We start from the raw sequence: 115343 nt of genomic DNA on the forward strand, positions 1-115343 counted from the left end.
GCGACGCTGAGACTGAGCGCCAAGTGGAGATTCGAAGGATCCACACCGTCCGACGAGCACCCCACAAGCGACAGAGCCACCAAACCTACGATTCGTCGAAGCATGCCCACATTCCTTTCACGGAGAAAATAACACGCTTGCGAGAATTTCGCGCAATCACGCGCAGGGTCACGGTCTCGAGCACCGCGCGCTGCGGTCCCATCGCTGGCCATCCATATCGGAGGGCCCCCGACGTGCGCTACCGCGTGCCCTGAAGCGCCCCGGCGCGGTCGGCCACCAGCACCACCGCGGCCACGGCCGCGGTCTCGAGACGCAGGATGTTGCGCCCCACGCGCGCCGGCGCGTACCCCAGCGCGATGAGCCCCGTGAGCTCCTGCTCGGTGAAGCCCCCCTCGGGGCCCACGGCCACCCAGGAGCGCACCGGCAGCTGCGACGCGAGGGGCTGGTCCCCGCGGGCAGCGAGCACCACGCGACCCACGCCCTCGGGCGCGCTCGCGGCCACGTCCAGCAGCGGCCGCGGCGCGTGCACGGCGGGCACTCGGTCGCGCTCGCTCTGACGCGCGGCCTCGCGCACGATGGCCTCGTAGCGGGCCAGCTTGTTCCCCAGCTTGGCCGCGGGGATGTCGCCCACGCTGCGCTCGCAGGCGACGAGATGCACGGCGCGCACCCCGAGCTCGGTCACGGCGCGCAGGATGTCGTCCAGCTTGCCGGCGCGCGGCAGGGCCAGCAGCAGCTCCACCCCGCTGCCATCGTCGGGCAGCGACACGGCCGGCTCGGCCTCGCACACGGCGCGCTTGCCCAGCTCGCTCAGGGTCGCGGGCGCGTGCCACCCGTCGCCGTCGAACAGCGTCAGCGCGTCGCCCGGGGTCAGGCGCAGGACGCGCGCGTGGCGCGTGGCCTCTTCGCTCAGCACCACGCGGCCACCCTCGCGCGGAAGCTCTGCCGCGAAGAGCCGCCGCGGGTCGCTCACGCGCTCGCCCCGCCCGCCGCCCCGCGGTCACCGGGGCGCACGTAGGTCAGCGAGACCCACTCGTTCTCGAAGCGCAGCGCAGGCGCGACGCCCCACGCGTTGAACGACTCGGCGACGTCGTTCTCTTGCCCCACGAGCACGCCGCTCAGCACCAGCACGCCGCCGGGCACCACGCGCTCCATCAGCGCCGCGGCCAGCTCCTTCAGCACCCAGGCCTGGATGTTGGCCAGCACCAGCGCGTATTGGCCCGGGACCTCGCGCACGTCGTCCGTCGACGCGCGGAGCCGCTCCGTCACGCCGTTGCGCGCCGCGTTCTCGTACGCCACGTCCACCGCCAGCGGGTCGATGTCGAGGCAGATGGCGCTCCCCGCGCCCAGCAGCAAGCCCGCCACCGCGAGGATGCCGCTGCCGCAGCCCACGTCGAGGATGGTGTCGCCGGGCTGCACGCGACCATCGACCTCCATCAGCACCAGCCGCGTCGTCTCGTGGATGCCGCTGCCGAACGCCTGGCCTGGGTCGATGGTGAGCACCACCTCGTGCGGCGCGGGCTCGACGCTCTCCCACGACGGGCGCAAGAGGATGCGGCCCCCCACGCGCGTGGGCTTGAAGTAGCTCTTCCAGGCGTCGCGCCAGTCGTCGCCCAAGACGTGCGCCACGCGCCCGTTGAACTGCGGGTAGGCAGCGGCCAGCTCCGCCGCGACCGCGTCGTCCGGCACGCTCACCACCAGCGTGGTCACGCTCGCGTCGGCCCCATGCTCGATGGTGGTCGCGTCGCGCTCCTCGATGCCCTGCGCGCCCTGCTCCCACAGCTCGTACGACACCAGCTCCACGTCGTCGGTGGGCACGTCGAGGTGCACGTAGGGGTAGCGCGGGACGGACGGGGCTTCGGTGGCGTCGGGGGTGCTGGTCACGGTGCCGCTACTCTGAGCGCCACGTAGCCAGCCAGCAAGAAGGCGAAGAGCATCACGCGCTTGGGCCGGCCGGTCTGCAGCGCGAGCAGCAACGCGGCGCCCGGGACCACCAGCCCCACCCAGCGCGCCCGCGGCGTGAGCTCCGGAGCCCGGAAGGCGGTCACGGCGATCTGCAGGTACACGAAGAGCACGAGCGCGCCCGTCACGCTCAGCGCCAGCAGCCACCACAGTTCGGGCGTGAACGTCATCGGCCGGAGGCATACCACGCGCGCCCCCAGGGCGCGGCGTGTGTGACATTTCATGACGTGTTTGCCACCGAGCCGACACGCGGGTATACCAGGCCCCGGTAAACTACACTGACACGTCAGTCTACTTTCTATGACCACGCAGTCACACACGACCCCCGGCGCCCAGAGCGCCGCCTTCTTCCGCCTCGAAGGCACGCTCGTCACGCGCCCCACCCTGGCCGCTGCCGCCTGGCTGGCCGGCAACGCCCAGGGGCTCGGCGAGCGCCTGGCGCGGCTCGGCAACGTGGCCCTGGCCGCACCCGTCGCGCTGCGGGGTGAGATCAGCACGGGCGTGACCAGCTCGCGCCTCACGTGGATGGGCCTCCGCGGCATGACCGAGGACCGCATCGTGGTGCTGGCCGAGGAGTACGTGGAGGAGTTCCTCGCGGGTGAGCTGCTCGAGGTGGGGGTCCGCCTGGTGAGCGAGGCGCGCCGTCAGGGCCGCCGCGTGGTGCTCATCAGCGACAACATCGACCTGATCGCGGGGCCCCTGGCCGACCGCGTAGAGGCCGACGACGTCATCTGCAACCGCCTCGAGATCCGCAAGGGCAAGGCCACCGGCCGCCTCGAGGACCCGGTCATCGGCGGCAACGTGGCGGGGCAGTGGGCGCGTGACTTCGCCAAGGAGCACGGGCTCGACCTGGACCAGAGCTACGCCTACGGGGCCAGCGCGGCGGACAGCCTGCTGCTGAGCGCCATCGGCCGGCCCTGCGCGGTGAACCCGGACCGACAGCTGCGGCGCATCGCCCGCGACCACCACTGGCCCGTGGTGGAAGGCAAGGACCGCTCATGAGCGCGCTCCCCGTACGCGAGACCTTCGCGGGCAAGCACGTGCTGGTCACCGGCGTGACCGGCTTCGTGGGCAAGGTGTGGCTGGCCATGCTGCTCGACTTCGTGCCCGAGGTGCGCCGCGTGACGGTGCTCGGCCGCGGCAAGAAGGGGCAGGACGCGGCCCAGCGCTTCGAGCAGATCTACCGCACGTCCCCCGTGTTCCGGCCGCTGCGCAGCCAGCTGGGCGCGGAGCTGTACGACCTGATGGACCAGAAGGTCGAGGTGGTGGACGCGAAGCTGAGCGAGCCCCTGTGCGGCCTCGAGCCGTGGCACGCGCGCGAGCTCATGGCGGACGTGGACGTGGTGGTGCACTTCGCCGGGCTGACGGACTTCGAGCCGGACCCGCAGCTGGCCATCGACGCGAACATCCACGGCGCGCGTCACGTGGCGGACCTGGCGGCCCTCAGCCGCAGCGGGCGCTACGTGCACTGCTCCACGTGTTTCGTGGCGGGCATGAAGGGGGGCGTCGCGGACGAGACCCTCACGCGCGGCGTGTCGCCCAACGGCACGCGCTTCGATCCCGAGCGCGAGGTGGCGCAGCTGGAGGCGGCCCTGCGCGAGCTGCCCAACAAGGCCGACCGGCTGGCGCTGGGCATGGCGCGCGCCAAGCGGCTGGGCTGGCCCAACGTGTACACGTTCACCAAGGCGCTCAGCGAGCACCTGCTGGAAGGCCGCGAGGACATCGAGACCACCACCGTGCGCCCCGCCATCGTGGAGTGCGCGGACCGCTATCCGTTCGCGGGGTGGAACGAGGGCATCAACACCTCGGGGCCGCTGGTGTGGCTGATGGGCACGGCCTTCCGGCGCCTGCCGGTGCGGCACAGCGTGGGCTTCGACATCATCCCCGTGGACATGGTCTGTCGCGGGGTGCTGCTGGCGACGGCGGCGGCCCTGCGCGACGAGGCAGAGCCCATCTACCAGCTGGGCACGGGCGGCCGGAACCGCCTCGACTTCGAGCGCGCCCTCGAGCTGAGCAACCTGGCCATCCGCCGGCAGCACCGAAAGTCCGAGGACCCCTTCACGCGCTACGTGCTTAGCAATCTGCAGGCGTACTCGGCGAGCCCGGACAAGGAGTACGTGCTGGGCGTGCAGCAGACCAAGCGCCTGATGGAGGGCCTGCGGCACAGCCTGAAGGAGCTGGACGTGCAGCGCGTGCTGCCGCCCGCCACGTACGAGCGGCACGGCGAGCGCCTGCGCAGCAAGGTGCGGGAGTGGTCGACCGACGCGCGCAACCACGTGCGCAAGCTGAAGAGCGTGGAGGACATGCTGCGGCAGTTCCGCCCGTTCATCTGGGACCACGACTACACCTTCGTGACCGACGCCGCGTGCGCGCTCACGGCGCGCCTCGACCGCGACGAGCTGCCTCTGTTCGGCTTCGACGTGGAGGAGCTGGACTGGCGCCGCTACTACATCGACGTGCAGGTGCCCGGGCTCGAGACCTGGTGCATCCCGCTGCTGCGCGGCGAGAAGATCCCGGTGGACCCGCCGCTCGCGGCGCGCACCCACGGCAAGGCGCAGACGGGCGAGCACCGCACGCGCCCCGCCACCCGCCTGAGCGCGTGAGCGGCCGGACCCTTTCCCCTCTTCTGGTGGACCAAGATCGATGACCAAGAAAGCCATCTTCCTCACTGGCGCGACGGGCTACCTGGGCTCGTACGTGGCTGACGTGATGCTGCGCGAGACCGACGTCACGCTGTTGCTGCTGACCCGCGCGCGCGACCGCGACCAGGCCGTCGAGCGCTTCTGGCAGGCCATGCAGCTGCACATGGACGCGGCGACGTACTACGGGTTCCTGGACCGCGTGCGCTTCCTGCCGGGAGACCTCACGGCGCCCGGGCTGGGGCTGAGCGCCGAGGACCGCGCCTACGTCGTGGCCCACGCGGACTCGGTGCTGCACATGGCCGCCTCGCTCAACCGCAAGAGCGAGAAGACCTGCCTCAACCACAACCTGCGCGGCACGCTCGCCGTCATCAAGCTGGCGCGCGAGATCCAAGACGACCACGGGCTGCGCCGCTTCAGCCACGTCAGCACCGTGGCCGTGGCGGGACAGCGCAGCAGCGAGACGCTGCGCGAGGACGACGCCATCGAGTGGGAGCGCAGCGACTACGACCCCTACGGTCGCACCAAGAAGTTCTGTGAGCACATGGTGCGGGAGCTGCTGCCGGACGTGCCCAAGACCTTCCTCCGGCCCAGCATCGTGATGGGCGACTCGCGCTTCGCCGAGACCTCGCAGTTCGACATGGTGCGCGCGTTCTGCGTGCTGGTGGACCTGCCCATCCTGCCGTTCAGCGGCGACAGCCGCGTGGACATCGTGAACGCGGACTGGGTGGGGCGCGCCATCGCCGAGATTCACCTCAAGGACGCGCCCAAGTACGACATCTACCACCTGTCGTCGGGCGCCGCGTCGCACCGCATCCACGAGCTGGCGCGCGCGCTGGTGGCTTCGGGCAAGCGCCGCCCGCCGCGCTTCGTCCCGGCCCTCGAGGGCTCGTTCGAGAAGATCATGGACCAGCTGGCGGGCATGAAGGCCAAGAACGTGGCCACGCTGGTGGGCTCGCTGTTCAAGGTGTTCCTGCCGTACATCACGTACGACACCGTGTTCCTGAACGACCGCGCGGTGGAGGAGATCGGGCTCGCGCCGACGCCCTTCATCGAGTACGCGGCGCGGCTGTACGACTACGCCAAGAGCGTGAACTACGAGTACCCGGTGCGCCCGCTGCCCCCGCGTGAGTCGGTGTCCAGCACGGCGCCGAGCGCGGCCCGCGGAGTTGCGTCCGCGTGAGCGAAGGACCCGACAGCAAGGCGCCCAAGCGTCGGGCCCAGCGCTGGAGGCCACCCGCGGGGCCGGTCGAGGAAGGCGCGCGCGAGGCTGCGGATGACACCAGCGAGCGCCCCCTGGGCGACACGCGCGCCCGCGCCGAGCAGAGCGCCCTGGGCTTGCTGCGTGACCTGGCGCGCGCGGGCCGCCCCGAGCGCAAGGACGTGGAGGGGCTCTGGGGCGCCATCAAGGACGTGGCCCGCGCCGCGCGCGACGTGGTCAGCGAGCAGCTCGACGCGGACCGCGCGCTGATGCACGCGATGAGCGCGGTGATCGAGACCGCCAAGAGTCGCTACGCGCTGGACCCCGGCGCGCAGTGGGCTCCGGGCGCGCCCTTGAAGCTGCTGCTCGCGGGCTACAACGGCACGCGCAACACGGGCGCGGACGTGCGCGTGGAGGAGATGATCCGCCAGTTCCGGCACCTGTTCGGGGACGAGCACGTGGAGCTGAGCATCTACACGATCGACCCCGACAAGACGCGCGGCTACTTCCGCACCGTGCGCCAGCTGCACATCCCCAAGATCTTCCCGCGCTACCTGTTCGACACGGTGCACACCCACCACGCAGTCATCGCGTGCGAGGGCTCCATGTTCAAGAGCAAGTTCGCGAGCGCGCTGTCCACGATGATGGTGGGCAGCATCGGGCTGGCCGCAGCCGAGCAGAAGCTGGCCGTGGGCTACGGCGGCGAGGCGGGCGACATGGACGAGGGGCTGCGCGCGCTGGTGGAGCGCTACTGCCGCGACGCCCTGATCCTGGCGCGCAACCACGAGAGCCAGGACGTGCTGCGCGAGCTCGGCATCGCCTCGGAGTACGGCACGGACACCGCGTGGACCTTCACGCCCGCGCCTGACACCGTGGGGCAGCAGATCCTGCGCGACGCGGGCTGGGACGGCGTGACCCCCGTGCTGGCCCTGTGCCCCATCAACCCGTTCTGGTGGCCAGTGAAGCCCGACGTGACGCGCGCCGCCGTGAACGCGGTGAGCGGCATGTACGCGGATGGCCACTATGGCAGCGTGTACTTCCACCGCGAGGGGGCCGACGTGCACGAGCGGCAGGAGCGCTACCTGGACGCGCTGGCCGAGGGGGTGCGCCGCTTCCGCGCCGAGCGCGATGTGTTCCCCGTGATGATCGGCAGCGAGATGCTGGACCGCGAGGCGTGCGAGGGGCTGCGCGACCGGCTGGGCGCGGAGCTCCCGGTGATCGTCTCGGACGACCACGACATGTACGCGATGGTGAGCGTCATGCGGCAGGCGCGGCTGATGCTGTCGTCGCGCTACCACGCCATCGTGACCACCATGCCCGCCGGGCTCCCTTCGGCGGGCGTCACGATGGACGAGCGTATCCGCAACCTCATGGCCGACCGCGGCACGCCGGAGCTGGCGCTCGAGGTGGACGACCCCGCGCTGGCCGACAAGGTGCATGTGGTGTTGCGCACCCTGTTCGACGACGCCGAGCGGATCACCGCCAGCATCGACGGCTGCGTGCTGCAGAACCTCGAGCGCATGGGCCAGATGGGCATGCACCTGGTGGAGTTCGTGCGCGCGCGGCACCCCGAGTTCCCGTTCGAGCCGCAGATGGGCACGCACGGCGACCCGTTCGCGCACCTGCCCTCGCTGCCGCCCCGCCTCGCGCAGATGGTGGCCGAGCGCGCTCGTACGTCGGACGCGCCCCCCGGCACCCATGCCGTGGAGGGACGCACCCGAGCCGCAGATGGAAGCGCCCAAGCCACGGAGGGGAGCGCCCAAGCCACGGACGGTGGTGCTCCCGCCGCCCCCGCCGAAGCCCGCCCCTCTCGCCCCAGGAGCGTCGCCTGATGTTCGCCCCCCACAGCTCGCTCCTGCCTTGGCCCGCGCGGGTCGCCCTGTCGCGCCTCTCACGGCGCGCGTCGAGCACGGCTCGCCGCATGCGTGCGCGCACGGACATCCCGCCCACGTTTCACGGCGACGCCATCGGCTGGTCACTCGAAGGGCAGACGCTCGAGGTGGTGATGCACCGCGAGCCCTGCAACGAGATCGGCAGCGTGATGCTGCGCGAGCTGGAGGAGCTGGCCGACTACGTGCGGGCTGGCGCGGGCGGCGCGCGCGCGCTGCTGTTCTACAGCACGGTGGAGCGCGGCTTCTCGGCCGGCGCGGACCTGCGCGAGCTGTACGCCGGCATGGTGGACCGCCGCGGGCAGGGCCTCTCGCGCTGGCAGATGGCCTTCGAGGTGCGCGACTTCCTGGACCGCATCCACGCCGTGTTCGACACCTTCGACACCGCGCCCATCACCACCATCGCGGTGGTGCACGGCTTCTGCTTCGGCGGGGGCTTCGAGCTGGCGCTCACGTGCGACGAGATCATCGCCGAGAAGAGCGCGCGCTTCGCCTTCCCCGAGCTGCGCCTGGGCCTCGTGCCCGGCTTCGGGGGCATCCCCCGCCTGCGCCGCGACCTCGGCAACGCCGTCGTGCGCGACCTGCTGCTCACCGGCCGCAGCATCAACGCCAGCAAGGCGGGCAGCGTGGGGCTGGTCTCGCAGGTGGTGCCGCGCGGGCGCGGCCTCGAGGTGGCCCGCAAGGTGGGCGCCCAGGCCGCCAAGTTCGACAGCGCCACGACCGCCGCCGCCAAGTCCTTCGCCAAGCCCATCCCGCGCGAGGAGCTGCGCCGCGAGAAGGACCTCTTCATCGAGCTGATGGGCTCCCCCGTCGTCGAGGCCGCGCTCAAGAAGTTCGTCGAGAGCGACGACGCCCACTCCTATCTGCCCTGACCGAACGCCGCGCAACGAGCACCCCATGGCCACCCACGACACCATCCTGAGCAAGCTCCTGACCCTCGCCGCGAAGCGCTTCGAGCGCGACACGTCGGGCCTCGGTCCGGACGACGACTTCTTCGATCGGCTCGACATCAACAGCTACCAGGCGATGGAGCTGCTGACCGAGATCGAGGACGAGTGGGGCATCGAGATCCCCGACTACGAGGTGCAAGACGTCCGCACCTTCGGCGCGCTGGCCGCGCTCATCGCCGACCGCCTCTGACCCACGAACTGCCCGATGATCCCGCCCGAACGCTACGAGAGCCTTGGTGAGCTGCTGCGCGACGCGCTCGTGCAGTACAAGTCCGAGGTCGCCCTGATCGAGGCGAACCGCAAGCAGGAGGCGCGGCGCCTGACGTACCTCGAGCTGATGCGCGAGGCCGATCGCGTGGCGCGCTACCTCGAGGACGCGGGCGTGGGTGCGGGCGCGCGAGTGGCCGTCTGCATGAGCAACCAGTCCAAGTGGATCGTCTCGGCGTGCGCGGCGTTCTCGCGTGGCGCGGTGATCGTCCCCATCGACTACAAGCTCTCGTCGGAAGAGCAGCTGGCCCAGCTGGCGCACTGTCGCCCGGCCGCGCTGGTCACCGAGTGGCCCGTGTTCATGCGCTACGACGTGAACGCCCTGCCCGCGCCCGCCGTGCTGGTGGCCGAGGCCCCGGCGGGAAAGCCGGTGGGCGCCGCCACGCGCTACGAGGACGCCGTGAGCGGCACCGGTCCGCGGGCCACGTTCGTGCCGCGCCGGCGCTCGGACCAGGCCACGCTGGTGTACTCGTCGGGCACGGGTGGCACGCCCAAGGGCTGCATGCTCAGCCACGAGAACTACCTCGAGCAGTACCGCACGCTGGGCCTGCTCTACCCGCTGCGCACGGGGCACCGCTACTTCTCCATCCTGCCCACCAACCACGCCATCGACTTCATGTCGGGCTTCATCGGACCGCTCGCGAGCGGCGCCACGGTGGTGCACCAGCGCTCGCTGCGGCCGGAGTTCATCAACCACAGCATGGAGCGCTACGGCATCACGCACATGGCGGTGGTGCCCCTCTTGCTGGAGGCGTTCGAGAAGCGCGTGCGCGAGAAGGTGGAGGCGCGCGGCGAGCTCGGCGAGCACGTCTTCGAGGCGCTGCGGCAGGCCAACGCGGCCCTCACGCTGCGCGCGCCGCGCCCCGAGCTGAGCCGGCGCCTGCTGCGGCCCGTGCACGAGGCCTTCGGGGGCAAGCTCGAGATGCTCTTCTGCGGCGGCGCGTTCGTGGACGCCGAGCGCGCGCAGTTCTTCTACGACCTGGGCATCCCGGTGGTCATCGGCTACGGCCTGACCGAGGCGGGCACGGTGCTCACGGTCAACGACCTGAGCCCCTTCCGCGCCGACTCCGTGGGGCGCCCGCTCGATGGCGTGGAGCTCGAGATCCGCAACCCGGACCCGAGCACGCAGGTGGGCGAGGTCTGGGCCCGCAGCCGCACGGTGATGCTGGGCTACATGGACGAGCCGGACCTGACGGCGGAGACCATCGTGGACGGCTGGCTGCGCACTGGGGACCTGGGCTTCCTGGACCCGTCGGGGCAGCTGCACCTGCGCGGGCGCAGCAAGAACATGATCGTCACGGCCGGCGGCAAGAACGTGTACCCCGAGGACATCGAGGGCGCGTTCGCGGGGGTGCCCTGCGACGAGCTGGCGGTGTTCGCCACGGGCTACGTGTGGCCCGGCGTGGCCCTCACGGAGGAGGGCCTGGTGGTGGTGGTGCGGGCGCCGCGGCTGCTGGAGGACGACGACGCGCGCAACGCGCTGCTCGAGGCCATCCGCGTGCGCAACGGCAAGCTGCCGGACTACAAGCGCGTGAGCGGGGTGCTGCCGTACGGGGACGAGTTCCCGCGCACGGCGTCGATGAAGATCAAGCGCGCGGTGTTGGCCGACGCGCTACGGCAACAGTCGCCTCGGGGGGCGATCCTACGGGTGGGAGCATGACGGAACCTTTCTTCACCATCGTGAACGGGGCAGCAGGCGGGGGCCGCTGCCGAGCACGCGCAGACCAGGCCACGCGGCGGCTGCGCGACGGAGGCGTGCGCCTCGAGGTGCACCTCACCGAGGGGCGCGGGCACGCGACGGAGCTGGCGGAGGAGGCCTACGAGGCCGGGCACCGCCGCTTCATCTCCATCGGCGGGGACGGCACCAGCTACGAGATCGTCAACGGCCTGTTCCCGCGGGCACAGGCCGAAGGCGAGCGCGTGCAGATGGGCATGCTGCCGCTGGGCACGGGCAACTCGTTCCTGCGCGACTTCGGCATCACCAACGAGGACGCCGCCTTCGACGCCATCGTGCGCGGGCGCACGCACCCGGTGGACGTGGTGCGGGTGACCCACCGCGACGGCACGCTGCACTACATCAACACCCTGGGGCTGGGCTTCGTGCCGCGCGCCGGGGCCATGACCAACCAGCACTTCAAGGCGCTGGGCACGGCGGGCTACATCGCCGCCGTCGTCGCGTGCACCGCGGACCTGCGCTACCTACGCACGCGCTACCGCTTCACGCTGTACGGAGACGAGAGCGCGCTGGGCGAGGCCCCGCTCGAGGAGCGCGCGAACACCTTCGTGTCGTTCTCGAACAGCAAGTACACCGGCGGCGCCATGATGATGGCCCCCAACGCCGACTGCTCGGACGGCGCGCTCGACGTGGTGCGCGTGAACCGCCTGTCGCGGCTGGACCTGATCACCACCTTCCCGAAGATCTTCACCGGCACCTTCGTGGAGCACCCCGCGGTGGAGCAGGCGCGCGCCAGCGCCGTGCGCTTCGAGGGGACGGGCACGCAGGACGTGCTGGTGGACGGCGAGCAGCTCGAGCTGGAGCTGCAGCAGCTGGACGTGCTCCCGCAGGCGCTGGAGGTGCTGTCATGAGCGCGGTGCGTGAGGTAGAGACCGATGTGGCCCTCTTGGGCGAAGCGGACGCGGCCACGCGCGCCGGGCTGCCGGGCGACCAGCGGGGCGCGCCCGTGAGCTTGGTGGAGCGCGCCGTGAGCGTGGGCACCTGGGGCCTCGGGCTGAGCTACATGGTGCCCGCCATGCTGGGCTTCACGGCGGCGTACAGCACGCTGGGCTCGCACCGCATCGACGCGGCCACGCGCTGGTACATCCGCACGCAGCTGCGCCTGCTGTTCGTGAAGTGGCGCGCCGAGGTGCACGCCGACGTGGACCCGGGGCAGCAGTACATCTTCTGCCAGAACCACATCAACCACTTCGACCACCTGTCGATGTACAACAGCACGCCGCACTTCAAGCAAGGGGTGGAGCTGCAGACGCACTTCAAGTACCCCATCTACGGCTGGTTCATGAAGGCCCGCGGCACCGTGCCCGTGCCCGCCAACAAGACGGCCCGCACCGAGGCCATCTACGAGGGCATGAAGGGCGAGCTCGAGGCCGGGCGCAGCATCCTCGCCTTCCCCGAGGGCACGCGCACGTTGAACGGGCGCGTGGGCCCCTTCCGGCGCGGGGTGTTCGTCATGGCGCAGCGCCTGGGGGTGCCCATCGTCCCCGTGGCGGTCACGGGCATGTACGACCTGATGCACAAGGGCTCGCTGGTCATCCGGCCGGGGCAAGAGGTCACGGTGCACGTCGAGAAGCCCATCCAGGTGGCCGGGCGCGGACCGGACGAGGTGGGGGCCATCGCGGCCGAGACGCGCGCGGCCATCACCAAGCACGTGGACGCCTACCTGGACGCGAAGGGAGGGCCCGATGACTGACGAGAGCGTCGACGGGCGCACCGTACGGGCCACGCGCAAGCGGCAGCACCGGCGGCAGACCATCCTCGAGGGGGCGCTGAAGGTGTTCGGGGAGAAGGGCTACCACGGGGCCCACATCAGCGACATCATCGACGAGGTGGGCATCGCGCGGGGGACCTTCTACCTCTACTTCGAGAGCAAGAACGCCATCTTCCTCGAGCTGCTGGACGGCCTGCTGACCGAGCTGCGGCGGCACATCGTGGGGGTGAGCACGGAGGAGGGGGCGCCCCCCGTGGTGGCGCAGCTGGCGGGCACCGTGCGCGAGGTGCTGCGCACCATGGTGCAGAACCGCATGCTCTCGACCATCATCATCCGGGAGGCGGTGGGCCTGGACGCGGATGTGGACGCTCGGCTACGTGCTTTCTACGCCGAGCTGTTGCACTATATCCGCGACGCCGTGGCCGAGGGTCAGCGCCTCTCGCTCATCCGAGAGCTCGACACCGAGGTGGCGGCCATGTGCATTCTCGGGACCATCAAGCAGTTTGTGGAGCAGCTCGTGATGATGGACGTTCAGGAGGTCGACGTGGATCGGATGGCGCTGTCGGTGCTGGATTTCAATCTACGCGGGCTGCTGCGCCGCGACGCCGAGTCTTGAGTCCGTGAACGTCCCCCCGAGTCTGCTGCCGTTGGTGGACGACGGCATCATCGAGGAGGTGTTGCGCCCGCTGATGAGCGGCAAAGAGGCGCAGGTGTTCCTCGTGCGCGCGGGGGGCCAAGACCGCGTCGCCAAGGTCTACAAGGACGCCCAGCAGCGCTCCTTCAAGCACCGCGCGGACTACACCGAGGGGCGCCGCACGCGCAACACCCGCGACCAGCGCGCCATGCTGCGCCGCAGCAAGCACGGCAAGGCGCAGGACGAGGCCGCGTGGCGCTCCACCGAGGTGGACATGATCTACCGGCTGCGCGCGGCGGGCGTGCGCGTCCCGGCCCCGTACATCTTCTCCGATGGCGTGCTGGTGATGGAGTTCATCACCGACGAGGACGGCTTCGCCGCGCCCCGGCTGGGGGACGCAGACCTGGGCCCCGACGTGGCGCGGCAGGTGTTCGAGGAGCTGCTGCAGGAGGTCATCCGCATGCTCTGCGCCGGCGTGGTGCACGGCGACCTGTCGGACTTCAACGTGCTGCTGGGCGCGCGTGGGCCCGTGGTCATCGACTTCCCGCAGGCGCTGGACGCGGCGGGCAACCGGAACGCGCGCAACATCCTGATCCGCGACGTAGAGAACCTGCACAACTTCATGGCGCGCTGGTCGCGCGGCTATCAGCGCCGGCCCTACGCCGAGGAGATGTGGACGCTGTACGAGCGCGGCGAGCTGCTGCCGGACACGCGGCTGCGCGGCCTGTACCGGCCCGACGAGCGGCGCGCGGACGTGGGCGGGCTGCTGCGCGAGATCGGGGACGCCCGGCGCGACGCGGCGCGGGCGGGCCTGGTGCGGGACGCGCGCGGCGCGGAGGACGACGCGGGGCGCGGGGATGGGGCTCGGGGTGCGCGCGGTTTCGAGAGTGGCCCAACTGGCGCCGCGGGTCTGGCGCGTCGACGCGTCGAGGTGGTGATGGAGCGCGGCGGGCGCGACGCAGCTGGCGGTGGGCTGCGGGGACGCGGGGATGCGCGCGGACCGGGGCGTGGCGAGACGCGTGGGCCGGGTCCAGGCGACGCGCGCGGGCCGGGCCGTGGAGCACCGGGGGGCCCACCGGGGGCACGCGGCACCCACGGCGAGCAGAGCGCGAGCGCGGCAGGGCGCAACGGCGCACCCCAAGCCCAGGAGCGAGGCGGACGCGACAGGCGACGCGGCAGACCCCTGCCCGACACGCAGGCCCTCTTGGCCGCCCAGCCCGTCGTCACGGACGCCCAGCGCGAGAAGGCCGCCCAAATCGCGGAGGCCGCACGGGCCGCGCAGGCCGCGCGCGCAGCCCGTTCTGCGCAGCCCCAGAAGGGAAACCGCTCCGCACGCGACGCTGCGCCAGCCCAGGCCGCTCGTGGCGCGCAGGCCCCGAAGGGGAGCCGCCCGGTGCGCGACACGGCACCCAAGCACGCCGCGCGCAACGGCCAGCCTCAGAAGGGCCACGCGGCACGCGACGCGGCCCCCGGTCACGCGCGCGCGGCTGCTGCTGGCGCGGGCGTGGCGAGCCACGGCGCACCGAGCCACGGCGCACCGCGCCACGGAGCCTCGAGCAACGACGCACCAAGCGGCGCCACGCAAACCGAGGGCCCGGCCAAGCGCCGTCGTCGACGCCGGCGCGGGGGGCGCTCGGGGGGCGCCACCCAGGAGCCCAGCGCGTGAGCCGAGGGGGCGGCTGAGGGTGCGGGAGGCAGGGGCCCCCCAGGCTGGCGCGCGGGTGCTGTTGCTGGACGACGACCCCAGCCTGCGCGACGTGCTGAGCATGGTGCTGGAGGACGCCGGCTACCGTGTGCAGAGCGCGCCAGACGGACGCGCCGGGCGAGCCCAGTTCATGGCGCAGCGCCCGGACATCGTGGTGTGCGACGTGAACATGCCGCACGTGGACGGCTTCTCGTTCTGCCGCGCGCTGCGCGACGCAGGCGAGTCCGTGCCCATCATCCTGCTCACCTCGCGGGATAGCGAGGTGGACGAAGCCCTGGGCCTCGACCTGGGCGCGGACGACTACATCAGCAAACCCGCCAGCAACCGCGTGCTCTTGGCGCGCATCGCGGCTCTGCTGCGCCGGAGCCACCTGGGCACGGTCGCCCCCGACGCGGCGAGTGAGGACTCGCGGACGGTGGGCGCGCTGCAGCTGTCTCCGGCGCGTCTCGAGGCGCGCTACGGTGGAGCGCTGCTGCCGCTCACGGTCACCGAGTACCGCCTGGTGGAGGCGCTGGCCACGCGGGCGGGCGTGGTGCGCACGCGCGAGCAGCTGCTTGTGGCCATCCGCGACGACGACAGCGTGGTGGCCGAGCGCCTGGTGGACACCTACGTGCGCAGCCTGCGGCGCAAGTTCGAGCGCGTGGACGCGGGGTTCGACCGCATCGAGACGCGCGTGGGCGCGGGCTACCGCTGGCGCGACGAGCCATGACGCGCCGCCCCATCGTGGAGTGCTCCGCGCGTCCCTCGCTCGAGGAGCGACTGCACCGGGCGGGCCCGTCCCTGCGCGTGCGGGTCCTGCTCGTGTTGGCCCTCGTGTGCGCGCTGCCGCTCATCGTCGCCAGCGTCGCCGCCACGGTGTCCGAGCGCGACGCCCTGGTTCTTGCGGAGACGCTCCTGCGCGAGACCCGCGCGCTGGGGCGGCACATCGAGCACGCGCCGAGCGAGGAGCACGGGCGGCTGCTGGCCCACGTGCAGGCCGCGAACGGCGGACGCGTGCGGCTGCTCACGCGCGCGGGCGAGGTGGTCACCACCGTGGGCGAGAGCCACCGGCCGAACATCGTGGAGCGCGTGCAGGCCTTCTTGTTCGGCGACTCCGAGCTACCGCCCGTGGACGCGGCTGACGACCTCGTGCGCTCCCCCGCGTTGCGCGACTCCTTCGCCCTGGCGCGCGAGCGCGGCGAGCACGCCGCCTGCCACACCGCCGCCGAGGGGCGTCAGTGGCGCTGCCACGCCATCGCCGCGTGCGGCGCGCACTTCGTGCTCATGGAGCGCGCCGAGCGACGCACCGTGGGGGCGCTGGTGGAGCAGCGCTACCAGCTGCTGCGCTTGTGTTTCTTCCTGCTCCCGTGGGCCCTGCTGCTGGGCGCGTTCCTCTCGTGGCGCATGATCCGCCCCATCGAGCAGCTGCGCCGCGAGGTGGACCGCCGCGCGGACATGAGCGCCCCCGAGCCCGACCTGCCGGTCACGCGCAAGGACGAGCTGGGCGCGCTGGCCCACGCCTTCAACCGCCTGGCCGCGCGCCTCGCCAGCCGCAACCGCGAGCACGAGGCCTTCGTGGCGGACCTGGCCCACGAGTTCAAGAGCCCCGTGGCCGCGCTGCGCGCCGCGTCCGACAAGCTCGCCGAGGGGCAGCACGACCCCGCCCGCCTCGAGCGCCTCGCCCGCGTCATCCACGACAGCAGCGAGCGCCTCCAGCACGTGCTGGACGACTTCCTCGAGCTGGCCCACGCCGAGACCGGCTGGGACGAGAGCGACTACGAAACCGTCGACATCGAGCAGCTGGCCCGCGCCTTGGTGGCCCGCGCCGCGCGTGACGCAACTGCGGGCGACAAGCGCGTGGAGCTCACCGTCGACGACGACGCGCTCTCCGTGCGCGGCGTCCCCGACCGCCTCGAGGCAGCCCTCGGCAACCTGCTGGACAACGCGTTCGCGTTCGCGACCGCCGCCGTCCACGTGCACGTGACGAGCACCGCCGAAGGCGTCCACCTCACCGTGAGCGACGACGGACCTGGCATCGCCCCCGAAGACCTCCCCCGCGTGTTCGACCGCTTCTTCACCCGCCGCGCCGGCGCTGGCGGCACGGGCCTGGGCCTGGCCCTGGTGCGCGCCATCATCGAGACCCACGGAGGCCGCGTGTGGGCCGCGTCCGAGCCTGGCCGCGGCGCGACGTTCCACGTGATCCTGCCGTCCGCGGGGTGACCCTCACCCCCCCAAAGCGGCCAAGATGCGCGATTGGGCTTCGGCGAACTCTCGCATCTCGGTTGCGGTCGCATCGACACCGAGCTGGTCGAGCACATCGAACAGCGCATCACAAAGACCGCGATAGGCCGCACATCCATCGAGCAGTCCGCGCACGCGAACACTCCGTGACAGCAGCCTGAGTGCTTCCGCCGTGTCTCCGTCCTGGAGCGCGGAACGAACGCCCTCGAACACCAAGCACAGGTGCTCCGCATAGGTTTCGTGGGGATGTTGCTTCCGGAAGCACGACGCTTCGATGGTTATGCGCGAGTAGTTCCCGTCGGCGCAGAGCGCGCGCATGTCCCACTCGAGGACGAGCAAGGCACCTGGAACACTCGCAGCGCCGTCAGTGGCCTCTAGCTTCGGACGGCATGTCTCGTACTCCGACCATCTCTTGGACTCGACGGCTCCACGCGGCAATCCACCACAGGAATGCCGAGACTTCGTTGTCTACTTCTGACATCGCCGTGCGAATCATGTTCTCGAGCCCGTGCTCCTCGTCGAGCGTCGACACCAGGTGTGCGGCCACAGCTGGGTCACCGGACGTACGCTTCAGCTCCGAGACAAGCAGTTTCAACTTCATGCCACTCATACGGGCTCCGCCGCGTTCGTGCGGTTCTCGTTCAGGTCATAGGCGGGGTCCACCCCCAGCGCGTCCAGCCCGACCCACACGCGCACCTGCCGCCCCCCGTCGAGGGACTCGAATTGCCTACGAGCGCCCACGCGAACGATGTCCAAGCCAGAACACTGCGAGGGCACCCGGCACGTATGGCACGTAGTCGCCGAGCGTCTCGAGCATGGCCAGTTCCATCCTCACGCACGCCCGACGCCTCGTCTAGCGGTTTGCGTCGATTCGGGTCGGTCTGGCGCGGCTCGCGCCTCTTTCGCGTGAGTACCAGAGGCAAGAGATCCCGCCGAGCAGGAGCACCAGCCCCGACAGAACGGCCGAGACGGCCTCGGCCAGACACCCGTCCAGCGGATCGACGAAGACCTCCGAACATGACGCGTTCGCCCACACGGGAATGTGCTCGCCGACGCACGCCGTGTCGGACCGACAACCCCGTTCGACAAGGTAGGACCGTCCCACCTGCTCGACCACGACGACGCCGTCGCAGGCGCCCCCCACGACGGCGTAGCGGACCCAAGGACGAACGTCGTGGTCAGTCCTTTGGACGTCGAGAATGCGCGCTCGCGCGCCATCCGCGACGGCGGTTGCCCGGACCGCAACGCGCCACGCCAGCCCCGTCAGCACAAGGGCTCCCAGACCACAGAGCGCCACACCCGCGGCACGGCGCGGGCGCCCGGGCGGAGTCGCCGCTGGCGCCCACGCGACCAACGCGGCGAGCAGGACGAACGACAGCGGTCCGAGGTGCATCGCCGCCACTCACCAGGGGCATGGAGGACGGGTCACCAGCACAGTATCTCCCACAGCGCCGGATTCACCACCAAGAGCATGGCGAACACAGAGACGCTCGCGACACCCACGATACGAACGTTTGCCGCAGCCCCCCGAGCGCCCCACCACATGCTCCCGCCCAGTGGAAGAGGCGCCGTCACTCCCGGCCACTCAGGCCCCTCCACGCGCCAGCCGGAACGCCTCCTCTTCGGTGGTGGCCACCAGCAACGGGTAGCCCGACTCCGCCGACATGCGGCGCACCTGCAGCGCGCCCGCGACGGTGGCGACCAACGTGACGAAGCGCGTGACCTGACGCTGCGCGATGCCCCGCAGCTCCGCGGTGGCGCGCTCGAAGTCGGGGTCGCTACGACCGATCACGGCCCGCACGTCGAGGATCATCGCGTAGGGCATGTACTCGCGCACGTCGATGGCGAGGGCCTTGCGCATGCTGCCGAGCGCTTCCTCGACGCTGGCGTCCGAGGCCTTGCGCGTGGCGACCATGACCTTGTCGAGCGGGTAGTACACCACGCTGAAATTGGGATCGTCGTAGAGCACCTTCATCGGGCGACCAGCATAGCGCCGAAACGGCCCTGCGGTTGCGTCAAGCGCGCGACGACCGGCATGCTCCCTGGGGCCCCGTCGGTGCGCTCCCTCCGAGCCGCCGTCGCCAGGCGCGCTTCGACATGCACGACGACACCGCCGCCCACCCCGAAGCCGAGGCGCTCGCCCGCTTCCTCGGCGCCGAGCCCCCCGTCGGCGCAGCCACGCTGGACCTCACGCGCTTTCGCAAGCACACCGGAGCGAGCCGCGTGAACCGTGCGCTCGACGATCTCCTGGGCGACGAAGGCGAAGCCGCGCCGGCCCCCGCAGGCCTCCGTCTGGACTGGACCGACGAGCACGGCCGCCCGCTGCGCACGCTCACGCTCCACCCCGCAGCGTCGGGCGTCGAGGACGAGCTACTCCCGCGCGGCGTCAGCGCGGCCTTCGGATGTGGTGCGGTGGTGCGCGTCATCGCGCGTCACCAGGCGCTGGGCGCAGCCGAGAAGGTGGTGGACACCCTCGCGCCCATCGCCCCGGGCACGCCTCCCCCGGAGGGCTACCGCGCAGGCCCACCTCCCCCGCCGATGGACGCGCTCGAGACACTCACCCGAGCGGGGTTCGAAGTGCGCCACAGCCACGCGCGGCAGTTCGCCGCGAGCCGCGCGCGACGCGTCCCCCGACGGCCGCTGTGGTTGCTGATGCTGGTCCCCATCGCGCTGTTCGCGCCTGCGCTGGTGTTGCTGCAGCGCTCGTTCCGGGGCGTGCTGAACATGCTGCGTGACGTACTCACGCGCGCGCTGTTCGCTCGCGATGAGCGCCTCGCGCTGACCGTCGACGACCGCCAGCTGACCGTGGCGTGCACTGGGCACCCCGAGCTGGCGACCCACGTGGAGCTACCGTTGCGCGAGGTGCTCGCCGTCGGCTTCGGTCCCGCCGGTGTGCAGGTGACGGACGAGGACCCCGGTCGCCTGCGCATCGTCACCGCCCAGACCTGCACCACGTTGCCGCACACGGCCGCGGCGCACGCGCACACCAGCAACGAGCGCAGCGAGGCCGCCGCCCACGCTCGCGACGTGGGCCGCGCGCTGCGCGTCGTGCTGACCTGGCTGGTCACGAGCCACCGAACCTGCTGACCGCCTGCGCGCGGACGACGCCACACGTCTGGTACGCTGCGCGTCATGCTGACTGCGTCGTGTGGGGCCTGTGGGCGCCCGAGGCCGGTGTCCCTCGCGACGCCGGATGCGCTCGCGTGTCCGTGCGGGTGGACGGGCACGCCCGCCCCCGAGCTCCGGGCCGCGATCGAGCGCGCGACGGCGCAGCTGCGGGCCCTGCACGACCAACGTGTCCAGTCGGCGCAGGTGACGCGCAAGGCGGGCGCAAGCCAGCTCGTCGAGACCCTGCGCGTGTGGAACGGGGTCATCGTCCTGGGCGGCGCGCTGTCCGTCTCGGTGTTCATGGCGCTGCTCTTCATGGACGACCCGAGCCCCGCGACCGTCGGGTTCTGCGCGGGCCCGCTCTTGCTGTTGTTCCCCATGGTGGCCGTGGCGGTGCTCTTCACCCGCCACGCGCGGAACAAGCCCGCACCCATGCCCACGGTGCTGCCCCCCGAAGACACCCGCGCGCCCCCGCGCTGCCACCTGTGCGGCGCGCCCGTGCAGATCCCCGAGCGCGCCGCCACCGTGCGCTGCGGCTTCTGCCAGACCGACAACGTGGTCGACGCCCGCGCGCTGGTCCCACAACAGCTGGCCGCCACCTCCGAGTCGGAGCACGCCGCGCGCGTGGCCTCGTTCGCGAACGCGCTCGCCAAGCGCTCGTTCTCCGCGCGTCGCGCGCTGTTCGTCGCGTCCGTCGCCGCCGTGCTCGCGGGCCCGCCGCTGGGCTGCGTGCTCGGGATGCTGTTCAGCGCCGTCGCGCGCTGAGCGACCGAGACACGGTCCGGTCGAATCCGCGCCAGCCCATTCACACCGCATTCACAACGAATGCGCGAACGATTCACGCCGCGCTCGGACGACCCACATCTCGGTGCGTAAGGCTCCTCCCAACGAACCAGAACGGTTCGCACGACGCGCCACGGGCGCCAGGAGGAGTCCCCATGAATGTAGCGACACCCATCGACAACTTCCGCGCGCTGCTCGAGTCGGCCGCGGGTCACGCCCCCACCGAGCGCGAGACCACCGCGCGCCGCACACAGCTCGCCGCCTTCGCTGCCCTCTCGGCGGTGCTGATGGCCGCGCTGTGGGGCCTCGCGGCGGGCAGCATGTCGCCGCTGCTCGCGGTCGCGAACCTCTACAAGGTGCCGGCCATCGTGCTGCTGTCGGGCCTGTCGGCCATCCCCGCCGGGTTGCTCACGGCGTACTTGGCCGACAGCGGCGCGCGCGCCACGGATCTCTTGCTCAGCTACGCCACGTCCGTCTTCGCGGGCACGCTCGTCATGGCCGTGCTGTCGCCCCTGGTGGCCATCTACTACCACACCAGCGCGTGGGCCGGACCGCTGCTGGGGCTCGGCAGCGCGGTGCTGGGTGTGACCGTGGGCGCGTGGGTGTTCGTGCGCGTCAGCCTGCGCAGCATCGTGCCCGGCACGCGGCGCCGCGGCCTCTTGCTGGCCGTGGGCGTGTTCACCGCGGTGAAGCTCGCGATGATGCTGCAGCTCATCGCGGTGCTCTCGCCCATCCTGCCGCAGGCCGACACCTTCGACGGCGGCATCGACGCGCTGGTGACGCGATGACGCGACGCAGCCGGACGCTCGTGCTGGGGGCGCTCACGCTCGCCCTCGGCGGGGGCGCGCACGCGCAGGCGGACGACGCGGGGCCGCGCATCGTGGCCGCCGACCACTACGTCGACCTGCGGGCGGACGAGCTGGTGGTCGACAGCACGTGGGTCATCGTCGACTCCACCGCCGAAGGCGAGTCGATCACCCTGACGCCACCGCTGCCGACGGGCGCGACGCTGAGCGCCGAAGGGTGGCGCACCGACTACACCGACCAGCGCGCCACGCGCTTGGTCGCGCAACGCGCCATGCCTCACGGGGCGCGCGTCCACCTGCGCACGACGCTGCCGCGCGACATCGCGCTCGCGCTCCCGCGTCTCCCCATCCCGACGGTGGAGGGCGACGCCATTCAGCGCGTGCGCTTCGCGAGCAGCGCGCGCTTCGAGGTGGGCGAGCAGACGTCCCTCGACGTCGGCGCGGGCATCCAAGTGGGGCGGGGCATCCGGCAGCACATCCGGCGCGCCGCAGACCGCGCGCTCGACGGGCGGCACGCGCACCGTCGTCTGGGAGCCCTCTACGTGCGCGTCGAAGCGCTGGGCCTCGAAGGGCAGCTGCGCTCCGCACACGAGGAGCGACGCAGCCTCGGGTGGTGGGCCGCTGGGGTCTTCCTGCTGGCCGCGGTCGGGACCTACGGCGTGTACCGCCGCGCGCAGCGCGCGGTGGCGGGCGAGCGCGTGGACGCCTACCTGGCGCAGATCTGCGCGGACGACGAGGCGCGCGCGTTGGGCGTCGCCGTGGCCCAGGAGCGAGCGCACGAGCCCCCGACGCCCACGTGACCTGACCGCTCCCGATGTGCCGAGCGTGCCGACGCCGTGGTCCTTGCGTCGTCGGCGCGACCACGCGCTCGGCATGCCTCGGGGCGCAGGCAAGCAGCATACGGTTTGTGACCCTCGCGCGCGCGTGAGGGGTTTCCGCGCGACCCACGGACCGGCATGCTGAGCGGATGACTGCAGCCTTCCGTCGCGCGCGCGCTCCTCGCCGGCGTGCCCAGCCGCGCGTGCACCTCGCGCGCATCACGCTCCTCGTGCTCACGGCCGCGCTCGCCACCGCGTGGCCGACCGCCTCCCGCGTCTCGGCGCAGCGCGAGTACCGTCTGTTCGAGTCCGACCCCGTGCGGCCCATGGCCCTCTCCACGGACGGCAGCACGCTGTACGTCGTGAACACGCCCGACGCGCGGCTCGAGGTGTTCGACGTAGGCGTGACGGGCCTCACGCACACGCGCTCCGTGCGCGTCGGACTCGAGCCGGTCGCCGTGGCGCTGGCCCCAGACGGTCGCGTGTGGGTCGTGAACCACCTGTCGGACAGCGTCAGCGTGCTCAGCAACGCGGGGGGCACGCTCCACGTCACGCACACCCTGTGGGTCGGTGACGAGCCCCGTGACGTCGTGTTCGCTGGAGCTCCGGGCGCGGAGCGGGCGTTCATCACCACCGCGCATCGCGGTCAGCACTCGCCCTACCCGTCGGGCGAGCCGAACACCCCCGGCATCGGACGCGCCGACGTGTGGGTCTTCGACGCGCTCGCTGCCTCCCCCGGGGCCGGCGGTCCACAACAGATCGTCACGCTCTTCGGCGACCGCCCCCGCGCGCTGGCCGTGAGCCCCGACGGCACCGAGGTGTACGCGGCAGTCTTTCGCTCGGGCAACCAGACCACCACCGTGACCGAGGGGGTGGTCTGCGACGGCGCCACCAACGGCACGTGCTCGTTCGCGTCCGTGACCTACCCGGGCGGCCTGCCCTCCCCGCGCGGCAACCACAGCGGCGCGCCAGGGCCCGAGGTGGGCTTGATCGTGCGCTACGACCAGGGCAGCGACGAGTGGCACGACGAGCTGGGCCGTGACTGGAGCCCGGCGGTGCGCTTCGAGCTCCCGGACTACGACGTGTTCGCGCTGGACGCCGACGCCGCCGTGGGAGCGGTCGACGTCACGCGGCAGATCGCGGGCGTGGGCACCGTGCTGTTCAACATGGTGGTGCACCCCACCACCGGACGGCTCTTCGTGACCAACACGGAGGCACACAACGAGGTGCGCTTCGAGGGCCCTGGCACGTTCGTGCGCGACAACATGCTCAAGCCCCCCGGTGTCCCGGCCAGCGTGCGTGGGCACCTGCACGAGGCGCGCGTGACGGTCGTGGACGGAACCACGGCCACCCCGCACCACCTGAACCCGCACATCCCCTACGAGACCACGCCCATGCCCGCCGACGTCGGGCCGCGCTCGTTCGCCACGCCGATGGGGGCCGCCATCTCCGCCGACGGCGCCACGCTCTACGTCGCCGCCTTCGGCTCCGGCGCGGTGGCTGTCATCGACGTCGCCGAGCTGGAGGCGGGTACGTTCACGCCCACCGTGGACGACCGCATCACGGTCAGCGGCGGCGGCCCCACCGGGGTGGTGCTGGACCCCACCGGCAGCGTCGCGTTCGTGACCACGCGCTTCGACAACGGCGTGTCCGTGCTGAGCCTCGGCGACGGAACGGAGCAGAGCCACGTGCTGCTCCACAACCCCGAGCCCACCAGCGTGGTCGACGGGCGGCGCTTCCTCTACGACGCGCAGCTGACGTCCAGCAACGGCGAGGCCTCGTGCGGCAGCTGCCACGTGTTCGGCGACATGGACGACCTGGCCTGGGACCTGGGCGACCCTGACGGAAACGTGACGAGCAGCTTCAACCCGGTGGTCGCCATCGGCAACCAGCTGCCCTTCCATCCACTCAAGGGGCCCATGACCACCCAGTCGCTGCGTGGCCTCATGCACGTGGGCCCGATGCACTGGCGCGGCGACCGCACGGGCGCGACTGGCGCGAACCCCGACGGGGCCTTCGACGAGGGCGCCGCCTTCCGCGCGTTCAACGTCGCCTTCGGCGGGCTGGTGGGACGCGACGAGGGCCCGCTCAGCGAAGCGGACATGCAGGCCTTCACGGACTTCGCGCTGCAGCTCACGTACCCACCCAACCCCGCGCGCAGCTTGGACAACACGCTGAGCGCGGCTGGCGCGCGCGGCCTCACCACGTTCATGACGCGCAACGTCGACCCCGCCGCCACCTGCAACGGCTGCCACGCGTACGACCGCGCCCAGGGCTTCTTCGGCAGCGGCGGGCGCACTACCTTCGAGAACGAGACCCAGGAGTTCAAGGTCGCGCACCTGCGCAACCTCTATCAGAAGGTGGGCATGTTCGGCATGCCCAACACCACGTTCTTGGCGCCCATCGACGCCACCCTGACAGGCCCGCAGGTGCGCGGCTTCGGCTACTTGCACGACGGCTCCATCGACACCGTGGAGCACTTCTTCCACGCGAGCGTCTTCAGCTTCCGGAACACGGGCGAGCGCGCCGACGTCGTGGAGCTGATGATGGAGTTCGACAGCGACCTGGCGCCCGCCGTGGGACAGCAGGTGAGCGTGGGCCCGGGCGCGGATGTCACCGCCACGCAGCGCCTCGCGCTGCTCCGGGCGCGCGCAGACGCCACCCAGCTGGAGCCCGGCGGCGTGATGGGGCGCGAGTGCGACCTCATCGCGAGCGCGCTGACGAGCACGGGCGAGGAGCGCGGCTACGTGTGGGACGCGCCGCTCGGGCAATGGCAGAGCGACCGGCTGGGCGAGCTGCTCTCGCACACGGCGATGCTGGACCTCACCGAAGAGAGCGTGGTCACGTTCACCTGCATGCCCCCGCGCACCGGCTACCGCGCGGGCGTGGACCGCGACGGAGACTTCGCGCTCGACGGAGACGAGCGCGACCGCGGCACCGATCCCCTCGACCCCAGCAGCTTCCCGGCAGACCTGCTGATGGACGCAGGCGGCCCACCCACACCCGACATGGGGACGGTCGACATGGCCATGATCGACATGGGCGCCCCTGACGGTGGCCCCGGCCGCACGGGAGGCGGCGGCTGCGGCTGCCGCGTGGGCGACGAACGAACCGCCGAGCGCGCGCCTGCAGGCCTACTGAGCGTGCTCGTGGTCGCGCTGGTCGGGCGGCGCCGCAGGCGCGCGTGAAGGCGAACCCGGGTCACGGGCTCGGCATCTCTCGTCGCTCCCGTCCTGGTTCCCGTTTCCCGGCCACGCTCGACGGGCGCGGCGCGAGCGACCAGCGATCACCCGCTGGCCGCCCCGACGCTCCGACTCACTGATCCAGCGCGACGGCCACGCCGTGCATCACCGCGGCGATGCGCACGGCGTCGTGGACCTGCTCCTTGGTGAGCCCGCCCTCGATGACCACCTTCTCGTGGCTGTTGACGCACATCTCGCAGCCGCCGATGGCGCTCACCGCGAGGCTCATCAGCTCGAAGCCGAGCTTGTCGGCCGCGGGCTTGCCCACCCGGTGCATGCGCAGGTTGGCGCGCATCGTCTTGTAGTCGCTCTCGCCCATGAAGTGGCGGAAGCGGTAGTAGACGTTGTTCATGCCCATCATCGACGCCACCGCGCGCGCGTCGTCGATGACCTCCGCGCTGACGTGGTTGGCCGCATCCGCAAGCGTCGCCTCGCGCAGCTTGGCGTTGCGCGTGGCGATGGCCGTAGCGGCCGCGACCCCCCAGCGCTGGGTCTCGTCGAGCGAGGACTGGGTCAACACCGACTGCAGGTTCAGCTTGAGATCCTTGGCGTACTCGGGGATCTCAGCCCTCAGCTCTTCGAGCGCCTTCATGTCTCTCAGCCGAGGGTCGGCTGACCCTTTTCCCAGTTGCAGGGGCACAGCTCGTCGGTCTGCAGACCGTCGAGGACGCGCAGCACCTCGGGCACCGAGCGACCGACCGACAGGTCGTTGACGCTGACCCAGCGGATGATGCCCTCGGGGTCCACGATGTACGTGGCGCGCAGGCACACGCCGGCGTCCTTGTGCAGGATGCCGAGCGACTCGCTCAGCTCGCGCTTGGTGTCGGCCAGCATCGGGAAGGGGAGGTCCTTCAGGTCCGCGTGGTCGTTGCGCCACGCGAGGTGCACGAAGTGCGTGTCGGTGCTGGCGCCGAGGACCTGCGCGTCGCGGTCCGCGAAGTCGCCGTTCTTGCGGCCGAACTCGGCGATCTCGGTCGGGCAGATGAACGTGAAGTCCATCGGCCAGAAGAAGACCACCAGCCACTTGTCCTTGTACGAGGCGTTGTTGATCTCCTGGAACTCCTTGCCCTTCTCGCGGGACACACACGCCTGGAGGTTGAACGCAGGGAACTTATCGCCGATCGTCAGCATGCTTCTCTTCTCTCTTCCCCGCGGGAGGGTGCTCGCGCGCGGGGCTGGGTTGATTGGGACGGGGATCAGAAGAACTCTGGGCCCCGCTGTCAAGGGTCGGGTTGGCGCCGGACGTCCCGGTCGTGGGACCCCCGGCGAAAATCAGGGAGCACAGTCGGTGGGCGCGCCGGACCGTTGCGAGAAACAGAGGGGTGGGTCGCTCAGGACCCGCAGGCGCTGCCCTTCGAGCGTGACCGCAGCATCGCGCGGGACGGACACGGTCTGCCTGTAGCGCTCTTCGCCCGTGGCCAGGTCCACGCCGATGATCTCGCCTGGGTCTCCCTGGTACACCTCGGTCACGACCCCATCCCGTACGAACGTGGGGCCCGGACCGCCCGTGGCGTCGAAAGGGGGCAGGGGCGTCGCGGAGGCCCACTTGAACTCGCCCGTGGCCACGTCGAACGCGTGCGTCTCGTGCAGGCCGCTCGAGCGGCGCGTGCGCACTAGCACCAGCCCCCCTGCGATGACGGGCGTGGTGCCCTCCTGCAGGGCGTAGAGCACGCGGCGCTCGGGCCAGACCTCCTCGCCACCTCGCTCACGCAGCATGAACAGGTGCCGCCGCTGGTCGAACCCCCGACGGATGAGCAGGCGCTCCTCGACCGTGGACTCGGACGGCGGGATGGGCAGCTCGACCAGGATGTCGCCGCGCAAGGTGCGCCCCTCGACGTACCCCCACAGCAGCGCCCCGATGGTGCCGAGCAGGATCACGACGAGACCGACGGCGAGCTTCTTTCCGGGGATGGCCTGAGGCACGCGGGGACCTGAGCACAGATCGGAGCACGCGCAAGCCCTGGACGGGAGTCCGCCTGCGGCGCTCGGTCCGGCTCGCGTGCCGTGGGGTCACGCGTTCGTCCGGTCGAGACGCGTCCCGTCCGGACCATGGTCGCACGCATGACCACGAGCGCCCGCGCGCTGTATCCTGCGGCCATGTCGCTCCGCCTCCGCTTCGTTCGCGCCCACGACGGTCGCATGCTCCGGGAAGGACTCGTCCGCGGGGTGTACGCGCGCTTCGGCGAGGACGAGCTGGCCGACTTCCACCACACCAGCGTGGGCAGGCTCGAGGTCACTGCGCACGACCAGGGCTACCGGGTGAAGGGCAACCAGGGGCAGCTCGACGTGCACACCTACGCCATGCTCGACTTCGGCGACGTCCACCTACACTGCACCGTCCTCCGCGCCAAGCGGGCGGGGAGCGCCGTGCGCGGGGCCTGTCCGCGCTGCGACACGCCGCTGCGCCCAGCTGCCCTGGGGGCCGCGTACCGCACCATCGCCACGGAGCGCCTCGAGTGCCCTCTCTGCGAGGTGCAGGTGCTGGGGCTGCACAGCGCCGAGTCGCTGGGCGCCGCGTCGACCGGCGGCGCGAGCTGGGTGCGGGTGGTGACCTCGCTCGCGTGCCCGCAGTGCGGCGACGCGATGGTGCCCGCCGCGTTGACGTTGGGGACGACACGCGTGGGTGTCGAGGCCTGCCCCCCGTGCGACAAGGTCCTCCTGGAGCCGGAAGACCGCCGCGCGCTCGAGGTGGCGGCCGAGCAGCTCAGAGCTTGATGTGCTGCCACGCGCCACGCTGCCAGAGCGTGGCGAAGGCGGCGCTCTGGAGCAGGCGGTAGCCCACCTGCGCGGCGAACACGGCCAAGAGCCCATAGCCGAGCACGGGCCCGATGAGGTACGCGGCGGGCAGGAACAGACCCCACTGGAACGCGATGGACACCAGCATCACGCGGCGCGTGTCGCCCGCGCCGACCAGCGAGTTCATGAGCACGGACCCGATGGTGTCGAGGAACAGGGAGCAGCCGATCAGGCGCAGCGGGGCGGCGGCCAGCGCGAGGGTCTGGGGCTCTTGCAGGAAGGCCCCCGCGACCGCCCCGGGGAAGAAGATGGCGGGCGTGGAGACGAGCAACACGGCGACCATCGCGAGGCGCGTGACCTCCCAGCCCCAACGGCGCGCGTCTTCGGGGTCGCGGCGGCCCAGGGCCTGACCCACCAGCGACGCGGCAGCCATGCCGAAGCCGAGCCCCGGGAGGACACCCACGAGCAAGAGCTGCGTCAGGATGTGCGTGGCGGCTTGCTCGCGCGTTCCCATGCGCCCGACGATGGCGACGAACGCGGTGAGCCCGGCCGCAAAGAAGAACTGCTGGGTGCCAGCCGGCACGGAGACACGCACCATGGTCCGCATCGTGTCGCGGTCGGGGAGGCCGCGCAGGAAGCCCTCGGGGCGCGTGTGGCGCAGGGCCAGCGCGACGTACGTGCCGAGCCCGATGAAGGTCGAGATGGCCGACGACAGCCCGGCCCCCTCGGCGCCGAGCGCGGGGGCGCCCAGCAGCCCGAAGATGAACACCGCGTTGAGCACGATGTTGCTGGTGTGCATGACCACCAGCGTGCCCATGTAGTAGGTGCTGCGGTCCGTCGCGTTCCAGAAGCCCCGAAAAGCGAAGTTCATGGCCATCGGCGCCATCGCCACCAGGCGCCAGCGCAGGTAGGGCACGCCCACCGCCACCACCTCGGGGTCCTCCGTGACCACCGCGTAGAGCGCGCTGGCGTGCGACGAGAGCAGGATGGACCAGGGCACGGCCAACCCCAGCGCCAGCAGCAACCCGCCGTTGAGCGGCACGGCCGTCTCGCTCACCCTGCCCTCCCCTACGCGACGCGCAGACATGGCCTGCACGCCCGCAGAGAGCCCGAGGATGAACGCGGTGGTGACGAAGTTGAGGAACCCTCCCGCGCCCACGGCGGCGAGCGCGGCATCGCCCAGATGACCCACCATGTAGGCGTCCACCAAGTTGAGCACGTTCTGCGACACCATCCCGCCGATGATGGGCAGACCCAGCGTCAGGATGCGGCGCCGGCGGGAAGGCGCTGCCACGACGGAGATGGGGCTCGACCCGCTCATGTGCGGGCCGTGCGTCCTGTCCGGGACGCACCGCGTTCTGCGCGCACCGTGGATCGCACGTGCGCGCGAACACGGCGCGCACGAGGTCGAACCGAGCGCAGGGAGATCATCGACGTGGCCGCGACGTGTCCGTGATGCGAATGGGTGCCACGCCCTCGACGGCCCGCGTGTCGGTCGGCTCCGAGCCCTCGGCGCCCTCGACCGGGTTCTCGCCGCCGCTGCCGGAGGGCACGTCGAGGTCCGCCGCGAACCGCGTGAGCAGCTGCTCGATGCGCCTCAGACGCTGGTTGGCGTCGAGGTCGTCGGCCCACTCCCAAATGCTGGAGCGGTTGCTGCCCACGCGCAGCTCGAGGACCGCGCGGGCGTCGTTGAGCGAGGCGGTTGGCATGTCGCGCTGGCTCCACGCCTCGATCTCGACCAACAGCGCGACCAGCTCACGCTTCCGCGCAGCCGTCAGCGCTCCGCGTATGGTCTCGGCCACCTGGGGCTCGCCGCCGATCGCCGGTCGGTAGCGACGCAACGTGAGCGTGCCCTCCGCGTCGAGCTCGATGCGCTCGCCGCCGAAGCCCGCCGAGTGGTCGTCATAGACCAGCGTAAACGCCTCGGGCGAGGCGCCTGCGTCGTCGGCGTCACGCAGGCTGGTGCTGACGCTGCTGCCACAGCCCGCGGAGAGGAGCGCCAGCGTGAGCAGCGCGATCCCGGTCGGGCGATGTCCAAGGACGCGCGTCATCGAGGCGCCATCCGGAGGGCCGCGTCGATGCGGATCACCTCGCCGTTGAGGTAAGCGTTCTCGACGATGTGCTGCGCGAGCCGCGCATACTCGGACGGGTCGCCAAGGCGGCTCGGGTTCGGCACGCTGGCCCCGAGCGACGCGAGCGCGGGCTCGGGCAGTCCGAGCAGCAGCGGCGTCTTGAACAACCCGGGCGCGATGGTCATGACGCGCACGCCGTTCTTCATGAGGTCGCGCGCCGCGGGCAACGTGAGCGCGACCACGCCGCCCTTGGACGCGGCGTAGGCCACCTGACCGATCTGCCCGTCGAAGGCGGCGATGGACGCGGTGTTGATGACCACGCCGCGCTCCTCGCCGAGCGGCTCGTTCTTGCTCATGGAGGCCGCGGCCAGGCGCAGCACGTTGAAGGTGCCCACCAAGTTGACGGTGATGACCTTCTGGAACGCGGCCAGGTCGTGCGGCTCGCCGTCGCGCCCGACGGTCTTCTGGGGCACGCCGATGCCCGCGCAGCTGACGGCCACGCGCAGGGGTCCGACGCTCTCGGCTGCAGCGACGGCGCGCGCGACGTCGTCTGGGTCCGCCACGTTGCCCTTCACGTACGTGACCTGCCCGGCGAGCTCCTTGGAGAGCGCTTCTCCGCGGTCCGCGTCGAGGTCCACGACGACCACCTTGGCGCCCGCGGCCACGAAGCGCCGCGCGGTGGCCTCGCCCAGCCCGGACGCGCCACCGGTGACCAGCGCGACTGTATCGTTCAAGTTCATCTCAAAACTCCTGTGCGGTAAGCCTCTTTACCCCAACTGGTCGCCGACGGGAAAATCTGTGGGCAAGCGGCGCAGGACGCGGGTCGCGTTCTGGTACAGGAACTTGGGCCAGACGTGGTCCGCGAAGGGCACGGAGGGCAGCTCGTCGAAGATGCGCGCGAGCGTCAGCCCGGCGGGAAAATACCCCGCGTACATCACCTTGTCGGCCCCGCGCGTGTTGGCGTAGTCGATGATGGCGCGCGGGTAGTGGCGCGGCGCGAAGGCGCTGGTGGAGTAGTACAGGTTCGGGTACTTGAGCATCAGCTTCACGGCCAGGTCGGTCCAGGGCTCGGCCCCGTGGCGCATGACGACCTTCAGCTCCGGGAAGGCCCAGCACAGCTCGTCCAGCTGCTCCACCAGCTGGGGCGCCATCGGGATGCGCGGCCCGGGCACACCCACGCACACGAAGAACGGGAGCCCCCGCTCCACCATGCACGCATACAGCGGATAGAACGCCTTGTCCGCGAGGGGCACCTGCGGGAAGTAGCCGCTCGGGAACGCACTGACGGCGGCGAGGTCCACCTGCGCGTCCATCCGCTCGAGCTCGCGCACGGCCTCCATCCCGCCGTTGGCCGAGACCATCATCTCGGGCACGAAGCGCGTCGGGTAGTCGCGCAGCGCGCGCAGGGCGACCTCGTTCTTCGCGCTCACCCCGAGCAGGGCCGCCCGGATGCCCACCGCGTCCATCAGCGACACCGTGTAGGCGGCGTAGTCGTCCTGCGGGCCGATGCGCGGGAAGTCCTTGAACATGTACTCGGCCGGGAAGTCGAACGACCGCAGGCTCTCCGCGTCACGGAAGAGCGGCCGCATGAAGTCGTAGGACTCCTTCTGATGCAGGCTGGGGATGCCCAGCATGAGGTCGATCACCGGGGCTCGGGGGGGCAGCGCCATCTCGCCGTTGTGGCACGAATCCGTGATCGAACAACGCGTGGGGCCCATCCTGCACACCTCGTCGCCGGACGACCCCGAAGGCTCCAGCGGCTGCCCGGCGCCCCCCAGGTGGTGCGTCTTCAGGGGGGAGGGACGCGCGACCGGCGTTCGGCCAAGCGCCGCTCGTGGTCCTCGCGCAGCACGGGCAGCCCCATGCGCAGGAGCGTCAGCATGAAGACGAAGTTGGCCACCGCCATGATGCGCAGGTTGGCGTGCGGGTAGTGCAACGAGAGCCCCGAGGCGACGCCGTAGCCCACCACCATGGGGAACAGCTGCACGTCGAGCGAGATGGACGCCATGCACGCCAGCGCAGCCCAGTACGCGAACAGAAACGAGAACGTCGCGCTCAGCGATAGCTGCTGGACCTGCGCCAGGTGCAGCAGCCACGGCTGCATCGCCAGCAGCGCCACGATGGACGCGAAGAAGCGGCGGTTGAGCGGCGTGGCCATCATCGACTCGCGCGCCCAGTAGCCGAGCCCGAGCACCAAGAACAGGCAGAAGGTCGGCACGATGTAGAGCGGCGCGAACGACTCCATGTCGTAGCCGAGGGCGGGCGCGAGCCACTCGCCGCCCACCACCGGGGTGAGCGTCCACAGGGTGCCGAGGACCACCGCGAACAGGGTGCGCGTACGCATCCCCGTGCGTTGGTCGTGGTGCTTCTCCAGCTGCGCCAGGCGCCCTTCGCGCGCCGCGTGCTCTTTCTCCGCGGCTACCACCAGCGCCGTCAGCTCCGCGCTCGGCGAGTCCAGCTCGGACAGATAGGCCCGGGCAGCCTTGGGGTCGCCCTCGCGCGCCGAGTGCTCCACCACCAGTGTGAGCGTGCGCTCGAGCCCGCGCCGCGCCGAGGCGTTCTCGGGCCACTGAGACAGGGCCTCACGGAAGCCGAAGCGGCACTCCGACACCAGACCGTGCAGCGCCTGCGCGTCGTGCTCGGGGTCGCCGGCGGCCGCACGTGCCAGGCTCGCCTCCAGCTGCGCCAGGCGCTCCAGCGCGCGCGCGCCGAGCTGCTCCGACCCGCGGTGCCGCAGGTAGCCCTCGAGCGCGAGGCGCAGCTGCAGCGGGCTCTCGAAGCGCGCGTCGGGGTCCACTTCGAGCGCGCGTAGCGTGATGGCGCGCAGCGCCGCAGGCACGTTGTCGGGCAGCTCCGCCACGTCCATCAGGATGCTGGTGATCATCGCCCGCAGGTCCTTGCCCTGGTGCGGCGGCTCGCCTCCGAGCACCTCGTAGAGCACCGCGCCGAGCAGGTACACGTCCGTCTTCTCGCTGATGCGCGAGACCTCCCCGCCCAGCATCTCGGGGGCCATGTAGGCGGGCGTGCCAGCGATCTCCTTGGCGTCACGCGCCAGGGGCACCACGCGCTGGTCCTCGCGGGTGGACACGGCGATCCCCCAGTCCGCCACGTAGACCTCGCCCAGCTCGCCGATGAGCACGTTCTCGGGCTTCAGGTCGCGGTGGATGAACCCACGGGAGTGCGCGAAGTGCACGGCGTCGCAGACGCGCGTCATCACGTCGAGGTTCCACTCCAGCAGGTCCGGGGCGCGGAAGCGACGCTTCACCGTGGCCGCGTCGTGCATGAGCTGCCCCCACTCCACCCCCTCGATGCGCTTCAGCACGATCAGCGGGTCGCCCTCGTCGGAGGTGGCGATGTCGTACACCGGCAGGATGTTGGGGTGCTCCAGCTGGCCGATGACCCACGCTTCCTGGAGCAAGCGCGTCGTGGTCGTCGCCGAGCGCGACTCGGCGCGCACCTGCTTCACGGCGACCTTGCGACCGAGCGACTCCTGCTCGGCGAGATAGACGACGCCCATGCCGCCCTCGCCGAGGACCTCCTCGAGCCGCACCCCGTTCGAGCGCGGGACCGCCAGCAGGGCCCCGGCCTTGCGCGCCGCGTCGGTGTCGGCGCGTTTCGGCTCGATGGTGGAGAGGGGGGCGCGGACCAACGTCGCGTCCTCCGTCATCTCGAGGGTGTGGAGGAAGGCGTCCACGCGGCGCTCGGCGGGCGGCTCTGGTCCGTCCTGGGTCCTGTCGAGATCGGCCATCGAGACGCTGAGACTAACCCGATGGGGACGGGAAGGCGATCGCCTCGGTCGGGGGAGATCGCCTGGCCAGACGCGAGCACCTCCATGAACGGGGACACACGCGCGTCAGTCATTTCCGAGAGATTTCACAGCGTTGGATCCATACCCCCCTTTTTGCGGAGAATCGGGCATTTGGGCCCGACGCCGTTCCCCCTTGCCGTCCGCGAGGCACCTGGGTAACACCCGCGTCCATCTACGATGCTCGCATTGGGCACACCGGAAGCGGATCTCTCGGGGGTTCTGCGCCGCCTCAGGAGCCGCGCGGACGACCCGCTCCCAGAAGGGCCACCGCCCAACCCCGCCGCCACGCTGGCCAGCGCGCTGGACGTGCCGCGCGCGATCGCGCTCTCGGACCTGCTCTCGAGCCGCCCCACCCAGGCCGTCCCGGGACGCCTGGACGGCCCCTACAGCGAGCCAGGTGCCGCCGTCGTGGCGGAGGTGGCGCGCCAGCTGGCCCAGGTGCGCGCGCGGCTCATGTCCGCGCTCGCCCGTCCGCGGCCTGCTGCGCTCGCGGACCCCGTCCTGCTGCAGGGCGTGCTCCGCGGCCACGGACTCCTGGGTCGGTCCATCGACGCCCGGACGGCCACCGACCGGGCCGCCCTCCAAGCTGCGGCAGCCGAGCTGGGCGCGCCCATGCGGGACCACTTCCATCAGAAGGTGTCCTTCATGCGGCGTGAGGTGGCCTGGCTGCGTCAGGACCTCGCGGCCAACGTGCGCATGCTGGGGCCCGCCGCCGCCGCCCTGGCCGCCCTCGACGGGCCGCTGGAGGCCGCCATGAGCCTCGCCATCACGGCCCGCGTGGACGACACCCTGAAGCAGCTGGACCGCGCCTTCGTGGGCGGCCTGCGTGTGGCGCTCGGCAAGTTGCCCTCAGCCACGGACGACAGCCCCGACCTCAGCCGCTGGCTGTGGCCCGGCGGCTGGCTGCGCGGACACCTCGAAGACCTGCGTCGGCTCGCGCTGAGCCTGTACGAGCTGGAGGCCGCCGGCCTCCGAGCGCTAGTGGACAGCGCCGCGCGCTGCCCCACGGAGACCCCGACATGACTCGCATCGCCATCTTGTTCGCCGGCGCCGCCGGTTCGCTGATCCTCGCGCGCACGGCTGGGTTCTACCAAGGCGAAGACCCGCTGGCGTTCGGCGTGGTCGCGCTCATGGCGGCCGCGCTGTTCGCGGGGGTCGTCGAGCTGCTCGTGCACGCGCAGCGGCTGAGCGGGCTCACGAACGAGCTGCAGAAGCTCACGAAGGAGCCGTCGCTGGAGGGCATCGACAACGCGAGCCCCGTGCTGCGGGCGCTGCTGCAGGCACGCCTCGACCGCGTGTCGCTGGGCGTGCCGCGCGCCTCGTTCACCCCGTACCTCATCGGCCTGCTGGTCATGCTCGGCTTGCTCGGCACGTTCCTCGGGTTGTTCGAGACCCTGCGCGGCGCGCGGCTGGCCCTCACCGCGAGCACCGACGTCGAGGCCCTGCGCGAGGGCCTGAGCACGCCCATGAGCGGCCTCATGCGCAGCTTCGGCACCTCGGCGGCCGGCGTGTCGTCGTCCGCCATGCTGGGGCTCGCGGCCGTGTTCGCGCGCCGCGCGGCGGGGCAGCTGGGCGTCCAGCTCCACGCGGCCGCCAGCGGACCGTTCGCGCGCTTCGCGTCCAGCCACCGGCAGCTGGTGGCGCTCGAGCAGCTGGCCGTGCAGGGAGAGTCCCTGCCGGCCGCGGCGGCCGCTCTCTCGCGCGCGAGCGAAGAGCTGATGGCGCTGCGTGGTGAGTGGGCGCGCGCGCACACCGAGGCCAGCGACGCCGTCGCAAAGCGCCTGCTCGAAGCCACCGAGAGCGTGCAGCGCACGGTCCAAACGGGCGTGGAACAGAGCGCCAGCGCGACGCACCGGGCCGTCGCGCCGCTGCTGGAGCAGGCTGTGGCGGGCACGGTCGCCGCCGCGGGAGCCCACCTGTCGGCCATCGAGGCGAAGGTGGACGAGGCCAGCGAGTCGCGCCGCAAGACGGAGCGCCTGGTGACCGAGCAGCTGAGCGCGCACCTGGAGAGCGTCACGGCCAGGCTGGATGCGCAGGTCACCGCCGCGCGGGCGTCGGACGACGCGCGCCGCAGCGCGCTGGCAGAGCAGGAGCGCCAGGCCGACGAGGCGCGCGAGCGACACGTCGCCGCCGTGCTCGCGGCGCTGGCGCAGCACGCCGAGCGCGACGTCGAGGCCGAGCGCACACAGCGCGAGGAGGCCCGCGCGCTCGAGGCCGAGCGGCGGGAGCTGTGGGCAGCCGTGCAGAACACCCTCGAACAGACGCTCACCCAGCGCGGCGAAGCGTTGGACGCCGCCCTGCTGGCCGCGGGCGAGTCCCTGGTGAGCAGCCTCCGCGCCCACGCCGAGGCCTCGCGCGCCGAGGAAGACGCGCGGGCGGCGCGTGTGGGCGAGCGCCTGCACGCCGTCACAGCCACGCTGGAGCAAACGGTGCGAGCGCTGGCCAGCGCCGAGGGCGAGCGCGCTCAGGTGCTGCACGCGCACCTCCAGACCATGAGCGAGCGCCTGGCCGCCGCCAGCGAGCGCCTTGGCGCAGAAGAGGAGCGTCGCGCCGCGCTGCTGACCGAGCACGTGGACGGCATGAGCCACGAGATGCGCACGGCCTTCAGCGCCGCCGCCGAGCGCGACGCGGAGCGCGCCGAGACGCTCGCGCAGGTGGCCGGCACGCTGCGCACGGAGCTGTCCGCCGCCGCCGAGGTCATGCGGGACCGGCTGGGGGCCAGCGCCGACGCGGACGCCGCACGAGCGCGCGAGGCGCAGGCCATGTTCGAAGAGCTGAAGGCCGCGTCCATCCACATCGCCGAGGCCGCACGCTCGCAGTCCACCGCGCTGCAGCAGTTCGTCGCGGCCACGGAGGGCCGCACGGAGGCCATGGAGGCGCGCAGCGAGGAGCGCCTGGCGACCCTGCTGGACCGCATCCGCGAGACGGTGGACACCCAGGCCGAGCGCCTCGGGGCCCTCGAGGAGGGCCTGCGCACCGCCCAGGCGGAGAGCGCGGCGATGCTGGCCCAGCAGCTCGGGGCCCACGCCGAGACGCTCAGCGCCAGTCTGGGTCAGACGTCGCAGCTGGTGCAGGACGCGGCGGGGCTGGTACAGGCCGGCGGCACGGAGCTGACGGCGGTGGCCGAGATGTTCGCCGAGGCGGTGGACCGGCAGCGCGAGGCCGCGCGCGAGTGGCTCGAGAACCTCGGCCACGTGGAGCGGGCCGTCGCCGACGCGGGCGAGGGTGCAGCCGCCGACGCGCTCGGGCATCACCTCGCGCGCACGCACGAGATCTTCGACCGGCAGCTGCGCTTCCAGCAAGAGCTCTTCGAGCAGCTGCGCCATGGCCGCATGAACGGTCACGCCGCCAACAACACGCCCCCGCACGGGATCGAGACCGATGTATCTGCCTGAAGACACGCTCGACGGCGAAGACGAGCTGCCCAACATCTGGGCGGCGTTCGGCGACCTGATGGCCTGCTTGTTCGGGCTGTTCGTGTTGTTCTTCGTGTGGCTAGTGACCGTGCAGGTGGCCCTGTCCGAGGATCTGGAGGCCGAGCGGGCCACGCGCGAGGCCGCCACCGCGCGCCTCGAGGCGCTCGAGAGCGTGCTGGCCGGGCCGCTCAGCTCGGGCATGATCACGCTCGTGGATGGGCGCATCGGCATCCGCGGCAACCTCCTGTTCGCGCTGGGCTCGGTGGAGCTGCGCCCCGAAGGTCGCGCGCTGCTGCGCTCCTTGGTGCCGCCGCTCCAGACCTACCTGGGCCAGAACGAGCTGTCGTTGATGGTGAGCGGATTCACGGACGACACCACGCTGCGCCCCAATGGGTCGTTCGCCGACAACTGGGAGGTCAGCGCGCAGCGCTCGCTCACGGTCACGCGCGAGCTGGTGGAGGCCGGCATGCCAGCGGACTGGATCTTCGCGGCGGGCTTCGGCGCAAACCACCCTGTGGCGCCGAACGACACCGAAGAACACCGCGCCATGAACCGCCGCGTGGAGATCTCCCCTGTGCCGCGCCTGATCCACCGTTTCGGCAACGCAACTGAAGCACCCGGTGCGAGCGACCTCGCAGGTCCGGTGCCCCTCGAGGTCGTGGATGCCCCCGCGCCGCCACCTACGGCTGAGCGGGACGACGCCGCGTCGGACACGGACGTGGCCACCAGGGACCCCGCAGCGACCGTGGAGCCCAGCACGCCGTGAGCGACGCCGCGCTCGATCCCGCCGCCTTGCGCGCAACGCTCGACGAGCTCGTCGTGCGCGGGGTCGAGGTGTGGGACGCGCCTGGCGCAGCGCTGGTGCGCACGCTGCTCACGAAGGCCGAGGGGCTGACGGGGGTCGCCCGCGCGCACCTCCTCAAACGAGCCAACGCGCGCCTCGTGGGGCTCACCCAGGACTTCGAGAGGGCGCGCGAACGGGCCGGGCAGACCTACGCGCAGCTGGCACGCCAAGGGCTGGACCCCGCCAAGCGGCTGGACGGGGCGCTGCAGTACGGGCGCTTCGACGAGGTGGAGCGCGCCGCGCGCCGCTACGACGAGACCCGGATCGCCGCCCGCCGCGCCATCGTGCAGCCGTGGCTCGAGCGCCTGAGTCAGGAAGCCCAGGCACGCGGCCTGTCGCAACCACCACCTCCGCCCGACACGGAGGTGGGGCTCCCCAGCCCGAGCCCCGAGCGCGAGACCGTGACCGGGCTCGCGGCCGCCATCTACCAGGACGCGGCCGCCGACGCGACGGCTCGCCTGGTCGTGGCCCAAGCGCGCACGGAGCTCCCGGAGCACGCGGGTCGGTACCACGCACCCTCCGTGGCAGCGCGAGCGCTCGAAGCGCTGGACCAGCTCGCCCCCGCCTACCTGCGCGTGCAGGTCGCGCGCCTCGAAGCCATCGGGGCCCTGCAGCGTTGGGTCGTCCCGCCGCCCCCAGAGAAGCCGAGCCGCGCGAAGGCCAAGGGCAAGAGCCCGAAGGGCAAAAAGGGCGCGACGAGCAGGGCCCAAAGCGCCAACGCCAAGGGGGCCTCGCGCTCGAAGCCCGCATCGGACGATGCACCCGCGGGTGACGACGTGGGACCCAACCGCGACGCGATGGAGGCGGCGGAGTGACCACCGCGCCGTAGGGAGCACCCTACGGTGCCGCGCTGGGCGCTGGGGCCGCCTCGCCTGCGGCGGGGTGCGGTGCAGGGACGTTCGCCGTGGCCTCGCTCGGTGGTGCGGTCTCCGTCGCGGCCGACGCTGGCGCGGCCGCCGTGGCAGTGCTCCCAGCGGTCGCGTCCGTGATGGGCGCCGCGGGAACACCTCCATCCACCGGTGCGGGCCGCTCGGGCACGCGCAGCGCCGCGGGCGTCGCCGTCGCGCTGCCCATCATCCCGAGGACCCATACGCGCCCGGTGGGTTCGTGGTTGAAGAACAGGTGCCGGACGTCGAGGTCGTAGTGCAGGCGACGCGACTCGTCGTCGTGGGGCAACACCACGCGCGCGTAGCCGTACTGCATGACCGGACGCTCGACCGCCATGTAGAGCAGGGGCACCGGCTCGGGCGTGTCCAGCTCGTGCGCGACGACGCCCTCGACGACGCTGCTGCCCTCTGTCGTCTGGATGGTGATGGACGGGATGGCACCGTCGCTCTCGGTGCGCTGCAACAGCATCGCGGGCCCCGTGATGGGGAGCACCTCGTGCCCCTCGCGCGGCGTGGTGTTGGACGGATTGATGAACGACTGGCGCGGGGTCACGTGCTCGTCGATCCACAGGAAGAACTCGTACGGAGCCGACAAGGGCGGCAGCCCCAGGGCGACGGGCACATCCACACTGAACACGCCGCGCAGCGGCTCTCCGGTGGCCTCGTCCGCGAACACGTCACCCGCGAACGCTGGTGGCTCGCTGGTTGGCGAGAGGGGCGGACCGACGGGCGCTGCGTGGATGCGGAAGGCCTCCGTGTTGATCGCCACCAGATAGATGGCGTGCCGGGGGTCCTCGCCGTAGCGGGCGCGCACCGCAGCCGGGAGGTTGTAGCGCCCCGAGAGCACCAGCGTGGGGCGCGAGTTACGCACGGCGAGCGTGAGCGCGAAGTCGAGCGGCGCGTCGCTCTCGGCGGGCGTGAACGCGTTGGGATCCGTCATGAACGTGGTGGTCACGCTCATCGGAGGCGGGCCCATGGGCTCTGGGGGGTGCGGCTCTCCCGAGCACCCTGACCCCACGAACGCGAGCACGAGCAGCCCAGCGGCCAACAGACGGATGCGGCCGGCACGCGTCGCGCGCATGGGCACGTGGCGCGGGGACTGCCCCGAAGCCACGACGGAGGGCTCGGCCGCGCGGGCGGAGGACCGGTACGAGGGGAGGACGGGGAACGAGCGGAGCGTCACGACGCAGGAGACTACTTGATCCTGGCCGCGCGCCCCGCGAATTCCGAACACCATCGAGCGGACGCTCAGGGGTAGGTGATGCGCACCGAACCGTGCCCGGGCTCAGCCCCACCCGCCGTGAGCGTGATGCTGCTCGACCCCGTCGGGATGACGTAGCCGCTCCCGCCCCCGCCGCCACGGCAGTTTCCGCTGCCCGCGCCGCCCCACCAGCCGCCGCCGCCGCCGTAGCCTTCGCACCCGCAGCCAGAGGGCGCGCCGCCGACCCCGAAGGCGCCCGCCGTGACCGGGTTGTTGAACGAGATACAGGTCCCCGAGGGACCCGCCTCGGTCTGCGTCGCGCCCAAGCCGCCAGGGTTCGTGGCGTCCGCCCGCATGCCATCGCCCCCGGTGAGGCCGCCTCCGACGCCCCCGATCACGTGCTGGCTGGACCAGAACCCGGCGCCGCCACCGCCTCCCGCCACGACGATGCGATCGTTCAGGGTCATCCCACCGCGCCGGATGTCGCTACCGCCGCCGCCGCCCTGACCGCCCGTCTCGCCGTTGCCGCCACCGTTGAAGCCTCCCGTCGTGCCGTTGGGCTGCCCACCCACGAAGATGTAGAGCGTCTCGCCCGGGGTGACGGTGATGATGGCCTCGGTGCGTCCGCCAAAATTCGTGTTGTCGACCCAGTTGGCGCCGCCTTGGGCGCCGTTCACCTCCACCCGCAGCTGCGTGACGTTGGGCACGATGAACGTCTGCATCGCCCCCGTGAACCCGAAGACCTGCGTCTCGATGTTCGTCAGCGTCAAGCTGTCAGGCGTGACGCCGTCGTACAGCGGGTCCGTGCTGGTCGTCGCCGAGAAGTCGATGGCGTACTCCACGCTGCCATCGGCTACGCCATCGTTCTGCCCGGTCACGGTCACGGTCACGGGGGTTTCCCAGTTCTCCGACGTGAACGTGATGGAGGTGATGTCGAGCGACCCTTCGCTTGCGTCGTTGGAGTGGAACGCCACCGTGACGTCCGCCGTGGGCTCGGAGTCGAGCACCACCGTGAACGTTGCCGTGCCGCCCCCCTCGTTGGTGTCCCCGCTGATGTCGCTCACGCGAATGCCCGCCGAGTCGTCGTCTTCGTTGCTCAGGTCGATGTTGGCGATGGCGATCGGCGCGTAGATCGCGTCGCTGGACGTCACGGCGTCGAAGTCGATGCGGTAGGGCTGGTCGCCGTCCTGCACGTCGTCGTTCTCCCCGGTCACGACGACCGTCTGCGGCATGTCCCACGTCGCGGAAGTGAACGTCAGCGTCGTCTGGTCGGGCGTCCCCTCGCCGCCGTCGGTCGTGTCGAACGTGATGGTCACGTCCGCGGTCGGCTCCGAGTTCAGCACCACGCTGAACGCCGCCGTGCCGCCCGCCTCGTCCGTGGTCGCGTCGGTCACGGAGACCACGATGTCCGCGCTGTCGTCATCCTCGTTCGACAGCGTCACGTCCGCAGGGGTGATGGCTGCGTAGTCCGCGTCGGTGCTGGTGGTTGCGGTGAACGCGATGGCGTAGGGCTGGTCCCCGTCCTGCACATCGTCATCCTGGCCCGTGACCACGACCGTCTGCAGGTCCCCGAAGTTGCCCGGGCTGAACGTCAGCGAGGTGACGTCCGTGGTGCCCTCGTCGCTCGCGGAGCTCGCGAAGTTCACGGTCACGTCCGCGCTGGGGACCGTGCGCAAGCGCACGCTGAACGTGGCGGTGCCGCCCGCCTCCGTGGTGTCGCCACTGATGGCGCTGACCTCGATGCCGATCATGTCGTCGTCCAGGTTCGTCAGCGAAACCGCCGCCGGAGTGAGCGCCGCGTAGACGCTGTCGTCGCTGGTGGTCGCCGAGAACACGACGTCGTAGGGCTGGTCGCCGTCGTCGAGGTCGTCGTTGACGCCCGTCACCACGATCGGCTGGGGCGCGTTCCAGTTCTCGGGGGTCGCCTGGCGCGGAGAGCGCTTTGGGCGTAAAATTGAACTAGCACAAAAAACCGGGGCATGACGGCGTCTTTCGATACGTTTTTTTAGAAACCAACCGCACCGATCGTTCCGTAGAGCGCTGCTAGACTCGGGCGCCCATGACCCGAGAAGTGCTGGCCATCGTGTGGCGCGCCGTCGTCGCGCTCGTCGTCGCGGCCGCCCTCGTCGCGCTGGGTGTGCGCGGCGGCTCCTCCGGGGTCGCCGTGGCCGGACCCATCGTCGCCATGGGCGTCCTGTGGTTCTCGCTCCGCCGCCCGCTGCGCGCGTGGCGGGCGGCCCGAGCGCCGCTCGACCCGGAGGTGACGACCCTGCTCGAGCGGCATGTTCGTCACTTCGCTGGGCTGAGCGACGCGCAGCGCGACGCGTTCAGTCGCAGGGTGGCACGCCTGCTCGCGACCCTCGAGTTCGAGAGCGTGGACGGTGCCCGGGACACGCTGGAGCTGCGGGTCATGGCCGTGGCTGGAGCCGCCCTGCTCTACGTGGGGCGCGACGACCTACAGCTCGACGAGACCCGCTCGGTGGTGTTCTACCCCGACGCCTTCTCGGAGGACTACGACGTCGCGCACGACGCGCGCATCGCAGGGATGGTGCACCGTCAGGGGCCGGTGCTCTTCTCCGAGCGAGCCCTGCGAGATGGCTGGGACCGCTCGTCGGACGGCTACAACGTGTCGGTCCACGAGTGGGCGCATGTACTGGACCTCGAGGACGGCTTCGCCGACGGCATCCCGGGACTGGCCGCTGGGTCGCAAGCGGAGGAACAGGCGCTGCTCACCCACGAGCTGGCGCGGGCCCGCGGGGGCCGCTCCGTGCTGCGCGACTATGCCGGCACCAACCGCGCCGAGCTGTTCGCGGTGGCCACCGAGGTCTTCTTCGAGCGCCCCGCGCTCATGCGCAAGAGCCACTCCCAGCTCTACGACGTGCTCACTGCGTGGCTCCGGATCGATCCGGAGACCTTGCTGGGCGAAGCGAACGCGGCGCCCCCGAGCCCATCCCGCGCACGGCGCAAGGGAGGCGCCAAGCGCGGGAGCAAGCGCTGAGTCCGCGCGGGGGTTGCCGATGCGTCGCGGGCGGGCGACTGCTACAACGCGGCCGTGGCGAAATTCACGGCCGCGCTGAGAGCGCTCGGAATCCTGCTCGGGACCTGGGGCCTGCTGTTCATGGTGGGCGCCGTCGCGGGCGTGCTGCCGGCGCTGGATGGAGCGTTCGGTCGTACGGGTCGCGCCGCGCGCCCCGCGGCCGACGCGGGCGTGGACGACCCCGCACAGCCGCCGAGCGAGCCAGACACCGGAGAGCCGAGCACGGACGGTTCCCCCGCCCCCAGCGAGTCCCCCGCCCCGCGACCCGTCGCGGGCGCCACGGACCCCACGCCCACGGACGGTACGTCTCCTGCGAGCGTTCCTGGCCGCGCCGGGACCCCGATCGCGCCCGCGGAAGACGCCGCGCCTGCCCTCGCCGAGCCGACGGCCCCTGCCCTGCGCCGCCACACCGTCTGCAGCGGGACCGACGCACCGCCCGTCGTGGACGTCGTCGACCCAGGGAACGTCGTGGTTGGCTGTGGGCCAGACATCGAGTGGCTCACGCGCTGGCCAGCCGGCGGCGACCAGCTCTATCGCACGCTGCGGGTCCACCGCGAGCCCGCGCAGCCGCGCGCGCGTGTGCGGGCCTCGGCCATCGCTCACGGGGACGTCGATGGCGATGGGCAGGTCGATCTGGTGCTCGGCTTCCTCGAACAGAACGCCGAAGGCAGCACCGTCGGCGGCGCGCTCTACCTGGTGCCCGCGTCGCCAGGCGGGGGGTTCGCCGAGCCGCAAGAGCTCGCGCCCATCCCCGTGACATCCATCGTCCTTTCGCACGTCAACGACCACGAGGCACTCGACATCGTGGCGCTGCACCGCCCCGACGCGTTCGGCCGGCGCCCGTCCGAGGTCTGGGTCTTCGGAGGCGGGACATCGCCTGCGCGCACGGCGCGGCTCGACGCTGGCAACGCGGTGGCGCTCGCCGTGGCCGACCTCGATCGTGACGAGCACCAGGACATCGTCGCCGGCAAGGCCGCCGGCACCGCCCGGGTCTTCTTCGGGGATGGCACGGGGCGCTTCGAGCGGCAGGCCGAGGTGCGCGAAGCGCCTGCGACCGAGCTGCTGTCGTTCGATCTCGACGACGACGGGGGCGTAGACGTGCTGGCTCTCGCCGAGCAGACGCGGCTCATTCGTGCAGCGCGGGCCGAGAGCTTGGTCAGCATCCCGCTCGACGTGGCCCCGGGGCTCCACAGCGCGACCGCCGTCGACCTGGACGGCGATGGCGTCCGGGACCTGCTGGGCGTGGCGGGTGACGGACTCGTTTCGCACCGGAGCATGCGTGGGACGGCCCTGGCGCCCGCCGCGCTGGTGGACCTCCCGCTCCACGCCGGCACCCCACGCATGGTTTGGGCGCTGCGCTCGTCCGACGGGCTCGGGGTCGTGGTGCTCACGCGCCTCCCTGGCGACGCGGAGCCGTTCACGCTCGTGCTGATGACCAGCCTCGAGAGCGTCAACGTGCAGGCGACGCCCACGCCCGTCACGGACGCGCCGCTGACGCTGCGCTTCGACGTGCACTGAGCGCACGTCGGAGCGGGCTCACGATCCACACAGGGGGTCGTTGCCGCAGCGGTCCAGCTCGAGGGCGGGGCGCATGCGCGTGCTGGGCGTGATGCCACCGTTGTCGGCGGCGGGGCGCTGGCGCGCCCGAGGCCGAGCTGCGACGGGCTCGGGGTCGGCCACCACCTCGGGCGTCGGCGCCGCGGCCACCGTCTCGGGCTCGGCGTGGACGAGGACCTCGCGGGTGACCTCCACCTCCACCACCCGCACCGCAGGCGGGCGCGTCGCGGCGAAGACGACCATGGACAAAAAGAACAGGAACGAGAAGCCCGCGAAGATCCAGCCACCTGGACCGTGCCCGGAGCGCGCCGGCGGGGGGGTGCTCCCGGTGGCGCTACGTGCGTGCAGCAGCGAGCGCTCCGCTTGAACCATGGCCAGCTGGCTGCGCAAGGCGGCGATGCGCTGGTCGGCGGCGCTGGCAGCCTCCGAGGGGGTGCGGTCGTGGGTGGTCGTCGGGGCGTCGGGGGCGTGGCGGGTGTCGGTCATGGGCTCTGTCTCCTTCTGACGGGAGATAGAGCAGGACCTGTGCCACCCGTTTTCGTGAGTAATTTCAGAGAGCAGACCGCCCAGAAATCTGTCTGTCACATATTCAATCTACGAATCATAGATGAGCGTCAGTCGCGCACGCGCAGCCCGAGCTGGTTGAAACGCAGCTGCACGCGCCGCGCGTTGTCGCTCGGCTCCCCCCTCAGCAGGCGCCGCGCCATCGCTTCGAAGTCTCCCCCTGTCTCGGCGAACAAGCGCTCATACAGCGCGCGCTCGAGGTCGCGTGCGACATCACGCGGCTGGTCCCGAGGCACGAGCTCCGGCCATCCCACCACGTCCGCCCCCGTGGGCCCCCTGACTGGAGCCGAAGGAACCCAGCTGGCGGCGAGCAGCTCGTCCACCAGTCGCTCTGGGATCGGCACGATGCGCGCCTCACCGGCGGCCGCACGCCCCGCATCGGCGGCCGTCAGGGCGTCCGAGAGGGACAAGAGGCACGCGTTCGACACCAGCAAACGCAGCTCCCGTACATTGCCTGGGAACGCGTGGCGCATGAGGGCCGCGAGCGATCGGTCACTGAACGCAAAGCTCAATTGCCCAGCGTGCGTGTCCGCCGCAGAGCCCGGCAGACGCGCTGTGGCGCGCAGTCCGGGAGGGAGCGCCGCGGCCCGCAAGTACGCCGCCAGCAGCGCGGCGTCGGCCTCGGCGAACGTCTCCTCGACGGTGCGCGCGAGCAGCGCGGGCAAGTCCTCGCGGCGCTCGCGCAGCGGTGGCACCACCAGGCCCGCCGCAGGGTTGAGGCGCGCATAGAGGTCGGCCCGGAACCGACCGCGCCGGACCGCGTCCCGCAGGTTCGTGTTAGTCGCGGCGAGCACCTTCACGTCGACGGGGCGCGCCTGGTGCTCCCCCAGCCGCGTGACCTGGCGCTCCTGCAGCACCATCAGGAGCATCCGCTGCACCTCGAGCGAGAGGTTGCCGATCTCGTCGAGCAGCAGCGTGCCCCCGTGCGCGGCCTCGAAGCGCCCAGCGCGATCCACTGCGCCACTGAAGGCGCCTCGCGCGCTCCCGAACAGCTCGGCGCCTACCAACCCTTCGGGGAGCGCGCTGACGTCCACGGTGACGAAGGGACCGGCGCGCCCGCTCGCGGCGTGCACCACCTGTCGCGCGAGCGCGCTCTTGCCCGTGCCCGGCTCGCCCGTGATGAGTACCGGTAGAGACGTCCGCGCCAGGGTCATAGCGTCGCGACGTAGACGCGCCATGGCGGGCGAGACGCCGAACTCGTAGTCCGAGCCGAAGCTGGGTGCGTCTCGGCGAGCGAGGACGCGCTCCACCAGCAGACCGAGCGCGCGCGCGTCGAAGCCGTCGGCGCCCGCCAGGACGACGTACTCGTCGGCGGCGGCGTCGGCGCCACGCAAGCGCAACTCCTCCGTCGACGTCATCAAGATGACCGGTAGCGCGGGACGCAGCGCGCGGATGCGCGCGAGGATGGCGAGGCCCTGCAGCGCACGCCGGCGCGAAAGGCTGGGCGTGGGCACCCCGGCCTCGTCGTTCGCCACCAAGCGCTCCTCGGGGAGCTCGAAGTGCATGTCCAACAGCACCACGTCCAGGTCCCGGTGGCGCGAAAGGGCCTGCTCGGTCTCGCCCCAGTCGTGGGCGTGGGTGAGCGTGCAGCCCGGCCGACGCGCGCAGGTCCAGCAGGGGCCCGCCAGCTCGCAGCGCGTCGCGTAGCGATAGTCGCGCAGCAGCGCATGAGCGAGCTCCACGTAGCGCTCCCCGTCGTCCACGAGCAGGACCTTCGGAGGTCGGCGCGGCTCGACGCTCACGCGTCGGCCTCCTGCGCGCGTACGAATGCGCGGCACGCGTCGTCCACGACGAGCGCCAAGCGGCAGGCCTCCGACACCGCGTCCGCATGATGGGCACGCACCCGCGGCTCGAGCGCCATCAGCGCCTCGAGGGCGACGCGGATGCCGGGCGGCACGTCCGCCTCCGAGACCTGCGAAGCCGAGACGCGCGCCTCGTACACGGCCAACGCCGTGTGGGTACCGTCGGTCCTGAAGAGGTCCGCCACGAGCATGTCCAGCAGCACGGGTGGAGGATCTTCGGGTGGGAGGTTGCGGGCGGCGCGCGTGACGTACTTGCCGACGTCGTGGCGCAACGTGAGCGCGAGCTCGGTCAGACGGGAGCGCGCGTCGGCGCTCATGCGCCCAACACCCGCGCGATGGCCTGCGCGTCGAACGCTGGGATGGCGTGGACCGCACCATAGAGCTGCTGCAGGTTCGCCAGACGGCGCGCCGGGAAGTCGTGCACGAAGAGGGCGGGCACGTCGCACCCCTGGGCGCGCAGCTGCGCCAACACGATGGTGCCTTGCTGATCTTGCAGGTGTCGCAGCGCGCGCGTCCGATCACCCCCGAAGCGGCGCGCGGCGAGGTCGTCCGCGTCGCCCTCGAGCGCGTCCGCCGGGGTGCGCTCGAAGCGCAGGTCCAGCAAGAGCCCCTCCGGGGCGAAGTCGCGCGCCACCTCCCGCGCCTCCCGCGCGCTGTGCGCGACGCGCAGCTCGAAGCGCTGACCCAGAAAGAGCCGCACGAACTCCTCGTACTCGTGGCCGTCTTCAACCACCAGCAATCGACGCACCGAGCCGCTCATCGAGCGCAGCGTGCCACGCCGACGCCCTCCCAGGCTACGCGTTGTAAGCACATGGGAACGACACCACGACCGACTTCACGAAGCCATCCCGACCGGGCTCGATCGAGATGGCCCCGCCATAGCGGTCGACGGCCGCGCTGACCAGTCCGAGCCCGCGCCCGAACTCCCGGTCTCGGATCATCTCCAGCGTCAGCGGCGCGTCGCTGGTGTCGCTGACCTCGATGTGGACCGTCTCCTCCCCGGTCACTTCGAGCTCGACCCGCACCCCCAGGCGCACGCTGCGCGGCGCCGGACCGCGCCCCACCGCCAACACGGCGTTGCGAAAGATGTTCTTGAGCACCAGCACGAGGTCCACGCGGAACACCTCGACCGCGACGGGCTGCTCGGCCTCCACCACCAGGCCGTCCAGCTCCACCCCCGAGGGCGCGTACTCCTGCCGCACCTCCGCGACCACCTGCTCGAACAGGGCCCGGTCGACGTCCGTACGGATGAGGCCGTCCACCAATTCCTTGAGCGACGCATCGAACGCGCTGAGGGCGGCGTGCGCGGCCTGCAAGCGCCGCTCTCTCCGTGGGGTGTGGCGCGCCGCGAGGGCGGGAGTGAGCTCCACGATGACGCGGATGGCGTCGCGGGCGGCCCGGAAGGTACGGTCGCTACGGACGTCGAAGCGCCCGCCCAACGCGCGCTCGAAGGCGCGCAGGTAGGCGTCGAAGGCCTGGTCCAGCGGCAAGCTGCCGGCGCTGCCCAGCAAGCGCGACTCGAGAAAGCTGCGCTGTTCCGAGGTGGGCTCTCCGGCACCCAGCAAGTGCAACACCTCCCGCGCGGCGCCGACGCGATGCTTGAGCAGCTCGTGGCGCAGCGACCCGACCAGGTACGCGATGGCAGGGTGCAGCTCTGGCTGCTCGCGCACCAGGCGCGCCAGCGACACTCCGCGGTGGCGGAGCCAGGTCCGCAGGCGGGCGCCCGCGAGGGCCAACAACAGCCCGGACAGCACCCCGAGCGCGACCCAAGCGGCCGTCGGAACGGCGCTGACGCGCGCTGGCTCCATGACCGCGCTCGGCGGTGGCAGGGGCGTCTCCGTCAGGATGCTCGCGCCCGGAGACAGCGACCGCAGCTCCTCCCGCACCGCGTCGGCGTCCCGGGCGTCTGGGCGCGCGCGGAGGTACCGCTCGAACAGACGCGCGGCCTCGGCGTCGTTGCCGCGACCGACGTGCAGCCGCGCGATGATGGGGTAGTACCCTGGGTCCATCGGGCCGTCGTCCAGTCCGCGTCGGATCTCACGGTAGGCTGCGTCGTCGTCCTCGGCCGCCAGCCGTCGGATGCCCTCCTGGTAGTGCGTGTCCGCCGTGGCCAGGCGACGACGGGCGGTAGCGCTGGCGGGGTGCGTCGCAGGCAGGTCCGACCAGAACTCGAACGCGCGCGGGTCGTTCTGTGCGAACGCCTCCTGCGCCACTTCCCACGGGTCGGGCGCGGCCACCTCGGGCTCGCACCCGGCCACGGACACGTGCAGCGCGAGGGCCAGCCACAGCGATCGGCGCACGCGACCAAGAGGCACCATGGCTGGTTGATATCAGATTTCGGTGCTCGAAGCGCCAGACCCCCGCGACGCCCACGCCCCCGGAGCACCAGGTACCCGTTCACCCACCGCGTCCTCTGGCACGACGTACGCGCCCACCGCGTCCTACAGCGCGCGCACGCACCGGACAGCGCCGCCAGGCTGGTGGTCAGGCGAACGCGGACGCCCGCGGTTGGCGGTCGCGCGTGGCTTCCGTGATGACCGCCATCAGCGCGTCGAACTCGAACGGCTTCTCGACGCTGGTCACGTCGGCCCTGTCGAGGAACGCCCGCGCCGCGTCCGAACACGCACCGCCGGTCATGAACACGAACCCGCCGAGCAGCTCGGGGTGTGCCTTGGCCGCCCACTGGTACAGGTCCTGCCCAGAGCCCCCCGGCATCTGCAGGTCCGTGAGCACCACGTCGAAGTGCGGCTGCGCATCGATCACGGTCTGGGCCTGGTGCCCCGAGTCCGCGACCTCCACCTCGAAGAACTCCTCGAGCATGAGCCGCAACGTGAACTGCAGCATCGGCTCGTCGTCCACGAGCAGCAGCCGCGGTACGCGCGATCTGATTCCCGTGCTCTGCTTGTCGTTGGTTGATTCCATGGAGACCCCCGACCGAAAAGGTACCAGCAGCGCCTCGCGGCCACCAGACCCCCAGCGGAGGATGGTGCGACATGTGCCTACCAGCCGCATCAGGCTCTTGCGCGCGGCTGCTGATCGGCTAAAAGGTGTACGCAGTACACAACGCCGCGCGAGGTGGCGTAGGAGCGAAGCATGGCCATCGTTGAAGCCCTTGAACCCCGCGCGGACGGACGCCGACGTCTCGGGCTGCGCAGCCCGCTGGGAGAGCAGCCCATCGGCGAGATCACCGTGGCGACCCCGGAGGACGTGGCGGATGCCATCCGCCGCGCCCGCGTGGCGCAGAAGGCCTGGGCGGCGCGCACAGTGGAGGAGCGGGCAGCCATCGTGAACCGCGCCATCGACCGCTACCTCGCGCACCAAGACGACATCATCGCCACGCTGCGCGCCGAGACGGGCAAGACGCGCGCCGAGTGCGTGTTCATGGAGTTGCTGCCGTCCTGTGACTTCATCAACTACTGGAGCCATCGCGCGCCCAAGGACCTGGCCGAGCACAAGCGCAAGATCCACGGCTACCTGCGCCCGCTCAAGCGCCTCCAGGTGGCCTACCGGCCGCTCGGTGTCGTGGGCGTCATCACCCCGTGGAACGGCCCGTTGAGCCTCGCCACCAACCCCACGGCGCAGGCACTGCTCGCGGGCAACGCGGTGCTGCTCAAGCCCTCCGAGGTGACGCCCGAGTCCAGCGCGTGGGCCGTGCGCTGCTTCCGCGAGGCCGGCGTGCCCGACGACGTGGTGCAGGTGCTCTACGGAGACGGTGAGACGGGCGCGGCGCTCGTGAGGGGTGGCATCGACAAGATCTCGTTCACGGGGAGCGTGCGCACCGGCACCAAGATCGGCGTGGCCTGCGCCGAGCAGCTCATTCCGTGCACGCTCGAGCTGGGCGGCAAGGACGCCATGATCGTGTGCGCCGACGCCAACGTCGAGCGCGCCGCGCGCGGCGCCGTGTTCAACTCCATGCTCAACACCGGGCAGGTGTGCATGGGCGTCGAGCGCGTGTACGTCATGGAGGAGATCGCCGACGAATTCGAGCGCATCGTGCGTGAGCAGGTCGCTGCGCTGCGCTATGGTCCGGGCGAGGACGTCGACATCGGCGCGGTGTTCTGGGACAAGCAGCTGGACATCATCCGGCACCACGTCGACGACGCGCGCAAGCGCGGGGCCACCATCGACGTGGGCGGCGACGTGGATCGCTCGGCGGGCGTGTTCTACAAGCCGACGCTGCTGACCAACGTCACGCACGACATGGAGATCATGCGCGAGGAGACCTTCGGGCCCATCGTCGCGATCATGCGCGTCAGCAGCGAGGCCGAGGCCATCCGGCTGGCGAACGACAGCGAGTACGGGCTCAGCGCGAGCGTGTGGACCAAGGACGTCGAGAAGGGCATCCGCATCGCGAAGCAGATCGAGGCGGGCTCGGTGTGCATCAACGACGCGACGCTGGCGTACGGCGTGCCCGAGGCTCCCTTCGGCGGCCTGAAGAAGAGCGGTCTCGGCTCCGTGAACGGCCTGGGTGCGCTCCGCAGCTACAGCCACGAGCTGCCCATCGTCATCGACCGCTGGGGCCTCGACAAGGAGGACCACTGGTACCCCTTCACCGACAAGACGGTCCGCAACCTCGAGTACACGTTGAAGTACGTCTTCGGCACCAAGCTGCGGCGCTTCTTCAGCTGACGCGGGGCACCACGTCCACCTCGACGCACACGTGACGAGGTGGACGACGCAGCCCGCGGGCGTTCGTAAGAGGCAGGGCTTGCGGGACTCCGGCTTCACCATCTAGGCTCGACGACATGACCCCGGAGCCCATCCTCGACGAGTGGTTTGGCGACCTCAACGCCGACGGCATCCCGAGCCAGGCCAAGGTCGCGCGCTGGTGGACCAAGTCGCCCGAGTTCGACGACTACCTGCGCATTCACTACGGGACCTTCGTCAAGCAGGCGCAGGCCGGGGGGCTGCAGGAGTGGGACGCCAAGCCCACGGGCACCCTGGCGCGCTTGCTGCTCCTGGACCAGTTCTCCCGGAACATCTTCCGCGGCACGCCACGCATGTTCGAGGGCGACGAGCTGGCCCTCAACGCCACGCTCTCGCTGCTGGACGGCGACCTCCAGACGCTGCCCGCCATCTATCAATACTTCGCGCTCATGCCGTTGATGCACGCTGAGGACCTCGCGCTCCAGGACCGCGGCGTGGCCGAGTTCGAGGCCCTCGCAGCACGCACGCCCGAGCCCACGCGCCAAGCCGTGGCGCCAGCCGTCCAGTTCGCCCGCGACCACCGTGACGTGATCGCGCGCTTCACGCGCTTCCCACATCGGAACGGAGTCTTGGGCCGCACCAGCACCCCGGACGAGTCCGCCTACCTACTCGAACACTCTGGCTGGTAGCGCGACTCAGCGCTCCTGGATGTCCTCGATGTCTTCCGCCGTGATGGTATGGCGCTCGGTCATGACCACCCGCGCAGCGTACGGCAACGGCTGGATGCCCTGTCCGCGATGGCGCGCCCAGGCCCCGGTGAACTCCGCGCCTAGAAAGAAGATCTGACACGTGTAGTAGATCCACAGCGTGAGCACCACGAGCGCCCCGGCCGCGCCGTAGGAGGAGGACACTCCCGCGCTCGCCAGGTAGGTGCCGATCAGCAGGCCACCCAGGCTGGCCAACGTGGCCGTCACGAGGCCACCGACGAACGCATCACGCCACGCGACGAGCGCGTCGGGGAGCCAGCGGTACACCAGCATCATCACCACCGTCAGCAGCAAGAGCGAGCCACCGTACTCCCCCAGCCGCAGCAGGAACGGGAGGTCCATCCACCGCGACGCCACCGTCATGATGGCCCTCAGCACGCCGAACGCCGTGAAGACCGCGGCCGTCACGAACACCATCGCGAAGGCCAGCATGCGGCGCCGCAGCACGACCCTTCCCTCGCCCTTCAGGCCCGGAGGCACCAGGGGCCGCACGCTCCAGAGGTGGTTCAAGGAAGCGCGCAGCATGCTGAACAGGCGTGTCGTGACGTACAAGATGAAGGCCACGCTGAGGGTGGTGGCGAACCCCCCGTGCTGTGGCGCGAGCGCGGCGCTGAGCGACGCGTTCACGTACTCGGCCACTTCGGTGCCCATGGAGACCTCGAGCCGCTCCGTGAGCACCTGCCGCGCCTCGTCCTGGCCCAGCACCAAGCTCGCGACGTAGAGCGCGATGACCCCGAAGGGTGTCGCCGCCATGACCACGTAGAACGCCACGGCGCCCGCCAGCAAGCGTCCGTCGTGCATGCGATACGACCACCAGACCTCGCGCAGGATGGGGTTCATGGGGTCGGTTCTACCCCGGCGCCGTCCGCGGCAGAAGCCGAGAGATCTCGGAGTTCATGAATGCGCCCCCCTGCGTCTCGTCGAGGGCGAGCAAGAACTCGTAGGCGCTACGAAAGTGGCCGTCGCCAGACACGGCCAACGCGAGCAGCTCGGCCAGCCGCACCGGGAGGTCGGGGTTGAGCTGGAGCGGGTGCCGCCGCGGCGCGTTCAGGATCTTGGTGAACGCGGCGACCACCGACTCTTCGCCGAACGCGATGGGGAGGTCGCCACACAGCAGCTCGAACAAGATGGTCGCCACGGCGTACACGTCGGACTGGGGCGACGGGTCCTGCCCACGGATGAGCGCGGGCGACATGTAACATGGCGTGCCGAGGACGGTCCCCGGGTTCGTGAGGCGCACGGCGCTGCGGCGGGTCTCGCGGCTGAGCCCGAAGTCGAGCAACTTGACCATCCGCAGCGGTCCCACCTCCGCCACGAACACGTTCGCGGGCTTGAGGTCGCGGTGCACGAAGCCGCCCTTGTGTACCGCGCTGAGCGTGGCGAGCACCTGGCTGGCCGCGCTGCACGCGTCCGGGACAGTCAGGCGCCGCTCGCGGTCGAGGGCGTCCGCGAGCGTCTCGCCCGTGAGCAGCTCCATCACCAGGTAGGCCGCCCGCGCGTCGATCAACCCGGAGTCCAGCACGCGCACGACGCCTGGATGGTTCAAGGCGGCCATCACCCGTGCCTCGCGCTCGAAGCGCTGCACGGCGTGCGAGTCGCTCTGGAACTCACCGTGGAGCGTCTTGAGCGCGACGATGCGCCCCACGCGCAGGTCCTTGGCGCGGAACACGGCGCCCATGCCGCCCTCTCCGATGCGCCCCTCGATGACGTAGCGGTCGTCGACGAGCGTGCCCGCGCGCAAGCTCTTCAGCTGTGGCGTCGCCGACGCGTCGGACAGCGTGTCGTGCGGCGCATCGTCGACCCCGTCGTCGCGCAGCGGACAGCTCAACGGCAAGTCATCGGCGAGGTGCGGTTCCTCGCAGGCCGGGCAGAAGAAGAAGCGATCGTCCACGGACACCTCAACGCGAGAATGGATCGAGCTGTCGCGCTGCGTCCTCCAGCAGCACCAAGTGCTCGGCCAACTCACCGCGACCCGCACCCGACAGGCGCGGCTTGGCCCGCGAGAGCACCTCGCGCGCGTTGTCCTCGGCCTGCTGCGCGGCCTCGCTCTTCTTCACGATGGTCCCGAGCCTGTCGAGGGCGCGCTCGAGGTCGGCGACCAGCGTCTCGGCGCTCTGGCGCAGACCCTCGACCAGCTCCTCCCCGCGACGCATCTCGAGGTAGTCGGCGTGTTCGTCGCTGAGCTGCTGGAGCTCCTGCTGGGACATCCCGCTGTCGCCGGTGATCTCGATGCGCGTCTCCTGTCCCGTCTCGAGATCCTTCGCGGAGGCGCTGAAGATGCCGTTCTCGTCGATGGTGAACGCGACCTCCACCTCCACGCTGCCAGCGGGTGCGCTCCGCAGCCCAGCGAGGGCGAACTCCTGCAAGCTGTGGTTCTCGCTGGCCCGTGCAGACTCGCCCTCGAGCACGACGATCTTGAGGCGGTCCTGCCCGTCGCGGCTGGTGGTGAACAGGCTCGGCACGCGGCAGGGCACGCGCGTGTTCGCCCGGATGATCGGGTCGAACACGTCGCCCGCCGTGGCGATGCCGAGCGAGTGAGCGGTCACGTCTTCCAGGTTCACGTCTTCGATCTGGCGCAGCATCGCGGCGCCCTGGATGGCCGCGCCCACCGCCACGCACTCGTCCGGGTGGATGCTCTTGGACGGCGCCTTGCCGAAGTGCTTGCTGACCGCGCGCGCCACCGCCGGCATACGGGTCTGGCCGCCCACGAGCACCACCTCGTCCACACCACGGCTACCGAGGTTCGCGTGCTGCAGGGCGTGGTCGCAGATCTCGATGGTGCGCTCGATCAGGTCCTCGGTGAGCCCCTCGAGCTGCTCACGCGACATGCGATAGTGCATGTTGAGCGGTCCCGTGGGGCCCTCGGTGACGATGAACGGGAGCTGGATCTCGGTCTGCGTCTCCGTGGAGAGCTCGCACTTGGCCTTTTGCGCTGCTTGGCGCAGGCGCTGCATCGCGACGGGGGAGTCGCGCAGCGACACCTGATGCTCGGCTTCGAACGCGTCCACCAGCCACTCCATGACGCGCTCGTCGAAGTCCTCACCCCCCAGGAACGAGTCGCCGGTGGTGGCGATGACGCGGAAGTTGCCGTCGCGCGTGACGCGCACGATGGACACGTCGAACGTGCCGCCGCCGAGGTCGTAGACCGCGATAGTCTTGTCCTCGCCCCGGTGAAACCCGTACGCGATGGCGGCCGCGGTGGGCTCGTTGACGATGCGGAGCACGTCGAGGCCGGCGATCAGCCCCGCGTCGCGGACCGCCTGGCGCTGGCTGTCGCTGAAGTACGCGGGGACGGTCACGACCGCCTGATCGACCGTGTCGTGCAGGTAGTCCTCCGCCACGATGCGCATCTCTTGCAAGATGATCGCGGCGATCTCGGGGATGCTGAATTCCTTGCCGCGGAGCACCACGCGCACGTCACCCGCGCGCCCACCGACGATGCGATAGGGCACGTTGGCCTGCGCCAGCCGCACCTCTTCACTGTCGAAGTCGCGCCCGATGAGGCGCTTGGTCGCGTAGGCCGTGTCGATTGGGTTGGTGATGGACTGACGGGCTGCGATCTGGCCAACCAAACGCTCCCCGGTCTCCGTGATGGCGACAATCGACGGCGTGGTCTTGTAGCCCTGCTTGTTGGCGATGACCGTCGGGGAGCCCCCTTCGACGATGGCGACGCAGCTGTTGGTGGTTCCGAGGTCGATTCCGATCACGTGCGACATGCGTCTACGATTGTCCACGACTGCGGAGTGGAAGGCAAAACAAGCGCTAGCAGCCGTGCTAGGGATGCGCGATGACCCGCAAGGAAAAGGCCTCACGCATCCTGGCCCAGCTGGACGAGCTCTACCCGACCCAGCCCATCCCCCTGGACCACCACGACGCGTTCACCTTGCTGGTCGCCGTACTGCTCAGCGCGCAGACCACCGACAAGAAGGTCAACGAGGTGACCCCGGCGCTGTTCGCGGCTGCGGACAACCCGGCGGCGATGGCAGCCCTGCCAGTCGAGACCATCCTCGGGCACATCCGGCAGGTCGGCCTCGCGCCCACCAAGGCACGCAACGTCAAGGCCCTGTCCGAGCTCTTGCTGTCGCGGCACGGGGGAGAGGTGCCAGCGAGCTTCGAGGCCCTCGAGGCACTCCCGGGTGTGGGCCACAAGACGGCGTCGGTGGTGATGGCGCAGGCCTTCGGGGTTCCGGCCTTCCCGGTGGACACCCACATCCATCGGCTGGCCAGCCGCTGGGGGCTCTCCGCGGCCAAGAACGTGGAGCAGACGGAGCGCGACCTGAAGGCGTTGTTCCCAAGAGACGCGTGGAATCGCGCACACTTGCAGATCATCTACTTCGGTCGGGAGCACTGCCCCGCGCGGGGCCACGACCTCGCCAGCTGTCCCATCTGCGGCTGGGCCGCGAGCAAGAAGCGCATCGCCGCGGGCACCTGAGAGAGGTTAGTTGCACATATGCGAATATTCGCATATGCAGTAGCGCGTGCCCGAGACCCTCGCCACCCAGGACGCCGCCGAGCCGTCCACCCCCCGCTGGGAGCTGTACAAGCTCTTGGGCGAGCCCGAGCGGCTGCGGCTCTTGGCGCTGGCGAGCAGCGAGGAGCTGACCGTCGGTGAGCTGGCCGAGCTGCTGGGCGAGTCGCAGCCGAACGTGTCGCGCCGCGTGAAGGCGCTGAAGCAGGCGGGGCTGCTGGCCGTGCGCAAGCAGGGGACGCGCGCGCTCGTGGCGCTGGCCGCCGGGCACACGGACGACGCGGTGGTGCACGACGCCCTGCGCGCTGGGGCCCGCCTCTGCGCGGCAGACGGAAGCCTGCAGCGCGTGGCCGAGGTGGTGGCTGCCCGGGACGAACACGCGCGCGAGTTCTTCGCGCAGGCCCTCGAGACCAGCACGCCGGAGCTGCCGCCGGAGCTGCCGGCGTACTTGTCGGCGCTGGCCCCGCTCATCCCGCGCAGGCGCGTGGCCGTCGACGCGGGCACGGGCGACGGAAGCCTGCTGGACGTCCTGGCGCCCGTGTTCGAGCGCGTCGTGGCCGTGGACCGCTCCGAGGCCCGCATCGCGCAAGCGCACGCGCGCCTCGCTCAGCGCGGCTACCGGAATGTCGAGCTGCTCACGGCGGCGTACGACGCGGACTCGGTCGCAGAGCGGCTGTCCACGCTGGGCGGAGCGGACGTGGTGTTCGCCGCCCGCGTGCTGCACCACGCGCCGCGCCCCCAAGAGGCCATCCGACGACTGGCGGGGCTGCTGGCTCCCGGCGGCGCGCTGGTCGTGCTGGACTACCTGCCGCACGAGGACGAGGCCCTGCGCGAGAAGCAGGCCGACCTGTGGCTCGGCTTCGCCCCGGACGAGCTCCGGCAGCTGGCCACGCGCGCGCAGCTGGTGGACGCCGCGCTCCACCGCATCCCCCATGTCCGCTGCGGCAACGGCCCGGACGCGCACCTCGACTGGCAGGTGCTCGTCGCGCGCCGCCCGCAGCTCCCCTGACCGAGCTCGGCCCCGACCGACTCGCCCCGACACCGAGAGTAGACAACGCCCATGACCGAAAAGCTGAAGTACAAAGTTGCCGACATGTCCCTGGCCGACTGGGGCCGTCGCGAGATCAAGATCGCCGAGCACGAGATGCCCGGCCTCATGGCGCTGCGCCGCGAGTTCGGCGAGAAGCAGCCGCTCAAGGGCGCGCGCATCGCGGGCTGCCTGCACATGACCATCCAGACCGCCGTGCTGATCGAGACCCTCACCGCGCTCGGCGCCGAGGTCACCTGGACCAGCTGCAACATCTTCTCGACGCAGGACCACGCCGCGGCCGCCATCGCCGCCACCGGCGTGCCCGTCTTCGCCTGGAAGGGCGAGACCGAGGAGGAGTACGACTGGTGCATCTACCAGCAGCTCGAGGCGTTCAAGGACGGCAAGCGCCCCAACTTGATCCTCGACGACGGCGGCGACCTGACCGCCATCATCCACAAGCACTACCCGCAGTGGTTCGAGGGTGAGGACCGCATCGTGGGCCTGTCCGAGGAGACCACCACGGGCGTGCACCGCCTGTACGAGATGAGCGCCAAGCAGCAGCTGTTCTGCCCCGCCATCAACGTCAACGACTCGGTCACGAAGTCCAAGTTCGACAACCTCTACGGCTGCCGCGAGTCGCTGGTGGACGGCATCAAGCGCGCGACCGACGTCATGATCGCGGGCAAGATCGCGGTCGTGTGCGGCTACGGCGACGTGGGCAAGGGATGCGCCCAGGCGCTCGCGCGTCAGGGCGCCCGCGTGATGATCACCGAGGTCGACCCCATCTGCGCCCTGCAGGCATGCATGGAGGGCTTCCAGGTGGTGACCATGGACGACGCGGCGCCCATCGCCGACATCGTCGTCACCGCGACCGGCTGCTTCAACGTCGTCACCGGCGCGCACATGAAGCAGATGAAGAACGAGGCGATCCTCTGCAACATCGGGCACTTCGACTCGGAGATCGAGATGTCCTACCTCACCAACCCGGCGAACGGCGTGAAGGAGGAGGAGATCAAGCCGCAGGTGGACCACTTCATCTTCCCCGACGGCAAGCGCATCATCGTGCTGGCCCGTGGCCGCCTGGTGAACCTCGGCTGCGCCACTGGTCACCCCAGCTTCGTCATGAGCAACAGCTTCACCAACCAGGTGCTGGCGCAGATGACGCTGTGGAACGACACGGACGAGTACGAGAAGGGCGAGGTCTACGTCCTCCCGAAGCAGCTGGACGAGAAGGTGGCCTCGCTGCACCTGGGCCAGCTGGGCGCGAAGCTGACCATCCTCTCGCCGGAGCAGGCGCAGTACCTCGGCGTCACCCCCGAGGGACCGTTCAAGCCCGAGCGCTACCGCTACTGACGTCTCGCGCATGACGAATCGCGCGGCACGGGCGCTCTCGTGCACTGTGCCGCGCGATGTTGCGTGACCGAAACCCCTCTGAAACCTGGCGCGATCAGCATCAGGGTGTCAGGCCGGAGATAGGGTTCGCGACGACTGGCGTGTGTGTTCCATCCAAGTCCTTCCGCAGCGTTCCAATGCCAGGGCCCTCCACATGCCCCGCGCGCACCCTGTCTCCGCCTGACGCTTTGATCTTGCGTTCGAGGGCCGAAACCGGGCCGCTCCGGCTGGCACGGACGAGGAGTTCGGCTACCTTCCGCCGCCATGGCTGACAAGTCCGAGACCTACCTCGCCGAGTGGCAACAGCGCGAAGACCTGGCCGAGCGGATGCTGCCGCTGGTGGGCGCGCTCTACCGCCGCCACGGCATCGTCGTGCTCATCCACGGTGTGTCGCTGGTGCAGGCCACGCCGCTCGAGATCATCAAGGCCCACCGCTTCGCGCGTCGCCTGGATGGAAACGAGCTGCCCCTGGAGGACACCTTCGAGGCCATCTTCGCGATGACCGCCATGGACCTCGCGCCGGCGAAGGTGGACGTCGGCAAGCTGCGCCGCAACTTCGGGCGCGAACAGGGCGCGGGCTCGTTCGGCGACTACGTGCGCGCCGCGCTGGCCAGCCTGAACACCGGCCGCGAGCCCATGCGTCGCGAGCCCCAGGACGTGGTGCTCTACGGCTTCGGGCGCATCGGGCGTCTGATGGCCCGCATCATCGTGGACAAGATGGGCGGCGGCGAGAAGTTCCGCCTGCGCGCCATCGTGGTGCGCCCGGGTAAGGAGGGCGACCTGCAGCGTCGCGCGAGCTTGCTGCGCCGCGACTCCATTCACGGGCCCTTCGGCGGTACCATCCGGGTGGATCAAGAAGAGAACGCGCTCGTCATCAACGGCAACATGGTGCGCGTCATCTACGCGAACGCGCCGGAAGACGTGGACTACGCGCAGTACGGTATCCGCGACGCCATCGTGGTGGACAACACCGGCATCTGGCGCGACCGCGAGGGCCTCGGGCGTCACCTGAAGGCCAAGGGCGTGGCCAAGGTCATCCTCACAGCGCCGGGTCAGGGGGACGTGCCGAACATCGTGTTCGGCGTGAACGAGGGCACGCTTCCGGCAGATGCGTCCATCGTGTCGGCCGCAAGCTGCACCACCAACGCCATCGTGCCGGTGCTGAAGGTCATCAACGACCAGTTCGGCATCCAGTCGGGGCACATGGAGACGGTGCACTCGTACACCAACGACCAGAACCTGATCGACAACTTCCACAAGAAGGCGCGCCGCGGGCGGGCCGCCCCGCTGAACCTGGTCATCACGGAGACGGGCGCGGCCAAGGCGGTGGCCAAGGCCCTCCCCGAGCTGGCTGGGAAGCTCACGGGCAACGCCATCCGCGTGCCCACTCCGAACGTGTCGCTGGCCATCCTGAACCTCGCGCTGGGCAAGCCCATCACCAAGCCCGAGCTCAACGATCACTTACGGCAGGTGGCCATCGACTCGCCGCTGCAGGACCAGATCGACTACCTCACCTCGCCGGACATCGTGTCGAGCGACCTGGTGGGCAACCGGCACGCGGGCATCGTGGACGCCACCGCGACCATCACGGACGACAACCGCTGCGTGCTCTACGTCTGGTACGACAACGAGTACGGCTACAGCTGCCAGGTCATGCGTCTGGTGCAGCACATGGCGGGCGTGCGGCCCCCGACGTTCCCCAGCTGAGCGCGCGCCTCGGCCAGCGCATGGAGCCCAGCCCCGCTGCCAAGCGCGCAGCGGGGCTCGGACGAGCGGCGTGGGTGACAGCGGGGGGCCCGACGGGCCGAGGATGGCTCAGCTCGTGAGCTTGCCCAGCTCGCGGTACTTGCCCTCGAACGTCTCGAGCCAGTCGGTGAGCTTCTCGCGCTCGTGCGGCTCGAGCACGCTCGTGTCGCCGTGCACGTCCGCCTCGTCGAAGCTCATGCGGGCGAGGGCCACGGCGCACTCGCGGCCGGCGAAGACCTCGTACGGGCCGCCCTTGCCGTAGAAGCTGCGCCCGTGGGTCACGTCGAACACGCGCCCCTCGATGGCCAGCAGCACGGGGCGCGTGGGGTCGCTCCCGTCGTAGGCGCGCAGCTCCTCCGCCGTGTAGTCGCGCTCCTCGCCGACCGGGAGCGGCTCGCGAGGGGCCGGCTGGGTCTTCTCGCGCGTCACCGCGCGCACGGCCTTGGCGACGAACTTGGTGTTCTGGACGATCTTTCCGAGCAAGCCCATGCCCGTATGGAAGCACGGCGGGAGCCCTCGACGCCAGCGCCCCGCGCGGCCCCCCACGCGCCTTGCTCTCCCGAGGCGGGGCTGGCACTCTCAGCCCCCCCATGACGGCCGCGATCCTCTCCATCGGCACCGAGCTCACCCGTGGCGAGCTCGTGGACACGAACGCCACCTGGCTCGCCGAGCAGCTCATCACGCTGGGCTTCGACGTGCCCGAGCACGCCACCGTCGAGGACGACGCCGGGCTCATCGTGGATGCCCTGCGCCGCCTCGCCGGGAAGGCGACCGTGGTGGTAGTGACCGGCGGGCTCGGACCCACGTCGGACGACCTCACCGCCGCCGCGGCGGCGACGGCGGCTGGGCAGCCCCTGTTCCGCGACCCGATCGTGCTGGAGGCCATCAAGAAGAAGTACGCCTCCTTCGGGCGTGTGATGCCGGAGGAGAACGCCAAGCAGGCAGACCGCCCCGAGCAGGCCACCGTCATCCCCAACCCGGTGGGTACCGCGCCAGGGTTCGCGATGGCGCTCGGCGACGCCACCTGCTTCTTCATGCCCGGGGTGCCGCGCGAGATGCGCCACCTGTTCCGCGAGTCCGTGGTGCCGGCCATCGCCGAGAAGGCGGAGCGCAACACGCACCAGCGACACCTACGCACGTTCGGACGCACGGAGTCCCGCGTGGCCGGGCTGCTGCAGGGCATCGAGGAAGAGTTCGGCGTGACGCTCGGCTACCGCGCGTCGTTCCCGGAGATCGAAGTCAAGGTGCACGCCCGCGCCGCCACCGAGGCCGAGGCGCAGCGCATTGCCAACGAAGCCACCAGCGCCGCGCGTCTGCGCTTGGGCGACTGCGTGTTCGGCGAGCGGGAGGAGACCTTTCCGAACGCCGTGGGCCGTGCGCTGCGTGACAAGGGGCTCACGCTGGCTCTGGCAGAGTCGTGCACGGGCGGGATGGCAGCCTCCATGCTGACCAGCGTCCCTGGCAGCAGCGACTACCTGCTGCTCTCCGCGGTGGCGTACGCCAACTCGGCCAAGTCCCGCATGCTGGGCGTCAACTCCGAGGTCATCCGCGCGCACGGGGCGGTCAGCGCCGAGGTGGCGGCCGAGATGGCGGAGGGCGCGCGGCGCCTGTCCGGCGCGTCGCTGGCGGTCAGCATCACGGGCATCGCGGGTCCGGGCGGTGGCTCCGAGGACAAACCCATCGGGACGGTGTGGTTCGGGATCGCCGTCGACGGCGAGCCGACGGTCACCCGCCACCGGCAGTTCCCGGGCGACCGAGACCAGATCCGCACCCTCGCTGCCTACACGGCCCTGAGGCTGGCCATGCGCGCCGCGCTGGGACAGGTGAGCGACTGACGCCGCGGGCGCTCGCGGTGCACGCGACGCCGTGGGCGACGACGCGCACACTGCGGCACGCTGCACGAGCCACAACTCACCGTGCGCGCGACGCGGCGCGCTCGAAGTGCGCGGCCAACGCCCCGCACACCTCCTCGGCCGCGAACCAATGCAGCATGTGTCCCGTCCCGGGCACCTCGTGCACCGTGGGCTCGTGCAGAGCGGCCAGGCGCGCGGCCTCGTCCGCCAGTCGGAAGCCCTTCTCACCCAGCATGACCAGCGCGGGGGCACGAATGCGCGCCAAGAAGGCCACGAACATCTCCGCCCTGAACGGCAAGGGCGAGAGGGTCCGGTGCAGCGGGTCGAAGCGCCACGTCAGGCCGTCGGTCCCGTCCGCGCAGGCCTTCGTGGCGTGCATGGCCAAGAACCTCCCGAACGCGCCACTCAGCTGGCTGTTCTGGACGCGCATGCGACGAAGGGCGTCGTCGAGGTCGACGATGACCGTGGTGGGCTTGTCGGCCACGCGGGCGCACGACGTGAGCCAGCTCTTGTAGCGATCGGGGGCGCTGTCGAGCGGCGCGCTGGGCGGCCCGAGCCCCTCGAGCAGCGCCACGGAGCGCAGGCGTTCGCTGCGCACGCCCGCGAACATGGCGCACGCCGTGGCGCCCATGGAGTGACCCACCAGATGCACGGGCTCACCTTCCGTCACCAGCTGCGGCAGGAGCCGATCGAGGTCCTGAACGTAGTCGGGGAAGTGGTAGTACCCGCCCGCTCCCACCCAGCCGGAGCGCCCGTGCCCGCGCCAGTCGAACGCCAGCACACGGTAGCCACGCGCCGCGAGCGGCACCGCCACGCGCACGTAGCTGTACGCGAAGTCGAGGAAGCCATGGCAGAGCACGACCGTCTCGCCGCGCGCCGGCACGTGCCTGGCCGGTGCCCACTCGAGCACGTGGTGGCGTATGCCGTTGGCGTCGACGTAGCGCGTCTGGGGCGCGCCCGTCACGACGGTGTCTTCGGGGCTCGGCGGTGCGCTGTCGGTCATGCTGTGCTGCTCGTGGGGGATGGAGAGGCGAAGCGGCGTGGATCGAGCGCTCGGATGGCGTCGTCCAAGTCGCTGAGGTCGGGCGACGTCACCCCCAGCAGCTGGGCCGTGAGGATCTCGGCGGTGACGGGCGCGAGGAGGATGCCGTTGCGGTAGTGCCCGCTGGCGAGCCACAGGCCCGGCACGTGCGTCGAACCGACCAGCGGAAGGCCGTCGGGTGTGCCAGGGCGAAAGCCCGCCCAGTGGTCCTGAACGACGCATCCGGCGAGCCTCGGCGCGACCGTGGTGGCGATGGCGATCAGCTCGGCCAAGCCAGACAGCGTGACGCCGCGCGCGAAGCCCACGTGCTCGGTCGTCGCGCCGATGAGCACGTCACCAGCCGCTCGCGGTACCAGATAGCCGCCCGCTCCGAACACCACACGCTCCAGCAAGCGCGGGCGCGCGTGCGTGCGCATGAGCTGACCCTTCACGGGCGCCACCGTCCCGGCTGGCACGGGGACACCCGGCACCACGCTGGTCCACGAGCCCGCGGCCACCACCACGTGCCCCGCGTGCAGCGGCCCGTCGTCCAGCCGCACACCCTGCGCGCGTCCGCCGTGTACCAGCACCTCACGCACCACGCAGTCCGTGAGGAAGCGCACACCCTCCCGCTCGGCGGCCACGCTGAGCGCTGGCAAGAGCAAGCGCGGGTCCACCTGCCCCTCCCCCGGCAGCTCGAGCGCGGCGCACACCGCGGGAGACAACGCCGGCTCGCGTCGACGGGCCTCGGCGCCGTCGAGCAGGGCGACACCGTCCATGCCCGTGAGCCCGCTCGCGCGCAGCCGGGCCGCGTGCTCCTCCAGCGCCTTGACGGAAGCGTCCCCCTCGTGCGCGAACGCGACCCGTAGGAGCCCCGAGACACGGTGGCCAACCTCGAGCGCGTGCCGCTCCCGGAGGTCGGCGGCCCACGTCGAATGGAGCGTCGCGGAGCGCAGGCCCAGCCGCAACCCCGGACCGTCCTGCTCGTTCTCCATCATGGGCGCGAGGATGCCCGCCGCGGCCGTGGACGCCTCCGCGCCGGGCACGCTGCGCTCGAGGACACACACGGACGCGCCAGCGCGCGCCAGTCGCAAGGCCGTGGAGCATCCCATGATGCCGCCGCCGACTACGATGATCTCGGGGGAGCTCATGCGAAGGCAGTGTGAAGGTGATCGGCCCCGCGCACCACCGACGAAGGCGTGGCCCATCCACGTGCGCGCGCGGGCGGCGGAACGGACGAGCCCGGGCGCGCGTCGTCGCGAGGCCGGGCCCGCGTCGCGCTCACAGCCCCATGATCTTGGCCGTCGTGTAGCGCATGACCTCCGTCGCGCCACCGCCGATGCGCAGCAGACGGGCATCACGCCATGCGCGCGCCACCCAGAGGTCCTCGAGGTAGCCCATGCCGCCGTGGAACTGCACGCACTGGTCCATGATCTCGGCGTTCACGTCGCCCACGTAGGCCTTGGCCATGGACACCAGCTTGGTGGTCTCCATGGAGAGCATGGTCTTCTTCACGTACTTCTCGTCGTTGTACGCATCGACCGCCTTGTACGTCAGCGCCTTGGCCGCCTCGAGCTTGGTGTACAGCTCGACGAACTTCTGCTGCCAATACTCGCGCTTGATGAGCGGCTTGCCGAACGCCTGCCGCTCGCCACCCCACGCCACGCTGCGGTCGAGCGCGAGCTTGGAGCCCGCGAGCGCGCTGGCACAGCCCACCAGGCGCTCGGACTGGAAGTTCTGCATGAGGTAGATGAAGCCCATGCCCTCTTGCCCCAGCAGGTAGCGCTTGGGCACACGCACGTCCTCGAAGAAGAGCTCGGCGGTGTCGCTGGCCCAGTTGCCGGCCTTCTTGAGCTTGCGGCTGACGCTGTAGCCCGCGACGTCGGTGGGCACGAGGATGATGGACACACCGCGCGCGCCAGCGTCTGGATCCGTCTTGACCATGCACGTGACGAAGCTCGCCCGCGTGCCGTTGGTGATGTAGGTCTTGCTGCCGTTGATGACGTACTCGTCGCCCACCTTGCGGGCAGTGGTCCGCAAGCTGGCCACGTCGGACCCCGCGCCCGGCTCGCTCACGCCCAGCGCGGCGATGCGGTCGCCGGCGATGGCGGGGCGCAGGAACTCCTCCTTCTGCTCTCTGGTGCCGATGTCGTGGATGACCGGGGTGGCCATGTCGGACTGCACCAGGAGGCCCATGGTGACGCCAGCCGAGTTGTTGCGGGGGAGCTCCTCGGCCTTGACCACGCTCATCCAGAAGTCGCCCCCACCTCCACCGAAATCCTCGCTGAAGTGGGCGCCGAGGATGCCGCGGTCGCCGGCCCACTTGAAGACCTCGTCTGGGAAGACCTCGGCCTCCTCCCACGCGTCGACGCGCGGCGCCAGCTCCTTCTCGGCAAAGGTGCGGACCTGCTGGCGGAAGAGGTCGTGTTCTTCGGTGAACGGATTGAAAACCATGCGTGCTCTCCGGTGCGGGGGGCGTCGCCGGGTCACCCTCGGCGCGCTGAATGAATGTGCATTCATTTTGTACCGAGTCCCGCGTGGCCTGGCAAGCCCCTTCCACGTGGCGGCGAACCACGGGCCCACGTCGCGGCAGCTCTGGCCGACTCGGCGGCACACGGCGGTGCTGGCACTGAACGCGGAAGAGCCCCGAAACCGGCTGGTCGCGGGGCTCTCTCGCTAGGTCACGGGCGCGTGGGGCGCCCGCCTGTCGCGGTCGTCAGTCGATGGTGTCCGCCGTGGGGCCGTTGTCGGCGGACTGGATGTCGCCGTTCTGGCCCACGATGGTGAAGACCACGCGACGGTTCCGGGCGTGATCGTCCGCCGAGCGCGCGTTCTCCACGATGGGACGCGTCGGGCCGTAGCCCTGCGCCTCGAGGCGGCCAGCGTCGACGCCGTGCTCCACCAGGTAGCGCATGACGGACTCCGCGCGCGCCTGCGACAGACGCATGTTGTTGGCCAGACGACCGCGCGAGTCCGTGTGACCCTCCACGCGCACGTGCTGCACCTCGGGGTGCTCGTTGAGCAGGCGCGCCACCGCGTCCAGCAGACCGAACGAGCGCGACTCGATCACGTCGCGGTTCGTGCGGAAGTACACGGTCTGCAGGATCTCGATGCCGCCCTCGTTGATGACGACGTCCGTCGGCTCCGGGCAGCCGTGGTACTCCACGGTGCCGGGCACGTTGACGCAGCTGTCCACCGGGTCGACGACGGTGTCACCGTCCGTGTCGGGCCACGGGCATCCCTGGTTCGCCGAGGGACCTGCCTCGACCGGGCAGCGGTCGGTCGCGTCGGGGATTCCGTCGCCGTCGTTGTCCGGGTCCGGGCAGCCGTTCTCGTCCTCGAAGCCGTCCATGTCCTCGGCGTCCATCGGGCACTGATCATTCGTGTCGAGGATGCCGTCACCGTCGTTGTCCGGGTCGGGGCAGCCGTTCGCGTCCTCGTAGCCGTCGATGTCCTCGGCCTCCAGCGGGCACTCGTCCTCGACGTCCAGGATGCCGTCGCTGTCGTTGTCCGGGTCGGGGCAGCCATCGGTGTCCTGATAGGTGTCGACGTCCTCGGGCTCGGTGACGCACTGGTCCTCGTCGTCGTAGATGCCGTCGCCGTCGGTGTCGAGGCGGACCACGGCGCCCGCCGTCGGCTCGGTGTAGCCGACCATCGCGAACACGCGGAAGTCTGGCGAGCCGAAGCCGCGCACCAGGCCAGGACCACCACCGACGCCGGCCGTCAGGCCGCTGCTGTGGGTGAACTTCAGACCGCCGAGGACCTCGAGCGGGGTCTCCTGCTGGTCGAAGAAGTTCTGGAACGTGGTGCGGCCATGCACCTCGATGATGGCGCGCAGGTCGGTGGCGCTGTCCTCCTCGAGGAGGCGGATGGTAGCGCCCAAGCCGTAGGTGAACTCGTCACCCTGACGCGCGCCGTAGTAGCAGTTCGAGCCCGGGCGGGGAGTGCCCGGGAGGTCGCGGCAGTCGGCGTTGTCCGGACGCAGGTAGGCACCCAGGTTCGCGGCGAGGCGGAGGCGACCGACGTTGATCTGCGCGATGATCTCGGCGCCGCCCGCGATGCCACGCTCACCCGCGTAGTGCTGGTTGTCGTCGAACAGGTTGGCCGTAGGGATCGTCAAGCGGCCCTGCACGGACAGCATGAAGACATTCTCGGTGGTGCCGAAGAGGCGCACGCGCGCCCCAACCCACAGGTCACCCAACGTGAAGCCATCGGCCAGGTAGATGGGCACGGCTCCCGGCGTCGTCCCGTCACCGTCCACCACGCCCAGCGCGCCAAGGTTGGCGGGGATGTCGTCGCCGTTCTCCAGGAAGACGATGGGCAAACCGAGAGAGAGCGTGAGCCGGTCGCGGATGCCCAACGACGCGTTGAGGTTGCCCGTGAGCTGGTGCTCGACGACCGAGAAGGCCTCGCTGCCCGCGGAGCCCCGCGTGACCTCGTAGACGAGCGGGTCATTGGCGTAGTCGATGTAGAACTGTGCGCCAAAGCGCATGTCGCCCTGTACCTCGGCCGAGCTCACGGCGAAGCCGTCGTTCGTCTGCTCGGATGGGACGAAGCGGTTCAACTGGACGCTCGGTTGCGCGCCAGCCACCGAGGCCCCGCCCACCACCAACAGCGCCGCGAGGCCTGTTACCAGCCGCCTCAGCGTCGCCGCGCCTGTGTTCGCATGTGTCACTTCTGCCTCCTCGGTTCCACGACTCCCGCGCAGCGCGAAGAGCCTACGATTGCGTGCGAGATTACCAACTCGCCCCGGGATTACCACACTTCGCGGCCCCGTCCCAGCTTGGGGACACACCGCTTGATCTCCCCCACTGTGCCACAGCTTTCGATTCCACAATGAGTAAATTCTTTCTTCGTTGCGGAAAAGCCGTCGGGTCGAGCCTTCCCGGGTATCGTGGGGGCCCATGAGCTATCGCACGACCCCCGAGGACACCCACGCGATGCCGTCGGGCATCCCGTTCATCGTCGGGAACGAGGCGGCGGAGCGTTTCAGCTTCTATGGAATGAAGGCGATCTTGTTCACCGTCATGACGCGCCACCTGGTCGACGCAGCGGGCGCGCCGGACCTCATGACGGAGCCCGAGGCGAAGGCGTTCATCCACACGTTCGTGGCGACGCTGTACGCGCTCCCCATCCTCGGCGCGATCGCGGCCGACGCCTGGTTCGGCAAGTACCGCATCATCTTGGCGTTGTCGCTCGTGTATTGCGCGGGGCACGCGGTCTTGGCGGTGAACACCACGCGCACCGGGCTGGTGATCGGACTCGGGGTGCTCGCGATCGGTGCCGGGGGTATCAAGCCGTGCGTGTCCGCGCACGTCGGGGATCAGTTCGGGGCGAACAACGCTCACCTGGTCACGCGCGCGTTCGCGTTCTTCTACCTTTCGATCAACCTCGGCGCCGCGGTGGCCATGAACCTGACGCCGTGGCTGCTGAGCCGCTTCGGGCCGCACCCTGCGTTCGGCCTCCCCGGTGTGCTGATGGTCATCGCCACGTTCGTGTTCTGGTGGGGTCGGCGTCGCTTCGCCCACATCCCCCCAGGCGGCCAACGGTTCTTGGCGGAGATCACGAGCCCAGAGGGGCTGCGCGTGTTCGCCCGGCTGGCCGTGATGTTCGCGTTCGTCGCGCTGTTCTGGACGCTCTTCGACCAGACCGCGTCCAGCTGGGTCGCGCAGGGGCGCCGCATGGATCTGCACGGCTACGACTGGCTGGCGGACAACATGCAGTCGGCCAACCCCATCTTCATCTTGCTGCTCACCCCGCTGTTCACGCTGGTGGTGTACCCACGCCTCGAGCGCCACGTGCGCCTCACACCCATGCGCAAGATGGGCGTGGGGATGGTGCTGGCGGCGCTCTCGTTCTGCTACTCGGCGGGGCTCGAGGCGGTCATCGCGACCGGCGCGAAGCCGACCATCTTCCTGCAGCTCGTCGGCTACGGGATCCTCACGGCCGGCGAGCTGCTGGTGTCGGTCACCGCGCTCGAGTACGCCTACACGCAGTCGCCGCCGACGATGAAGTCCATGGTCATGTCGCTGTACCTCGCCAGCGCTGCGCTGGGGAACCTGTTCACGGTCGGTATCACGCGCCTGACGACGAACGCCGAAGGTGCGCCCACGCTCAGCAACACGCAGTCGTTCATGCTGTACGCGGCGCTCATGCTGGCTGGCGCCGTGCTGTTCGTCCCCTACGCGCGGCGTGTCCGCGAGCACAGCTACCTCCCCAGCACATGACGCGCGTACGCGGCCTCGACCTCGCACGCGGAGTGGCGTGCGTCGCGATGATCCAGGCGCACGCCTACGACGCCTACGTAGACGCCCCGCACCGCGGGAGCACAGCGTTCGCCGTGACCCGCTTCTTGGCGCTCCTGCCGTTGCCGCTGTTCATGGTGCTCGCGGGGATGGGCGTCGCGCTGCGGGTGGAGCGCGGCCGCGCGCGAGGAGAGGCGACCGCGACCACCCGCCGGGAGCTGACGCGCCGCGGCGGGCTCGTGTTGCTCAGCGGATACGCCCTGAACCTGCTCTACGGGCTGATGGACGGCGCTCGCACCATCGGAGAATTGCTGCGCTTCGACGTGCTCCACGTGATCGGGGCGAGCATCCTGCTGTTGGGCGCCCTGCTCCCCGGCCGCGCGCGGCCGACCCTCACGGCCAGCGCGCTGGTAGCGCTGTGGCTCGTGCCGAGCCCGTGGCTGCAGCGCGCCGGGCAACGCGCGCCCGACGGTGTGCGCCTGCTGCTCGTGCCCTTCGTGGACATCTCGCCCTACACCAAGATGCCCCTGCTGCCCCTCGCCGCGTGGTGCGCCCTGGGTGCGGCGTGCGCCCAGGTGACGCTGCGCGCACCGCGGGTCGTGGCCGCCATGGCGCTACCGCTCGCGGTCGCAGCCCACCTCGGTACCGAGGCGTGGGCCGCGTTGCCGGGAGTCACGCTGGCGCGCACGCACCCGATCGTGTGGCTGAACGCCGTCGACCTCGCGGCCCGCGCGCTCGTGGTCATCGGCCTGGTGCTGGCGGCGACCGCGCGGCACGCTGGACCATCGCGGGCGCAGGCGCCGTGGCTGGCGCTCGGGACGGGGTCGCTGCGTGTCTACGCGCTGCACCTGCCCTTCGCGTACGGGGCGCTCGGGAGGCCGCTGCGCGCCATTCCGGACATGAGCGTCTTGGACGCGACACCGTGGGTGGCGAGCCTCACGGTGCTCACCTACGCCTTGCTCCGCGGCACTGACACGCTACGGGACCGCTTCCTCGCTTGGCGATACACTCGCGACGCGCCATGACCCACGCCCCCTCGCCCACCCCCAAGGACCACACCGCGATCCGCGCCGCGACCACCTGGATGGAGGGCGATCCCGACGCGAGCACACGCGCCGAGCTCGGGGCGCTGACTGCAGCCGCGGCTGACGACGCGGTCGCGGGCGAGGCGCTACGACGACGCATGGACGAGCGCCTGGAATTCGGCACGGCCGGGCTCCGCGGCCTCGTGGGCGCGGGCCCCGGTCGCCTCAATCGTGCCACGGTCATCCGCGCCACCCATGGCCTGTGCGAGTGGCTCCGCGCGCGGGTGCCCGACGCGGCGTCACGCGGGGTGTGCATCGGCTTCGACGCTCGGCCCACCAGCCGCACCCTGGCCCACGACGTCGCCGCCGTCGTCGCGGGCGCGGGCCTCGTCGCGCGAGTGTTCGAGGACTTCGCGCCGACCCCCCTCGTGGGCTTCGCCATCCTGGACCAGAGCGCGGCGGCGGGTGTGGTGGTCACCGCCAGCCACAACCCGCCGGAGTACAACGGATACAAGGTGTTCTGGGAGCACGGCGCCCAGATCGTGCCGCCAGACGATGCGGGCATCGCCGCAGCCATCGACACGGCCCCGCCCGCCGTGGAGGTGCCACGTTCCGACGAAGGGGATGCTCGCCGCGACGGACGCTGGCTGAGCCTCGGCGACGACGTCCGCGCACGTTACGCGCGGGGCGTGCTGCGCTGCCTGCCGGACAGCGCGGGGTCGCGCGCGCTGCGGATCGCGTACACGCCGCTGCACGGCGTAGGGATGCGCACCGTGCTGCCCATCCTGGCGCAGGCCGGCTTCGACGACGTCCACGTGGTGGCCTCGCAAGCCGAGCCGGACGGCTCCTTCCCGACGGTGCGCTTCCCCAACCCGGAAGAACCTGGCGCGCTCGCAGCGTTGATCGCGCTGTGCGAGGACGTCGGCGCCGACGTGGGCGTCGCCAACGATCCGGACGCGGACCGCCTGGCAGTGGTCGCGGCAGACGACCAGGGCGTGTTCGAGGCGTTGAGCGGCAACGAGATCGGGTGCTTGCTGGCGGACTACCTGCTGAGCCATGGCGACCCGACCCAGGCGCGGGTGGTCATCAACACGGTCGTCAGCTCCCCCCTGCTAGGCGTCATCGCGCACGCTCACCGAGCGTCGTTCGCGCAGACGCTCACGGGTCACAAGTGGATCCACGCACGCGCCATGGAAGAGGAGGCGCGTGGCCGCACGTTCGTGTTCGGCTACGAGGAGGCGCTCGGCTACGCGGTCGGTTCCCTGGTGCGCGACAAGGACGGCATCTCGGCGTTGCTCGCGTTCTGCGACATGGCGGCGCGGGCGAAGGCCGGGGGGCGCTCGGTGCTCGCGCTGCGCGACGACCTGCTGCGCCGCTACGGGGCGTACGTCAGCCTGCAGGAGTCCTGGGTGCTGCCTGGAGAGGCTGGGCGCGACGAGATCCGAGCGCGTGTGGCCCGCGCCGAGGCCCTGCCGCTGGACACGCTCGGGGGGGTGCCAGTCGTGGCTCGCATCACCGGGAAGGACGCCGTCCGACGAAGCCGCGACGGGCGAACGGAGGCGCTCGGGTGGGCGGCGAGCGACCTCCTGGTGCTCGAGCTGGAAGGGGGGCAGCGCGCCATGCTGCGCCCGAGCGGCACCGAGCCGAAGCTCAAGCTGTACTTCGACGCGCGCGCCGAGCTCAGCCCGTCGGAGCCCGTGAAGGCAGCACGAGCGCGCGCGCGGGCGTTGGCGACGGCCATCCGGGACGACCTGGTGGCGCGCCTGGGCGGCGCCCCCGAGTCCCCGGTTTCTTGACGGCGATGGCCGCACCGCCGACAACCTCGGTGGAGGAAGCATGGCCTTTTCACGCATCACCGACGCGATCGAGTATTACGGCCGACGCGGCCAAGACCGCGGCGCGGTCCGCGTCGTGCGCAGGCGGGACCCGGACAAGTTCCGCTGGCGTGGCGCGATCGCGGCCCTGACAGCGGCCGCCGGCCAGCGGCGTGGCACCGACCGGGCGCGCCTCGAAGAGCCCGTGCGCGAGCTGGTGCTCGACCTGCACGACGGAGCGCTGATGCGCGAGGTCATCCTGGACGCGCGACGCTTCCGCGTAGACCTGGACCGCGGCGAGGTGTTGCCGTTCCGAACACTGGGCGACCTGCGGCGCACGACCTTTCTCACAGGCACGGATCTCGACGCGGTGCGGCGCTACATCACGCTCCCCGAGGACTTCCACGCACCGATCGACACGGCCGGCGTGGTGGTCGTGGGACGCGCGCTGGCCGAGCAGCACCGCCGCCGCGCACAGCGCGTGCTGATGGAGCTACCCCCGGCAGCACCCACACGCACCGAGAGCCCGCTCGCCGCCCAGCTACGCGAACGCGGAGAGCGCGACGCCGACGCGGCCCGCCGCTGGCGCGCCGTGGCCGACGCCATCCTGCGCGACGGCTGACCCGGGAGGGCTCAGAGTCCGGCCAGCAGCCCGTGCAGCACGTCGATGCGCACGCCGTAGCCCGGCACGGCGTCCTGGCCGACCGTTCCGGCGTGTACGGCCGCCACCCGCCCCTCGCGGTCGAACACCGGAGAGCCGGGGGTGCCCTGGAGCGCGTACTCGAGCTGCTGGTTCGAACCCGCGCCCGGCAGGTCGCTCACGTTGGTCACGCGCCCGCCGCGCAGGCCTCCACCAGTCCCCGCCGCGGCCCACACGAACACAGCCGTTCCGTCGAGGACGCCGTCCACTTCGTCGGTGGGGGCGAGCGAGGTCAGGGCGGGCGCGCTGCCGGTGACGCGCAATAGCCCCACGTCTGGACCAACCTGCGCCCCCGCGGGCATCCCGGGATGTCGGTACATGTGGACCACATCTTGGGGGACACCCCCCGGGGGCCGCGCGAAGGCCGTGTGACCGCTCTCCGCGGCCGCCTGGAGCGCGTGGACACAGCGTGCAGACGTCGCGATCAGGTCCCGTCGGACGGCGAACCCGGCGCAGATCTCGTGCTCGCGCCCGACGGGGTCGCGATGCAGCACGCTGAACAGCGCGCCTGCGTGTGCGTTGGCGATGCGCGTGGCGTCCGCCGCGGTGGGGGGTGGCGTGCGCACGCGCTGCAGCCACCACAGACCGACGCCCACGGCGAGCCCCACGACCAGCAGCCCGAGGCAGGAGAGACCGACGCCCAGCCACACGCCCATCCCGCGCCGGGGTGCCGGGCCTGGTGGCAGGGGGTAGCTCGGCGTCCCCGCGACAGGTGTGACGGGCGCGGTGGGCGATGGCTCGGGGGGCGGCGCGTGCGCCGGTGGAGGCGTGGACGACAGCGGCTCGAACAGCACCGCGCGGCTGTCGAGCGCGGGCGGACCGAACGGCGCTTGGCCCGTTGGTGGGCGCATGGTCGGGGCGTCGGTCTCGAGCAGCTCCACGCGGAAACGAGGCCCACCCGCGCCGAACTCGATCTCGTCGCCATCGGCGAGCGTCGCCTCTCGGATGCGCTGGCCGTTGACCCAGGTACCGTTGCGGCTCTTGCTGTCGGTGAGGTGCCACTCCGCTCCTCGGCGCACCATCTCCGCGTGATAGCCAGAGGCGTCGAGGTCGGCGTTGGGGTCGAGCGCCAGCTCGTTGTCCGGCTGACGTCCACAGCGCACCGGACCGTGATCGAAGGTGACCGACCGCCCCGTGTGGGCTCCGAACGTCTGGTGCAAGCGGATCAAGCGGCAACTCGCACGGGCAGGTCCTAGGGGATGATCGGCGCGGGGGCTGCTGGCGCGGCGGGCGCGGCGGGCGCAGGCGCGGCGGGCGCGGGCGCGTCTGCCGTGGGCCCACTCAACAAGACGTCACCAGGGATACCCGGCCGGAGGGTGAGCTCGGAGCTCACGACGGCGGTGCCGGCCACGCGGATCTCGAGGCGATGCGGACCGGGCTGCAGCTCCAGCTGCACGTCCGCCCCCGAGGTGACCGGTCCGTAGTCCTCGCCATCGACGAAGAGGTGGCCATCGGCGATGTCGGTGCGGATGCGCAGCTCGACCGCCGCCGCGGGCGCGAGCGGAGCGATGGGCGGCGGAGGCGTCTCTTCCTCGGAGGAGCCGGCCAGGCCAAAGGCGATGAAGAAGCCGAACAGCAAGAGTGCGCCGAGGAGCAGCGCGCCGAGCGCGATGAGCGACCACGGCAACGGCGCGCCCGTGGGCAACGTCGGCACTGGATCGTCGTACTCGATGGGCGCCCGCTTGACGTCGCTGCCTGGTTTCGCAGCGCCCGACTTCATGCTGGCGCGGCGCGCCATGCGCTCGTCGTCTTCTTCGAGCACCGGCAAGGGGTACTGTTGGTAGGCGGCCTTGGGCGCGCCCGCGGCGGGCCCGAGACCAGGGCCATCGAAGTCCGCGATGATGCACGTGATGTTGTCGTGCCCGCCGCCCGCGTTGGCCATCTCGATCAGGCGCGCGCAGCAGGATGGGATGTCGCGCACCTCGGCGAGCACCTCACGGATGATCTCCGAGTGCACCATCCCGCTCAGACCGTCCGAGCACATCATGATGCGGTCACCCTGACGCAGCTCGAGGAAGGTCAGGTCGACCGCGACGTCCTCGGTGGTGCCCAGGGCCTGCAAGATGATGTTGGAGTGCTCGAAGGACTCCGCCTCTTCCTCGGTGAGCTGCCCGGCTTCGATGAGCTGGTTGACGAGACTCTGGTCCTTCGTGATGAGCGAGAGCTCGCCGTTGCGCAGCACGTAGGCGCGGCTGTCACCGACCTGCCCCACGAAGAGGACCTTGTCGATCAGGGCGGCCGCGGTGGCCGTCGTGCCCATCCCGCGTCGCGTGCGATCCATCTTGGCGGAGCCGAAGATGCGCCCGCCCGCGTCCTCCACGGAGTACACCAGACGCCGCGCGAGGTCGTCCCGCGACGCGCACGTCTCGCCCGAGGACATGATCTCGAAGATGGTGTCCACCGCCATCTGGCTGGCGATCTCACCAGCGGCCGCGCCGCCCATTCCGTCACACACCGCGAGCAAGATGCCGCCCGCCTGGATCTCCGTCTCCTGCACCTGACCATCGGGCAGGTCACGTACCTTGGAGGTGAGGTTGGCGACCGTGAGGTTGTCCTCGTTGTGCTCGCGGATGAGGCCCACGTTGGTGGCACCAAAGTAGCGGACGTGGATGGGACCGCTCGGCGCGACGGACGGCCCTCCGGCGGAGGGGGTCTTCATGGCGTCTTCCTGGCCCGTGGGGGAGGACTCGCCAGCCGCTTGGGGTTGTTGCTCCACGTTGCCTATGCGCCCTTCTGCATCTGCGGACGCCTGCGGCGCCGCATCTTGGCCCTGCTCACTCATCGGCCGGCCCCGGTGTTCCCGTCGAAGCGGAAGAGATGACGCCCGACGCGGAAGTGATCCCCGTGGGTCAGCTCACGCTCGCCGCGGACACGCAAGCTGGTGCCGTTGGAGGACCCGACGTCCTTCAGACGGAACCGCTTGGCGGCGCGCTCGATCTCGATGGCGGCGTGGCGACGTGAGAGAAACGGGTCGTCCGTGAAGACGATGTCGCCGTTCTCGCGACCGAGCACCGTCTCGTCGCGATAGAGGTAGTGAAGGTCACGCCCGACACCCTCGGTGGTGTATTGCACCAGGCGCGCAAGCCGCGGCACCTCGGGCGTGCCGAAGGCCAAGACCCCGCCCAGGTTGGCGGGCCCGAGCGGCAGCTCGCCGTCCTTCAACACCTCGAAGCGCAACACCTGCTGGCCGATGAGGACGTAGTCGCCCGACGTGAGCTCGGCGGGCGCCGTGAGGCGCAGGTACACGCCGTTCGCGCTGTCGAGGTCGCGCAGATAGAAGCGTCCCGCGGCGCCTCGCACACGCGCGTGACGCGGCGAGAGGTAGGGGTCGTCGGCCAGCACGATGTCGCCTTCACTGCGACCGATGTCGGTGTTGCCCTCCTTGAGCGCAAAGCTCTGCCCGTCGGAGCCGTCCTTCAGGATGGAGACGAGCCGTCCGGCGGCGGCGGTCACGCCAGCGTTCGGGCCCACGGTAGCGGCGAACGCTGCGGGCTGCGCCGAGGGCGCCGCGGGCGTGGGCTGCGCGGCAGGGGGGCTGTAGGGCGCGGGCTGCGCGGCAGGGGGGCTGTAGGGCGCGGGCTGCGCGGCGGGGGCGGGCTGCGCGACGGGGGCCGGCTGCTGCGCGGGGGCGGCGGCCTGCGCGCCCGGAGCGTCGCTGTACCGCGCCCCGCAGAACTTGCAGAACTCGGAGCCATTGTCGCCCACGCCACGGCAACGCCAGCAGAGCGGTCCACCGATGGCACCCGAGATCTGCTCGGCCACGGCCTGCCCAATCGAGCTGGCGGGCGGACCGCTGTGCACGGGTTGGGGCGCAGCGGGCTGCGCAGCGGGCGCCGGTGGCGCGGCGGGGCCCGGCAGGCTGTTGCCGCACTCGGTGCAGAAGCGCATGTGCGCGGACTGCTGCGAGCCGCACCGCCCACACGACACGGTGGTGGGTGCAGGTGGCGCTGCCTCCGCTGGCAGCCGAAAGCCGCAGTTCTGGCAGAAGACGCTCCCGACGGGGTTGCTATGGGCGCAGCTTGGGCAGCTCATTCTGGCGAAGTGGAACCCGGCGAGCCCCTCTGAGTCAAGCAATCATCCGGGTCCGGGACGCAGGCGTGGGGGCCGCGCGGGGGAGCCTAAGGACCGAACCGGAGCGACAGTCCGCCGCCGACGTTGATGGACAGGTCGAGACCTCCGCTCCGCGATCGTCGCACACCGTCCGGCTGAGACGTGAAAGGCGCGGTGTAGAGGGCGCGCACGATGGCGTAGAGGGTGAACGACAGGGTGTTGGTCGCCTCGAGCTCGACGCCCGCGCGGCCGTCCACGTGGAACCCGAAGGTGGACACGCGAAACGTGTCGCCAAAGAGCACGGCGCCCACCTCCACCCCGACGAACGGGTGCGCGGCGTTGCGCAGGAGAAAGAAGTGCCGGAACGACACGCTCAGCTTCTGGAGGGTGCTGAGCTCGAAGACGTTGTCGCCGCCCATGAAGTCGACGTCGTACGCCACGCCGAGGCCGACCCCACTGCGGTAGCGTCGCTCGACCAGCGCACCCAACCCGAAGCCGGAGCCATAGATGCAGGCCGCGTTCTCGGGGCACAGACGTCGCGTGACGATGGGTAGGTCGAGCTCGAGACGCGGCTCGATGTTCCACGCAGGAGGCCGGTCACGCGGGTCGGGGGGAAGCTCGAACTCCTGCGCGCGCGCGCTGCCGAACTGCATGCAGAGGGCCAGCGACAAGAGCCACCCGGCCTTCGCGCGCCGTGATCCCGTCGATGCAGATGAGGCAGGAGAGCGGCGCATGCGAGAGGTTCGGGACATCGGATTTGACAGGTGGGTCGAGCATCCCATAATGGGCGCCGTCCATAGCTTTTGGAGATTCGGTTCGTGGAGATCTACCTCGACAACCGCGCTTTGCGCCAGATCAGACTCTCGGTATCCGACGCCATCGACGAAGGCGACACGGAGAACCTTCGTGATGACCTCGTCCGTGTTTTCTCGACGGAAGACACCGAAGAGATCGAGCGTCGCGTCGACTCGGGAGACATTTACGACTTCATCTCGGAGGTGCTCGACGAGTGGTCCATGGAGGACTTCGACGAGCTCATCGAGCTGCTCGAGGCGCACCTGACCGACGCCGACATAGAGCTCAAGTTCGGCTCGCCCGACGGCGAGGACGACTCGGACGACGACGCCGAGGCCGACGGTGACGACGACGGTGACGACGCCGACGACATCGACGACGACGGTGACGACGACGGCGACGACGACGGCGACTTCGAAGAGGGTGGCGACGAGGACTTCTAGTCCCGGGGCGCTCGGCGCCTGACCGCAGCAGGACGCGCTGGACTCCGGTCCGGCGCGTTTTCGTTTGGGCGCGCGACGAGGCGACCGACGCCGGTGGCCGCCGGTGCGCTACGCGCGACGCGTACGGCGTCCGTCGCGACGGCTTCGCACGACGCGTAGGACGGCCGACATGGGCCGTCGGCGCGCTTGGCTCGGGTGGGCGTTCGGCCTACTCGCCGCCGCAGTCGGCTTCGACGCGGGCGGCCGCGAGGCGCCGTGGGTGACCCACCTCGAAGTCCTCGACCACGTCGCGCAGGATGTCGCAGCCGCGCTCGCGCTCGCCCTGCTCCAGCCACATCACGCCGCGCTCGTAGCCCGCGTCGTCGTGCAGGATGCTGTCCGGGAAGCGACGCACCACGCGGCGGAACTGGCTGTCGGCCTCGTCGTAGTCGTGCAGCTCGTCGCGGTAGATGCGCGCGATGTTGAGCTGCGCCAGGGGCATGCCCGTCTGCGTGTAGCTGCCGATGATGGTGGTGTTCTCGAAGCGCTCCAGCATGCGCTCGAGGCGACGGATGGCCACCAGCGGGTGTCCGTCCTCGACGTCCATCTCGGCCAGCTTGGCGATGGCCTCGTCCCAGCGGTGCCCCTGCGGGTACGGGTGGTCGCGCACGATCTGCTCGAGCGTGGCGCGCGCGCCGGCGCGGTCGTCGGCTTCCAGCTGGATGTCCGCCTTGAGCTTGAGCACGTCGTCCGCGAGGTCCAGCTCGCGCACGCTGGGGTAGAGCTCGTCCAGGTAGGCGATGGCGGCCGCGTAGTCCTCGCTGTCGCGCCACGTGAAGGTGCGGAAGTAGAGCGAGCGCGTGCCGAGGCCGTCGTCCGGGAACTCACGCATGACCTGCTCGAACAGCTCGTTGGCGCGGTCGGGCTGCTCCATGCGCTCGTTGAGCACGCGCGCAGCGTCGTAGATGGCGCGGCCCGTGCGGCGCGACGCGGGGCGACGCGAGCCCAGGTCGATGAGCAGCGCCACGGCTTCTTCGTAGCGCTCTTGGTCGATGAGCACGCGGCTGCGGCGGTAGTCGGCCTCGTCGCGGTCGATGCGGCGCTCGGCGTGCTCCGCCGCGTCGGCGTAGGCGCGCTCGGCCTCGTCCAGGCGCCCGTGGTGGACGTGACGCTCGGCGGCGGCGAACGCGTCCAGGTGCTCTTCGCCGCGCTGCTGCGAGAGGGTGGGAGGGCAGCCCAGGAGCAGGAGGCTCGAGAGGCTCACCACGACGGCAGAGGGACTACGCACGCGGCGGGAGATACCACGAATGGTGGGGCTTCGGGTAGCGGCTTTCGTCGTGTATAGTCCCGCCTCCAATCAGGAGGAATCAGCATGAGTCTCAAGCTCGGAACCGTCGCCCCCAACTTCAACCAGCAGAGCACCATGGGAGACATCTCCTTCCATGAGTGGGCCGGGGACAGCTGGGTGGTCTTCTTCTCCCACCCCGCGGACTACACGCCGGTGTGCACCACCGAGCTGGGCATGGTGGCCAAGCTCAAGGACAAGTTCGACGCCCGCAACTGCAAGGTGCTGGCGCTGAGCGTGGACCCGCTGGACAGCCACATGGGCTGGCTCAAGGACATCGAGTCCACCCAGGGCGTGACCCTCAACTACCCCATCATCGCGGACGCCGACTCCTCGGTGGCCAACGCCTACAACATGATCCACCCGGAGGCGAACGCGAAGGTGACCGTGCGCTCGGTGTTCTTCATCGACCCGCAGCACAAGGTGCGCGCCACCCTCACCTACCCGCCCGCCACCGGCCGCAACTTCGACGAGATCCTGCGCGTCCTGGACGGCCTGCAGCTGACGGACAACTACTCGGTCGCCACCCCCGCCAACTGGAAGGACGGCGACGACGTGGTCATCGTGCCGAGCATCAAGGACCCCGAGGAGATCGCCAAGAAGTTCCCCAAGGGCCACACGGAGCTCACCCCGTACCTGCGCATGACCCCGCAGCCGAACAAGTGAGCGGAAAAGTGGCGCGGGTGCGCGCGGTGGCAGTTGACATGGCCGCAGCCGCGCGCTACCAGATGCGCCGCTTCACGCCACCTTAGCTCAGTCGGTAGAGCAACGGTTTCGTAAACCGTAGGTCATCAGTTCAAGTCTGATAGGTGGCTCCACGAAAGGCCCTTGAATCAAGCTGGTTCAGGGGCCTGTTCTTTTGTGCAGCCCTGACGGATTGCCGGGCGATTGCCGGCTCGGGCGGATGTCGGGTGCGCGCACGCTGTCCCGCAACTCGTTGGGTGCTGAGCCGATACGGCACCCATGCCTGAACAGCCACACGGTTTGCGCGCCCTTCCACTCGGTGCGGGGTAGACCGGAATGCTCACACCGAGGCGAGTGTCTGATACCGTGGAAGAAAGGTTCGCCATGAATGAGCCCGCAGGACACGAAGACGAGTTCGAGCCGTTCGTCGAGCACACGCTCGTGGGGCCACGCTTCAGCGGTCACGCGGTGCCGGTGGCGGTGCTGCCCGAGCTCACGGCGTACCGCGAGATCTTGCTGGACGTCGCTCGCGCCCTGTTCTTTCGCGAGCACCCTGACCGCAAGCGCGTCCCAAAAGGTTTCGACGACGGCCTCGACCTCGTCCTTCGCACCATCGAGGACGGCAGCGCCGTGGCGCCACTCGAGAGGCGTCGTCGTCAGTCCACACCACGCCAGCTCGCCCTCGCCGTGGACGGCGTCGAGGACGCTGGGACCGATTTTCACAGACTGGCACGCGACCTCACCAGCGAGCTGATTGCGTCCGTCCGCGACGGCAAGGGGGTCCCGCCCGCCTTCCCGCCCACGTCACTCCGCTTGTTCAACAACTTCGGTCGCTCATTGCGAGCCGACGAGCACATCGCGATCTCCCGAGGTCCGGGGACCCCCACGACAACCTACGACCCCGCCGTCCGGAAGAGGGTGGTGCTATCGCGTGAAGCCACCTATGAGGACCGCGTGGAGATCACTGGCCCGGTAGTGCAGTTCGACCGCGAACGCGAGACGTTCGGCGTCTCTGACCAGGGGCGCACCGTCGTTGGTTCACTCAAGGGGCTGTCGGAGGAGCAGTTTCGAGTTATCCGGCAGGCGGCCGTCCACATCGACGCGCTTCAAGTTCGGATCGTCGGCACCGGGGCGTTCGACCTCAACGACCGACTCGTGCGCCTGCTCGGCGCGACCGACGTGGACTTCGCCGAGGACGAGGACCTGCGGGAGGCGCTGAGCATCGAGAAGCGTTTGGCGGCCATCGCGACACTCGCCGACGGGTGGCTCGACGGCGGCGGCGCCGCAGTCTCTCGCGAGGGTTTGGCGTGGCTGACGCAGGCTCTCACTGCAGCAGAGGGAGACGGGCTACCGCGCCCCTATCTCTACCCAACACCAGATGGCAACGTGCAGGCCGAGTGGACGTTCCCCGACGCCGAAGTGTCGGCGTTCGTCGACCTCAGCGTTCGAACCGCGTCTTGTGTCGGGGTCCACATCAAGAGCGGCGCTCACCTTGATGGGGACTTCTCGCTCGAAGTCGCTGAAGGGACGTCCCTGCTGGCTGGCTTCGTCGCGCGGTTCGCCCCATGAAAGGGTGGATGACGTGACGAAGGGACCGCAACTCGACGACCAGACCGAGCGCCTCTTTAGGCAGGTGCACCCAAGCTGGATTCAGGAAGGGCGCCCGACCAGCCAGGCGTTCCGACCCACACCGAAAGACCAGGGGCAGCTCTCACTCGCTCGTGGGGCGAAGACCTCCGCAGCAGACGCGTACGCGCTCTACACCGTCCGCATGGGGCTGAAGTCGGCGGGCGTGTGGGCGCTGCGTGTGGGTGACTTCACAGCTCAGAACATCGCGGTGTTCGCTGACCCGATAGACGGCCCGGTTCCCGACCCGGCCCACGCTGTCGCGGACTTCGCGGAGCTCGACGACAAGCAGACGCGCATCCGGTCGCAGGTGCTGAAGGCGCGCGCTGAGCCTGTGTTCGTGCAGAAGGGGAGCGACGACTCTTCCAATCCGCGAGGCTTTCACCGGGCTGCCAGCTCTACCCCTTCAACCTCTCGCGTAGGATCCGCCTCGCCTCGGCCTTTCCACGCGCGACGAACTCGGCCTTCTGCTCCGTTTCCCCAGGAACCCCAAGTGCGTCGCTGAGTTCCGCAATGAAGTCATCACCGGAAACCAGTGCAGCGACCTTCTGATCTCTCGAATCGTTGAAAGCACGAACACCTCCCGATATGAGCCATTGCGGGTCCGGTCTCACGGACCATCGCCTCGCTTGGACGACATGCGGAACGAAGCGGAGACCGGGGTGCTTGAGCAAGGGTGGAACACGCTCGGTCAGCGGCGTCACCACACCATCCCGGCGCCCGCCTTCCGCAACGCCTCCCGGCGCTCTTCGTAGTCGGGCATCACGCGGCCCAGCAGAGCCCAGAATGCGCGGCCGTGGTCGTCATGCGCCAGGTGAGTCAGCTCGTGAGCCACGACGTAATCCACGAGCCTCCTGGGGGCCTGGATGATGCGCCAGTTGAGGCGGATGTTGCCGGCGGCGTCGCAGCTGCCCCAGCGCTTCTGGGGCTCGCGGATGAGCACGGCTTTGGGCTCTACCCCGAGCTTGGTGGACCACTCGGCTACCCGCTCGGGGAGGCGCTCTGCGGCGTGGGCGCGGTACCAATCTTCGAGCAGGGCGCGCACGAGCGCGGGGCGGTCGTCGCTGGAGCTGCCCCGGGCGACAGTAGCTTCCAGGTAGCGGCCCGTGAGCTTGACGCCGGGCTCGGTCCCCGCACGGACGCGCAGGCGGTACTGGCGGCCGAGGTAGAGGAAAGTCTCGCCGCTCACGAACTCGCGCGGGGTGGGCTTGGGCGGCACGTCGGCGACGCGGCGTTGGCGCTCGACGATCCACGCGGCCTTCTTGCGGACCAGGCTGGCGATGCGCTCGTCGGCGACGGCGGGCGGGGCCACGACCTCTACGCTGCCGTCCGGCTCGACGCGGATGGCGAGGGTCTTCTTGCGGGCGCTGCGAGCCACGCTGTACGCGATGCGGGTGCGGCCCCACTGGAGCTCGGCGTGGGCGGTCACGGTCAGCGCCCCTCGCGCGCCTTGAGGAGGTCCAGGATCTTGGGGGCGAGCGCATTGCGCACGCTGTCGGGGTAGCTGGCGGCCTGCAGGTGGCGCTTGATGGCGCGACGCATCTCGCGCTGCACGTCCTCTTTGCGCACCCAGTCCACGATGCGGACGTGGGGACGGGCTGCCTCCTCGATGATCTCGGCCAGGGCCTTCTTCGACTCGTCCAGCTGGCCGTAGGGGAGCTGGGTCTCGAGCACGCCGTCTTGGTCGGGCTCCGTGGCGAGCAGGCCGTAGATGGCGAGGCCGGTCTCGGTCAGGCCCAGGTCTTGAGCCGTGGCCGCGCGTTGGCGGAGCTCGTTCTCGACCGCGGCGAAGAGCTCCAGCTGCTTTGCGGCGTCGATGCGGCGGGCGCGGTAGTCGGCCAGGATCTGCTCCAGGCGCTCGCGCAGGGACCGGTAGAACGCGGGGTCCTCGTCGACGTGCGTGTGGATCTCGTGGCGGATGGCGTGCTCCATCTCGCTGGCGCGCGCCTCGGGGCTCTTGAGCGCGGCCAGGCGGGCCTCGAAGTCCGGCGAGAAGAGGTTGACCTCCTTGACGAGGATCTCGATGCCGTCCGCGATGATGGCTTCGTCGATGAGCTTGCGGACCTTGTCGCCGCAGTCGCCGATGTCGACACCCTCCTCGCGATAGCGAGCCTTGGCGGCAGAGCGAACCTTGCCGAGCCAGGCCAGGTCGCCGGCGTACTCGAGGGCGCGCGGGTCGGGCAGCAGCATGTCCATGCTCTGCGCGAAGCGGCGGAAGGCCACGTCGAACTGCGCGCGCACGTCGGCGGGCTCCAGCACCAGCACGCAGCGGTCGAGGTCGCGCTTGTCCTTCACCACGATGAAGAAGCGCATGGCGGCCGCGTGGCGCGTCTCGAGGCGCGGCAGCTCGTCCTCCTTGGGCGTCATGGCCTGCTTCACGTCCTTGGGCGCGAAGATGGCCAGCGCCTCCTGGAGCGCCTCGGACACGCCCCAGTAGTCCACCACCAGGCCGTAGTTCTTGTTCTCCGCGGTGCGGTTCACGCGGGCGATGGCCTGGAGCAGCGTGTGCTCCTTGAGCGGCGAGTCGAGGTACATGACCTGCTCGATGGGCGCATCGAAGCCCGTGAGCAGCATGTCGCACACGATGAGGATGCGCAGCGGGTCCGCCGGGTCCAGGAAGCGCTTCACTAGCAGCTTGCGGTCCTGCTCGCTGGTGGCGTGCTCCACCAGGCGGTCTTCGTCCTTGTTGCTGGACGAGTAGAGCACCGCGGACTCGGGCGCGTTCAGGTCGTCGAGGCAGCGCTTGTAGGTCACGGCGGCGTGGCGGCTGACGGCCACCACCTGCACCTTGAAGCCGTTGGGCTCGATGGCGCGCTGGTAGTGCTCCACCAGATCCAGGCAGATGGCCTTGATGCGCCCCGGCGCGGCGGCGATGGCGGCCTCGGTGGCGTACTTCTGCTTGATGGCGGCGCGCTCCTCGTCGGTGCGGTCCGCGAACACGCGGTCGAAGAGCTTGTCGAGCGTGTTACCCAGCACGCGCAGCTCGGGCAGGCGGCTCTCGTAGAAGATGGGCACCGTGGCGCCGTCGTTGACGGCCTGCTCGATGGTGTACTTGTCGATGTAGCCGCCGAAGGTCTCGAGCGTGCTCTTGTCCTTCTTGTCGATGGGCGTGCCCGTGAAGCCGAAGAACACCGCGTTGGGCAGCGCCAGGCGCAGGTTGCCGGCCAGCGAGCCGTACTGAGTGCGGTGCGCCTCGTCCGTGAGCACGAAGAGGTTCTCGGCGCGGCTGAGCACCGGGTGCTTGGGCTTCACCATGCGGCCGTCGCGCCCCATGACGCCGCCAATCTCCTGGAACTTCTGGACGGTGGTCATGACCGTCTTGCCGCTGGGCCCGCTCAGCAGCTCGCGCAGGTGCGCCACGCTGGTGGCCTGCAGGGGGCTCGGGTAGCCGCAGTTCGTGAACGTGCGCGAGATCTGGTCGTCCAGGTCGCGGCGGTCCGTGACGATGAGGATGGTGGGGTTCTCGTTGGTCTCGTCGTGGCGCAGCTTGAGCGCTAGCCACAGCATGGTGATGGACTTGCCCGAGCCCTGCGTGTGCCAGACCACGCCGCCGCGCTCGAGGGGGGCGGCATGCGTGCGCGCCCGGTCGATAGCCTTGTTCACGGCCGCGAACTGCTGGTAGCGCGGCACCTTCTTGACGGTCTTGCCGGTGGAGACGTCCTTCTCAAAGACGACGAAGTTGCGCACCAGGTCGAGCAGGGTCTCGGGCGTGAGCATGCCGTAGAGCAGCACGTCCTGCGGGGTGGGCTTCCGGCCCAGCTCCTTCTCGATGGCGGCCAGCTGGTGCGGCCAGGGCTCCTTCCAGCGCAGGTAGAAGCGCTCGGGCGTGGACACCGTCCCGTACACCGCATCTTGCAGGCACGTGGCGACGCACAGCTGCACCGACTGAAAGAGCCGCGGCGCGCCGAGGTCACGGTACTTCTCGGCCAGCTCCTGGTAGCGCAGCAGCTGGTCGATGGCCTCGTGCTCCCACTTGTCGCCGATGGTGGGCGACTTGCACTCGATGACGGCCAGCGGGACGCCGTTCACGTACACCACCACGTCCGGGATGATGTGCTTCTTGACCCCCTTGATGCGCAGCTGCCGCGTGACCAAGAGGTCGTTGTTGCGTGGCGAGGCGAAGTCGAAGTAGCGCACCTGCTGCCCGCGGCTGCCGTGCCCGAGGTCCTGCGTGACCGCGATTCCGCGCGTGAGCGTGGTGTAGAGCTGCTCGTTGGCGTCCAGCAAGCTGGCCGCGGCTACGTGCGTGACCTCACGCACCGCGCGCTGGAGGTTGCCGTCGTTGAGCCACGGGTTCAGCCGCTTGAGCGCCGCCTCGAGGCGGGTGACCAGGACCACGTCCAGGGCCGAGGCGCGCTCCTTGTCGAGCTCGTCCGCCGAGACGTAGACGTAGCCGAACTGCTGCAGCAGCTCGACGGCGGGGTCCTCGGAGAGGCCGAGCTCGTTCCACGCAACGTGTGAGCCCGCTACGCCACCGCTGCTAGGCATCGTCCAGCGGCTCGTCGTGCTCAATGCTGGACGCCACCACGAATGGTGCCTTGCCTAGGCGAGGGCTGAGCCGCTTGCCGACGACTCGCGCAACGACGCCCACGCGCTGCACGTCCTCCAGCAGCTCTGGCGACGCGTAGCAGACCACACTGGGCTTGTGGCCGAGCTTGATGAACCCGCGGTCAAGATCGATGGCGCGGATCTCGTCGCGGTGTTCGAAGGGCTCTTCGTCCGCCCGCTCCGCCACGACGCTCATCATGCGGCGTTCCTGCGTGGGGCGAAGCGTCACGGGCTTTGCGCGTCCCATGGCCAATCCGCCAACTTCGACGCTGGCAATCCCACGGCTCGGAAGAAGCCGCAGCGTCTGGAGCGCCGCGTGGGTGCGCACCTCCATGTCATCGAGCGCGAGGCCGTCCATGCCGTCCGTGGTGTCAGCCCACTCCGCGATCGTCGCCACGTGACCGAGTCCGTGACGGACATGCTCGTTCGCGTCGTAGTCGACCTGTCCCCCCGGGGCGGCAAGACGGAAGAGAACGGTTGCAGGCGAGCCGTTGGCCGCTCGGACGCGGGCATCCTCCAACGTGAAGTCAGTTGCGTTCTCGATGGGCTTGGACGGCTTGCGGCCGGCCTTGTCTGGCGGAGCCGACAACGAACGCACGGCCCTGCGAAACGACTCGTAGTAGGCCGTGCATGCGGTCATCGCAGGCGGCTGACCCTTCGCGAACGAGAAGCGCAAAGCCAGCTCGCTGTGTTCGAACGGGTTCTCCTCCAAGATGGTCCCGAGCATTCCATCGTGGAACCCTTGGAGGATGCCGACAAACCCCTGCTCATCCAACTTGCCTGCCCGCATGCGTTCGTACAGCGGCGCCGACGGCGTCCCGGGAAAGCGGGAGGCGATGAACGCCGCATAGGCATCAAGCACTCGCCGTGGGTTCTCCGCGTCAAGCGACGGGCGCATGACAAGGCAACGCAGCTCGACCAGCAGCAGCACCTGAAGCTCGACCGCCTCGTGCGACCCCCACATGCGTGGCGCCGCCAACATGTCGCGGAGCCGTGCGTCGATCCATTCGATGCTCACGTCGCGGAGGCTATGCATCTTGGTTCTGAATATTGGGGTCCACGGTGAAGACGTCCACCTTCTCGATGATCAGCTGGTCGGGGTACTCCCAGTGAGTCTCGATGTAGTCCGTCGTCAAGCATCCGGCCGCGTTGGTGAGAGCGTCCACTGCATGCGCGCGTGTCGCAACGAGCGTGTGCGAGAACCAACGCGGCGCCGCAGGCGACTTCGGCACGATGAACCGGGCTGGCCTTCTGGGACGAACCTGGAGCCCGTGCGTCTTGGGGTCACGGGGCTCGGCAATTGCGTGGACTCTCCGAGCCAGCGCCGCGCACTGCCCGCTGCCAATCGGATGGGCCGCGATGGCGGCCTCGATGCCCTGCTTCTCCTGTGCGTCCCAGTCGAGCGACATGGGCGAAACGTACTCTTTCTTCATGCAAGAAGCGACATTTCAGAACGTCCGGCGAACCTGGTCTTGACGCCTCCAAGGGCTCGCGGAAGACTCCGAGGCGGACTGGGAATGCACGGTCGGCACGACGCCTCGGAGGACTCTGGGGCGTTGCGTTTTCAGCTCATGTGCTTGGGGCGCATCCGAAGACGCCCGTCGCGATCGCCAGGCCGGCGTCCGACGTGACGCGAAACACGACGGTCTCCTCGGTCGCGGGGTGGCACTCCACTCGTCCGCTCGTTGGAAAGACAGTCCGAGGGCCGCGCGCCGTGTCGATCCAGATGTACAGGTCGATGAACCAGCGATCCTCGCGGATGCGCCCCTCCGCGATGCGCTCCGAAGCTGTGTTGATCACGTACCCAGAGGTCTCCGAGCCGTAGATCTGATGACCCGTGACCGCCTCCTCGAGATCCAGCACGTCCGCCATGGTCTCCTCGTTGACGAACACGAGGACCTTCGGCTCCGCGTAGCGCCGGAGCTGCTTCGCGGCCTTGTGGATGTGGCTCGCGACCCGCGCCAGTGCGTTGTCCTTCCGGGTGCCGGACCACGAGTGCGCGTTCGGCCTCTCCACCGTCCAGCCCGAGGCCTCCGAAACGACCGAGGCCTTGAGCGTCTTCACCTCCAGCACCGCGACGCGAGCACCCCGCGAGAGAAGCTCGTAGTCCGGCGTCATCTCGGTCGACTCCGGAATCCGTCTCAGCGCTGCGCCGAAGCGGTCCCGCAGGAGTGTGCGTACGAGGTGTTCCTGGGATGACTCGGCTGCCATGGTGTGGAACTACGCGGGCTGAGCAGGCTGTTCAGATGGATCCGGGGCGACGCGGAGATCTCCGGAGAGGAGGGCCGACGACAGCTCGGCTTTCGTCCGTACCAGCGAAGCAAGCTCTGCTTCGTGCGCCAGTTGCGCCTCGTCGACGCTGGTCAACGCGTCGCCAATGAGACCCTGTTCCTCAAGCGGAGGCAGCGGAACGCGAATGGACCGGACATCGCTCCCGTTGATCTTGTAGGTCCCGTTGGTCGTCTTCGCTCGGTCCATGATTTGGGTGTGCACGACGTCGCTGTTCCACGTCTCAACGAAGAATGTCCTCAGGAGACACGGATGGAGTCGCACGCGCATCAAGATGTCAGGATAGATGCACCCGGCCGGCGGATGGAGCACGACTCCACACTTGCCGACCAAGTCTGGGTTTCCGTTCCCACGCACGATGAGGAGGTCACCGTCGTAGAGTACGAAGCGACTAACCGCTGCAGGGCTCACGTCTGCGTACTTGAGGTTGTTGGCGATGTCGACGCGGCCGTTTCGAACCGCGGCTATCGAAAACGTTGGCACACCCGGCGGAGTGGACCTCGCGAGTGGAGATCGCCCGTTGACCGGTCCCTCCGCAACTTCCTCGAGGCGGCGCACCTCCCAACCCTCCGGGATCTCCCCGATCTCGGTCTGCTTGAAGTGCGTGTGGCGGCCGGGCATCCCGCGGGTCAGCAGCTCCTGCATCATCGCCTTCTTTACGACCTGGAGCTGCGCGATGACGGCCTCGGTCTTCTCGATGATCTCGTCGACCGAGGAGAGGATGGCGGCGATCTTGCGCTGCTCGGGGAGGGGGGGGAGCGAAACCGCCAGAAGGTACGCGTCGTTGCGATTCAAACCCGGGACCCCTGTGGCCGAGTTGAGCGACCGAAGGTCAATCGTTCGAAGAAGCTGGTAGAGCCAAACGAGGTCGACCCCGGCGGCTGCGCTCACATAGTAGGTGGTGTCGATTGGCCAGAAGTCGTCTGAGGCCCAGACGACCTCCCCAATGCTCCCCTTGCGTCCGACCACGATTCCAGGGCCCGCGACGAGAGCCTCGCAATGCCGACCTACAGCACCGTTTGAGCCGTACACGGGAACGGGTCCGGGTCGACGTACCGACGCCGAAAGGCTCTTGCCGTACTCCAGGCTGCAAACATCCCCGAGGGACGCGGCTATCCACCCCTCAGGCGCCGCCATATCCAAGCTCCTCCAAGAACCGGTCCATCACGGCCTTCGCCTCGTCGCGCGCCCGCTCGGCATCGCGTAGCTGTCGCACCGCGTCACCCACGTCGATCTTCTCCTGCGCTTCGGCCGTCTCGACGTAGCGGCTGATGTTGAGATTGAAGTCGTTCTTGGCTATCTCCTCGAGGGGGACGACACGCGCATAGCGCTCGACGTCCGCGTAGGCCTTCACGGTGGCGGTGACCTTGGCCACGTCCTCGGGGCGCAGGAAGTTCTGGGCCGAGCCCTCGCGGTACTCGCGCGACGCCTCCACGAAGAGCACCTTGCCCTTCCGCGCCTTGGGCTTGTCGCGGTTCAGCAGCAGGACGGCAGCCGGGATGCCGGTGCCGTAGAAGAGGTTCGAAGGCAGGCCGATGACCGCCTCGACGAGGTCCTCTTCGAGCATGCCCTGGCGGATGGTGCCCTCGGCGCCCCCGCGGAAGAGCACGCCGTGGGGCATGACGACGGCGGCCCGCCCCTGGGCGTTGAGGGTGGCCACCATGTGCTGCACGAAGGCGAGGTCGCCCTTCCCCTTGGGCGGGAGGCCGAAGCGGAAGCGCCCGTGCGGGTCGTGTCCGGCCTCCTCGATGCCCCAGCTGTCTAGGCTGAAGGGCGGGTTGGCGATGACGCGGTCGAAGCGCATGAGCTCGCCCGACTCGAGCAGCTTGGGGTCGCGGAGCGTGTCGCCCTTCTCGATGCGCGCGTCGGGGAAGCCGTGCAGCAGCATGTTCATCTTGCAGATGGCCCACGTGCCGAGGTTCTTCTCCTGGCCGAAGAGGCTGAAGTTCTTGGCCTGGCCGCCGTGGTCCACGATGTAGTGCGCGCTCTGCACCAGCATGCCGCCCGAGCCGCAGGTGGGGTCGCAGATGCGCATGCCCTCGGCGGGCTCCAGCAGCTCGACCAGCAGCCGCACCACCTGGCTGGGGGTGTAGAACTCGCCGCCCTTCTTGCCCGCGTCGTCCGCGAACTTCTCGATGAGGTACTCGTACGCGCGCCCCAGCATGTCGGGCTCGGAGAGCGAGCTGTTCTTGAGGTCCACCTGCGCGAAGTGCTGCACCAGCTTGTGCAGCGTGGTGTCGCGCTGCTTGGTGTCGCCCAGCTTGTTCTGGTCGTTGTAGTCGACCCCGCCCAAGACCCCTTCGAGGGACTTGCTGTTCGCGTCCTCGAGGCGCGCCGAAGCGATGTTCAGGACTTCGCCGATGTTGGTGGTGGCCTTCTGAATGTGCGACCAACGAGCCTCGGGTGGCACGAAGAACTGGTGCTCGTCTGGGTCCTCGGTGTCGATGCCCTCCTTGGCGAGCTCGACGCACTCCTCGTCGAAGCGGTCGGACAGGCGCTTCAGGAAGAGCAGCCCGAAGATGAAGCTCTTGTAGTCGGAGCTGTCGATGGACCCGCGCAGGATGTCCGCGGCGGCCCACAGGTAGCCCTCCAGCTGCTCGCGCGTGAGCTTGCCGGCCTGCTGTGCCTCGGCGACCTGGCGGGCGATCTCGTCGGCGCTGGGGGCCTTGCTGGTCTGCGACTTGGCAGCGGCCCCGCTCGCAGCGCCGGCACGCTTGGGGGGTCGCCCCCGGCGGGGCTTGGCGGGCTCCGTGGAGCCGCCATCGAACGCGAGCTGCGCCTGAGCCGAGCCCTGGGCGGGGACCTTCACGCCCGCCAGCCGGTCGATGATCTCGGCCTTCTCGCGGCCCGAGTCGTCGAGGTCGAGCAGCCGGCAGAGCTCCTTGAGCCGGGCACGCTTGAAGTCCCCGAGGATGGTGCTGAGCGACGCGCGCTTGGAGGCAGCCAGGACCTCGATGGCGGGGTCCTTGGCGCGCCGGTCGGCGACTTCGAGGCCGAGGGTATCTATCGCGGCTAGCAGCTCGTCGCGAGTCAGGTGGGAGAGGATGTCGCGCTTGCGTGTCATGGGCGTGGGGGACGCTAGCGCACGGCACGGACCCGTGGTGCCGAAAGCGACAACTCGCCTGTCGCCTGTGGGCTCCGCGTATCTGAAGAAGAAATGCGGCCACTCGGGTACTGTCGTAGCCCGCGGGCACGTCCCGCCCGAGATCGACTCTGAACGCGATGGGCTGCGCAACTGCCATCCGCAGCACACGCACGGCAAGCTCCCTCCTGCGCCCGTCACACCCACCAGCACCGCGCTCCCCGCCCCCAAGCAACCAGCGCCGACTCGGCCAACTGCAACGCCGCCTCGTGCGCCCCATCATCCACGCGACGCCAGCGCTTTGCGGTCGCGGGCGAGTGGGCCCGCCATGGGCCGCGCAGTGCCCCACGTCGTCCACCGCGCACCTTAGGGCTGGTCAGCGGGTGCCGCAGCTCGAGCGGCTGCGGCTTGGGCAGCCTCAGCTTGAGCGCGTATTGCCCGCGCTTCCTGGACGGCGCGCTCCGCCTCGGCGGCGAGTCTGGCCATTTCTTCCTCCCGGGCTAGGCGTTCGCGGGCATTCTGGGCGGATTGAGCGGCCGCTGCTTGAGCAGCCTCAGCTTGAGCGCGTACCGCCCGCGCTTCCTGGGAGGCGCGCTGCGCCTCGGCGGCGAGCCTGGCCATCTCTCCCTCCCGGGCTAGACGCTCGCGGCCGGCCCATTCGTCGTCGGCGTGGTCGCCTTCCTCGCCACTCGTCGGAGGCTGACCAAGTGGCTGCGGGGCCTCCAGCGTCGTCGCTCCCGCCATGCGAACGAAGACACGAACCTCCCGTTCGCCCTCTGCCTGAATGTGCAGCGCGTCATCCCGGATCCACATATCGAACGTCGTGGCCGTAGTGGAGGCCAAGGTTGTGGTCTCGACTCGGACACGCTGGTCGGAGAGTCGCTCCCAGTGCCCCGCACCAGGCAGTCCAAGAAGCTGCGCGGTGTAACTGCCATCTTCGGAGAAGCACTGCACCGCTGCATGAGGGGCGACCTGTGACTCCCAGCAACCGATGACGGGGTCTTGGAATGGTGCACCTAGGCTTGAGACGACCTGTGCGAACTCTGTCGGAAAGGTTACCGCAGCCCCAACGCCGCCCAGGACGGCGATGAAAACCACGAGCATGCTGACAATCACGGACCGCTTCATCGCAGACCCTCCTCAGATGCCCACTGTTGGTGTTGTCGAGGTCGAGCCGGGCGAGTTCGACCTCGAAGGTACTGCCGACTGGGCAGGTGAGTCGTTTGTCGGGAGCCACGTCGCCGCGCTCCCAGGAGTGTACTCACACACGCCGCCGGCGGTCACGCTTCGGTTCAGCGAACGCCCCTCCAATGACCTTGCCCCTTGAGCCCGATCGTATCGGGACGAACGCAGATCGAGCGACGATGACGCGCGCCGGCACCGCCTCGTGTGCCTCCCGGGCCGCGAGCTTCACGCCATGTTCAGCCGGAGGTCGAACGCGGCATCGGCCTCTGGCACCGCAGATGTACCCTCCCGGCCATGACCAAGCATCAAGTCCTTCTCACGGCCGGACTGGCCTTCTTCTTGGGTTGCGCGAGCGCGCCTTTCGTCGAGGCACTCGTCGTTCCGCGGCTGAGCGCCCAACAGATCGCCGCTGGCGTTCAGCGCTGGGAGCATCAATGCGTCCTGCCGGCAGAAACGCGCTCGCAGGCAGCGTACGTGGAAGAGGTAAACGAAATTGGGCGCCGCATGGGCGCAGAGGGGCGGGAGTTGGCTACGTCTCCTGGGATGCTGTGCTTCAAGCGCCCGCTTCACTGATGTAGCGCCTACGTTCTTCGTCCTACCCGGATGGGGAGGAAGCAGGTCTCGATGCCGAAGAAGCGAGAGCCGGTTCGCCGAATCTTCACGGTCGACGATCGGACCTATGAACTATCAATCGAGTCGCCAACGTGGCGGAACCGCGCGCTCGTCGGCGCGATGGACCACGAGCGCGGGTACAATGGCCGCGCGGTCGATGCGTTAGAGCGGCACTTCGGGGACGCCTGGCTGCAACAGCAGTGTGATGCGGCCCACCCGGTGGCCGCGATGATGGCCTTGGAGCACGAACTCTACGTACCGGCGCTGTTGGACGTCGCCGATCTGCTGATCTGCGCAGAAGACCAAGCGTTCGACCTGCGCGAGATGGACAACCGCCTGCGCTCGGTGGAGGAGTACGAGAGCGCGGAGACGGAGTTGCGGGTCGCTCGCCTCTTGCACTCGTGGAAGCAGCGCGTGCGGCCCGTGCCACGCTCTCAGGACCGTGGCCACGACCTCGACTGCATCGACGCGGACGTAGCGGTGGAGGTCAAGCGCCTGGAATCCGCAGAGCGCTCCGACTTCGAGACCGCCCTGACGAACCTTGTCATGGACCCCATCCTCGACCACCTCGGGTTCGATGTGGGGTTCTGGTGGGCTGGAGCACGGGTCGAGGAAGCGTGGCGCGAGAAAGTGTCGCGTGTGGCTCTGATGAACGCGATCGCGGCCGACGTGGTGCCACCGCTGGCGAGGGCGCTACGTGACGGGGGGTCCGAGGTCGTTGTCGACGAGACGGTTGTGATCCGGATCCAGTCATCAGGCGACCCTGAGACGGGTGAGTACGGCGCGTTCGGGGACGATGTGCGTGCCGCCCAGCGCACCCGCAAGCGTTGGGAGAAGGCGCTCCGGCAGCTCCCGAACGACCGCACCGGGCTGGTGTTCCTTTGTGGCGACTACCACACCATCGCCGTCGAGGAGACGCGTCGCGCCGCGGTCGACTGGATGGAGCGCGGCGGACACGACACCGCACACATCGCCGCCACCGTGCTCCTTCTGGTGCGGAGCGGCGTTCATCAGACCGTCGAGGAGATCTGGCCCCTCCGAAACCCGTCCGCCGAGGAGTGTCACGCGTTGCGGAGCTGGGCTTGGCTGGACACCCCGATCGGCTGGCTGCGCTGAATCGCGCAGCCCGTTTGCCGTTGAGCTTCGCGCCGCGCGCCGATACGGTCCCCGCTTCCCTGCCTAGGAGGTCACGATGAAGAAGCTGTTCGTCCCGGTCGTTTGTGCTCTGGTCGGTTGCGCTGCCGGGGTGGCCATGCCGGCTCTCACGGCGCAGTCGTATGGGGCGCCCGCCCCCGGTGCGCAGCGCTGGGAGGCCTATTGTGCGTTCGAGGAAACGCTACAGATCTCGCACATCGACCGCGCCGACGGACAGCGCGAGTACAACAACATGCTGCAGCGACTCGGCAGCCAGGGCTGGGAGTACGTTGGTCCGTTTACTGGGCAGTTCGCCACTCCGTGCTTCCGTCGGCACGCTCAATAGCTTGAAGTCAGGCGGGAGAGCCTGCGACCGGCCACCCGCGCGCTCGCCGAACACGGCAACAGGGCGAACGTCGGGCGCTGGTCGTCCCCCGCTCCAAGACATCGAAGCACTCGAAGCACTGGGCATTCCAACGAGCGTCGGTGTGCTCAAGTCTGTGGCGCGAATTGACTGCGACGCGTTCGCGACGCGGCCTGCACGCGCTATCGCTGGACCCGGCCGTGCACGACTTCCTGACGCGCCTGTTGCGCTACACTTACCACACCGCCAACGGTGACATGGACGCGGTCCACCGCGTGCTCCACACCACCCTCACCCCCACCATGGAGAGCCACATGGGTACCCTCGCCGAACAACTCATCGCACGTGGCGTGCAGCAGGGCCGCGCCGAGGGGGAGCTGTCCGGGCAGCGCGAGATGCTGGCTCGAATGCTCGCCCTCAAGTTCGGTGAGCTGTCACACGCAGCACGCGCACGCATCGAAGGGGCGTCACACGACGAGCTGGCCACGTACAGTCTGCGGGTCTTGACGGCCGACACGATCGACGCGGTCTTCGGGTGACGTCTCGAGGCGGACTGGACGCTACGGAAACGCGTGGGGAGTCGCCCACGCTCGACGTGCAGCTCCGGGCCGCGACGGAGGACGACTTCGAGTTCTCTCTCGCGACCACGGAGGCAACGATGCGGGAGTATGTGGTCGCGCAGTGGGGCACATGGGATGCGGCGGCACAGCGGGCGTCCCACGAGAAGAGCTTCGACACGAGCAAGTTCCGCATCGTGCTCGTGGACGGCGACGCGGCGGGCGTCTTGGAGGTCCTCGACTTCGCGGACCACGTGCAGCTAGGGACGCTGTACCTGCTGCCTGCGTACCAAAGCCGAGGTGTGGGAGCCTTTTTGCTACAGCGCGTCCTCGCAGACGCCGTCGGTCGGCCCGTGCGGTTGCGCACACTGGCCGTCAACGCGCGTGCGCAGCGGTTCTATGCACGCCACGGGTTCAGAACGACCAGCGTCACGCCGGAGCGTGTGTACATGGAGGCGATGACCGTCTGACGGGGCGTCAGGGCGAGCCAAGCCCCGTCTGCTGCGATGACCGCGCTAGCCCTGTCGTCACGCCGTGCGGCGATGGGCGAGTTGTGGGGCGCCCCGGCAGCACGCCGTCGCCCTCACCGGAGTCCGCTCGGTGCCGTCCGCGCGCGGTAGGCGCTGGGGGACTCGCCGGTCGATTGCGTAAACGCCCGCGAGAAGTTGGCGGGGTTCTCGTAGCCGAGGCGGTGGGCGACCTCGGCGACGCGCAGCTGGGTGTGGGCCAGGAGGTGGCGGGCGCGGCGCAGCTGGGACTCGAGGAGCAGGGCCCGGAAGGAGGTGCCGCCCTGGGCGAGCTTGCGCTTGAGCGTGCGAGTGGAGACGCCGAGCGTCGCGGCCACGTGGGTGAGGCGCGGGGCCTCTCCGTCGGGAGAGCGGCCGAGGGCGTCGCGCACGGCGATGACCAGGTCGCGCTCGTCGTCCACCGTGAGTGCCAGCTCGCGCTCGCAGTGGGCGATGGCTTCGCGGGAGGCGTGCGGGTCCGCAAGGACGGGGCGCAGGGCGAGCACCTCGTGCGGCACGGCCACGCCGTTCACCACCGCGCCGAAGCGCACGGGCGGCAGGCGCTCGCGGAAGGGCGCGAAGTAGGGCGGCTCGGGGGTGTCCATCCAGATCTGGAGCGCGGGGGCGTCACCAGAGGCGTCACCCGCGGCGCGCGGCCGACCGAGCGCCGTGCCCACCGCCTCGGCGATGCTCACCAGGATGTTCTCGTAGAAGAACGTGCGCGCCACGGGGATGGGGAACTTCTCGCGCACGGTGAAGAGCGCGCCCGCCTCGTGCGGCTCGAGGGCCATGCGGAAGTGCGCCTGCCGCACGTTGGCGTAGCGGGCGCTGACCTCGAGCGAGTCGCGGATGGTGGCGCTGCTGAGCGCGGCGTAGCCGAGGATGCCGTGCAGGCCCGGCCGCATGCGCAGGCCGAACGCATAGCCGAGCCCGGGGTCCGCCGTGAGCTCCTGCGCGCGCAGCACGAAGCGCGTCCAGTCGGCGGCCGACATGCGCCCGCCCTCGCGCGTGAGCAGGTCGCGGTCGAACGGGATGCCCGCGAACAGGCGCGATGCGTCGATGCCGCGCTCCGCCAGCATCTCCACCAGCAGGTTGAGGTACGCAACGGACACCGTGGGGCGGTGCAGGTGCGGCGCGGTGGCGGCGGGACGTGAAGGGCGAGAGGAGCGAGGCATACGCACGAGAAGACGCGAGAGCGCGTGGCCCGAAATGATATCAGATTGGTGCGCTCCCCGCGTCACAGCCGCGGACCCAGCGGACCCACACTGAGCGCATGGCACTCCTCGCTCTTCATGGTTCCGTCGTCGCCGTCACGGGTGGCGCGCGCGGCATCGGGCTCGCTACGGCGCGGGCGCTCATCGAACGCGGCGCACGCGTGGCGCTCGGGGACATCGACCTCGACTTGGCCCGCGACGCGGCGGCGCAGCTGGGTCCGCACGCGCTCGCCCTCCCGCTGGACGTGCGGCGGCGCGCGTCGTTCGAGGCCTTCCTCGCCGCCACAGAGGAGCGCTTCGGCCCCCTCGACGCACTGGTGAACAACGCGGGCATCATGCCCAGCGGCGACTTCCTGGCCGAGCCCGACGGCATGAGCGACGCGCAGATCGACGTGAACCTGCGCGGCGTCATCCTGGGCTGCAAGGTCGCGCTGCCGCGCCTGCTCGCGCACGGGCGCGGGCACATCGTGAACGTAGCCTCCATGGCGGGGCGGCTGCCCGTGCCCGGCCTGGCCGTGTACTGCGCCACCAAGTTCGCGGTGGTGGGCCTGACCGAGACACTCGCGGAGGAGTACCGCGACAGCGGGGTGGACTTCACCGCCGTGCTGCCCGCCAAGGTCACCACGGAGCTGGCCGCGGGGACCGAGCGCGCGGGGCGCGGCATCCCCACCGTCTCCGCCGAAGATGTCGCTGCGGCCATCGTCGGCGCGCTGGACCACCCCGTCGGCGAGGTGACCGTGCCGCGCTACCTCAAGGCCCTCGCGCCCCTGCAGTCCTCCGCGCCGCGCCCGGTGCTGCGCACGGTGCGACGCGCGCTCGGTGACCGCCGCATCCTGAACGAGCTCGACGCCCAGGCCCGCGCTGGGTACACGAGCCGCATCGCGCGCCTGGCCGTGACCGACGCCCCGGAGGGGGCAGCGTGAGCGCGGCGAGCAGTGGCCACGAGCAGCCCGTGGACGTGCTGATCATCGGCGCGGGCATCAGCGGCATCGGCGCGGCCATCGTGCTGCGCGAGCACGGCTTCGACGACCTGCTCATCCTCGAGAAGGCCGACGCGCTGGGCGGGACCTGGCGCGACAACACCTACCCCGGTTGCGCGTGCGACGTGCCCTCGGCGCTGTACTCGTACTCCTTCGCGCAGCGGGCCGACTGGAGCCGCGCCTTCGCGGGCCAGGCCGAGATCCTGGCGTACGTGCAGGACACGGCCGAGCGCTTCGACGTGCGCCAGCGCATCCGCTTCGGCGAGCCCCTGGAGAGCGCGCGGTGGGACGACGCGCGTGGCCGCTGGACCGTGCGCACACCGCGTGGGCAGTACGCCGCGCGCATCCTGATCAGCTGCGCGGGCTACCTGCACGAGCCGCAGCTGCCGGACGTGCCGGGCCTCGACGCGTTCGAGGGGCCCGTGTTCCACTCGTCGCGCTGGGACCACGGCGTCGACCTACGCGGCAAGCGCGTGGCCGTGGTGGGGACGGGGGCCTCTGCCGTGCAGTTCGTGCCGCGCATCCAGCCCAAAGTGGCCGAGCTGGTGCTCTTCCAGCGCACGCCGCACTGGGTGCTGCCCAAGCCCAATCCGTCGATGCCCGCCGCGTCGCAGCAGCTGCTGGACCTCCCGCGCGCGAAGGAGACGCTGCGCGCCATGCTCTACCGCGGCTTCGAGGGCTTCGGCGTGGGCTTTCGACACCCGGAGCTGCTGCGCCGGCTGCAGTTTCTCGGGGAGGCGCACATCGCGCGGGCGGTGCGCGACCCCGCGCTGCGCGAGGTGCTGACCCCGCGCTACACCCTCGGCTGCAAGCGCGTCCTGCTCTCCAACGACTACTACCCGGCGCTGGCACAGCCCAACGTCACGGTGCTGCCCACCGGGCTGGGTGCCGTGCGCGGCGACGTGGTCGTGGGCAGTGACGGTACCGAGCAGCGCGCCGACGTGATCATCCTCGGCACGGGCTTCCACGTGAGCGACCCGCCCATCGCCGAGCGCATCCAGCGCGCCGACGGGTGCACCCTCGCCCAAGTGTGGAACGGCAGCCCCGAGGCGCACCGCGGCACGGCCATCGCGGGCTTCCCCAACGCGTTCCTCGTGCTGGGGCCCAACCTGGCCATCGGCAACAACTCGGCGTTCGTCGTGATCGAGTCGCAGCTGCGCTACATCACCGCCGCGCTGTCTTGGATGCGGCGCACGCACACCGACGTGGTGGAGGTGCGCGCCGACCGACAGGCCGCCTACAACGCCGAGGTGCAGCGGGACCTGGCGGGCACGGTGTGGAACACCGGGGGCTGCCAGAGCTACTACCTCGACGCGAACGGCCGCAACAGCATCGGCTTCCCGTGGAGCACGGACCGCATGCAGGCGCTACTGGCCGAGTTCGACCACGACAACTACGACAAGCGCTCACCCCGCGCCGCGCGAGGGCACGTGGCGACGACACGCGCATGATGCCGAGCCCGCGTGGGCTCGCCGTCATCGCCTACGGCAGGCGCCAGTGCTTGGGAACGGGCGCGGACTTCCGCGTCGCGGGGTCGAAGCCCACCATCACGACCTCCACGCGGCAGACCACCTTGTCGTCCGCGTGGACCACCTGCTCCAGGGTCAGGCTCTTGTCGCCGATGCCGATGGCGCGTGTGTGCAGCGTGAACACTTGCCCGTAGCGGCCCTCGCGCGGGTAGTCCATGGCGAGGCGCGCCAGCACGAACCACGGGATCTCCGAGCGCTCGTCCGGGATGTTCTTGAAGAAGGTCTCGCGCCCGACCTCGGCGAACGCCGCGTAGGACCCCGAGCTGATGTGACCCATGGCGTCCGTGTCGGAGAAGCGCACCTGGATGGTGTCCTCGACGGGCGCCAGCACGACCGTAGCTTTGACCTGCTCGCTCATGCGGGGCGATAGCACGACGCGGCCCGCTCAGCAGCCCGTGACGACGCGCGACAGCGGAGCGTGGACCGCAGCCGGCGTCAACCGAGCAGCCTCGTGAGCTCCGACACCAGCAGGGCCAGCGCGAACGGCTTCTGGAGAAACACGGTGCGCTCGGGCGCGTCGCGGACCGCGTCGGCGGCGGTGTGGTCGAGGCCGCTCATCATGACGATGGGCAGCTGCGGCGAGTGCGTGCGGAGAGCGCGCACCAGCTCGTTGCCGGTCATGCCCGGCATCACGACGTCGACGACCGCGGCCGCGTAGCGCCCGGGGTACGCCGCAGCGTGCGCGGCGGCGTCCGTGCTGGAGCCGAAGACGCTCACCTCGAAGCCGGCCTGCACCAGCACCTCCCGCACGACGCTGCGCACCATGTCCTCGTCGTCCACCAAGAGGATGCGCGTACCGGGTCGCTGCGAAGCCCGCTGCTCGCGGCCCGCCTCGCGCGCCGCCTCGGGGGCGCCGCTGCGTTCGCCGGCCGGAAGCGTGACGCGAAACGTGGTGCCCTCCCCTTCGGCGCTGCGCACGTCGAGACGCCCGTGATGACCCCGAACGATGCCCAGCACGGCCGAGAGCCCCAGCCCGCGCCCCGTCTCCTTGGTGGTGAAGAACGGCTCGAAGATGCGGCGCTGCGTCTCTTCGCCCATGCCCGCCCCGCTGTCCGTGACTTCGAAGAAGACCACCCCATGAGGGGCTGGGTAGTCGTCGGGCAAAGGCACGGATGGGTCCACATCGGAGCCAGACGTGACGTGGATGGTCCCCTCGCCACCACCGAGCGCGTCGGACGCGTTGGTGAGCAGGTTCATGATGACCTGTTGAATCTGCGCCGCGTCGACCGACACGGGCGGCAACGCCGGGTCGAGCGCATAGGTGAGCCGCGCGCGCTTGGAGAGGCCCGAGGCGATCAGGCTGCCCATGTCCGTGATGAGCGCGTTCAGGTCCGCGAGACCGACACGGAAGTGCCCGCGCCCGGCGTAGACCAGCATCTGATGCGTCAGCTCGGCGGCCCTCAGCGCAGCGCGCTCGCCCTGCTGCACCAGCTCGCTCGCACGTGACACCGCCGGCACGTCGCGCGCGAGGAGGTTCAGGCTACCGAGGATGACCGCCAGCAGGTTGTTGAAGTCGTGCGCGATGCCCCCGGCCAAGAGCCCGAGGCTCTCCAGGCGCTGTGCATGACGCATCTGATCCTCGAGGCGACGCGTCTCCAGCTCGAGGGCCTTGCTCTCCGTGACGTCCACGGACAGACCCGTCAGCCCGACGATCGTCCCGTCGGCGTCGAGACGTGGGAAGTAGCGGTTCGACCAACGACGCCCGCCCACGCTGACCTCGGCCGCGTTGGCCTCCCCACGTAGCGCCTGCACGATGGCGGCGAGCGCCTCTGGCGCATCCGCGTACAGCTCGTGCACCGACTGGCCGACGAGCTGCCCCGGCTCCAGCCCCAGAGACATGAGGGCCTGACCTTCGGAGAGCGTCACGATGCCGTCCATGTCCACGGCCCACAGCACGATGGGCATGGACCCGATCACCGAGTGCAGCTGGGCCCGCACCTCGGCGAGCTCCGCGATCAGCTGGACGCTCAGGTTTCCCGACTCGGAGGACATGCGCTCCCGTCGACCATACACGGATTCGCCACGAAGGTGGGACGGGCGCTCCCAGGCAGTTATGGTGCGTGCATGTCGCGTACCCCGAAGCTGTCTTGCGCGGCGTTGCTAGCCTTCGGGCTCTGCGCGCCGGGCTGCGGTTCCCCCGACCGCACCATGATGATGACCGAAGACATGGCCGTCCCGACCGATAGCTCGGGTATGGGCACGGCGCTGGCGCTGGACGACGTGTACACGGTCACGCCAGGCGAAGCGTTCATGGTGGCCGCGGCGAACGGCGTCCTGGCCAACGACACCGCCGTGGCGATGCTGACGGCCGGCGCGCGCACGTCCACCCAAGGCGCCGACGTGAACGTCGCAGCCGACGGCAGCTTCACCTACGCCACACCCGTCGAGATGACGGGGGACGACACGTTCACGTACAGCGTGATGGGCAGCGACGGCGTCGCGGTCACCGGCACGGTCACGCTCCGTCCACGCGTGGGCTGCGGTGACGGGACACGTCAAACGGGCGAGCTCTGCTTCCCATCCGACCCGCTGGTCACGCGCGGGTTAGTCTCTCGATCGACGCTGGCGAACATCGACGCGGACTCGGCGCCGGAGCTGGTTGTGACGAGCGTCTCCCAGCTCGGGCACGCGTTCGTCGAGGTGTTCGAGGTAGCAGGACCGGGACTAGCGCTGCGCTCCACCACCCCCCTCTCGGTCTTCGAGCTGTCGGGCGAGCACGCCCTCGGCGACGTGGACGGTGACGACGACCTCGACCTGTTGTTCGCCACGTACGACACGCTGCACATCCATCGAAACGATGGCACCGGGACGTTCAACGCATGGGTGAGCCTGCCGTACGGCGCCAGCGTGTTCGGGGACGTGGCGCTGACGACCGGACGCTTCGATGCAGACGCTCACCTGGACGTCGCGGTGCTGCAACGCAATGACGGCACGGTGCAGCTCTTGCGCGGCGACGGAACAGGAGCGTTCGACGTGAGCGCCACGCCCATCCTCGTGACGCCGAGCTACCGCGTTCAGGCCGTGGACATCGGCGACGACGGAGACCTCGACATCGCGCTCCTGCCGCAGAACGCGAGCGCGGGGGACCTCCGCTTCCTCCGGGGCGACGGAATCGGCGGCCTCGTCGAGGAGTCGCTGACCACGGGTGTGTCGTCGCCGGTGGTGCTCGATGGGCTGTTCGACGCGGACGCGCATCGTGACCTCGTCGTCGTGGGCACGGGCATCACCCTGCTCCCGGGGGACGGCGCAGGCGACTACGGCACGGCGGTGGACCTGACCCCGGTCACCGCGTTCACGAGCGTGCTCGGCGCGGCGCTGGGAGACTTCGACGGAGACACCCGGCTGGACGTGGCTGGCGCGAGCAACGGCGGGCTGCGCGTGTTGTTCCAGACGCCCGCCGGGGGCTTGTCCGACGGCTGGAGCGAGAACCCGGGGGTGCGCTACGAGGAGCTCCATCGCCTCCCGGGCGCCGCCTCGGCCGCGGACGACCTGCTCGCGCGCAACGACCGGCGCGTGACGCGCTTTCGCGGCGATGGGGCCGGCGGGATGGTCGAGAGCACACCTGCGCTCCCGTCCACGCGTTTCGGGTCGTTCCTCACCGACGGCGCCCTCGCGGATCTGGACGGTGACGGCGCGCTGGACCTCGTGGTGGCGGACTACAACACCTCGCGTGTGTCCCGCTTCGCCGGTGACGGGCGCGGCGGGTTTGGCGCGCCTGCGATGGTGGCGCAGCTGTCGAGCGCCGTGCAGTCGGTGGCCATCGGGCGCCTCGACGCGAACACCAGCGCGGACATCCTGACCGCCGAGACGAGCGGAAGCTCCGTCGGTATCTGGCTGGCCACCGTGTCGGGGGGGTTCTCCAACAGCGGCTCCGTGGCGGTGGGGCCGGGGCCCGCGCGTGTGGTGCTCGCCGACTTCGACGGGGACACCATCCTGGACTTCGCCACGGCCAACGCGGGGACCGCCGCAGGCGTCCCAGGCGGCGCGCAAGACACGGTCAGCATCCGCCTCGGGACGGGCTCGGGCACGTTTACCGCGCCAGCCGTGCCCGAGGTCCCGGCCTGCGAAGGCCCAGAGCGTCTGGCCGTGGGGTTGGTCGACGACGACACGCACCTCGATCTGGTCGTGACCTGCATCAGCGGTGACGAAGTGGCGGTGCTGCTGGGCGATGGCGCCGGGGGCTTCACGCACGCCGCGGGCTCCCCCATCGCCACGGGCAACGCGCGCGACGTCGCGCTCGCCGATCTCGACGGTGACGAGGTCTTGGACTTCGTCATCACCCAGGAGGTCTCGCAGAAGCTCGCGGTCTGGAAGGGCGTGGGCGACGGGACCTTCACCTACCTGGGTGAGGTCCCGGTTGGCGGGGTCACACACAGCCTCGCGCTACTCGACCTCGATGGCGACGAGGTCGTCGATCTGGTCGCCACGACCGACCGCGGCGCCGAGCTCTACGTGGGCATAGGCGACGGGACGTTCACCACGCCGCCCGGCTCACGCACAGGCGCCTTCGGCGGAGAGGTCGTGGCGGGCGACCTGACGGGCGACGGCTTGGCGGAGCTCGTGCTGATCGACGGCCCCAGCGTGACGGTGCTGCGCTCGCGGTACTGAGTACGGCTGACCTATACTGCACGCATGACGCACGACGCGACGACGCTCGCCGCCAGCCACTCTCCCGTGAGCCACGGCTTGCGCGCCGTGCTCGCGGTGGTCGCGGGCGACGAGCCCTCCGTACGCACGCTGGCTCCCGGCGGCGCGCTCACGCTCGGGCGGTCCAGCTCCTGCGACTGGAGCTTCACGGACACCCAGGCCAGCCGCGTGCAGGCCATCGTGCGCTTCGACGACGAGGCGGGCCTCAGCATCGAAGACCCCGGCAGCCGCAACGGGACGTTCCTGGACGACGAGCGCGTCCACACTCCGCAGCCGTGGCTCCCCGGTCAGGTGGTGCGCTTCGGGGCCGTGCGCCTGGTGGCGACGATCACGGGTGCGCGCGCCGACGAGGAGGACGCGGCAGACGACACCGAAGACGATGGGGTCGTGGTCAGCTCGCCGCAGATGGTGGAGACGTTCGGGTTGGCCGACCGCGCAGCGCGCAGTGAAGCCACGGTGCTGGTGCTGGGCGAGACCGGCACGGGCAAGGAGGTGCTGGCCGACCGCATCCATCGCAAGAGCAAGCGCAGGCGCGGTCCGTTCGTGACGTTGAACTGCGGGAGCTTGGTCGAGACCCTCGCGGAGTCCACGCTCTTCGGTCACGAACGAGGCGCCTTCACGGGCGCCGCACAGCGTCACGCGGGCGTCTTCGAGCAGGCCCACGAGGGGACGCTGTTCCTCGACGAGGTGGGCGAGTTGTCCGCGAATCTGCAGACGCGCCTGCTGCGGGTCTTGGAGGACGGGCGCGTGACGCGCGTGGGGGGCTCGACACAGACCGAGGTGAACGTGCGCGTGGTGGCCGCGACGCATCGTGATCTGCCGGAGATGGTGCGCGCGGGCGAGTTCCGCGAGGACCTGCTGTATCGACTGGACGTCGTGCGCATCCGCGTGCCTCCGCTGCGTGAGCGCACCGAGGACGTCGAGCCGCTCGCGCTGCACTTCTTGGATCAGTTCGCAGGGGGGCGACCGCTGCGCTTGTCCGCCGGCGCGCGGCGCGCGTTGCTCGCGCACCCGTTCCCCGGGAACGTCCGCGAGCTACGCAATTGCATGGAACGCGCGGTGGCCCTCGCGGCGGACGTCGTCATCCACGAAGGCGACCTCAACCTGTCGTCGCGCACCTCGGCCGAACGCGGTGGGCTGCTGCGTGCGCAGGTGGGCGACGAAGAGAAGCGCGCCGTGCTCGAGGCGCTCGAGGCGTGCGAGGGGAACCAGACGCGCGCTGCGAAGCGGCTGGGCATCGCGCGGCGCACCTTGATCAACAAGATGGAGAAGTACGGGCTGCACGGGAAGGGCAAGTAGGCCGACCGCAGGCGGGGAGCGCCGCGAGAATTGTGCAGGTCGCTGCACAGTGTGCAGCCGAGGTCCACCGGGGGTCTTCTCAGGGAGGCGCAGCGCGCCCTGAAACAAGCGCCTTCCGATGGCATGAGGGTTGCGTAGGTCAGTCGCAGGAGATCGCTGACTTATGACCACCATGCAACGCACCCTCACTTCTCTCTCGCTCCTCTTGGCCCTCTCGGGGCTCACCGCCGGCTGCGGCGACGGTGGCCCCGCGGGTACTGCCAAGCTCTTGGTGCAGGGACGGGTCGAGGCCAACCTGGATCGAGACGCAACGACGGTCACGGCGCATGTCATCGCCGAAGACGGCAGCCGCGAGCCCGTCGCGATGGAGCCCACCGCGACCGACGGAAGCGGGCGCTACCGCATCGAGAGCGACGCGGAGCTCCGCGCTGACACGAACATCGTGCTCGACGCAGACGACGGCTCCGAGCACGCAGCCGTCGTGCTGACCGTCGACGCCGACGGCGAGATGACCGCCGAGCCCATGAACGAGGAGACCACCCTGGAGGCGGCGGTGTTCGAGTCGCTCGCGACGTCCGCCACATGCGAGGACTGCTCGCACGCGGCCGTCCGTGCCGCCGTGGAGGCAGAGGCGGCCGCCACGTACGAGAGCGCGGGACCGTCGGAGGCCACGCTCGCGGACGTGAGCGCGACCATTGCCGCGCGCATCGAGGCCGAGGCGAGCGTGCTGCGCGAGGACAGCGCGAGCGCGTTCGAAGCCTACGTCGAGGCACGCGCGGAGGCTCAGACCCAAGAGGCCGAAGCGCTGGACGCGGCGACGAACGCGTCCGCGACGGCGGAGGCGCACGCGCAGTACGACCAGGCCATCGCCAATGCCCAAGCGGAGAGCAGCTACACGGCAGAGACCTGGGCGGCCAGCGCGCACGCCGCCGCCGAGGCAACCCGCATGGAGGCGAGCAGCGTGTCGCTCGAGGCGACCCTCTACGCGCAGCTCGTCGCCGACGCCGAGCAGGAGCGCGCGGCCTCGGTGCATGCCGCGATGGAGGCCGAGCTCGCCGCGGCTGGCGTGACCGACGTGAGCCTCGACGCCACCTTCGCCGCCCTCGAGATTGCCATCGACGACGCGCGCGGGGACGGCGCGGCGGCCGGCGACAGCATCGCCAGCGCCTGGGCGGACGCGGCCGTGTCTCTGCGCGCCGAGATCTCGGGCTCCCTGGACGGCGTGGTGAAGACCGCGTTCGACGGTTGGGCGACGTTCTCGACCACGTTGGTCGCTACGCTGCGCGCCGACGCGGCGCTCGGGGGAACGGGCAGCGTCGCGTCGGCCGTGATGCTGGGCGGGGGCCTCGGGGACATCAGCGCGGACGTGACGGCGCTGACGTCGGCCGGGATGGACTCCGCCACGGCGGCGGCCTTCGCGAGCGTCCTGCTGCACGCCGAGCTGGCGGCCAGCGCGCAGTGACCGCGCGCTGAGGCAACTTTGGCAGCCTGCTGCCCAGCGGCAGGCTGTCTTCCTCGAGGGGCGCGGCGTCACGTACGTCGCGCCCCTCCTCTATTTCACCAGCGCGCAGGCCTGCCCACCGCGTGAGCGCCGCCTGCCGTTCGAGGTCGGCGCGCATCGGCGCTCCTGCTTTCACTCCATCTGCTCGCGGATGTAGCGGGTCTCGCCCGACGACAGACGCACGTCGATGGTGCGCTGGGCGTCGAGGGGCGCGTTCACGAGGCGGACCTGATGACGCCCGGGAGGCAACGCGAGCGCGGTGATGGGGGTCTGTCCCACACGTCGACCGTCCACGAACACCTCGGCCCACGGGCGAGCGCCGATGTGCAGGTAGGCGCTCGGAGGCGCCCCGGCCACCGTCGACGGAGTGGCGATCGGCTCCGAATCGTCCGCAACGGACGACGCCGACACGCCGTCTCCGCTCGGCGTGGTCCCTCTGGTGGTGCGGCCGGTCCCGCGACCATCGGTGCGGACGCGCGAAGCGGTTCGGCGAGACGTCATGGCGGGCGCGGACTGACTCCCGTGTTCCGTGACCAGCGCATCCGGGGCGCGCTCGCTGGCGGGGGCCACCGGTCCCGCCGACCCGGCGCTTCGCTCGCGCGTGCCGGCTCCCCGCGGCGGTCCATCCGTCACGGCCGAGCGCTCATCCTCGCCCGCTGAGGCGACGGGCACCTCCGGGGGATCCTCGAGCCCCTCGGCGCCACGCAGCGCCCACACCAAGACCCCGCCCATGAGCCCCAGCACCAGCAGCAGCGCCCCCCCAAAGACCGCGCGACGACGCACGCGAGCCGAAGGACGCGCCGTCCCACGGATGGAGTCCGGGACGGCGGCGCCAGGGTCCGTCGCGGTCGTGCCAGCGGTCGCCGGGGCCGGGCGCGAGTTCGCCGCAGCCGCGTCGAGGTCCACCCGGGCATCCGGCCCCGCGTCCAGCGTGGGCAGCAGCGCTGGATCTCCCCCGTGGACCGCGGCCTCCCCACCCGCGGATGCATCGCGAGCGTCGCGTGCTTGGGCTGGTTCGGGCGGGGCGGTCACGGTAGGCAGCGTGCCGGGCGATGCCGCGAAGCTTGCGGCCGTGAGGAACACCACCTCCAGCGAGGGTCCCTGTTGGTAGCCCGAGGTCATGTGCTCGACCCGCCGCTGCAGGGACACGCGAGGCAGCTCGGCGCCGCTCGCGATCGACACGGACTCGAGCCGCTCCAGCTCGCGGGCCACCTCCTCCATACTGCTGGGGCGATCCTCGACCAGGGGCGCGACCATGCGCACCAACAGCTCCGCCAGCGGCGCGGGCGCGACCTTCCGCACCTCGTTCGGGTCACGCGAGAGCGCCCCCGTCGCGAGGTGGTTCAGCGTGACGCCCATGGCGAAGATGTCCGCCCGCCCGTCCACCTCGAACCCCCAACGTTGCTCGGGGGCCATGTAAGCGGGCGTCCCCGCGGCGGGGAGCTCCGTGCCCGACAGCATGGCCACCCCGAAGTCCGTCAGGTGGACCTGCCCCGCGCGACTCAGCAGGACGTTCGCCGGCTTCACATCGCGGTGGACGATGTCGCGCGAGTGAGCGTGCGCGAGGCCATGCGCCAAGCGCGCGCCGATGTAGCTGACCTCCGCCACGGACAGCGGCTCCTGGCGCGCCCGCGTCGCCTCGAGCACCGCGCCCATGTCCACACCATCGACCCACTCCATCACCAGGTAGTAGCCGTCCTCCGCGCTCCCGAAATCGAAGACAGGCACGATGTTCGCATGAGACAGCTGCATGGACAGCTTGGCCTCGGAGATAAAATGTGAGACGGCCCCCTCAGAGAGCTTGCGGCTCGCTAGGATGCGCTTGATGCACACGCGCTTGGACGTCCCGGCCGCACCCACTGCGCGGGCGGAGAACACCTCACCCATCCCGCCGCTCGCTACGCGATGCTCGAGGATATAGCGACCCACACGATCTTGGCTCGGCTGACCCGCACTCATCTTGTTCTCCTCGTGTGTACCGTCTTGGGCGGCTGCGCGCACCAGCGCCGTTCCGCCGGCGCCGTTTCGACGCGGCCCGGCGCGGCGGTGGTCCTCCTGTCGGTCGAGCCCGAGCACGAAGAGTACGCCGTGGCCATCGCACGCGCGCTCCGACGCGGACCGAGCCCCAGCGGTGCACCTTGGCTGCCTGTGCCCGAGCGCGAGACACGCGCCCTCCACGACGAACTGGCACGCATCGAAGCCCTGTTCTTCGACCTGGACCTCCCCGGCGCCGAGCGCGCCGCGCGAGACGTCCTCGCGGGCATCGATGATGGGCTCGTCACCGTGGACGACCAGGCCGCCTTGCTGAACGCGCTCATCCGCGCAGCGCAGGTGTTCGACGCCCAGGGAGCGGGGGACGCCGCCGATGACGCCCTCCGGCGCGCCACGGCCGTGCGTCCGGGCTTCGAGCTCTCTGCCGTCGACTTCCCCCCCAGCTTGATCGCTCGCCGCGCGGCGCTCGGCGCCACGTCGGAGCGTCGTGTGCTGACGCTCCGCGACCTGCCCCCGGGCGCCCACGTCTACGTGGACGGCGCCCCCGTGAGTGGCCCGCAAGTCGCGCTGGTGCAGGGCCCCCACGTGGTGCGCGTCAGCGCGCCGGGCTACCTGCCGCTTCAGCAACGCATGGACCTCCAGGTGGACACCGCGCTGGCCCCCGAGCTCACCGTGGACCCAGAACGCCTGCACGCGCTGCCCGCCGACCACGCCCGCGCGTACTTGGCCAGCCACGACGCGCACGCGCTCCGCTTGTCGCTCTCCGTCTCGAACGAAGGGCGCAGCTGCAGGCTCTCCGTGGACGGCGAGCCGAGCGTCAGCGTGCTCGCCCCCCTCGACGAAGGTCCTCCCGCCGTCGCGGCGCGGCTCGTGACCGAGCGCGAGGCCGCGCGAGACGCGCGCATTGCCGGGGCCACGAGGCGACGGCGCGTACGTGGCGTCGTCGCGGCCACCGCCGTGGTGGCCGCGGGCGCGGGGGCAGGCGCGTACGTGGCGCTACGCCCAAGCGCGGACGGTTGGCGCGGCAGCGGCCAACTCGCGGAGAGCTCACCATGACTCGGTCGCGCGTTGTCTCGTTGACGTCCGTCGGTCGCGCCGTCTCGCGACTCGGGCTCGTCTCGCTCTGCGTAGCCTGCGCGGGGACCGTGTCGTTGCTGTCGTTCAGCGTCACGCGCGACGCCCTCGAGGACCCGTTCCCCGGCGCCACGGCGGTCGAGGTGTCCGTCCGCCAAGACGGCGTGCGGTTGCCACGCGCCGTCGCGCGCACGGCGCTCTCGGGCGAGCCCTTCGCCACGCCCGTCGTGCCCTTCGGGACGGGCTACACGCTGCGTGTCGACGTGCTCGACGGCGAGCTGCTCCTGGCGAGAGGCACGAGCGCGACCTTCGCGACGCAGCGCAGCGAACAGGGCGCGCTGCCCGACGTCTTCGTCGCGCCTCTCGGTCGCTTTGCGCAGCTGGCCACCCGCTCCGCCCCGACACCCGTCGCGGCCGCGCGCGTGGGCGACGCGCTCGTGGTCGGCAACGCCGATGGCTCGGTCAGCCGCGTCGACGCCCACACGGCTCTCACCGACGAGCTGCTCGCTCCGGCGGCCGGCCGCCGCTTCGTCGCGCTGCCGAGCGGGCTGCTCGTCACGACGGGGGGCGACGCTTGGTTCTTCGACGACGACGCCCACGCCACGGTGGCGGCGGAGCTCGCGCGGCACGGGCCCGACGCGCTCCTCGTGCCCATGCTCGACGGGACACCCGGCGAGCCCTGTGGGTTCGCGCTCGGCGGGCGCACGGCACCCCAGGCGCTGACGAGGCTCTGCGTGGTGGGCGGCGTCCTCGAGGTCGAGCCCCTCCCGGACGTCGGGCTGGGCGGCTGGGGTGGCGTCGGGGTGCACGTGAGCCTCGGGGCCGATGGTGGGCGCTTGGCCTGGGTCGGGCGGCAAGACGCGGGCGGCACCAGCAGCGCGCTCACCCTCGTGGACCCGGGCGCGCCCCAGGACACGCGCACCGTGGCCCTCGACCTGCCGACGACGGGCGCGGCGGTGATCGCCAACGCGCCCGGCGAGCTGCTGGTCGTGGGCGGGCGCTCGGCAGCGGGTGTCGTGCTGAGCGACGTCGCCCGAGTCGTCGTGCAGGCCTCGGGGACCGCGGTGCGCGCCGTCCCCGCGCCAGAGCCGTTGTTCTCGCCTCGTCAGGGAGGAGCCGCCGCGTGGGTGGCCGACGGTGTGTACCTGGTCTACGGCGGAACGAACGCGGGCGGTGCAGCCGTGAGGCGCGCCGAGCTGGTCGACGTACGGGGCTTCCCGGGCGTCGTGGCGCCCACCGGAGAGCTCCCGGTCGAAGCCTCCGTCGTGGCGCCAGTGGACGATCACGCGCTCGTGGCGATCGGGGCCAGCGCCATGTACCGCTATGCGGCTCCTCGGGGGTTCGAGTGAGCGCTCCCGGCATGCCCACGAGTCCCCATCGTGGACTGGCACGACTCTCGCAAATGGCTGGCGTGATGCTCCGTCGCGCCGCCGTTCTGTGCACCCTCCTCGTCTCCGGCTGTGCCCCCGCCGAGGACACCGCGCCCCTCAGCGGCGGCGACCAGGGCACGGCCGGCGCCGCCGTGGACATCGCGCTCGAGGTGCGCGTCAGCGGCCCGCTCGACGTGATCGAGCTGAGCGTGGAGTTGGCGAGCGTCGAGATGCTCAGCGACCGTGAGCCAGACGAGGCGGCTCGGCTCGGGCTGGACGGCCAACTCGCGCTACACGACGGCTTCGGCGACCAGGTGAGCTCTGCCGCGCCGGGCGCGTACAGCGTGCTGCTGCTCTCACCGCGTGAGACCGCCCCAGCGCTGCGCCTGGTGGTGACCCTGGCCGGCGTACGCGTGCAGCTGGAGGCCAACGCGCTGCCTCCCATCCGGCTCCGCTGCCCAACGCCCATCGACGTGGCGGATGGCGCGGGGCTGACGGTGCTGGGCACGCTCGACCTCAGCGACCTCGATGGCCTCTTCACCGGCGCGCTCTTCCCGCTCCCCATCGGCACGACCGAGATCTCGGTCACCGAGCTGACGCACCCGAACCTGGTGACCGACGTGGTGACGGCCATCGTGTCGTCGTGGAGCCTGACCTGCACGCCAGGTTGAGCACGCGCGGCGCTTCGGGATCTCGTGCACGAGCCTGCACACTGGGCACGCAGCTGCACACCGCGACCGCCAGGTCGTGCCGCAGCGCCCGACAGCGCCGCGCGAGCGGCTACGCGCTCTCGGACCCCAACTGCTCCACCAGCGCCGACACCAGCTCGACGTGGGCCAGCACACGGTCCTCCTCGGCACCGCGCCACGAGCTCTCGAGCGTGAGCTCGGGTAGGCCCAGCGCGTCGGCGTACATGCCGGTGTGCATCATGCCGAGCGTCGCGGCCCAGAGCTTGGTCGCCAGGTGGTTCGCACGCGACGTGGGCGCATACCCCGGTGCGGGCAGCCGACGCCCGAAGTAGTCACTGCTCGCCAGCAGAACGCCGCGCGTGTCCAGCGTGGCGATGGCGCGCTCGGCCAGCGCAGCCGGGGTGTGGCGGTTGGCGAAGACGAACGAGGCGTCCTGTGGGCCCTCGTGCAGCGACAGGATCAGCTGCGGGCGGAAGTCGGCGATGACATCGCGAACGAGCCGCGCCTCCACCGTCTCGAAGCGCTTGAAGTCGCGGTTGATGTCGAAGCCTTGTCCGTTGAAGCGCGACCCATAGACCGCCCCGACGGGGTTGACGGGCGTGACGACCCCCACGGACACTGCAGGGGCTTTCCCACCAGCGAGCTGCGTCAAGCGCGCCAGGATGCGGGGCACGGCGACGATCCCGGCGTGCTCGTTGCCGTGTACGCCCGAGAGCACCAACAGCCTCGGCGCCCGCTCCGACGCGCGGTTCTGCACCCACGTGACGGGGAAGGAGCGCCCCTCGTAGGAGACGTGTCCCAACGTGCGAAGATCGAAGTGCGCGGCGTGCTCCTCCAACGCGCGCACGTGCGCGTCCGCATCGAACCCGAGGAGCTCCACCCCCATGTCCGCCTCGGCGGGCGCCGGGTAGTCGTGGGGCCGCCGGACCAGGTGGTACTTGGCGAAGATGGAGAGGTCGCGTCGCAGCGTCTTCAGCGTGCGCGGGGGTGGAGGGGCGTACGCAGCGACTGGCACGGCGCGCTCAGCCCGCGGCCCGGGCCACGCTCTGTGGCTGACCCCAGACCGTGTCGAGGAAGCGCGACAGCTCTCCGTCGAGGCGCTTGGGCATGACGCGCCACTCCGCCGCGGAGCGCGCGGTGACCAGGCGACCGCGCACCAGCTCCTCGGACAGCTTGCCCGCGTCCGCGAACGGATGGATGGGGTCGGCCGCGTGACCGATGATGAGCGCCGGGTGCCGCAGCGTGCGCCGCAGCTCACGCGGGGGTGCGATACGCCCGAAGGTGAGTCCGTCGAGCACGGCCAGGGAGGCGCGCGTGTCGCGGCGCAGCGTGTCGAGCCCCATGTCCACGATCCAGTGCGTGCGCGGGACGAGACGGGCCAGGCTGGCCATCAGACCCATGCCCAGCGGGTTGACGCGCAGGGCCAGCGCCAGAGGGACGAACACGGCGCCCGCCGCGGCGATGCCGCTCTCGAGCACCGGCATCTCGATCATCAGGCCGCGCACCCGCTCGGGCGCATGGACCGCGGCCTCGAGGGCCACGTTGGCGCC

Annotated in this window: 102 protein-coding genes, 1 tRNA gene and 1 pseudogene (2 of these 104 only partly in view); 53 read left to right on the forward strand and 51 right to left on the reverse strand. The window is 70.5% G+C overall.

The window, feature by feature from the left end:
- The 4 genes in view from H6726_23615 to H6726_23630 are tightly spaced (at most 26 nt apart) and all read right to left on the reverse strand, a layout consistent with a single transcriptional unit that may run on beyond the window.
- Positions 1–212: the beginning of a hypothetical protein gene (locus H6726_23615; protein MCB9660654.1), read on the reverse strand. 889 nt of this gene lie to the left of the window's left edge; the window shows 212 of its 1101 coding nt (coding positions 1–212); the start codon lies at positions 210–212; the stop codon falls past the left edge of the window.
- Positions 213–238: 26 nt separating this feature from the next.
- Positions 239–970, reverse strand: a complete 732-nt coding sequence (locus H6726_23620; GenBank protein MCB9660655.1) for a 16S rRNA (uracil(1498)-N(3))-methyltransferase — start codon at positions 968–970, stop codon at positions 239–241.
- Positions 967–1881, reverse strand: a complete 915-nt coding sequence (locus H6726_23625) for a 50S ribosomal protein L11 methyltransferase (GenBank protein MCB9660656.1) — start codon at positions 1879–1881, stop codon at positions 967–969. The genes H6726_23620 and H6726_23625 overlap by 4 nt, the downstream gene beginning before the upstream one ends.
- The gene (locus H6726_23630) at positions 1878–2129 is read right to left on the reverse strand and encodes a hypothetical protein (GenBank protein ID MCB9660657.1); all 252 of its coding nucleotides are present in this window, start codon (positions 2127–2129) and stop codon (positions 1878–1880) included. Before H6726_23630 ends, H6726_23625 begins: the two co-directional genes overlap by 4 nt.
- Before the next feature lie 130 nt (positions 2130–2259).
- Between H6726_23630 and H6726_23635 the strand changes: the two genes are divergently transcribed.
- The 13 genes and pseudogenes from H6726_23635 to H6726_23695 all read left to right on the forward strand — a co-directional run bounded on the left by H6726_23635 (position 2260) and on the right by H6726_23695 (position 16889).
- Positions 2260–2961, forward strand: coding sequence for an HAD family phosphatase (locus H6726_23635; GenBank protein MCB9660658.1), 702 nt, complete (start codon positions 2260–2262; stop codon positions 2959–2961).
- Positions 2958–4562, forward strand: a complete 1605-nt coding sequence (locus H6726_23640) for an SDR family oxidoreductase (protein MCB9660659.1) — start codon at positions 2958–2960, stop codon at positions 4560–4562. The genes H6726_23635 and H6726_23640 overlap by 4 nt, the downstream gene beginning before the upstream one ends.
- Positions 4563–4602: 40 nt before the next feature.
- Entirely contained in the window at positions 4603–5781 is a 1179-nt protein-coding gene (locus H6726_23645; protein ID MCB9660660.1) for an SDR family oxidoreductase, read from the forward strand.
- On the forward strand, positions 5778–7631 hold the full coding sequence (locus H6726_23650) for a hypothetical protein (protein ID MCB9660661.1): 1854 nt from the start codon (positions 5778–5780) through the stop codon (positions 7629–7631). Before H6726_23645 ends, H6726_23650 begins: the two co-directional genes overlap by 4 nt.
- A complete protein-coding gene (locus H6726_23655; protein ID MCB9660662.1) occupies positions 7631–8560 on the forward strand; it encodes an enoyl-CoA hydratase/isomerase family protein in 930 nt (309 codons plus the stop codon). The genes H6726_23650 and H6726_23655 overlap by 1 nt, the downstream gene beginning before the upstream one ends.
- Positions 8561–8585: 25 nt before the next feature.
- On the forward strand, positions 8586–8828 hold the full coding sequence (locus tag H6726_23660) for an acyl carrier protein (GenBank protein ID MCB9660663.1): 243 nt from the start codon (positions 8586–8588) through the stop codon (positions 8826–8828).
- A gap of 15 nt (positions 8829–8843) precedes the next feature.
- Positions 8844–10565 (forward strand): AMP-binding protein, encoded by a 1722-nt coding sequence (locus tag H6726_23665; GenBank protein ID MCB9660664.1) that lies wholly within the window; start codon positions 8844–8846, stop codon positions 10563–10565.
- A complete protein-coding gene (locus H6726_23670) occupies positions 10562–11491 on the forward strand; it encodes a YegS/Rv2252/BmrU family lipid kinase (protein ID MCB9660665.1) in 930 nt (309 codons plus the stop codon). Before H6726_23665 ends, H6726_23670 begins: the two co-directional genes overlap by 4 nt.
- Complete coding sequence (locus tag H6726_23675; GenBank protein ID MCB9660666.1) at positions 11488–12333, forward strand: 1-acyl-sn-glycerol-3-phosphate acyltransferase; 846 nt, start codon at positions 11488–11490, stop codon at positions 12331–12333. Before H6726_23670 ends, H6726_23675 begins: the two co-directional genes overlap by 4 nt.
- A complete protein-coding gene (locus tag H6726_23680) occupies positions 12326–12967 on the forward strand; it encodes a TetR/AcrR family transcriptional regulator (protein MCB9660667.1) in 642 nt (213 codons plus the stop codon). Before H6726_23675 ends, H6726_23680 begins: the two co-directional genes overlap by 8 nt.
- A 73-nt stretch (positions 12968–13040) precedes the next feature.
- Positions 13041–13856: pseudogene (locus H6726_23685) on the forward strand (hypothetical protein).
- A gap of 850 nt (positions 13857–14706) precedes the next feature.
- Positions 14707–15399 (forward strand): response regulator transcription factor, encoded by a 693-nt coding sequence (locus H6726_23690; GenBank protein ID MCB9660668.1) that lies wholly within the window; start codon positions 14707–14709, stop codon positions 15397–15399.
- Positions 15396–16889, forward strand: a complete 1494-nt coding sequence (locus tag H6726_23695) for a HAMP domain-containing histidine kinase (protein ID MCB9660669.1) — start codon at positions 15396–15398, stop codon at positions 16887–16889. Before H6726_23690 ends, H6726_23695 begins: the two co-directional genes overlap by 4 nt.
- A 3-nt stretch (positions 16890–16892) precedes the next feature.
- On the opposite strand, the gene H6726_23700 is transcribed toward H6726_23695, so the two are convergent.
- The 4 genes from H6726_23700 to H6726_23715 all read right to left on the reverse strand — a co-directional run bounded on the left by H6726_23700 (position 16893) and on the right by H6726_23715 (position 18885).
- Positions 16893–17249, reverse strand: coding sequence for a hypothetical protein (locus H6726_23700; protein ID MCB9660670.1), 357 nt, complete (start codon positions 17247–17249; stop codon positions 16893–16895).
- A 25-nt stretch (positions 17250–17274) separates the two neighbouring features.
- Positions 17275–17511: a hypothetical protein gene (locus H6726_23705; GenBank protein ID MCB9660671.1), complete on the reverse strand. Its 237-nt coding sequence runs from the start codon at positions 17509–17511 to the stop codon at positions 17275–17277.
- Positions 17512–17516: 5 nt separating this feature from the next.
- On the reverse strand, positions 17517–17666 hold the full coding sequence (locus H6726_23710) for a hypothetical protein (GenBank protein MCB9660672.1): 150 nt from the start codon (positions 17664–17666) through the stop codon (positions 17517–17519).
- Between the two features lie 829 nt (positions 17667–18495).
- On the reverse strand, positions 18496–18885 hold the full coding sequence (locus H6726_23715; GenBank protein MCB9660673.1) for a hypothetical protein: 390 nt from the start codon (positions 18883–18885) through the stop codon (positions 18496–18498).
- A gap of 122 nt (positions 18886–19007) precedes the next feature.
- Here H6726_23715 and H6726_23720 point away from each other — a divergent pair, with 122 nt between their 5' ends.
- The 5 genes from H6726_23720 to H6726_23740 all read left to right on the forward strand — a co-directional run bounded on the left by H6726_23720 (position 19008) and on the right by H6726_23740 (position 25613).
- Positions 19008–19997: a hypothetical protein gene (locus tag H6726_23720; GenBank protein MCB9660674.1), complete on the forward strand. Its 990-nt coding sequence runs from the start codon at positions 19008–19010 to the stop codon at positions 19995–19997.
- 45 nt (positions 19998–20042) lie between these two features.
- Positions 20043–20783: a hypothetical protein gene (locus H6726_23725; protein ID MCB9660675.1), complete on the forward strand. Its 741-nt coding sequence runs from the start codon at positions 20043–20045 to the stop codon at positions 20781–20783.
- A 173-nt stretch (positions 20784–20956) separates the two neighbouring features.
- On the forward strand, positions 20957–21589 hold the full coding sequence (locus H6726_23730; protein ID MCB9660676.1) for a hypothetical protein: 633 nt from the start codon (positions 20957–20959) through the stop codon (positions 21587–21589).
- Positions 21586–22407, forward strand: coding sequence for a hypothetical protein (locus H6726_23735; GenBank protein MCB9660677.1), 822 nt, complete (start codon positions 21586–21588; stop codon positions 22405–22407). Before H6726_23730 ends, H6726_23735 begins: the two co-directional genes overlap by 4 nt.
- Positions 22408–22574: 167 nt before the next feature.
- Positions 22575–25613 carry an SMP-30/gluconolactonase/LRE family protein gene (locus H6726_23740; GenBank protein MCB9660678.1) on the forward strand — a complete coding sequence of 1013 codons (3039 nt, stop codon included), beginning with the start codon at positions 22575–22577 and terminating at the stop codon, positions 25611–25613.
- A 127-nt stretch (positions 25614–25740) separates the two neighbouring features.
- Here H6726_23740 and H6726_23745 read toward each other — a convergent pair whose 3' ends face one another.
- The 3 genes from H6726_23745 to H6726_23755 form a co-directional block, all read right to left on the reverse strand.
- The gene (locus H6726_23745; GenBank protein MCB9660679.1) at positions 25741–26259 is read right to left on the reverse strand and encodes a carboxymuconolactone decarboxylase family protein; all 519 of its coding nucleotides are present in this window, start codon (positions 26257–26259) and stop codon (positions 25741–25743) included.
- A 5-nt stretch (positions 26260–26264) separates the two neighbouring features.
- Complete coding sequence (locus H6726_23750) at positions 26265–26798, reverse strand: peroxiredoxin (protein MCB9660680.1); 534 nt, start codon at positions 26796–26798, stop codon at positions 26265–26267.
- Between the two features lie 141 nt (positions 26799–26939).
- On the reverse strand, positions 26940–27590 hold the full coding sequence (locus H6726_23755) for a PQQ-binding-like beta-propeller repeat protein (GenBank protein ID MCB9660681.1): 651 nt from the start codon (positions 27588–27590) through the stop codon (positions 26940–26942).
- A gap of 138 nt (positions 27591–27728) precedes the next feature.
- Between H6726_23755 and H6726_23760 the strand changes: the two genes are divergently transcribed.
- Complete coding sequence (locus tag H6726_23760; GenBank protein MCB9660682.1) at positions 27729–28382, forward strand: hypothetical protein; 654 nt, start codon at positions 27729–27731, stop codon at positions 28380–28382.
- Here the strand turns inward: H6726_23760 and H6726_23765 are convergent.
- The 5 genes from H6726_23765 to H6726_23785 all read right to left on the reverse strand — a co-directional run bounded on the left by H6726_23765 (position 28372) and on the right by H6726_23785 (position 34223).
- The gene (locus tag H6726_23765; GenBank protein MCB9660683.1) at positions 28372–29724 is read right to left on the reverse strand and encodes an MATE family efflux transporter; all 1353 of its coding nucleotides are present in this window, start codon (positions 29722–29724) and stop codon (positions 28372–28374) included. The two genes, H6726_23760 and H6726_23765, sit on opposite strands and share 11 nt — an antisense overlap.
- 106 nt (positions 29725–29830) lie before the next feature.
- Positions 29831–30454 (reverse strand): hypothetical protein, encoded by a 624-nt coding sequence (locus tag H6726_23770; protein ID MCB9660684.1) that lies wholly within the window; start codon positions 30452–30454, stop codon positions 29831–29833.
- Positions 30451–31215 (reverse strand): SDR family NAD(P)-dependent oxidoreductase, encoded by a 765-nt coding sequence (locus tag H6726_23775; GenBank protein MCB9660685.1) that lies wholly within the window; start codon positions 31213–31215, stop codon positions 30451–30453. Before H6726_23775 ends, H6726_23770 begins: the two co-directional genes overlap by 4 nt.
- 27 nt (positions 31216–31242) lie before the next feature.
- Positions 31243–32145 carry an amidohydrolase family protein gene (locus H6726_23780; GenBank protein MCB9660686.1) on the reverse strand — a complete coding sequence of 301 codons (903 nt, stop codon included), beginning with the start codon at positions 32143–32145 and terminating at the stop codon, positions 31243–31245.
- A 119-nt stretch (positions 32146–32264) separates the two neighbouring features.
- Positions 32265–34223 carry a serine/threonine protein kinase gene (locus H6726_23785; protein ID MCB9660687.1) on the reverse strand — a complete coding sequence of 653 codons (1959 nt, stop codon included), beginning with the start codon at positions 34221–34223 and terminating at the stop codon, positions 32265–32267.
- 246 nt (positions 34224–34469) lie between these two features.
- Here H6726_23785 and H6726_23790 point away from each other — a divergent pair, with 246 nt between their 5' ends.
- From H6726_23790 to H6726_23805, 4 genes are read left to right on the forward strand one after another with little or no spacing between them, the layout of a single operon-like run.
- Positions 34470–35306 carry a hypothetical protein gene (locus H6726_23790; GenBank protein ID MCB9660688.1) on the forward strand — a complete coding sequence of 279 codons (837 nt, stop codon included), beginning with the start codon at positions 34470–34472 and terminating at the stop codon, positions 35304–35306.
- Positions 35303–37678 carry a hypothetical protein gene (locus H6726_23795; protein MCB9660689.1) on the forward strand — a complete coding sequence of 792 codons (2376 nt, stop codon included), beginning with the start codon at positions 35303–35305 and terminating at the stop codon, positions 37676–37678. The genes H6726_23790 and H6726_23795 overlap by 4 nt, the downstream gene beginning before the upstream one ends.
- Positions 37665–38465 (forward strand): OmpA family protein, encoded by an 801-nt coding sequence (locus tag H6726_23800; protein MCB9660690.1) that lies wholly within the window; start codon positions 37665–37667, stop codon positions 38463–38465. Before H6726_23795 ends, H6726_23800 begins: the two co-directional genes overlap by 14 nt.
- On the forward strand, positions 38462–39358 hold the full coding sequence (locus H6726_23805; protein ID MCB9660691.1) for a DUF2894 domain-containing protein: 897 nt from the start codon (positions 38462–38464) through the stop codon (positions 39356–39358). The genes H6726_23800 and H6726_23805 overlap by 4 nt, the downstream gene beginning before the upstream one ends.
- Positions 39359–39380: 22 nt before the next feature.
- On the opposite strand, the gene H6726_23810 is transcribed toward H6726_23805, so the two are convergent.
- Both H6726_23810 and H6726_23815 read right to left on the reverse strand, forming a co-directional pair.
- Positions 39381–40613 (reverse strand): hypothetical protein, encoded by a 1233-nt coding sequence (locus H6726_23810; GenBank protein ID MCB9660692.1) that lies wholly within the window; start codon positions 40611–40613, stop codon positions 39381–39383.
- Positions 40614–40678: 65 nt separating this feature from the next.
- Positions 40679–42517, reverse strand: a complete 1839-nt coding sequence (locus H6726_23815) for a hypothetical protein (protein MCB9660693.1) — start codon at positions 42515–42517, stop codon at positions 40679–40681.
- A gap of 173 nt (positions 42518–42690) precedes the next feature.
- On the opposite strand from H6726_23815, the gene H6726_23820 reads away from it, so the two are divergent.
- Together H6726_23820 and H6726_23825 are read left to right on the forward strand one after the other, a co-directional pair.
- A complete protein-coding gene (locus H6726_23820; GenBank protein ID MCB9660694.1) occupies positions 42691–43629 on the forward strand; it encodes a zinc-dependent peptidase in 939 nt (312 codons plus the stop codon).
- A gap of 54 nt (positions 43630–43683) precedes the next feature.
- Complete coding sequence (locus H6726_23825) at positions 43684–45186, forward strand: hypothetical protein (GenBank protein ID MCB9660695.1); 1503 nt, start codon at positions 43684–43686, stop codon at positions 45184–45186.
- An 18-nt stretch (positions 45187–45204) separates the two neighbouring features.
- On the opposite strand, the gene H6726_23830 is transcribed toward H6726_23825, so the two are convergent.
- The 6 genes from H6726_23830 to H6726_23855 all read right to left on the reverse strand — a co-directional run bounded on the left by H6726_23830 (position 45205) and on the right by H6726_23855 (position 50513).
- On the reverse strand, positions 45205–45711 hold the full coding sequence (locus H6726_23830) for a hypothetical protein (GenBank protein ID MCB9660696.1): 507 nt from the start codon (positions 45709–45711) through the stop codon (positions 45205–45207).
- A gap of 128 nt (positions 45712–45839) precedes the next feature.
- Positions 45840–47531, reverse strand: coding sequence for a sigma-54-dependent Fis family transcriptional regulator (locus H6726_23835; GenBank protein ID MCB9660697.1), 1692 nt, complete (start codon positions 47529–47531; stop codon positions 45840–45842).
- Positions 47528–47908 (reverse strand): hypothetical protein, encoded by a 381-nt coding sequence (locus H6726_23840; GenBank protein ID MCB9660698.1) that lies wholly within the window; start codon positions 47906–47908, stop codon positions 47528–47530. Before H6726_23840 ends, H6726_23835 begins: the two co-directional genes overlap by 4 nt.
- Entirely contained in the window at positions 47905–48351 is a 447-nt protein-coding gene (locus H6726_23845; protein ID MCB9660699.1) for a hypothetical protein, read from the reverse strand. Before H6726_23845 ends, H6726_23840 begins: the two co-directional genes overlap by 4 nt.
- Positions 48352–48385: 34 nt before the next feature.
- A complete protein-coding gene (locus H6726_23850; GenBank protein MCB9660700.1) occupies positions 48386–49909 on the reverse strand; it encodes a hypothetical protein in 1524 nt (507 codons plus the stop codon).
- Between the two features lie 166 nt (positions 49910–50075).
- Positions 50076–50513, reverse strand: coding sequence for a response regulator (locus H6726_23855; GenBank protein MCB9660701.1), 438 nt, complete (start codon positions 50511–50513; stop codon positions 50076–50078).
- Between the two features lie 171 nt (positions 50514–50684).
- On the opposite strand from H6726_23855, the gene H6726_23860 reads away from it, so the two are divergent.
- Together H6726_23860 and H6726_23865 are read left to right on the forward strand one after the other, a co-directional pair.
- The gene (locus H6726_23860; protein MCB9660702.1) at positions 50685–52220 is read left to right on the forward strand and encodes an aldehyde dehydrogenase family protein; all 1536 of its coding nucleotides are present in this window, start codon (positions 50685–50687) and stop codon (positions 52218–52220) included.
- Positions 52221–52336: 116 nt separating this feature from the next.
- Positions 52337–52927 carry a DUF924 domain-containing protein gene (locus H6726_23865; GenBank protein MCB9660703.1) on the forward strand — a complete coding sequence of 197 codons (591 nt, stop codon included), beginning with the start codon at positions 52337–52339 and terminating at the stop codon, positions 52925–52927.
- 6 nt (positions 52928–52933) lie between these two features.
- On the opposite strand, the gene H6726_23870 is transcribed toward H6726_23865, so the two are convergent.
- From H6726_23870 to dnaK, 3 genes are read right to left on the reverse strand one after another with little or no spacing between them, the layout of a single operon-like run.
- Positions 52934–53845, reverse strand: coding sequence for a YihY/virulence factor BrkB family protein (locus H6726_23870; protein ID MCB9660704.1), 912 nt, complete (start codon positions 53843–53845; stop codon positions 52934–52936).
- A 10-nt stretch (positions 53846–53855) separates the two neighbouring features.
- The gene (locus H6726_23875; protein ID MCB9660705.1) at positions 53856–54896 is read right to left on the reverse strand and encodes a serine/threonine protein kinase; all 1041 of its coding nucleotides are present in this window, start codon (positions 54894–54896) and stop codon (positions 53856–53858) included.
- Positions 54897–54903: 7 nt separating this feature from the next.
- The gene (gene dnaK / locus H6726_23880) at positions 54904–56721 is read right to left on the reverse strand and encodes a molecular chaperone DnaK (protein ID MCB9660706.1); all 1818 of its coding nucleotides are present in this window, start codon (positions 56719–56721) and stop codon (positions 54904–54906) included.
- Positions 56722–56792: 71 nt separating this feature from the next.
- Between dnaK and nth the strand changes: the two genes are divergently transcribed.
- The 4 genes from nth to H6726_23900 all read left to right on the forward strand — a co-directional run bounded on the left by nth (position 56793) and on the right by H6726_23900 (position 61602).
- On the forward strand, positions 56793–57437 hold the full coding sequence (nth, locus tag H6726_23885; protein MCB9660707.1) for an endonuclease III: 645 nt from the start codon (positions 56793–56795) through the stop codon (positions 57435–57437).
- Positions 57438–57483: 46 nt separating this feature from the next.
- The gene (locus H6726_23890) at positions 57484–58482 is read left to right on the forward strand and encodes a metalloregulator ArsR/SmtB family transcription factor (protein ID MCB9660708.1); all 999 of its coding nucleotides are present in this window, start codon (positions 57484–57486) and stop codon (positions 58480–58482) included.
- Positions 58483–58533: 51 nt separating this feature from the next.
- Positions 58534–59856 (forward strand): adenosylhomocysteinase, encoded by a 1323-nt coding sequence (locus H6726_23895; GenBank protein MCB9660709.1) that lies wholly within the window; start codon positions 58534–58536, stop codon positions 59854–59856.
- A 303-nt stretch (positions 59857–60159) separates the two neighbouring features.
- On the forward strand, positions 60160–61602 hold the full coding sequence (locus tag H6726_23900; protein MCB9660710.1) for a glyceraldehyde-3-phosphate dehydrogenase: 1443 nt from the start codon (positions 60160–60162) through the stop codon (positions 61600–61602).
- A gap of 108 nt (positions 61603–61710) precedes the next feature.
- Here the strand turns inward: H6726_23900 and H6726_23905 are convergent, their stop codons facing one another.
- On the reverse strand, positions 61711–62130 hold the full coding sequence (locus tag H6726_23905; protein MCB9660711.1) for a cytochrome b5 domain-containing protein: 420 nt from the start codon (positions 62128–62130) through the stop codon (positions 61711–61713).
- A gap of 101 nt (positions 62131–62231) precedes the next feature.
- Between H6726_23905 and H6726_23910 the strand changes: the two genes are divergently transcribed.
- Positions 62232–63476 carry a competence/damage-inducible protein A gene (locus H6726_23910; GenBank protein ID MCB9660712.1) on the forward strand — a complete coding sequence of 415 codons (1245 nt, stop codon included), beginning with the start codon at positions 62232–62234 and terminating at the stop codon, positions 63474–63476.
- A gap of 76 nt (positions 63477–63552) precedes the next feature.
- Here the strand turns inward: H6726_23910 and H6726_23915 are convergent, their stop codons facing one another.
- The 4 genes from H6726_23915 to H6726_23930 all read right to left on the reverse strand — a co-directional run bounded on the left by H6726_23915 (position 63553) and on the right by H6726_23930 (position 69190).
- Positions 63553–64497: an alpha/beta hydrolase gene (locus tag H6726_23915; protein MCB9660713.1), complete on the reverse strand. Its 945-nt coding sequence runs from the start codon at positions 64495–64497 to the stop codon at positions 63553–63555.
- A complete protein-coding gene (gene thiO, locus H6726_23920; GenBank protein MCB9660714.1) occupies positions 64494–65666 on the reverse strand; it encodes a glycine oxidase ThiO in 1173 nt (390 codons plus the stop codon). Before thiO ends, H6726_23915 begins: the two co-directional genes overlap by 4 nt.
- 130 nt (positions 65667–65796) lie before the next feature.
- Positions 65797–66969, reverse strand: coding sequence for an acyl-CoA dehydrogenase family protein (locus tag H6726_23925; GenBank protein MCB9660715.1), 1173 nt, complete (start codon positions 66967–66969; stop codon positions 65797–65799).
- Between the two features lie 262 nt (positions 66970–67231).
- A complete protein-coding gene (locus tag H6726_23930; protein ID MCB9660716.1) occupies positions 67232–69190 on the reverse strand; it encodes an OmpA family protein in 1959 nt (652 codons plus the stop codon).
- A gap of 229 nt (positions 69191–69419) precedes the next feature.
- On the opposite strand from H6726_23930, the gene H6726_23935 reads away from it, so the two are divergent.
- From H6726_23935 to H6726_23950, 4 genes are read left to right on the forward strand one after another with little or no spacing between them, the layout of a single operon-like run.
- A complete protein-coding gene (locus tag H6726_23935; protein MCB9660717.1) occupies positions 69420–70742 on the forward strand; it encodes a POT family MFS transporter in 1323 nt (440 codons plus the stop codon).
- Complete coding sequence (locus H6726_23940; protein ID MCB9660718.1) at positions 70739–71785, forward strand: DUF1624 domain-containing protein; 1047 nt, start codon at positions 70739–70741, stop codon at positions 71783–71785. The genes H6726_23935 and H6726_23940 overlap by 4 nt, the downstream gene beginning before the upstream one ends.
- Positions 71782–73581 (forward strand): phospho-sugar mutase, encoded by a 1800-nt coding sequence (locus H6726_23945; protein MCB9660719.1) that lies wholly within the window; start codon positions 71782–71784, stop codon positions 73579–73581. The genes H6726_23940 and H6726_23945 overlap by 4 nt, the downstream gene beginning before the upstream one ends.
- 40 nt (positions 73582–73621) lie before the next feature.
- Positions 73622–74221 (forward strand): hypothetical protein, encoded by a 600-nt coding sequence (locus tag H6726_23950; GenBank protein MCB9660720.1) that lies wholly within the window; start codon positions 73622–73624, stop codon positions 74219–74221.
- An 11-nt stretch (positions 74222–74232) separates the two neighbouring features.
- Here the strand turns inward: H6726_23950 and H6726_23955 are convergent, their stop codons facing one another.
- The 4 genes from H6726_23955 to H6726_23970 all read right to left on the reverse strand — a co-directional run bounded on the left by H6726_23955 (position 74233) and on the right by H6726_23970 (position 79020).
- On the reverse strand, positions 74233–75468 hold the full coding sequence (locus H6726_23955) for an FHA domain-containing protein (protein ID MCB9660721.1): 1236 nt from the start codon (positions 75466–75468) through the stop codon (positions 74233–74235).
- Positions 75469–75491: 23 nt separating this feature from the next.
- A complete protein-coding gene (locus H6726_23960) occupies positions 75492–76958 on the reverse strand; it encodes a serine/threonine-protein phosphatase (GenBank protein MCB9660722.1) in 1467 nt (488 codons plus the stop codon).
- A 119-nt stretch (positions 76959–77077) separates the two neighbouring features.
- The gene (locus H6726_23965; protein ID MCB9660723.1) at positions 77078–78331 is read right to left on the reverse strand and encodes an FHA domain-containing protein; all 1254 of its coding nucleotides are present in this window, start codon (positions 78329–78331) and stop codon (positions 77078–77080) included.
- Between the two features lie 86 nt (positions 78332–78417).
- Positions 78418–79020 (reverse strand): hypothetical protein, encoded by a 603-nt coding sequence (locus H6726_23970; GenBank protein MCB9660724.1) that lies wholly within the window; start codon positions 79018–79020, stop codon positions 78418–78420.
- Between the two features lie 147 nt (positions 79021–79167).
- Between H6726_23970 and H6726_23975 the strand changes: the two genes are divergently transcribed.
- Positions 79168–79587: a hypothetical protein gene (locus tag H6726_23975; GenBank protein ID MCB9660725.1), complete on the forward strand. Its 420-nt coding sequence runs from the start codon at positions 79168–79170 to the stop codon at positions 79585–79587.
- Between the two features lie 208 nt (positions 79588–79795).
- On the opposite strand, the gene H6726_23980 is transcribed toward H6726_23975, so the two are convergent.
- The gene (locus tag H6726_23980) at positions 79796–80854 is read right to left on the reverse strand and encodes a tetratricopeptide repeat protein (protein MCB9660726.1); all 1059 of its coding nucleotides are present in this window, start codon (positions 80852–80854) and stop codon (positions 79796–79798) included.
- Between the two features lie 84 nt (positions 80855–80938).
- On the opposite strand from H6726_23980, the gene H6726_23985 reads away from it, so the two are divergent.
- The 3 genes from H6726_23985 (at position 80939) to H6726_23995 (ending at position 83164) form a co-directional block, all read left to right on the forward strand.
- Entirely contained in the window at positions 80939–81577 is a 639-nt protein-coding gene (locus H6726_23985) for a peroxiredoxin (GenBank protein ID MCB9660727.1), read from the forward strand.
- A 76-nt stretch (positions 81578–81653) separates the two neighbouring features.
- Positions 81654–81729 (forward strand) — tRNA-Thr (locus H6726_23990).
- 250 nt (positions 81730–81979) lie between these two features.
- The gene (locus tag H6726_23995; GenBank protein MCB9660728.1) at positions 81980–83164 is read left to right on the forward strand and encodes a hypothetical protein; all 1185 of its coding nucleotides are present in this window, start codon (positions 81980–81982) and stop codon (positions 83162–83164) included.
- A gap of 757 nt (positions 83165–83921) precedes the next feature.
- Here the strand turns inward: H6726_23995 and H6726_24000 are convergent.
- The 8 genes from H6726_24000 to H6726_24035 all read right to left on the reverse strand — a co-directional run bounded on the left by H6726_24000 (position 83922) and on the right by H6726_24035 (position 94268).
- Positions 83922–84650 carry a M48 family metallopeptidase gene (locus tag H6726_24000; GenBank protein ID MCB9660729.1) on the reverse strand — a complete coding sequence of 243 codons (729 nt, stop codon included), beginning with the start codon at positions 84648–84650 and terminating at the stop codon, positions 83922–83924.
- A gap of 2 nt (positions 84651–84652) precedes the next feature.
- Positions 84653–87709 (reverse strand): type I restriction endonuclease subunit R, encoded by a 3057-nt coding sequence (locus tag H6726_24005; protein MCB9660730.1) that lies wholly within the window; start codon positions 87707–87709, stop codon positions 84653–84655.
- Positions 87702–88700, reverse strand: coding sequence for a hypothetical protein (locus tag H6726_24010; protein ID MCB9660731.1), 999 nt, complete (start codon positions 88698–88700; stop codon positions 87702–87704). The genes H6726_24005 and H6726_24010 overlap by 8 nt, the downstream gene beginning before the upstream one ends.
- Positions 88701–88797: 97 nt before the next feature.
- Positions 88798–89178, reverse strand: coding sequence for a hypothetical protein (locus tag H6726_24015; GenBank protein ID MCB9660732.1), 381 nt, complete (start codon positions 89176–89178; stop codon positions 88798–88800).
- 160 nt (positions 89179–89338) lie between these two features.
- A complete protein-coding gene (locus H6726_24020) occupies positions 89339–89980 on the reverse strand; it encodes a hypothetical protein (protein MCB9660733.1) in 642 nt (213 codons plus the stop codon).
- 9 nt (positions 89981–89989) lie between these two features.
- The gene (locus tag H6726_24025) at positions 89990–91195 is read right to left on the reverse strand and encodes a restriction endonuclease subunit S (GenBank protein MCB9660734.1); all 1206 of its coding nucleotides are present in this window, start codon (positions 91193–91195) and stop codon (positions 89990–89992) included.
- A complete protein-coding gene (locus H6726_24030) occupies positions 91182–93122 on the reverse strand; it encodes an SAM-dependent DNA methyltransferase (GenBank protein ID MCB9660735.1) in 1941 nt (646 codons plus the stop codon). Before H6726_24030 ends, H6726_24025 begins: the two co-directional genes overlap by 14 nt.
- Positions 93123–93506: 384 nt before the next feature.
- Positions 93507–94268 carry a hypothetical protein gene (locus H6726_24035; protein ID MCB9660736.1) on the reverse strand — a complete coding sequence of 254 codons (762 nt, stop codon included), beginning with the start codon at positions 94266–94268 and terminating at the stop codon, positions 93507–93509.
- Between the two features lie 351 nt (positions 94269–94619).
- Between H6726_24035 and H6726_24040 the strand changes: the two genes are divergently transcribed.
- The 5 genes from H6726_24040 to H6726_24060 all read left to right on the forward strand — a co-directional run bounded on the left by H6726_24040 (position 94620) and on the right by H6726_24060 (position 97462).
- Positions 94620–94898, forward strand: coding sequence for a hypothetical protein (locus H6726_24040; GenBank protein ID MCB9660737.1), 279 nt, complete (start codon positions 94620–94622; stop codon positions 94896–94898).
- Positions 94899–94949: 51 nt separating this feature from the next.
- Positions 94950–96053 carry a hypothetical protein gene (locus H6726_24045; protein MCB9660738.1) on the forward strand — a complete coding sequence of 368 codons (1104 nt, stop codon included), beginning with the start codon at positions 94950–94952 and terminating at the stop codon, positions 96051–96053.
- Positions 96054–96129: 76 nt separating this feature from the next.
- Complete coding sequence (locus tag H6726_24050; GenBank protein ID MCB9660739.1) at positions 96130–96417, forward strand: hypothetical protein; 288 nt, start codon at positions 96130–96132, stop codon at positions 96415–96417.
- A 218-nt stretch (positions 96418–96635) separates the two neighbouring features.
- Positions 96636–96974, forward strand: coding sequence for a hypothetical protein (locus H6726_24055; GenBank protein MCB9660740.1), 339 nt, complete (start codon positions 96636–96638; stop codon positions 96972–96974).
- On the forward strand, positions 96971–97462 hold the full coding sequence (locus H6726_24060) for a GNAT family N-acetyltransferase (protein MCB9660741.1): 492 nt from the start codon (positions 96971–96973) through the stop codon (positions 97460–97462). The genes H6726_24055 and H6726_24060 overlap by 4 nt, the downstream gene beginning before the upstream one ends.
- Positions 97463–97575: 113 nt before the next feature.
- Here the strand turns inward: H6726_24060 and H6726_24065 are convergent, their stop codons facing one another.
- Positions 97576–98673, reverse strand: a complete 1098-nt coding sequence (locus tag H6726_24065) for an AraC family transcriptional regulator ligand-binding domain-containing protein (protein ID MCB9660742.1) — start codon at positions 98671–98673, stop codon at positions 97576–97578.
- A gap of 98 nt (positions 98674–98771) precedes the next feature.
- On the opposite strand from H6726_24065, the gene H6726_24070 reads away from it, so the two are divergent.
- Together H6726_24070 and H6726_24075 are read left to right on the forward strand one after the other, a co-directional pair.
- A complete protein-coding gene (locus H6726_24070; protein MCB9660743.1) occupies positions 98772–99635 on the forward strand; it encodes an SDR family oxidoreductase in 864 nt (287 codons plus the stop codon).
- Positions 99632–101143 (forward strand): NAD(P)/FAD-dependent oxidoreductase, encoded by a 1512-nt coding sequence (locus H6726_24075; protein ID MCB9660744.1) that lies wholly within the window; start codon positions 99632–99634, stop codon positions 101141–101143. Before H6726_24070 ends, H6726_24075 begins: the two co-directional genes overlap by 4 nt.
- A 31-nt stretch (positions 101144–101174) precedes the next feature.
- Here the strand turns inward: H6726_24075 and H6726_24080 are convergent, their stop codons facing one another.
- Together H6726_24080 and H6726_24085 are read right to left on the reverse strand one after the other, a co-directional pair.
- Entirely contained in the window at positions 101175–101579 is a 405-nt protein-coding gene (locus H6726_24080) for an acyl-CoA thioesterase (protein MCB9660745.1), read from the reverse strand.
- Positions 101580–101656: 77 nt separating this feature from the next.
- Complete coding sequence (locus H6726_24085; protein MCB9660746.1) at positions 101657–103213, reverse strand: response regulator; 1557 nt, start codon at positions 103211–103213, stop codon at positions 101657–101659.
- 72 nt (positions 103214–103285) lie between these two features.
- Between H6726_24085 and H6726_24090 the strand changes: the two genes are divergently transcribed.
- The 3 genes from H6726_24090 to H6726_24100 all read left to right on the forward strand — a co-directional run bounded on the left by H6726_24090 (position 103286) and on the right by H6726_24100 (position 108629).
- Positions 103286–105829, forward strand: a complete 2544-nt coding sequence (locus H6726_24090; protein ID MCB9660747.1) for a VCBS repeat-containing protein — start codon at positions 103286–103288, stop codon at positions 105827–105829.
- A 24-nt stretch (positions 105830–105853) separates the two neighbouring features.
- Positions 105854–107167 (forward strand): sigma 54-interacting transcriptional regulator, encoded by a 1314-nt coding sequence (locus H6726_24095; GenBank protein ID MCB9660748.1) that lies wholly within the window; start codon positions 105854–105856, stop codon positions 107165–107167.
- A 163-nt stretch (positions 107168–107330) separates the two neighbouring features.
- Positions 107331–108629 (forward strand): hypothetical protein, encoded by a 1299-nt coding sequence (locus H6726_24100; GenBank protein MCB9660749.1) that lies wholly within the window; start codon positions 107331–107333, stop codon positions 108627–108629.
- Positions 108630–108800: 171 nt separating this feature from the next.
- On the opposite strand, the gene H6726_24105 is transcribed toward H6726_24100, so the two are convergent.
- Entirely contained in the window at positions 108801–110627 is a 1827-nt protein-coding gene (locus H6726_24105; protein MCB9660750.1) for a protein kinase, read from the reverse strand.
- Positions 110628–110639: 12 nt separating this feature from the next.
- Here H6726_24105 and H6726_24110 point away from each other — a divergent pair, with 12 nt between their 5' ends.
- The 3 genes from H6726_24110 to H6726_24120 all read left to right on the forward strand — a co-directional run bounded on the left by H6726_24110 (position 110640) and on the right by H6726_24120 (position 113775).
- Complete coding sequence (locus H6726_24110; GenBank protein MCB9660751.1) at positions 110640–111716, forward strand: PEGA domain-containing protein; 1077 nt, start codon at positions 110640–110642, stop codon at positions 111714–111716.
- 89 nt (positions 111717–111805) lie between these two features.
- Positions 111806–113083 carry a hypothetical protein gene (locus tag H6726_24115; GenBank protein MCB9660752.1) on the forward strand — a complete coding sequence of 426 codons (1278 nt, stop codon included), beginning with the start codon at positions 111806–111808 and terminating at the stop codon, positions 113081–113083.
- 65 nt (positions 113084–113148) lie between these two features.
- On the forward strand, positions 113149–113775 hold the full coding sequence (locus H6726_24120) for a hypothetical protein (GenBank protein MCB9660753.1): 627 nt from the start codon (positions 113149–113151) through the stop codon (positions 113773–113775).
- 109 nt (positions 113776–113884) lie between these two features.
- Here the strand turns inward: H6726_24120 and H6726_24125 are convergent, their stop codons facing one another.
- Together H6726_24125 and H6726_24130 are read right to left on the reverse strand one after the other, a co-directional pair.
- Positions 113885–114808 carry a DUF2817 domain-containing protein gene (locus H6726_24125; GenBank protein ID MCB9660754.1) on the reverse strand — a complete coding sequence of 308 codons (924 nt, stop codon included), beginning with the start codon at positions 114806–114808 and terminating at the stop codon, positions 113885–113887.
- Between the two features lie 7 nt (positions 114809–114815).
- Positions 114816–115343: the 3' portion of an alpha/beta hydrolase gene (locus H6726_24130; GenBank protein ID MCB9660755.1), read on the reverse strand. 321 nt of this gene lie beyond the right edge of the window; only the last 528 of its 849 coding nucleotides appear in the window; its start codon lies beyond the right edge, outside the window; it ends in the stop codon at positions 114816–114818.

Source organism: Sandaracinaceae bacterium, from assembly GCA_020633055.1.
GTDB lineage: Bacteria > Myxococcota_A > Polyangia > Polyangiales > Houyiibacteriaceae > JADJJE01.

What these genes read in the sequence shown, in the direction of transcription:
- H6726_24100 (MCB9660749.1), top strand. Translation starts at nt 107,331, where the DNA reads ATGACCACCATGCAACGCACCCTCACTTCTCTCTCGCTCCTCTTGGCC.
- H6726_23905 (MCB9660711.1), bottom strand. Translation starts at nt 62,130, where the DNA reads ATGGGCTTGCTCGGAAAGATCGTCCAGAACACCAAGTTCGTCGCCAAG.
- H6726_23705 (MCB9660671.1), bottom strand. Translation starts at nt 17,511, where the DNA reads ATGAAGTTGAAACTGCTTGTCTCGGAGCTGAAGCGTACGTCCGGTGAC.
- H6726_24085 (MCB9660746.1), bottom strand. Translation starts at nt 103,213, where the DNA reads ATGTCCTCCGAGTCGGGAAACCTGAGCGTCCAGCTGATCGCGGAGCTC.
- nth (MCB9660707.1), top strand. Translation starts at nt 56,793, where the DNA reads ATGACCCGCAAGGAAAAGGCCTCACGCATCCTGGCCCAGCTGGACGAG.
- H6726_23645 (MCB9660660.1), top strand. Translation starts at nt 4,603, where the DNA reads ATGACCAAGAAAGCCATCTTCCTCACTGGCGCGACGGGCTACCTGGGC.
- H6726_23895 (MCB9660709.1), top strand. Translation starts at nt 58,534, where the DNA reads ATGACCGAAAAGCTGAAGTACAAAGTTGCCGACATGTCCCTGGCCGAC.
- H6726_23770 (MCB9660684.1), bottom strand. Translation starts at nt 30,454, where the DNA reads ATGACGCGCGTCCTTGGACATCGCCCGACCGGGATCGCGCTGCTCACG.
- H6726_24080 (MCB9660745.1), bottom strand. Translation starts at nt 101,579, where the DNA reads ATGAGCGAGCAGGTCAAAGCTACGGTCGTGCTGGCGCCCGTCGAGGAC.
- H6726_23725 (MCB9660675.1), top strand. Translation starts at nt 20,043, where the DNA reads ATGCTGACTGCGTCGTGTGGGGCCTGTGGGCGCCCGAGGCCGGTGTCC.
- H6726_24065 (MCB9660742.1), bottom strand. Translation starts at nt 98,673, where the DNA reads ATGCCTCGCTCCTCTCGCCCTTCACGTCCCGCCGCCACCGCGCCGCAC.
- H6726_23800 (MCB9660690.1), top strand. Translation starts at nt 37,665, where the DNA reads ATGTATCTGCCTGAAGACACGCTCGACGGCGAAGACGAGCTGCCCAAC.
- H6726_23715 (MCB9660673.1), bottom strand. Translation starts at nt 18,885, where the DNA reads ATGAAGGTGCTCTACGACGATCCCAATTTCAGCGTGGTGTACTACCCG.
- H6726_23995 (MCB9660728.1), top strand. Translation starts at nt 81,980, where the DNA reads ATGAATGAGCCCGCAGGACACGAAGACGAGTTCGAGCCGTTCGTCGAG.
- H6726_23795 (MCB9660689.1), top strand. Translation starts at nt 35,303, where the DNA reads ATGACTCGCATCGCCATCTTGTTCGCCGGCGCCGCCGGTTCGCTGATC.
- H6726_24005 (MCB9660730.1), bottom strand. Translation starts at nt 87,709, where the DNA reads ATGCCTAGCAGCGGTGGCGTAGCGGGCTCACACGTTGCGTGGAACGAG.
- H6726_23760 (MCB9660682.1), top strand. Translation starts at nt 27,729, where the DNA reads ATGACCACGAGCGCCCGCGCGCTGTATCCTGCGGCCATGTCGCTCCGC.
- H6726_23655 (MCB9660662.1), top strand. Translation starts at nt 7,631, where the DNA reads ATGTTCGCCCCCCACAGCTCGCTCCTGCCTTGGCCCGCGCGGGTCGCC.
- H6726_23870 (MCB9660704.1), bottom strand. Translation starts at nt 53,845, where the DNA reads ATGAACCCCATCCTGCGCGAGGTCTGGTGGTCGTATCGCATGCACGAC.
- H6726_23960 (MCB9660722.1), bottom strand. Translation starts at nt 76,958, where the DNA reads ATGAAGACCCCCTCCGCCGGAGGGCCGTCCGTCGCGCCGAGCGGTCCC.
- H6726_24015 (MCB9660732.1), bottom strand. Translation starts at nt 89,178, where the DNA reads ATGTCGCTCGACTGGGACGCACAGGAGAAGCAGGGCATCGAGGCCGCC.
- H6726_23865 (MCB9660703.1), top strand. Translation starts at nt 52,337, where the DNA reads ATGACCCCGGAGCCCATCCTCGACGAGTGGTTTGGCGACCTCAACGCC.
- H6726_23665 (MCB9660664.1), top strand. Translation starts at nt 8,844, where the DNA reads ATGATCCCGCCCGAACGCTACGAGAGCCTTGGTGAGCTGCTGCGCGAC.
- H6726_23840 (MCB9660698.1), bottom strand. Translation starts at nt 47,908, where the DNA reads ATGAGCGCCGACGCGCGCTCCCGTCTGACCGAGCTCGCGCTCACGTTG.
- H6726_23635 (MCB9660658.1), top strand. Translation starts at nt 2,260, where the DNA reads ATGACCACGCAGTCACACACGACCCCCGGCGCCCAGAGCGCCGCCTTC.
- H6726_24050 (MCB9660739.1), top strand. Translation starts at nt 96,130, where the DNA reads ATGAAGAAGCTGTTCGTCCCGGTCGTTTGTGCTCTGGTCGGTTGCGCT.
- H6726_23910 (MCB9660712.1), top strand. Translation starts at nt 62,232, where the DNA reads ATGACGGCCGCGATCCTCTCCATCGGCACCGAGCTCACCCGTGGCGAG.
- H6726_23775 (MCB9660685.1), bottom strand. Translation starts at nt 31,215, where the DNA reads ATGAACTTGAACGATACAGTCGCGCTGGTCACCGGTGGCGCGTCCGGG.
- dnaK (MCB9660706.1), bottom strand. Translation starts at nt 56,721, where the DNA reads ATGTCGCACGTGATCGGAATCGACCTCGGAACCACCAACAGCTGCGTC.
- H6726_23765 (MCB9660683.1), bottom strand. Translation starts at nt 29,724, where the DNA reads ATGAGCGGGTCGAGCCCCATCTCCGTCGTGGCAGCGCCTTCCCGCCGG.
- H6726_24040 (MCB9660737.1), top strand. Translation starts at nt 94,620, where the DNA reads ATGACCAAGCATCAAGTCCTTCTCACGGCCGGACTGGCCTTCTTCTTG.
- H6726_23950 (MCB9660720.1), top strand. Translation starts at nt 73,622, where the DNA reads ATGGCCTTTTCACGCATCACCGACGCGATCGAGTATTACGGCCGACGC.
- H6726_24035 (MCB9660736.1), bottom strand. Translation starts at nt 94,268, where the DNA reads ATGAAGCGGTCCGTGATTGTCAGCATGCTCGTGGTTTTCATCGCCGTC.
- H6726_23855 (MCB9660701.1), bottom strand. Translation starts at nt 50,513, where the DNA reads ATGGAATCAACCAACGACAAGCAGAGCACGGGAATCAGATCGCGCGTA.
- H6726_24030 (MCB9660735.1), bottom strand. Translation starts at nt 93,122, where the DNA reads ATGACACGCAAGCGCGACATCCTCTCCCACCTGACTCGCGACGAGCTG.
- H6726_23730 (MCB9660676.1), top strand. Translation starts at nt 20,957, where the DNA reads ATGAATGTAGCGACACCCATCGACAACTTCCGCGCGCTGCTCGAGTCG.
- H6726_23630 (MCB9660657.1), bottom strand. Translation starts at nt 2,129, where the DNA reads ATGACGTTCACGCCCGAACTGTGGTGGCTGCTGGCGCTGAGCGTGACG.
- H6726_23945 (MCB9660719.1), top strand. Translation starts at nt 71,782, where the DNA reads ATGACCCACGCCCCCTCGCCCACCCCCAAGGACCACACCGCGATCCGC.
- H6726_23965 (MCB9660723.1), bottom strand. Translation starts at nt 78,331, where the DNA reads ATGAGCTGCCCAAGCTGCGCCCATAGCAACCCCGTCGGGAGCGTCTTC.
- H6726_23780 (MCB9660686.1), bottom strand. Translation starts at nt 32,145, where the DNA reads ATGGCGCTGCCCCCCCGAGCCCCGGTGATCGACCTCATGCTGGGCATC.
- H6726_23670 (MCB9660665.1), top strand. Translation starts at nt 10,562, where the DNA reads ATGACGGAACCTTTCTTCACCATCGTGAACGGGGCAGCAGGCGGGGGC.
- H6726_23675 (MCB9660666.1), top strand. Translation starts at nt 11,488, where the DNA reads ATGAGCGCGGTGCGTGAGGTAGAGACCGATGTGGCCCTCTTGGGCGAA.
- H6726_24020 (MCB9660733.1), bottom strand. Translation starts at nt 89,980, where the DNA reads ATGGCAGCCGAGTCATCCCAGGAACACCTCGTACGCACACTCCTGCGG.
- H6726_23845 (MCB9660699.1), bottom strand. Translation starts at nt 48,351, where the DNA reads ATGAGCGGCTCGGTGCGTCGATTGCTGGTGGTTGAAGACGGCCACGAG.
- H6726_23915 (MCB9660713.1), bottom strand. Translation starts at nt 64,497, where the DNA reads ATGACCGACAGCGCACCGCCGAGCCCCGAAGACACCGTCGTGACGGGC.
- H6726_24025 (MCB9660734.1), bottom strand. Translation starts at nt 91,195, where the DNA reads ATGGCGGCGCCTGAGGGGTGGATAGCCGCGTCCCTCGGGGATGTTTGC.
- H6726_23660 (MCB9660663.1), top strand. Translation starts at nt 8,586, where the DNA reads ATGGCCACCCACGACACCATCCTGAGCAAGCTCCTGACCCTCGCCGCG.
- H6726_23720 (MCB9660674.1), top strand. Translation starts at nt 19,008, where the DNA reads ATGCACGACGACACCGCCGCCCACCCCGAAGCCGAGGCGCTCGCCCGC.
- H6726_24120 (MCB9660753.1), top strand. Translation starts at nt 113,149, where the DNA reads ATGCTCCGTCGCGCCGCCGTTCTGTGCACCCTCCTCGTCTCCGGCTGT.
- H6726_24095 (MCB9660748.1), top strand. Translation starts at nt 105,854, where the DNA reads ATGACGCACGACGCGACGACGCTCGCCGCCAGCCACTCTCCCGTGAGC.
- H6726_24090 (MCB9660747.1), top strand. Translation starts at nt 103,286, where the DNA reads ATGTCGCGTACCCCGAAGCTGTCTTGCGCGGCGTTGCTAGCCTTCGGG.
- H6726_23695 (MCB9660669.1), top strand. Translation starts at nt 15,396, where the DNA reads ATGACGCGCCGCCCCATCGTGGAGTGCTCCGCGCGTCCCTCGCTCGAG.
- H6726_23820 (MCB9660694.1), top strand. Translation starts at nt 42,691, where the DNA reads ATGACCCGAGAAGTGCTGGCCATCGTGTGGCGCGCCGTCGTCGCGCTC.
- H6726_23935 (MCB9660717.1), top strand. Translation starts at nt 69,420, where the DNA reads ATGAGCTATCGCACGACCCCCGAGGACACCCACGCGATGCCGTCGGGC.
- H6726_24045 (MCB9660738.1), top strand. Translation starts at nt 94,950, where the DNA reads ATGCCGAAGAAGCGAGAGCCGGTTCGCCGAATCTTCACGGTCGACGAT.
- H6726_23735 (MCB9660677.1), top strand. Translation starts at nt 21,586, where the DNA reads ATGACGCGACGCAGCCGGACGCTCGTGCTGGGGGCGCTCACGCTCGCC.
- H6726_23925 (MCB9660715.1), bottom strand. Translation starts at nt 66,969, where the DNA reads ATGGTTTTCAATCCGTTCACCGAAGAACACGACCTCTTCCGCCAGCAG.
- thiO (MCB9660714.1), bottom strand. Translation starts at nt 65,666, where the DNA reads ATGAGCTCCCCCGAGATCATCGTAGTCGGCGGCGGCATCATGGGATGC.
- H6726_23680 (MCB9660667.1), top strand. Translation starts at nt 12,326, where the DNA reads ATGACTGACGAGAGCGTCGACGGGCGCACCGTACGGGCCACGCGCAAG.
- H6726_23860 (MCB9660702.1), top strand. Translation starts at nt 50,685, where the DNA reads ATGGCCATCGTTGAAGCCCTTGAACCCCGCGCGGACGGACGCCGACGT.
- H6726_23900 (MCB9660710.1), top strand. Translation starts at nt 60,160, where the DNA reads ATGGCTGACAAGTCCGAGACCTACCTCGCCGAGTGGCAACAGCGCGAA.
- H6726_24105 (MCB9660750.1), bottom strand. Translation starts at nt 110,627, where the DNA reads ATGAGTGCGGGTCAGCCGAGCCAAGATCGTGTGGGTCGCTATATCCTC.
- H6726_23940 (MCB9660718.1), top strand. Translation starts at nt 70,739, where the DNA reads ATGACGCGCGTACGCGGCCTCGACCTCGCACGCGGAGTGGCGTGCGTC.
- H6726_24070 (MCB9660743.1), top strand. Translation starts at nt 98,772, where the DNA reads ATGGCACTCCTCGCTCTTCATGGTTCCGTCGTCGCCGTCACGGGTGGC.
- H6726_23750 (MCB9660680.1), bottom strand. Translation starts at nt 26,798, where the DNA reads ATGCTGACGATCGGCGATAAGTTCCCTGCGTTCAACCTCCAGGCGTGT.
- H6726_23830 (MCB9660696.1), bottom strand. Translation starts at nt 45,711, where the DNA reads ATGACCGACACCCGCCACGCCCCCGACGCCCCGACGACCACCCACGAC.
- H6726_23785 (MCB9660687.1), bottom strand. Translation starts at nt 34,223, where the DNA reads ATGGCCGATCTCGACAGGACCCAGGACGGACCAGAGCCGCCCGCCGAG.
- H6726_23640 (MCB9660659.1), top strand. Translation starts at nt 2,958, where the DNA reads ATGAGCGCGCTCCCCGTACGCGAGACCTTCGCGGGCAAGCACGTGCTG.
- H6726_23740 (MCB9660678.1), top strand. Translation starts at nt 22,575, where the DNA reads ATGACTGCAGCCTTCCGTCGCGCGCGCGCTCCTCGCCGGCGTGCCCAG.
- H6726_23850 (MCB9660700.1), bottom strand. Translation starts at nt 49,909, where the DNA reads ATGGTGCCTCTTGGTCGCGTGCGCCGATCGCTGTGGCTGGCCCTCGCG.
- H6726_23985 (MCB9660727.1), top strand. Translation starts at nt 80,939, where the DNA reads ATGAGTCTCAAGCTCGGAACCGTCGCCCCCAACTTCAACCAGCAGAGC.
- H6726_23745 (MCB9660679.1), bottom strand. Translation starts at nt 26,259, where the DNA reads ATGAAGGCGCTCGAAGAGCTGAGGGCTGAGATCCCCGAGTACGCCAAG.